This is a genomic window from Streptomyces sp. NPDC048696, assembly GCF_043198895.1.
In the GTDB taxonomy this organism is placed as follows: Bacteria; Actinomycetota; Actinomycetes; order Streptomycetales; family Streptomycetaceae; genus Streptomyces.
Genome location: NZ_JBICVJ010000002.1, coordinates 112,437 through 225,455, shown reverse-complemented (window position 1 = coordinate 225,455; position 113,019 = coordinate 112,437). Strand labels below are relative to the sequence as shown.

At 72.2% G+C, this 113,019-nt stretch carries 98 protein-coding genes and 3 pseudogenes (2 of these 101 running past the window's edge); 54 read left to right on the top strand and 47 right to left on the bottom strand.

What is annotated here, in order from left to right; translation table 11 throughout:
* Positions 1–392 carry the 3' portion of a trypsin-like peptidase domain-containing protein gene (locus tag ACGFRG_RS04105; RefSeq protein WP_361423889.1) on the top strand. It extends 652 nt beyond the left edge of the window, so the window shows 392 of its 1,044 coding nt (coding positions 653–1,044); its start codon lies beyond the left edge, outside the window; it ends in the stop codon at positions 390–392.
* Between the two features lie 227 nt (positions 393–619).
* Here ACGFRG_RS04105 and ACGFRG_RS04100 read toward each other — a convergent pair whose 3' ends face one another.
* Complete coding sequence (locus ACGFRG_RS04100) at positions 620–2,080, bottom strand: multicopper oxidase family protein (RefSeq protein WP_361423892.1); 1,461 nt, start codon at positions 2,078–2,080, stop codon at positions 620–622.
* 470 nt (positions 2,081–2,550) lie between these two features.
* Between ACGFRG_RS04100 and ACGFRG_RS04095 the strand changes: the two genes are divergently transcribed.
* The 5 genes from ACGFRG_RS04095 (at position 2,551) to ACGFRG_RS04075 (ending at position 6,255) form a co-directional block, all read left to right on the top strand.
* Positions 2,551–2,793, top strand: coding sequence for a hypothetical protein (locus tag ACGFRG_RS04095; protein ID WP_361423895.1), 243 nt, complete (start codon positions 2,551–2,553; stop codon positions 2,791–2,793).
* 70 nt (positions 2,794–2,863) lie between these two features.
* The gene (locus ACGFRG_RS04090) at positions 2,864–4,111 is read left to right on the top strand and encodes an SPFH domain-containing protein (protein ID WP_361423898.1); all 1,248 of its coding nucleotides are present in this window, start codon (positions 2,864–2,866) and stop codon (positions 4,109–4,111) included.
* A gap of 97 nt (positions 4,112–4,208) precedes the next feature.
* Positions 4,209–4,682 (top strand): luciferase family protein, encoded by a 474-nt coding sequence (locus tag ACGFRG_RS04085; RefSeq protein ID WP_393261118.1) that lies wholly within the window; start codon positions 4,209–4,211, stop codon positions 4,680–4,682.
* Between the two features lie 114 nt (positions 4,683–4,796).
* Complete coding sequence (locus ACGFRG_RS04080; protein WP_361423901.1) at positions 4,797–5,501, top strand: hypothetical protein; 705 nt, start codon at positions 4,797–4,799, stop codon at positions 5,499–5,501.
* 142 nt (positions 5,502–5,643) lie between these two features.
* A complete protein-coding gene (locus tag ACGFRG_RS04075; RefSeq protein ID WP_361423904.1) occupies positions 5,644–6,255 on the top strand; it encodes a sigma-70 family RNA polymerase sigma factor in 612 nt (203 codons plus the stop codon).
* Positions 6,256–6,367: 112 nt separating this feature from the next.
* Here the strand turns inward: ACGFRG_RS04075 and meaB are convergent, their stop codons facing one another.
* From meaB to ACGFRG_RS04045, 6 genes are all read right to left on the bottom strand, one after another.
* Positions 6,368–7,360 (bottom strand): methylmalonyl Co-A mutase-associated GTPase MeaB, encoded by a 993-nt coding sequence (gene meaB / locus ACGFRG_RS04070; protein ID WP_393261114.1) that lies wholly within the window; start codon positions 7,358–7,360, stop codon positions 6,368–6,370.
* 6 nt (positions 7,361–7,366) lie between these two features.
* Positions 7,367–9,571, bottom strand: a complete 2,205-nt coding sequence (gene scpA / locus ACGFRG_RS04065; RefSeq protein ID WP_361423910.1) for a methylmalonyl-CoA mutase — start codon at positions 9,569–9,571, stop codon at positions 7,367–7,369.
* Positions 9,568–11,418, bottom strand: coding sequence for a methylmalonyl-CoA mutase small subunit (mutA, locus tag ACGFRG_RS04060; RefSeq protein WP_393261111.1), 1,851 nt, complete (start codon positions 11,416–11,418; stop codon positions 9,568–9,570). The genes scpA and mutA overlap by 4 nt, the downstream gene beginning before the upstream one ends.
* A gap of 142 nt (positions 11,419–11,560) precedes the next feature.
* Entirely contained in the window at positions 11,561–12,967 is a 1,407-nt protein-coding gene (locus tag ACGFRG_RS04055) for a pyridoxal-phosphate dependent enzyme (protein ID WP_361423916.1), read from the bottom strand.
* 166 nt (positions 12,968–13,133) lie between these two features.
* Complete coding sequence (locus ACGFRG_RS04050) at positions 13,134–13,955, bottom strand: tyrosinase family protein (RefSeq protein ID WP_361423919.1); 822 nt, start codon at positions 13,953–13,955, stop codon at positions 13,134–13,136.
* Between the two features lie 43 nt (positions 13,956–13,998).
* Positions 13,999–14,424: a tyrosinase cofactor gene (locus tag ACGFRG_RS04045; protein ID WP_393261107.1), complete on the bottom strand. Its 426-nt coding sequence runs from the start codon at positions 14,422–14,424 to the stop codon at positions 13,999–14,001.
* Positions 14,425–14,981: 557 nt separating this feature from the next.
* Here ACGFRG_RS04045 and ACGFRG_RS04040 point away from each other — a divergent pair.
* Positions 14,982–15,620, top strand: a complete 639-nt coding sequence (locus tag ACGFRG_RS04040; protein WP_393261105.1) for a TetR/AcrR family transcriptional regulator — start codon at positions 14,982–14,984, stop codon at positions 15,618–15,620.
* A 78-nt stretch (positions 15,621–15,698) separates the two neighbouring features.
* Here ACGFRG_RS04040 and ACGFRG_RS04035 read toward each other — a convergent pair whose 3' ends face one another.
* On the bottom strand, positions 15,699–17,093 hold the full coding sequence (locus tag ACGFRG_RS04035) for a CAP domain-containing protein (protein WP_393261102.1): 1,395 nt from the start codon (positions 17,091–17,093) through the stop codon (positions 15,699–15,701).
* Positions 17,094–17,356: 263 nt separating this feature from the next.
* Here ACGFRG_RS04035 and ACGFRG_RS04030 point away from each other — a divergent pair, with 263 nt between their 5' ends.
* The 6 genes from ACGFRG_RS04030 (at position 17,357) to ACGFRG_RS04005 (ending at position 25,382) form a co-directional block, all read left to right on the top strand.
* Positions 17,357–18,469 (top strand): cytochrome c oxidase assembly protein, encoded by a 1,113-nt coding sequence (locus tag ACGFRG_RS04030; RefSeq protein WP_393261100.1) that lies wholly within the window; start codon positions 17,357–17,359, stop codon positions 18,467–18,469.
* A gap of 317 nt (positions 18,470–18,786) precedes the next feature.
* Complete coding sequence (locus ACGFRG_RS04025; protein WP_361418245.1) at positions 18,787–18,987, top strand: hypothetical protein; 201 nt, start codon at positions 18,787–18,789, stop codon at positions 18,985–18,987.
* A gap of 352 nt (positions 18,988–19,339) precedes the next feature.
* Positions 19,340–20,530, top strand: a complete 1,191-nt coding sequence (locus ACGFRG_RS04020; protein ID WP_361418242.1) for an acyl-CoA dehydrogenase family protein — start codon at positions 19,340–19,342, stop codon at positions 20,528–20,530.
* A gap of 109 nt (positions 20,531–20,639) precedes the next feature.
* Positions 20,640–21,545 (top strand): oxygenase MpaB family protein, encoded by a 906-nt coding sequence (locus tag ACGFRG_RS04015; protein ID WP_361418239.1) that lies wholly within the window; start codon positions 20,640–20,642, stop codon positions 21,543–21,545.
* Positions 21,546–21,563: 18 nt separating this feature from the next.
* On the top strand, positions 21,564–23,765 hold the full coding sequence (locus tag ACGFRG_RS04010) for a tetratricopeptide repeat protein (RefSeq protein ID WP_393261097.1): 2,202 nt from the start codon (positions 21,564–21,566) through the stop codon (positions 23,763–23,765).
* A gap of 48 nt (positions 23,766–23,813) precedes the next feature.
* Complete coding sequence (locus ACGFRG_RS04005; RefSeq protein WP_393261095.1) at positions 23,814–25,382, top strand: phytoene desaturase family protein; 1,569 nt, start codon at positions 23,814–23,816, stop codon at positions 25,380–25,382.
* 213 nt (positions 25,383–25,595) lie between these two features.
* Here ACGFRG_RS04005 and ACGFRG_RS04000 read toward each other — a convergent pair.
* Positions 25,596–26,783, bottom strand: a pseudogene (locus tag ACGFRG_RS04000) (serine hydrolase domain-containing protein); the annotation flags it as partial.
* Positions 26,784–27,242: 459 nt separating this feature from the next.
* Between ACGFRG_RS04000 and ACGFRG_RS03995 the strand changes: the two are divergent.
* The 4 genes from ACGFRG_RS03995 to ACGFRG_RS03980 all read left to right on the top strand — a co-directional run bounded on the left by ACGFRG_RS03995 (position 27,243) and on the right by ACGFRG_RS03980 (position 31,950).
* Positions 27,243–28,352: an NAD(P)H-dependent flavin oxidoreductase gene (locus ACGFRG_RS03995; RefSeq protein ID WP_393261093.1), complete on the top strand. Its 1,110-nt coding sequence runs from the start codon at positions 27,243–27,245 to the stop codon at positions 28,350–28,352.
* A complete protein-coding gene (locus ACGFRG_RS03990) occupies positions 28,349–29,908 on the top strand; it encodes an acyl-CoA synthetase (protein WP_393261090.1) in 1,560 nt (519 codons plus the stop codon). Before ACGFRG_RS03995 ends, ACGFRG_RS03990 begins: the two co-directional genes overlap by 4 nt.
* 150 nt (positions 29,909–30,058) lie before the next feature.
* Positions 30,059–31,009 carry an NAD(P)-dependent oxidoreductase gene (locus ACGFRG_RS03985; RefSeq protein WP_361418224.1) on the top strand — a complete coding sequence of 317 codons (951 nt, stop codon included), beginning with the start codon at positions 30,059–30,061 and terminating at the stop codon, positions 31,007–31,009.
* Between the two features lie 35 nt (positions 31,010–31,044).
* Positions 31,045–31,950, top strand: a complete 906-nt coding sequence (locus tag ACGFRG_RS03980; protein WP_393261088.1) for an RNA polymerase sigma-70 factor — start codon at positions 31,045–31,047, stop codon at positions 31,948–31,950.
* Positions 31,951–31,993: 43 nt separating this feature from the next.
* On the opposite strand, the gene ACGFRG_RS03975 is transcribed toward ACGFRG_RS03980, so the two are convergent.
* The 3 genes from ACGFRG_RS03975 to ACGFRG_RS03965 all read right to left on the bottom strand — a co-directional run bounded on the left by ACGFRG_RS03975 (position 31,994) and on the right by ACGFRG_RS03965 (position 37,691).
* Positions 31,994–34,366, bottom strand: coding sequence for a penicillin acylase family protein (locus ACGFRG_RS03975; RefSeq protein ID WP_393261819.1), 2,373 nt, complete (start codon positions 34,364–34,366; stop codon positions 31,994–31,996).
* Between the two features lie 276 nt (positions 34,367–34,642).
* Complete coding sequence (paaK, locus tag ACGFRG_RS03970; RefSeq protein ID WP_393261085.1) at positions 34,643–35,947, bottom strand: phenylacetate--CoA ligase PaaK; 1,305 nt, start codon at positions 35,945–35,947, stop codon at positions 34,643–34,645.
* 115 nt (positions 35,948–36,062) lie between these two features.
* A complete protein-coding gene (locus tag ACGFRG_RS03965) occupies positions 36,063–37,691 on the bottom strand; it encodes an acyl-CoA synthetase (RefSeq protein ID WP_361418215.1) in 1,629 nt (542 codons plus the stop codon).
* Between the two features lie 166 nt (positions 37,692–37,857).
* Here ACGFRG_RS03965 and ACGFRG_RS03960 point away from each other — a divergent pair, with 166 nt between their 5' ends.
* From ACGFRG_RS03960 to ACGFRG_RS03935, 6 genes are all read left to right on the top strand, one after another.
* Positions 37,858–38,658: a crotonase/enoyl-CoA hydratase family protein gene (locus tag ACGFRG_RS03960; RefSeq protein ID WP_361418212.1), complete on the top strand. Its 801-nt coding sequence runs from the start codon at positions 37,858–37,860 to the stop codon at positions 38,656–38,658.
* 112 nt (positions 38,659–38,770) lie between these two features.
* Positions 38,771–39,715, top strand: a complete 945-nt coding sequence (locus tag ACGFRG_RS03955; protein ID WP_393261083.1) for a Zn-ribbon domain-containing OB-fold protein — start codon at positions 38,771–38,773, stop codon at positions 39,713–39,715.
* Positions 39,715–40,770, top strand: coding sequence for a thiolase domain-containing protein (locus ACGFRG_RS03950; RefSeq protein ID WP_393261081.1), 1,056 nt, complete (start codon positions 39,715–39,717; stop codon positions 40,768–40,770). Before ACGFRG_RS03955 ends, ACGFRG_RS03950 begins: the two co-directional genes overlap by 1 nt.
* Before the next feature lie 5 nt (positions 40,771–40,775).
* Entirely contained in the window at positions 40,776–41,942 is a 1,167-nt protein-coding gene (locus ACGFRG_RS03945) for a thiolase domain-containing protein (RefSeq protein WP_393261816.1), read from the top strand.
* 151 nt (positions 41,943–42,093) lie between these two features.
* The gene (locus ACGFRG_RS03940) at positions 42,094–42,333 is read left to right on the top strand and encodes a DUF397 domain-containing protein (protein WP_361418203.1); all 240 of its coding nucleotides are present in this window, start codon (positions 42,094–42,096) and stop codon (positions 42,331–42,333) included.
* A 100-nt stretch (positions 42,334–42,433) separates the two neighbouring features.
* A complete protein-coding gene (locus ACGFRG_RS03935; protein ID WP_361418200.1) occupies positions 42,434–43,024 on the top strand; it encodes an ABATE domain-containing protein in 591 nt (196 codons plus the stop codon).
* 13 nt (positions 43,025–43,037) lie between these two features.
* Here ACGFRG_RS03935 and ACGFRG_RS03930 read toward each other — a convergent pair whose 3' ends face one another.
* Positions 43,038–44,099 carry an isoafricanol synthase gene (locus ACGFRG_RS03930; protein ID WP_361418197.1) on the bottom strand — a complete coding sequence of 354 codons (1,062 nt, stop codon included), beginning with the start codon at positions 44,097–44,099 and terminating at the stop codon, positions 43,038–43,040.
* Positions 44,100–44,432: 333 nt separating this feature from the next.
* On the opposite strand from ACGFRG_RS03930, the gene ACGFRG_RS03925 reads away from it, so the two are divergent.
* The 3 genes from ACGFRG_RS03925 to ACGFRG_RS03915 all read left to right on the top strand — a co-directional run bounded on the left by ACGFRG_RS03925 (position 44,433) and on the right by ACGFRG_RS03915 (position 49,353).
* Positions 44,433–47,282, top strand: a complete 2,850-nt coding sequence (locus tag ACGFRG_RS03925) for an AAA family ATPase (protein WP_361418374.1) — start codon at positions 44,433–44,435, stop codon at positions 47,280–47,282.
* 57 nt (positions 47,283–47,339) lie between these two features.
* On the top strand, positions 47,340–47,840 hold the full coding sequence (locus ACGFRG_RS03920) for a hypothetical protein (RefSeq protein WP_361418194.1): 501 nt from the start codon (positions 47,340–47,342) through the stop codon (positions 47,838–47,840).
* 178 nt (positions 47,841–48,018) lie between these two features.
* Positions 48,019–49,353: an N-acetylmuramoyl-L-alanine amidase gene (locus ACGFRG_RS03915; protein WP_393261077.1), complete on the top strand. Its 1,335-nt coding sequence runs from the start codon at positions 48,019–48,021 to the stop codon at positions 49,351–49,353.
* Between the two features lie 120 nt (positions 49,354–49,473).
* Here ACGFRG_RS03915 and ACGFRG_RS03910 read toward each other — a convergent pair whose 3' ends face one another.
* The gene (locus ACGFRG_RS03910; RefSeq protein ID WP_361418188.1) at positions 49,474–50,610 is read right to left on the bottom strand and encodes an aminoglycoside phosphotransferase family protein; all 1,137 of its coding nucleotides are present in this window, start codon (positions 50,608–50,610) and stop codon (positions 49,474–49,476) included.
* A 234-nt stretch (positions 50,611–50,844) separates the two neighbouring features.
* On the opposite strand from ACGFRG_RS03910, the gene ACGFRG_RS03905 reads away from it, so the two are divergent.
* The gene (locus tag ACGFRG_RS03905; RefSeq protein WP_361418185.1) at positions 50,845–52,338 is read left to right on the top strand and encodes a hypothetical protein; all 1,494 of its coding nucleotides are present in this window, start codon (positions 50,845–50,847) and stop codon (positions 52,336–52,338) included.
* A gap of 127 nt (positions 52,339–52,465) precedes the next feature.
* Here the strand turns inward: ACGFRG_RS03905 and ACGFRG_RS03900 are convergent, their stop codons facing one another.
* Both ACGFRG_RS03900 and ACGFRG_RS03895 read right to left on the bottom strand, forming a co-directional pair.
* Positions 52,466–53,902 (bottom strand): SpoIIE family protein phosphatase, encoded by a 1,437-nt coding sequence (locus tag ACGFRG_RS03900; RefSeq protein WP_361418182.1) that lies wholly within the window; start codon positions 53,900–53,902, stop codon positions 52,466–52,468.
* Between the two features lie 148 nt (positions 53,903–54,050).
* A complete protein-coding gene (locus tag ACGFRG_RS03895; protein WP_393261074.1) occupies positions 54,051–55,262 on the bottom strand; it encodes an MFS transporter in 1,212 nt (403 codons plus the stop codon).
* A 199-nt stretch (positions 55,263–55,461) separates the two neighbouring features.
* Here ACGFRG_RS03895 and ACGFRG_RS03890 point away from each other — a divergent pair, with 199 nt between their 5' ends.
* Entirely contained in the window at positions 55,462–56,337 is an 876-nt protein-coding gene (locus ACGFRG_RS03890) for a RimK family alpha-L-glutamate ligase (protein WP_393261072.1), read from the top strand.
* Positions 56,338–56,371: 34 nt separating this feature from the next.
* Positions 56,372–57,163 (top strand): RimK family alpha-L-glutamate ligase, encoded by a 792-nt coding sequence (locus tag ACGFRG_RS03885; RefSeq protein ID WP_393261069.1) that lies wholly within the window; start codon positions 56,372–56,374, stop codon positions 57,161–57,163.
* A 6-nt stretch (positions 57,164–57,169) separates the two neighbouring features.
* Here the strand turns inward: ACGFRG_RS03885 and ACGFRG_RS03880 are convergent, their stop codons facing one another.
* From ACGFRG_RS03880 to ACGFRG_RS03870, 3 genes are all read right to left on the bottom strand, one after another.
* Positions 57,170–57,799 (bottom strand): histidine phosphatase family protein, encoded by a 630-nt coding sequence (locus ACGFRG_RS03880; protein ID WP_361418173.1) that lies wholly within the window; start codon positions 57,797–57,799, stop codon positions 57,170–57,172.
* Positions 57,800–57,940: 141 nt separating this feature from the next.
* Entirely contained in the window at positions 57,941–59,500 is a 1,560-nt protein-coding gene (locus ACGFRG_RS03875) for an alpha/beta hydrolase (protein WP_393261066.1), read from the bottom strand.
* Positions 59,501–59,614: 114 nt separating this feature from the next.
* Positions 59,615–60,277, bottom strand: coding sequence for a transcriptional regulator (locus tag ACGFRG_RS03870; protein ID WP_361418167.1), 663 nt, complete (start codon positions 60,275–60,277; stop codon positions 59,615–59,617).
* Positions 60,278–60,490: 213 nt separating this feature from the next.
* On the opposite strand from ACGFRG_RS03870, the gene ACGFRG_RS03865 reads away from it, so the two are divergent.
* Entirely contained in the window at positions 60,491–61,678 is a 1,188-nt protein-coding gene (locus ACGFRG_RS03865; protein ID WP_393261064.1) for a cytochrome P450, read from the top strand.
* Between the two features lie 20 nt (positions 61,679–61,698).
* Complete coding sequence (locus ACGFRG_RS03860; protein ID WP_361418160.1) at positions 61,699–61,890, top strand: ferredoxin; 192 nt, start codon at positions 61,699–61,701, stop codon at positions 61,888–61,890.
* 55 nt (positions 61,891–61,945) lie between these two features.
* Here ACGFRG_RS03860 and ACGFRG_RS03855 read toward each other — a convergent pair whose 3' ends face one another.
* Positions 61,946–62,422: a DUF2269 family protein gene (locus ACGFRG_RS03855; RefSeq protein WP_393261060.1), complete on the bottom strand. Its 477-nt coding sequence runs from the start codon at positions 62,420–62,422 to the stop codon at positions 61,946–61,948.
* A 239-nt stretch (positions 62,423–62,661) separates the two neighbouring features.
* Between ACGFRG_RS03855 and ACGFRG_RS03850 the strand changes: the two genes are divergently transcribed.
* Entirely contained in the window at positions 62,662–63,393 is a 732-nt protein-coding gene (locus ACGFRG_RS03850) for an SDR family oxidoreductase (protein WP_361418371.1), read from the top strand.
* An 18-nt stretch (positions 63,394–63,411) separates the two neighbouring features.
* Here ACGFRG_RS03850 and ACGFRG_RS03845 read toward each other — a convergent pair whose 3' ends face one another.
* Positions 63,412–63,612 carry a hypothetical protein gene (locus ACGFRG_RS03845; RefSeq protein WP_361418154.1) on the bottom strand — a complete coding sequence of 67 codons (201 nt, stop codon included), beginning with the start codon at positions 63,610–63,612 and terminating at the stop codon, positions 63,412–63,414.
* 168 nt (positions 63,613–63,780) lie between these two features.
* Complete coding sequence (locus ACGFRG_RS03840) at positions 63,781–64,305, bottom strand: MarR family winged helix-turn-helix transcriptional regulator (RefSeq protein WP_393261057.1); 525 nt, start codon at positions 64,303–64,305, stop codon at positions 63,781–63,783.
* Between the two features lie 91 nt (positions 64,306–64,396).
* Here ACGFRG_RS03840 and ACGFRG_RS03835 point away from each other — a divergent pair, with 91 nt between their 5' ends.
* On the top strand, positions 64,397–65,035 hold the full coding sequence (locus ACGFRG_RS03835) for an NAD(P)H-binding protein (RefSeq protein ID WP_361418148.1): 639 nt from the start codon (positions 64,397–64,399) through the stop codon (positions 65,033–65,035).
* 21 nt (positions 65,036–65,056) lie between these two features.
* On the opposite strand, the gene ACGFRG_RS03830 is transcribed toward ACGFRG_RS03835, so the two are convergent.
* The 5 genes from ACGFRG_RS03830 to ACGFRG_RS03810 all read right to left on the bottom strand — a co-directional run bounded on the left by ACGFRG_RS03830 (position 65,057) and on the right by ACGFRG_RS03810 (position 70,773).
* The gene (locus tag ACGFRG_RS03830) at positions 65,057–66,376 is read right to left on the bottom strand and encodes an alpha-glucosidase/alpha-galactosidase (protein ID WP_393261814.1); all 1,320 of its coding nucleotides are present in this window, start codon (positions 66,374–66,376) and stop codon (positions 65,057–65,059) included.
* Between the two features lie 59 nt (positions 66,377–66,435).
* Positions 66,436–67,425 (bottom strand): carbohydrate kinase family protein, encoded by a 990-nt coding sequence (locus tag ACGFRG_RS03825; RefSeq protein ID WP_393261055.1) that lies wholly within the window; start codon positions 67,423–67,425, stop codon positions 66,436–66,438.
* 86 nt (positions 67,426–67,511) lie between these two features.
* Complete coding sequence (locus ACGFRG_RS03820) at positions 67,512–68,399, bottom strand: carbohydrate ABC transporter permease (RefSeq protein WP_393261052.1); 888 nt, start codon at positions 68,397–68,399, stop codon at positions 67,512–67,514.
* Complete coding sequence (locus tag ACGFRG_RS03815) at positions 68,396–69,421, bottom strand: carbohydrate ABC transporter permease (protein ID WP_393261049.1); 1,026 nt, start codon at positions 69,419–69,421, stop codon at positions 68,396–68,398. Before ACGFRG_RS03815 ends, ACGFRG_RS03820 begins: the two co-directional genes overlap by 4 nt.
* Positions 69,418–70,773 carry an ABC transporter substrate-binding protein gene (locus ACGFRG_RS03810; RefSeq protein ID WP_393261046.1) on the bottom strand — a complete coding sequence of 452 codons (1,356 nt, stop codon included), beginning with the start codon at positions 70,771–70,773 and terminating at the stop codon, positions 69,418–69,420. Before ACGFRG_RS03810 ends, ACGFRG_RS03815 begins: the two co-directional genes overlap by 4 nt.
* Positions 70,774–71,142: 369 nt before the next feature.
* Here ACGFRG_RS03810 and ACGFRG_RS03805 point away from each other — a divergent pair, with 369 nt between their 5' ends.
* Positions 71,143–71,892: a TNT domain-containing protein gene (locus ACGFRG_RS03805; RefSeq protein ID WP_393261044.1), complete on the top strand. Its 750-nt coding sequence runs from the start codon at positions 71,143–71,145 to the stop codon at positions 71,890–71,892.
* 117 nt (positions 71,893–72,009) lie between these two features.
* Positions 72,010–72,849 carry an alpha/beta fold hydrolase gene (locus ACGFRG_RS03800; RefSeq protein WP_393261042.1) on the top strand — a complete coding sequence of 280 codons (840 nt, stop codon included), beginning with the start codon at positions 72,010–72,012 and terminating at the stop codon, positions 72,847–72,849.
* Positions 72,850–72,862: 13 nt separating this feature from the next.
* Here the strand turns inward: ACGFRG_RS03800 and ACGFRG_RS03795 are convergent, their stop codons facing one another.
* From ACGFRG_RS03795 to ACGFRG_RS03785, 3 genes are all read right to left on the bottom strand, one after another.
* A complete protein-coding gene (locus ACGFRG_RS03795) occupies positions 72,863–73,996 on the bottom strand; it encodes a serine hydrolase domain-containing protein (protein ID WP_361418129.1) in 1,134 nt (377 codons plus the stop codon).
* A gap of 79 nt (positions 73,997–74,075) precedes the next feature.
* Positions 74,076–77,426 carry a LamG-like jellyroll fold domain-containing protein gene (locus ACGFRG_RS03790; protein ID WP_393261040.1) on the bottom strand — a complete coding sequence of 1,117 codons (3,351 nt, stop codon included), beginning with the start codon at positions 77,424–77,426 and terminating at the stop codon, positions 74,076–74,078.
* 199 nt (positions 77,427–77,625) lie between these two features.
* Entirely contained in the window at positions 77,626–78,183 is a 558-nt protein-coding gene (locus tag ACGFRG_RS03785; RefSeq protein ID WP_361418123.1) for a TetR/AcrR family transcriptional regulator, read from the bottom strand.
* A 106-nt stretch (positions 78,184–78,289) separates the two neighbouring features.
* Here ACGFRG_RS03785 and ACGFRG_RS03780 point away from each other — a divergent pair, with 106 nt between their 5' ends.
* From ACGFRG_RS03780 to ACGFRG_RS03765, 4 genes are all read left to right on the top strand, one after another.
* A complete protein-coding gene (locus ACGFRG_RS03780; protein WP_361418120.1) occupies positions 78,290–78,748 on the top strand; it encodes a nuclear transport factor 2 family protein in 459 nt (152 codons plus the stop codon).
* Positions 78,749–78,846: 98 nt separating this feature from the next.
* Positions 78,847–79,350, top strand: coding sequence for a hypothetical protein (locus ACGFRG_RS03775; RefSeq protein ID WP_393261038.1), 504 nt, complete (start codon positions 78,847–78,849; stop codon positions 79,348–79,350).
* Positions 79,351–79,464: 114 nt separating this feature from the next.
* Positions 79,465–79,713 carry a DUF397 domain-containing protein gene (locus ACGFRG_RS03770; RefSeq protein WP_188277714.1) on the top strand — a complete coding sequence of 83 codons (249 nt, stop codon included), beginning with the start codon at positions 79,465–79,467 and terminating at the stop codon, positions 79,711–79,713.
* 416 nt (positions 79,714–80,129) lie between these two features.
* Positions 80,130–80,597 carry an SsgA family sporulation/cell division regulator gene (locus tag ACGFRG_RS03765; protein WP_361418114.1) on the top strand — a complete coding sequence of 156 codons (468 nt, stop codon included), beginning with the start codon at positions 80,130–80,132 and terminating at the stop codon, positions 80,595–80,597.
* Between the two features lie 51 nt (positions 80,598–80,648).
* Here the strand turns inward: ACGFRG_RS03765 and ACGFRG_RS03760 are convergent, their stop codons facing one another.
* Entirely contained in the window at positions 80,649–81,482 is an 834-nt protein-coding gene (locus ACGFRG_RS03760) for a helix-turn-helix transcriptional regulator (RefSeq protein ID WP_361418111.1), read from the bottom strand.
* A 164-nt stretch (positions 81,483–81,646) separates the two neighbouring features.
* Here ACGFRG_RS03760 and lanL point away from each other — a divergent pair, with 164 nt between their 5' ends.
* Both lanL and ACGFRG_RS03750 read left to right on the top strand, forming a co-directional pair.
* The gene (lanL, locus tag ACGFRG_RS03755) at positions 81,647–84,433 is read left to right on the top strand and encodes a class IV lanthionine synthetase LanL (protein ID WP_393261034.1); all 2,787 of its coding nucleotides are present in this window, start codon (positions 81,647–81,649) and stop codon (positions 84,431–84,433) included.
* A 5-nt stretch (positions 84,434–84,438) separates the two neighbouring features.
* Positions 84,439–84,546: an ALQxL family class IV lanthipeptide gene (locus ACGFRG_RS03750; protein WP_361418105.1), complete on the top strand. Its 108-nt coding sequence runs from the start codon at positions 84,439–84,441 to the stop codon at positions 84,544–84,546.
* 74 nt (positions 84,547–84,620) lie between these two features.
* Here ACGFRG_RS03750 and ACGFRG_RS03745 read toward each other — a convergent pair whose 3' ends face one another.
* Entirely contained in the window at positions 84,621–85,313 is a 693-nt protein-coding gene (locus tag ACGFRG_RS03745) for a response regulator transcription factor (protein ID WP_361418102.1), read from the bottom strand.
* Positions 85,306–87,354 (bottom strand): histidine kinase, encoded by a 2,049-nt coding sequence (locus ACGFRG_RS03740; RefSeq protein WP_393261030.1) that lies wholly within the window; start codon positions 87,352–87,354, stop codon positions 85,306–85,308. The genes ACGFRG_RS03745 and ACGFRG_RS03740 overlap by 8 nt, the downstream gene beginning before the upstream one ends.
* Before the next feature lie 255 nt (positions 87,355–87,609).
* On the opposite strand from ACGFRG_RS03740, the gene ACGFRG_RS03735 reads away from it, so the two are divergent.
* Positions 87,610–89,712, top strand: a complete 2,103-nt coding sequence (locus tag ACGFRG_RS03735; protein ID WP_393261027.1) for a BTAD domain-containing putative transcriptional regulator — start codon at positions 87,610–87,612, stop codon at positions 89,710–89,712.
* On the opposite strand, the gene ACGFRG_RS03730 is transcribed toward ACGFRG_RS03735, so the two are convergent.
* Complete coding sequence (locus ACGFRG_RS03730) at positions 89,688–90,515, bottom strand: hypothetical protein (protein ID WP_393261024.1); 828 nt, start codon at positions 90,513–90,515, stop codon at positions 89,688–89,690. The genes ACGFRG_RS03735 and ACGFRG_RS03730 overlap by 25 nt on opposite strands.
* Before the next feature lie 140 nt (positions 90,516–90,655).
* On the opposite strand from ACGFRG_RS03730, the gene ACGFRG_RS03725 reads away from it, so the two are divergent.
* Entirely contained in the window at positions 90,656–91,498 is an 843-nt protein-coding gene (locus tag ACGFRG_RS03725; RefSeq protein WP_361418090.1) for a metallophosphoesterase, read from the top strand.
* Positions 91,499–91,506: 8 nt separating this feature from the next.
* Positions 91,507–92,205, top strand: a complete 699-nt coding sequence (locus tag ACGFRG_RS03720; RefSeq protein ID WP_393261812.1) for a 4'-phosphopantetheinyl transferase — start codon at positions 91,507–91,509, stop codon at positions 92,203–92,205.
* Here the strand turns inward: ACGFRG_RS03720 and ACGFRG_RS03715 are convergent.
* From ACGFRG_RS03715 to ACGFRG_RS03705, 3 genes are all read right to left on the bottom strand, one after another.
* Complete coding sequence (locus ACGFRG_RS03715) at positions 92,202–92,972, bottom strand: alpha/beta fold hydrolase (protein ID WP_361418084.1); 771 nt, start codon at positions 92,970–92,972, stop codon at positions 92,202–92,204. The two genes, ACGFRG_RS03720 and ACGFRG_RS03715, sit on opposite strands and share 4 nt — an antisense overlap.
* A gap of 60 nt (positions 92,973–93,032) precedes the next feature.
* On the bottom strand, positions 93,033–93,977 hold the full coding sequence (locus ACGFRG_RS03710; RefSeq protein ID WP_393261021.1) for a ketopantoate reductase family protein: 945 nt from the start codon (positions 93,975–93,977) through the stop codon (positions 93,033–93,035).
* A gap of 75 nt (positions 93,978–94,052) precedes the next feature.
* A complete protein-coding gene (locus tag ACGFRG_RS03705) occupies positions 94,053–94,574 on the bottom strand; it encodes a helix-turn-helix domain-containing protein (RefSeq protein WP_361418078.1) in 522 nt (173 codons plus the stop codon).
* Between the two features lie 313 nt (positions 94,575–94,887).
* Here ACGFRG_RS03705 and ACGFRG_RS03700 point away from each other — a divergent pair, with 313 nt between their 5' ends.
* The 5 genes from ACGFRG_RS03700 (at position 94,888) to ACGFRG_RS03680 (ending at position 99,991) form a co-directional block, all read left to right on the top strand.
* Positions 94,888–95,643, top strand: coding sequence for a hypothetical protein (locus ACGFRG_RS03700; protein ID WP_361418362.1), 756 nt, complete (start codon positions 94,888–94,890; stop codon positions 95,641–95,643).
* A gap of 260 nt (positions 95,644–95,903) precedes the next feature.
* Complete coding sequence (locus tag ACGFRG_RS03695; protein ID WP_361418075.1) at positions 95,904–96,290, top strand: SPW repeat protein; 387 nt, start codon at positions 95,904–95,906, stop codon at positions 96,288–96,290.
* A 229-nt stretch (positions 96,291–96,519) separates the two neighbouring features.
* Positions 96,520–97,455: a hydroxymethylbilane synthase gene (gene hemC, locus ACGFRG_RS03690; protein WP_361418072.1), complete on the top strand. Its 936-nt coding sequence runs from the start codon at positions 96,520–96,522 to the stop codon at positions 97,453–97,455.
* A gap of 434 nt (positions 97,456–97,889) precedes the next feature.
* Positions 97,890–99,194: a radical SAM protein gene (locus tag ACGFRG_RS03685; protein WP_361418359.1), complete on the top strand. Its 1,305-nt coding sequence runs from the start codon at positions 97,890–97,892 to the stop codon at positions 99,192–99,194.
* A 317-nt stretch (positions 99,195–99,511) separates the two neighbouring features.
* Positions 99,512–99,991 (top strand): ATP-binding protein, encoded by a 480-nt coding sequence (locus tag ACGFRG_RS03680; protein WP_393261017.1) that lies wholly within the window; start codon positions 99,512–99,514, stop codon positions 99,989–99,991.
* A 27-nt stretch (positions 99,992–100,018) separates the two neighbouring features.
* Here the strand turns inward: ACGFRG_RS03680 and ACGFRG_RS03675 are convergent, their stop codons facing one another.
* On the bottom strand, positions 100,019–100,228 hold the full coding sequence (locus tag ACGFRG_RS03675) for a hypothetical protein (protein WP_361418066.1): 210 nt from the start codon (positions 100,226–100,228) through the stop codon (positions 100,019–100,021).
* 430 nt (positions 100,229–100,658) lie between these two features.
* Between ACGFRG_RS03675 and ACGFRG_RS03670 the strand changes: the two genes are divergently transcribed.
* Together ACGFRG_RS03670 and ACGFRG_RS03665 are read left to right on the top strand one after the other, a co-directional pair.
* Entirely contained in the window at positions 100,659–101,117 is a 459-nt protein-coding gene (locus ACGFRG_RS03670; protein ID WP_361418063.1) for a subtilase-type protease inhibitor, read from the top strand.
* A gap of 138 nt (positions 101,118–101,255) precedes the next feature.
* Positions 101,256–102,305: a PHP domain-containing protein gene (locus tag ACGFRG_RS03665; protein WP_393261014.1), complete on the top strand. Its 1,050-nt coding sequence runs from the start codon at positions 101,256–101,258 to the stop codon at positions 102,303–102,305.
* Between the two features lie 12 nt (positions 102,306–102,317).
* Here ACGFRG_RS03665 and ACGFRG_RS03660 read toward each other — a convergent pair whose 3' ends face one another.
* Entirely contained in the window at positions 102,318–102,509 is a 192-nt protein-coding gene (locus ACGFRG_RS03660; RefSeq protein ID WP_393261012.1) for a hypothetical protein, read from the bottom strand.
* 206 nt (positions 102,510–102,715) lie between these two features.
* On the opposite strand from ACGFRG_RS03660, the gene ACGFRG_RS03655 reads away from it, so the two are divergent.
* Complete coding sequence (locus tag ACGFRG_RS03655) at positions 102,716–103,009, top strand: hypothetical protein (protein ID WP_361418054.1); 294 nt, start codon at positions 102,716–102,718, stop codon at positions 103,007–103,009.
* A 131-nt stretch (positions 103,010–103,140) separates the two neighbouring features.
* On the top strand, positions 103,141–105,903 hold the full coding sequence (locus ACGFRG_RS03650) for an NACHT domain-containing protein (RefSeq protein ID WP_393261009.1): 2,763 nt from the start codon (positions 103,141–103,143) through the stop codon (positions 105,901–105,903).
* Positions 105,904–105,911: 8 nt separating this feature from the next.
* Here the strand turns inward: ACGFRG_RS03650 and ACGFRG_RS03645 are convergent, their stop codons facing one another.
* The 3 genes and pseudogenes from ACGFRG_RS03645 to ACGFRG_RS03635 all read right to left on the bottom strand — a co-directional run bounded on the left by ACGFRG_RS03645 (position 105,912) and on the right by ACGFRG_RS03635 (position 107,971).
* Positions 105,912–106,271 (bottom strand): nuclear transport factor 2 family protein, encoded by a 360-nt coding sequence (locus tag ACGFRG_RS03645; RefSeq protein WP_361418048.1) that lies wholly within the window; start codon positions 106,269–106,271, stop codon positions 105,912–105,914.
* Between the two features lie 131 nt (positions 106,272–106,402).
* Positions 106,403–107,146, bottom strand: a pseudogene (locus tag ACGFRG_RS03640) (sulfite exporter TauE/SafE family protein); the annotation flags it as partial.
* Positions 107,143–107,971: pseudogene (locus ACGFRG_RS03635) on the bottom strand (rhodanese-like domain-containing protein). The pseudogenes ACGFRG_RS03640 and ACGFRG_RS03635, both read right to left, overlap by 4 nt.
* A gap of 210 nt (positions 107,972–108,181) precedes the next feature.
* Here ACGFRG_RS03635 and ACGFRG_RS03630 point away from each other — a divergent pair.
* A complete protein-coding gene (locus ACGFRG_RS03630) occupies positions 108,182–109,684 on the top strand; it encodes an SDR family oxidoreductase (RefSeq protein ID WP_393261007.1) in 1,503 nt (500 codons plus the stop codon).
* 19 nt (positions 109,685–109,703) lie between these two features.
* Here ACGFRG_RS03630 and ACGFRG_RS03625 read toward each other — a convergent pair whose 3' ends face one another.
* The 5 genes from ACGFRG_RS03625 to ACGFRG_RS03605 form a co-directional block, all read right to left on the bottom strand.
* Positions 109,704–110,267, bottom strand: a complete 564-nt coding sequence (locus ACGFRG_RS03625) for a DUF2165 domain-containing protein (protein ID WP_393261004.1) — start codon at positions 110,265–110,267, stop codon at positions 109,704–109,706.
* A gap of 44 nt (positions 110,268–110,311) precedes the next feature.
* Positions 110,312–110,806, bottom strand: a complete 495-nt coding sequence (locus ACGFRG_RS03620; RefSeq protein WP_361418036.1) for a hypothetical protein — start codon at positions 110,804–110,806, stop codon at positions 110,312–110,314.
* A 152-nt stretch (positions 110,807–110,958) separates the two neighbouring features.
* Positions 110,959–111,456, bottom strand: a complete 498-nt coding sequence (locus ACGFRG_RS03615; protein ID WP_361418034.1) for a peptidylprolyl isomerase — start codon at positions 111,454–111,456, stop codon at positions 110,959–110,961.
* A gap of 112 nt (positions 111,457–111,568) precedes the next feature.
* Positions 111,569–111,871 (bottom strand): hypothetical protein, encoded by a 303-nt coding sequence (locus ACGFRG_RS03610; RefSeq protein ID WP_361418031.1) that lies wholly within the window; start codon positions 111,869–111,871, stop codon positions 111,569–111,571.
* A 133-nt stretch (positions 111,872–112,004) separates the two neighbouring features.
* Positions 112,005–113,019 carry the end of a tetratricopeptide repeat protein gene (locus tag ACGFRG_RS03605; protein ID WP_393261000.1) on the bottom strand. It continues 1,235 nt past the right edge of the window, so the window shows 1,015 of its 2,250 coding nt (coding positions 1,236–2,250); its start codon lies off the right edge, out of view; the stop codon is at positions 112,005–112,007.

Here is a 113,019-nt window from a genome sequence, read left to right as displayed (position 1 = left end):
TGGGCGCCAACAAGCTGGTCCGTACGCCCGGTTACCAGCAGGACGTGACGATGATCGGCTACCCCCGCGTGGGCCGCAATCCGGACGATCTGCCGGTGCGCTGCCCGGCCCGGTCGGGGCGGCTCTCGGGGTACCGGCAGATGCGGGTGGTGTGCGCGGGCATGTGGGGCGGCGTCTCCGGCGGCCCGTGGTTCTCCGACATCGACTGGGACTCCGGCACGGGCCAGATCATCGGGAACGTCGGCGGCTTCCACGGCGGCGGCCCGGACGTGCCCGAGTCCGACCCCCGCTACAACCAGATCACCTACAGCCCCGTCTACGGCGACCGCTTCTTCCGGCTCTACCGGGACGCACAGGACAACCGGCGTCCGCACTACGGGGAGTACGGCTGATACGCACCCGCGCGAGGCGGTTGGGCGGACGGCGGGCGGGCGCCGGGCATCCGGGCCCGCCCGCCGTCCTGGCCGCGCCGCGGCCCACCGCCATGGGTACCCTCGGGGCCGCCTGGCGGGGGCGCAGGAGGCAGGAGGGGGCGGGGCCGCGGGGCGGCCGTTCGAGGGACGAGCGGGGGCGTCACCGGGAAGTCCCGGCGCGCCCCCGTCGTGGCGGAGTCAGGGCGTCAGACGACTTCCATCGTCGCCATCATGCCCATCGACGCGTGGTCGAACATGTGGCAGTGGTACACGTACTTGCCGCGGTAGCCGGTGAAGGTCGCCTGCACCTTCACCTTCTCGCCCGGCATCAGCCGGACCGTGTCCTTGAGCCCGAACTCGGGACCGGACGTCACCGGCACGCCGTTGCGTTCGAGCACCCGGAACTGCACCAGGTGGATGTGGAAGTTGTGCGGCACCCGCTGGTTGACGTTGGAGACCGTCCAGATCTCCGTGTCGCCGTACTGGATGGTGTTGTCGACGCGCTTGTCGTCGTAGAGCTTCTCGTCGATGTACCCGAGGCCGTTCGGGTTCGTCTCGTCGACGCGCAGCACGACGTTGCGGTTGACGGTGGCCGCCGGCAGCTCGGGCAGCGTGCGCAGCCGGCTCGGGACGCGGCTGTAGTCCGCCGCCTGCCGGGTCACCCGGAACTGGAGGACCTGCGAGGCGGGGCTGCCGGGAGGCGCGTTCTCGGTGTTGGTGAGGACGATGGTGGTGCCCTCGTCGTACTTCGAGAAGTCGATGACGATGTCCGCCCGCTCGCCCGAGGTGAGCGAGATCGTGTCGGTCGTCAGCGGGGCCTCAAGGAGGCCGCCGTCGGTCCCGATCTGCTGGACGGTCGAGCCGTCCGACAGCTTGAGGGTGAAGAACCGCATGTTGGAGGTGTTGTACAGACGGAAGCGGTACTTGCGCGCCGCGACCTCGAAGTACGGCCACGCCTTGCCGTTGGCGAGGATGACGTTCCGGTTGCGGAAGTCGTTCATGACGTACAGGAGCTGCCCGTTGTCGTCGAACCGGGCGTCACGGATCGCGATCGGGATGTCGTACGCGCCCGACGGCAGCCCCAGCGCCTTCTCCGGGAGGTCCATCAGCGTGTAGAAGCCGGTGAGCCCGCGGAAGACGTTCTCCGACTCGATGTGGTGCGCGTGGTCGTGGAACCACAGGTTCGCGTTGTGCTGGTTGTTCGGGTACGTGTACGTCTTCTCGTTGCCCGGCTGGATGAGGTCCATCGGAGTGCCGTCGCTCGACTCCGGGACATGGCCGCCGTGCAGGTGGATCGAGGCCGGCGAGGGCAGGCTGTTGCGCTGGGTGACGACCACGCGGTGGCCCGAGCACGCCTTGATCCAGGGGCCGGGGAAGACGCCGTCGAAGGTGCGGACGGTCGTCTGCTTGCCCGGAATGATCTCCGTCTGGACTTCCTGCATCTCAAAGCTGTAGTACGCGGTCGTCCCGGATATCCGGTCCGGCTTCGTGACCTCGGGGACCGGCATCTCCTGCGCGAACTTGGGGATGGTGGTGGGGTCGATGTCGGTCGGGGCCTGACCGTCGGCCTGTGCCGCGCTGCTCAGCGTCGGCACCAGCAGCCCCGCGCCCCCCACGGCGCCGGTGAGCGCGACACCGGCCTTCATCGCGTTCCTGCGTGTGATCATCAAAGACTCTCCCAGCGACACATGCTGAGGACGCCCCCGCGGCGCCCTGGCGGTGATCGTGCGGGCGGCGTACGGAGAGTCCGCAGCCTGCCGCGGCCCGCCACGCGGCCCGACGAGTGGGTCGGCTCGCCGCCGCATGGCCGGCAGTCCCGGGGAACGGCCCCACCTCGTCCGTGAAGCTCTGCCCCGGGGTAGTACGTGGTGGTGGCGCCCTTCCGGGGTGGGGCCCGGCGCGACGCGGTAGATCTTGCCCCCAGTCTCCTGGTGGCGCTGTGGCCGAACAAGCCACTCTGGTTTCAGAGTTGTGTCAGATTTCGCAAATTACTTGTCAGTTGTGTAGGAGCCATGGCATGTGAACGTCAGAGTCCGTCAGGTCCCCGAGGATGGGTTGTGCGGGATCGGGGAGCTATGGTCAGAAGTCAGGATCGGTCGCGTGTCCGGATCCATGACGATGGGAGGTGGTCCGGGCGATGGAGCAGGACGACGCCGTGATCGGCTGCACCGGGGAAGTGCTGATCGGCACGCGCGGCCCCGCGGGCCCCGGCGAGGTCCTGGTGCGCGTCCGGGGCGGCTCCGAGACCTTCCTCGCGTGGTCCGAGGAGCCGCTTCCGCGCGGCGCGAAGGTCCTGGTGGTGGATTCACGCGGGATACGTCAGGTCGACGTCATCGAATGGTCCGACCCGCTCCAGGAACTGGGCATCGAGTCCGCATAGCACCGGCGCTCCACGTCACCGAGTACCGGCTGTTCCAGCACACCAGAAACAGAACAAAAGGGAGACCAGGATGTTCGGTTACCGCGTTCCCGCCCCGGACGAGGCGATGCTGATCTCGGGCGGCAGGCGGGGCCTGGGAGGTGCGCCGTTCCGGGTGGTGACCGGCCACGGCAAGTTCGTGCTCCCCATCTTCCGCAAGACCCGGTTCCTCACCCTCGCCATGTGCGAGTCCGAGGTCACCGAGACCTGTGTGACGCGCCAGGGCATCGCGCTGAGCGTGCGGGCCGTGATCGCCTTCAAGGTCGGCAACGACAACGAGAGCATCGTCAACGCCGGCCAGCGCTTCCTCTCCGACCAGGAGCAGATGTCGGTCCTGACCGGCCGGATCTTCGCCGGTCACCTGCGCGCGATCATCGGCTCGATGACCGTCGAGGAGATCGTGACGGAGCGCCAGAAGCTGGCCGCCGAGGTCCTGGACACCTCCAAGGCCGAGATGGCCAAGATCGGGCTGATCGTGGACTCGCTCCAGATCCAGTCCATCGACGACGGCGACACCGGCTACATCGACGCCATGTCGGCCCCGCACAAGGCGGCCATCCAGCGCCAGGCCCAGATCGCCCAGGCACAGGCCACCCAGGCCTCCGTCGAGGCCGAGCAGGAGGCCGCCCGCAACCAGGCCGAGTACGCCCGCCAGACCGCCGTCGTCAAGGCCGAGTACTCGGCCGAGGTGGACCGCGCCCAGGCCAAGGCCGCCCAGGCCGGTCCGCTCGCCCAGGCCCACGCCCAGCAGGAAGTCCTCGCCGCCCAGACCGAACTGGCCCTTCGCCAGGCGAAGTTGCGCCAGCAGCAGCTGGTGGCCGAGATCGTCAAGCCCGCCGAGGCCGAGGCCGAGCGGATCCGGGTGCTGGCCGTGGCGGAGGCCGAGCGGATGAAGATCCAGGCCGCGGCGGCCGCCTCGTACGACCGTGTCGCGCTGGACCGGATGCTCATCGACCAGCTGCCGCAGATCGTCAAGGAGGCCGCCGGCGGCCTCGCGGGCGCCAACGTCAACGTACTGAACGGCGCCGACGGGCTCGGCGAGATCGCGGCGGGCCTGGTCGGCCAGGGCCTGACGATCCTCGACTCGGTCCGGCAGAACCTGAGCGGTTCCGGCCAGGGCCAGGACAAGGGCGACGGCCCCGGCAACGGCGGCGCCTACCTTGAGCTGCCCGGTTACCCCGGTACGGCAGGTAAGGGCGCGGCGGAAGGGACCCGGGGGCCGAGGGGCAAGGACGACCCGCAGGCCGGGCGCGGTGACGGCCCGGTGCAGCTGGACTAGTCGGATCCCCCTCCTGTACGGCCACGGAATGGTCAAGCGGCGCACGAGAAGGTTGATGGGGGTGTCCTGCGGGTGAATCGTGCGCGAGGATGGGGTTATGACCGCGGCCCATCGCGCCATGGCTCAGTTGGAGACATGGCCGAATCTGGTAAGTGGCCCGCCCCGGTGCGCCGTTGGGCAAGCCTTCCGCACGACGGAGTACGAGGTGGTGCACTTCCACTCGGACAGTGCCGCTGATCTGCACCTCACCCATACGGCGATAGAACGGCTGCTGCCCGAGCTGCGGAGCAGCACGGCGATCCGGGTGACACCCGGATCCGCCTGGCTCACGGTCCTGCTCGACTGCGACGCCGACGTCGAGCTTCTGCTCAGCCTGGTCAGTGTGGCGCTCAAGGCCCACGGCGACGCCCGGCAGCGGCATCCGGGGGCCCCGTGCGAGTGGTACGCGGCGGTCCCCGGGCCGTGCGCCGCGGTCACGGCGGGCGCGGCCCCGGCCGTCGGGCACGGCCTGGTCCCCGCGGCCCGACGCGCGATGGGACGGCTGCTGCCGCACGGGCACAGACCGCTCTGAGAGTTCGCTCCGGCCCGTCGCCTGTCGCCCGTCCGTTCCCGTCGCCGTACCGGAGATCTCCCGGGCTCCCCCGGCAGTCGGTGCGCGGAGGGCGGATGCGAGGATGAGCGCGCCATGACTGCCGGAGACTGTTGCCGCACCGTGCGGGCCGCGATGTTCGCGGCCCTCTGTGTGCTGCTCACGGCTTTCGGGCACGCCCTCATGTCGGGTGCGCCGGTGCCCTGGTGGGCGCTCGGGTGCGCGACGCTCGCCACCGGCGCCGCGGCCTGGTGCCTGGCGGGCCGCGAGCGCGGCTTCGGCCAGGTCGTGGCCGTCGCGGTGGTCGCGCAGGCGGTGCTGCACGAACTCTTCTCGGTGGCCCAGGAGGCGGCGCGGCCGTCGTCCATGGCGTCCATGTCCATGCCGATGGCGCACATGAACATGCCCATGGACATGCCGATGGGCAGGGCGCCGGGGCAGAGCGCCGAAGCCATGGGCCACATGGGCTCGATGGGTCACACGGGATCCATGGCGCACATGGGATCCATGGGTCATGACATGGCGGGGATGTCCTCCACCGGCATGTTCGCCGCCCACCTCCTCGCCGCGCTGCTCTGCGGCCTGTGGCTCGCGTACGGCGAGCGGGCCGCCTTCCGGATCCTGCGGGCCTTCGCGGGCTGGATCTTCGCCCCGCTGCGGGTGGCCCTGCTCCGCGCCGTGGCGCCGAGCCGCCCCCGCCCGCGCGCCCACCGGGACCGTACGGTCCGGGTGCCGCGTCGGCTCTTCCTCGTTCACGCGATCACCTCAAGGGGTCCGCCCGTCGGGACCGCTGTCGTCTGACGACAGCCGGTTTCCCGCGGCGCCTTGGGAGTTGTCCTCCCGGTGCCCCGGGCATCGGCCGCACGCCCGTGTGCCGCCGTACCCCTTTCACCGGACCCGCGCCACTTCCGCGCGCCGGTCCGGACCCGGATCCCAGAAGGACATGCAGGTGATCACTTCTGCCCCGCGCCGCCCGCGCGACGAGTCGACGGACCAGGCGATAACGGCCTGGGCGCTTGCCGCCCGCGGCGGCGACCCCGAAGCCGTCGAGCACTTCGTGCGCGCGCTGCACCGCGACGTACGCCGTTATGTCACCTACCTCGGCGCCGATCCGCAGGCCGCCGACGATCTCACCCAGGACACGTTCCTGCGCGCGCTCGGCAGTCTGCACCGCTTCGAGGGCCGCTCCTCCGCCCGCACCTGGCTGCTGTCGATCGCCCGCCGCGCGGTGATCGACAACCTCCGGTACGCGGCCGCCCGGCCCCGGGTGTCGGACACCGACGACTGGCAGTCCGCCGCCGAGCGCGCCCAGCCCCGGGGGCTGCCCGGCTTCGACGACGGGGTCGCGCTCGCCGATCTGCTGGCCGCGCTGCCGGACGAACGCCGTGAGGCCTTCGTCCTGACCCAGCTGCTCGGGCTGCCCTACGCGGACGCCGCCCACGTCAGCAACTGCCCGGTGGGCACGGTCCGCTCCCGCGTGGCCCGAGCCCGAGCGGCCCTCATCGAGCACCTGAACAACGCTGAGGGTGCGGCGCTGGCGGGCGCGTCGGCGTAGAACACGAAGTTGGCCCGGACCTTTCGGTCCGGGCCAACTTCCAGGGGTGCGGGGCTGTGACATTGTGCGGCTCCGCCGCGGTGCACGGTCCGCACCCGAACGCGAACCACCTTCACCGCACCCCGGGCGCCCCCTGAAACGCGCTCAGAATCCGCTCCGCAGCCAGAGTGGCAGTCAACTGGCCATCCCGAACGCGCTGCTCCAGAGAAGGAGCCAAGGCACGCACATCCGGATGGGCCCGCAGACGGCCAAGAAGCTCGTCCTGGACCATCGACCAGGTCCAGTCCACCTGCTGGTCACGACGCTTCGCGGCGAGCCGCCCGGTGGAGTCGAGCAGCGTACGGTGCTGGTCGAGCCGCTCCCAGACGGTGTCAAGACCGCTGGACTCGCGCGCGCTGCAACTGAGCACGGGCGGCGTCCAGGCGGCGTCCGCCGGGTGCATCAGACGCAGCGCGCCCGCCAGTTCCCGCGCCGCCGACTTCGCGTCGCGCTCGTGCGGCCCGTCCGCCTTGTTCACGGCGATCACGTCCGCCAGCTCCAGGACACCCTTCTTGATGCCCTGGAGCTGGTCGCCCGTGCGCGCGAGTGTGAGCAGCAGGAACGAGTCGACCATGTTGGCCACCGTCGTCTCGGACTGGCCGACGCCGACGGTCTCCACCAGGACGACGTCGTAACCCGCCGCCTCCATCACGACCATGGACTCGCGGGTCGCCTTGGCGACGCCGCCGAGGGTGCCCGCGCTCGGCGACGGGCGTACGAACGCCGCCGGATCCACCGCCAGCCGTTCCATCCGCGTCTTGTCGCCGAGGATGGAGCCGCCGGTACGGGTCGACGACGGGTCGACGGCGAGCACCGCCACCCGGTGGCCGAGCCCGGTCAGCATGGTGCCGAACGCGTCGATGAAGGTGGACTTGCCCACGCCCGGCACACCGCTGATGCCGATCCGCCGCGCGGCGCCCGTGTGCGGCAGCAACTCGGTGAGCAGTTGCTGGGCGAGCGCGCGGTGGTCGGGCCGGGTGGACTCGACGAGGGTGATCGCGCGCGCGATGAACGCGCGCTTCCCGTCGAGCACACCCTTGACGTAGCTGTCGAGATCGATGCGCACGGGCGGCTACAGCTCGTCGTGGCCCAGCGCCGCGCCGAGCCGCGTCACCAGGTCGTACGCCGCGTCCGGGATGACCGTCCCCGGCGGGAAGACCGCCGCGGCGCCCATCTCCAGCAGGGTCGGGACGTCCTGCGGCGGAATGACACCGCCCACCACGATCATGATGTCCTCCCGGCCCTCGGCGGCCAGCTCCTCGCGGAGCGCCGGTACGAGGGTCAGGTGACCGGCGGCGAGCGACGACACACCCACGATGTGCACATCCGCCTCGACCGCCTGCCGGGCCACCTCGCCCGGCGTCTGGAACAGCGGGCCGACGTCGACATCGAAGCCGAGGTCGGCGAAGGCGGTCGCGATCACCTTCTGTCCCCGGTCGTGGCCGTCCTGGCCCATCTTGGCGACGAGGATGCGCGGACGACGGCCTTCCGCCTCGTCGAAACGATCCACCAGCGCGCGCGTGCGGTCCACCGAAGGGGACTCTCCTGCCTCGTTGCGGTAGACGCCGGAGATCGTACGGATCTGGCCCGCGTGCCGGCCGTACACCTTCTCCAGGGCGTCCGAGATCTCCCCGACCGTGGCCTTCGCCCGGGCCGCGTCGACCGCGAGCGCCAGCAGGTTGCCCTCCAGGCCCTGGCCCGGGCCGCGCTCGGCGGAGGCGGTGAGCGCGTGCAGCGCGGCCTGGCAGGCCGCCTCGTCGCGCTCCTCGCGCAGCCGCCGCAGCTTGGCGATCTGCTGGGCGCGCACCGAGGAGTTGTCGACCTTGAGGACGTCGATCTGCTCGTCGGTCTCGACCCGGTACTTGTTGACGCCGATCACCGGCTGGCGCCCGGAGTCGATCCGCGCCTGGGTGCGGGCGGCCGCCTCCTCGACGCGCAGCTTCGGGATGCCCGCGTCGATGGCCTGCGCCATGCCGCCGGCCGCCTCCACCTCCTGGATGTGCTGCCAGGCCCGCCGGGCCAGGTCGTACGTCAGCTTCTCGACGTACGCGCTGCCGCCCCACGGGTCGATGGAGCGCGTGGTGCCCGACTCCTGCTGGATGAGCAGCTGGGTGTTGCGCGCGATCCGGGCCGAGAAGTCGGTCGGCAGCGCCAGCGCCTCGTCGAGGGCGTTGGTGTGCAGCGACTGGGTGTGGCCCTGCGTCGCGGCCATCGCCTCCACACACGTACGCGTGACGTTGTTGAACACGTCCTGCGCGGTCAGCGACCAGCCCGAGGTCTGCGAATGGGTGCGCAGCGAGAGGGACTTGGTGTTCTTCGGGTCGAACTGCTTGACCAGCCGGGCCCACAGCAGCCGGGCCGCCCGCATCTTGGCGATCTCCATGAAGAAGTTCATGCCGATCGCCCAGAAGAAGGAGAGCCGGGGCGCGAACGCGTCGACGTCCAGGCCCGCCTCCTGCCCGGCCCGCAGATACTCCACCCCGTCCGCGAGCGTGTACGCCAGCTCCAGGTCGGCCGTCGCACCCGCTTCCTGGATGTGATAGCCCGAGATGGAGATCGAGTTGTAGCGCGGCATCTTCTGCGAGGTGTACGCGAAGATGTCGGAGATGATCCGCATCGAGGGCTTGGGCGGGTAGATGTAGGTGTTGCGGACCATGAACTCCTTGAGGATGTCGTTCTGAATGGTCCCGGCCAGCTTCTCGGGCGGTACGCCCTGCTCCTCGGCGGCCACGATGTAGAGCGCGAGAACGGGCAGCACGGCCCCGTTCATCGTCATCGACACCGTCATCCTGTCCAGCGGAATCCCGTCGAACAGCTGGCGCATGTCGTAGATGGAGTCGATGGCCACACCCGCCATGCCGACGTCACCGGTGACGCGCGGGTGGTCGCTGTCGTAGCCGCGGTGGGTCGGCAGGTCGAAGGCGACCGACAGACCCTTCTGCCCGGCGGCGAGGTTGCGCCGGTAGAAGGCGTTGGACTCCTCGGCCGTGGAGAACCCGGCGTACTGCCGGATCGTCCAGGGCTGGTTGACGTACATCGTCGGGTACGGGCCGCGCAGATACGGCGCGACGCCCGGGTAGGTGCCGAGGAAGTCCAGGCCCTCCAGGTCCCGCGCGGTGTACAGCGGCTTGACCGCGATGCCCTCCGGGGTCTCCCACAGCAGATCGCCGTCGGCCTTGCCGGTGGACTCCTTCACGGCGGTGCGCCACTGGTCGTCGGAGCCGTCGGCGCCGGCGCCGGAGGTCAGCGGCAGCTCCGAGAAGTCGGGGATCGTCATGACGCCACTCCCAGGCGGTCGAGGGCGGAGGTCAGTACGGCGACCGCGTCGCAGCCGGCGAAGACGTACTCGTCGACGCCCGCGTACGCACCGCGCCCGGCCAGGAACACATGCTTGGCGCCCGCCGCCTTGAGAGCCTTGGCGACCGCCTCGGCCTGCTCCTCGTACAGCGCGTCGGAGGAGCACACGCACGCCACGGCGGCGCCGCTGGCGGCGAACGCCTGGGCGGCCGTGGTGGCGTCCACCGACACCGGGTCGTGGACCGGCTCGATGCCGCCGGCCTGGAACAGGTTGGCGGCGAAGGTCGCGCGCCCGGTGTGGGCGGCGGCCGGGCCGAGCGCGGCGAGGAACACCCGCGGGCGGGCGCCGGTCCCGGTGAGGTGCGCGTCCGAGCGGGCGCGCAGTCCCTCGTACGCCTCGTCGCGGCGCACCCTGGGCAGTCCGCCCGACGGCACGGCGGGGGCCGCCGCGCGCTCGACGGGACGCTCCGCGAGGTGCGGGAACTCGCTGACGCCGGTGACCGGTTCGCGTCGGCGCGCCAGCTTCTTGCTCCGCTCGGCCCAGGTCGCGGCGAGCTCGTCGCCGACCAGACCGGAGCGCAGGGCCGCGGCCAGGCCGCCCGCGCGCTCGATCGTACGGAAGAACTCCCAGGCGGACTCGGCGAGTTCGGTGGTCAGGCGCTCCACGTACCAGGAGCCGCCCGCCGGGTCGATCACCCGGGCCAGGTGCGACTCCTCCAGGAGGATCGTCGAGGTGTTGCGGGCGATGCGCCGGGCGAAACCGTCCGGCAGGCCGAGCGAGTGGTCGAAGGGCAGCACGGTGACGGCGTCCGCGCCGCCGACCCCGGCGCCCAGGCAGGCCACCGTGGTGCGCAGCATGTTCACCCACGGGTCACGGCGGGTCATCATGACCGGCGAGGTCACCGCGTGCTGGCGCTGGGCACCCGCGGCGGGGGCCCCGCTCGCCTCGGCGACGCGCGCCCACAGCCGCCGCGCCGCGCGCAGCTTGGCGATGGTCAGGAACTGGTCGGCGGTGGCCGCGTATCGGAACTCCAGCTGCGCGCAGGCCTCCTCGACGGACAGGCCCGCCGACGTGAGCTCGCGCACATACGCGACGCCGGTGGCGAGCGACGCGCCGAGCTCCTGCGCGGCCGAGCCGCCCGCCTCGTGGTACGGCAGCGCGTCCACGGTCAGCGCCCGCAGCCCCGGGTACCGCTCACCGCACAGGCGCGCGAGTGCCACGGCCGGAGCCGCGTCGACCGCCTCGCCGGTACGGGCCTCGTGGCCCAGCGGGTCGGCGCCGAGGTTGCCGCGCGCCGCCTCGGCGGGGACGCCCCGCTCGGCGTACAGATGCAGCAACTCCTGTGCGGCGGCCTCGAATTCGGCGCCCGCGTCCAGGACGACGGGCGCGAGGTCGAGGTAGACGCCGTCGAGTGCCCGGGCGAGCCCGGAGACCGGAACGCCGCCCCGGCCTACGGCCAGCCAGAGCGAGGTGACTCCGTTCTCCAGGTCCGCGAGCACGGCGGCGTTGGCCGCGGCGGGATCCGGGTCGGCATGGCGCTGTCGTACGCCCCAGCCGTCCGCCGCGTTGCCCTCGGCCCGGCTTCCCCGGACAAAGGGGGCGAAGCCCGGATATCCGGCATCGGGCGCGGAGTCTCGCGCGGTGTACAGGGGCCGGGTGGTGAGCCCGTCCTCCACGGGGGTGGACAGCGCTTCCTCGGCAGCCGCGCCCGAGACATCTTTACCCGATTTGCGCAGCACGCCTTCCACGAGGCGCTGCCACTGCTCATGGGTTGCATCAGGGAACTCGGCGGCCAGCGAAAGCCCGTCGTCAGGCAGGACCGTCATGCTCAGATGCTAGGGCAGTGGCGCAAAGGTGCAGCAGGGGGAAGGGCTGTGACCTTGCCCTCTCCGGAACGCTCTTGATCCTTCCAGGTGGATGCCCTATTTCAAGAACATATTCGAGGGCGCCTTCAAGGGCACCCACTTCTCAGAGCAGCTTGCGCAGCTGATCCCGGGTGATCAGTCCGATGCCCTGGCCGTCGTGCAGCACCACCGCCACCTCGTCGTCCCGCTTCTCCCACTCGGCGAGGACCGCTTCGGCCCGCTCACCGGCGCCGAAGTGCGGCAGCGGCGCTGCGAGGTGGTCGCGTACCAGCGCGTCCGGCGCCACCTCCCCCCGCTCGACGGCTGCCGCCAGCGCGTCCAGCGACACGGAGCCCGCGAGCTCCGGCGCCGTCGGACGGCGGTCGGGGCCCACCGGGCACGGACCGGCCGGCAGGACCGGCGGCAGCCCGAGATCGCGCCGCGCCCGCAGCGCGGTCAGCGCCTCGGCCACCGTGCTGAGCCGGTTCACATAGGGGAGCGGCGCGGCCCGCAGGGAGTCCGGCACCGCGTCCCCGGCCCGCGCCGCGCCGTCCTCGCCGTCCAGGAAGCCGAGCCGCAGCAGCCACGCGTCGTTGAAGTACTTCGACAGATACTGCCGTCCGGAGTCCGGCAGGATCACCACGACCAGCGACTCGGGGCCGAGCCCGGCCGCCACCCGCTGCGCGGCCGCGACCGCGAGACCGGCCGAGCCGCCGACCATCAGCCCTTGCTCCCGGGCGAGTTGACGTAGTGTCAGCAGGGCGTCGCGGTCGCCGACCGGGATCAGCTCGTCGACGACGTCCTGGTCGTAGGACTCGGGCCAGACGTCCTCGATCGTCTCCGGATGGCGCACATGTCCGGCCGCCTCGACGAAGTACGGCCGACCGTCGCCGCCCGAGTACACGGAGGCCGCCGGATCGGCTCCGACGACCCGCACGGCGCCGCCGCTGACGTCCTTGAGGTAGCGGCCGGTCCCGCTGATGGTGCCGCCGGTGCCGATGCACGACACCAGATGCGTGATCCGCCCGTCCGTCTGGCGCCAGATCTCCGGCCCGGTCGTCGCGTAGTGCGCCCCGGGGTTGGCCGGGTTGTCGTACTGCCCGGCGAGCCAGCTGCCCGGCGTCTCCTCGGCGATCCGGGCCGCCGTGTTGAACACGTTCTCCGGATCCTCGACGGGCAGCCCACCGCGCCGCACGACCACCTCCGCACCGAACCCGCGGAGCGTGGCGATCTTCTCGGTGCTCGTCTTGTCGGAGACGACCAGCACGGCCCGGTAGCCCTTGGCCGCGGCCACCATGGCGAGCCCGGCCCCGGTGTTGCCGGAGGTAGCCTCGACGACGGTGGCGCCCGGGCGCAGCAGCCCGTCCCGCTCCGCCTGCTCGATCATGTGCAGACCGATGCGGTCCTTCACACTGCCGCCCGCGCTCAGGTATTCGAGCTTGGCGTAGAGCGGGGCCGAGCCCTCCGGCGTGCGCAGCCGCACCATCGGTGTGCCGCCGACGAGTTCGAGCACTGACTCATGAACGTCCATGCTGTGAGCTTACGAGGCGTGCGGGTGGCGGAAAGGACGTCGGGCCCGCCCCTGGAAGCCCGCTGTGGTGTCCGGCGTCCCCGCGTCCCCGCGTCCCGAAGGGGCGCGGGGACGCGGGGACGGCCACACACGGTCCGCGGCCGAAGCGCACAGTCCCGCGGAGCCCTTACGCGTCGAACGTGTAGAACTTCTTGTGGTCCAGCATGTCCGCCGGCGTCACGTTGTTCCACGGGCGCATGGTGTCGTGCAGATCCACGACGTTCGGCGTCCCGGCGGCCGGGAGGTAGGGCGAGTCCGCGTGGCGCTCCTGCCACTGCGCCCAGAGCCGGTCGATGAAGGCGTGGTGCAGCCAGAACACCGGGTCGTTGGGGGAGACCCCGGTGGCCATCTGGCCGCCGACCCAGACGTGCACCCGGTTGTGCAGATTGACCCCGCGCCAGCCCTCCAGGTGGTTGCGGAAGCCGTCCGAGGCGCTGTTCCAGGGGGCCATGTCGTAGGTGGACATGGCGAGGACGCTGTCGACCTCGGCCTTGGTGGGCAGCTGCGGGACGCCCGCGCCGAGCGCGCGGCGCAGGTAGTTGCGGCCGTCCACCCGGACGTTGATGGTCCACTTGCCACCGGCGGAGGCGAACGGCCCGTCCATCACCTGGCCGTCGCGGCTGCGGCCGGTGCCGCCGAGGAAGTCGGCGGCCCACAGGGAGGAGGCCGTGGTGCGGTCGGCCGTCCAGTCCCAGTACGGCAGCGCGACGGAGGAGTCCACCGCCTGCAGTGCCTGCTCGAACTCTATGAGGAATCTGCGGTGCCACGGCAGGAACGACGGCGAACGGTGGCCGACGCGGTCGGTGTCGTCGTTGTCGCTCATGATGAAGGAGTTGTGCGTGGTGACGAAGGTGTCATAAGTGCCATTGCGCTTCAGCGTCAGAACGGCGTTCACGAAACGCCGCTTCTCGTCCGCGGAGAGAGCCGCCTGGTTCTTGCGTACGGTCATGGAGATGCTCCAGAGAATGGTGCCGTGCGGGCGAGAGGGAAGGTCAGGCGAGCGGGACGAGCGTGGCGCCCTGGAGCTCCACCACGGCGGCGCGGGCCACGGCACGCGGCGTCGCGAAGGTCTCGTAGTGGTTGACGACACTGATCCAGGTGCCGTCGGCGTTCCGCATCACATGCAGTTCCTTGCCGTCTATCTGCACGGAGTAGCCCCCGTGATGGGCGTGTTCGCCGCCCTGCGTGGGCGCGCCCTGTATACGACGGCCCTGGTAGACCTCGTCGAACGGCGCGGGTGCGCTGTGGCCCGTGTGGTCCATGCCGCCCATGTGGCCGCTGTGTTCGTCGCCCGCGGCGGGGACGACACCGTGCGCCGGGGCGCTCGACGTCGCGGCGTAGGCGGTGCCGGCCAGGCCGAGGCCGGCGACCGCGCTCGCGGTGATGCCCAGCGCGCTGCGGCGGGTGAGTTGGGACATGGGTAACCCCCTGTGGTTCAACGGTTGCTCGGTGGTGGTCCCGCGCGACTGAGGGCCTTCAACGCGAACGCGTAGCCCGATCAGCGCGGTTGACGGCTCGCCGACGGGCCTTCGTCCGGCTTGGTCATGGCCGGGAGGCCCGTCGGGGACCGTCCGGACCCATGCCTACAGCCCGGCAACGAAACGGCAAAGCGCGGCCCAAGCGGTTGGCCGCAATACGGACATGTCCAGATTCGAAGTGCAAGATTGAACAAAGATGATCTTGCTGTTCGCCCCTCGCCGACTCCCCAAAAGTGCAGATCCTTCACAGAAGTTGTCAGTCTTGTGAAGATTTTGTTGCCGATGCGGTCACGGTGTGGCCACGCTCACGTGCGAAAGCTGGCCGGTTTCGCGCCTGGAGCGGCGGGGGCGGCGGCGTGATCCACCGGCCCGATCCGGCGGTGCTCAATCAATCTGTACGGCCGCTGTGCGACTGCTGTTGAGCGGTTGTCAATTGCTCGGTCATCCGCTGTGGCGGGGTGGCGCGCACTGGCGCGAACCGCTCGTACACTGCGGGCATGTCCGGAAAGCGCATCACCCGCCTGACCCCCGACCAACGCAGGACCCAGCTGGTCGACATCGGGCTGGAGATGCTCGCCTACCGCTCGCTGGACGAGCTGTCCACGGACGAGGTGGCCCGCCGGGCCGGGATCTCCCGGGGCCTGCTCTTCCACTACTTCGACTCCAAGCGCGACTTCTACCGCGCGGTGGTGGCGAAGGAGTGCGCGCGGTTCATCGCCGCCGTCGAGCCGGACCCGGCCCTCGCGCCCGTCGCCTGGCTGCGGTCGTTCATCGACGGCTTCGTCGCCTACGTACGCGAGCACCGCCTGGTGTTCGTCGCCCTCGTCCGGGGCGCGTCCGGCAGCCATCCGGCGGTCGCGGACATCCTGGGGGAGACGCGTGAGGCCGTGGCCCGCCATGTGATCGACGCGCAGCGGCGCATAGGGCTGCCCCCGTCGCCCCGGCTCGACATCGCCTCGCGCGCGTGGATGGCGTTCGCCGAGGAGGCCGTCACCAGCTGGCCGCTGGAGGAGCCGGACGCTCTCGACGAGCTGGCGGGCTTCCTGGAGTCCAGCTTCGTGAGCCTGCTCGGCACGCTGGACCGCCCCGTGCTCCTGGTGGACGCGGCAGGTCTCGGCCGGGAGCTACAGGGCTGAGACGGCGGCAGCCAGCCCCCCGAGTGCGCTGTGGTGATCGGCTCCGGAGAGCGGGTCGCGGCAGCCGCCCCCGAGGCGTCAGACCAGGCCGAACAGCTGGGTCCAGTACGTGCCCGCGCGGCCCCCGCCCGCGAAGCCGACGCCTATGTGGGTGAAGTCGGGCTTGAGGATGTTGGCCCGGTGGCCGGGGCTGTTCATCCAGCCCTCCACCACCTCGGCCGCCGTGCGCTGCCCGCACGCGATGTTCTCGCCGATGCCCCGGTGCGCGGCCCCGGCCGCCCGCGCCCGGTCCCAGGGCTCAAGGCCCTCCGGTGAGGTGTGCGAGTAGAAGCCGCGCTCGGCCATGTCCGTGCTGTACGCCTGGGCCGCCGAGGCGAGCCGGGTGTCGTCGGCCAGCGGGCGCAGTCCGGCCGTGGCGCGGTGGCCGTTGGTCAGCGCGACCACCTCCGCCACCGTCCCCCGCAGCCCTTCCGCGCTCAGCGGCCTCGCCCAGAGCGCGGTCCAGTAGACATCGCCCGTACGCCGGTCGACGGCGCTCGCGATTCCCGCGTCGGTGAACGCCGGGTCCCGCAGCGGGCGGCGGGTGTGGGGGTCCTTGAGGCAGTACGTCAGGAAGTCGGCCGGGCTACGCGGCCCGGAGACCAGGTGCTCGGCGACGGTCAGATACGCGTACCCCCGGATGGTCACCCGCTGGAAGACGGACACGCCGTCCGGGCTCTCCACGCTGAGGCGGCCCTGGGCGGCCATGGTCGCGGCGTGCGCCTCGGCGGCCGAGACGAGACGTGCGTCGATCGTCACCGGCGGGGCTCCGGCCCAGGCCCGCTCGGCGTTGACCAGCGCCCCGAAGCCCTCGCTCCCGTGGCCTCCGTCCGGCCCGGGGCGCCGGGCGGCCGGGACCGGGGGCATGGGGGGCGTGGGCATCTGGACCGTGGCCATCGGGGGCGCCGGCATCTGGACCGTGGGCGCGTGGGCGGGCGGGGGAGGGGCCGGGTCCTCGTCGGTCACGTCGACCCCGAAGTCGCGGGCCACCCCCGCGAGCCCGTCCGCGTACCCCTGTCCCAGCGCGCGGACCTTCCAGCCCGTGCCCCGCCGGTAGATCTCGGCGAGCAGCAGCACGGTCTCCCGGTCGGGCCTCGGCGGGGTGAAGCGGGCCAGGAGCTCGCCGCCCGGACCGCTCAGACGCAGGCTCGGCACGGGGAGGCGGCCGAGCGGGGTGTCCGGGTCGGCCGGGCTGACGACCACGGTGATCCGGCTCGCCCCGGCCCGCAGACGGCGCGGATCGACCGTGATGACGTCGTCCGTGAGCCGGGTGCCCGGCGCCGACGGCTGGTTGTAGAAGACGAAGTCGGCGTCGCCGCCGACCTTTCCGCTGTCGTCGGTGATCAGTACGGACAGGTCGAAGGGCCCCGGGACACCGATCGTCAGCACGCCGTCCGGGAGCGGCCGATTGCCTCCGGGAACCAACTCGCTCATCGACACCACCCGTTCACACCCAGCCGCCGCGATCCGCCGTCGCGCCGTGCTGTGGGGAGAACGCGGCGGGGGCGGCCCCCGGTTCCCGCCCCCGGCGTGTCGCCCGCACCGATTCACCCGGGCCGCCGACACGTCGTACGACGTGGTCGAAGAACCCCTTCCGGGGGACTCACCGGAACCCCGATACGGGCGGCCCGGCGGCGGGGACTACGGTGAACGCGGTCCGCGTCAGCCCTGCGGGCCGGTGAGGAGGCCGGGCCGGAATGTCCGGAACGCAACAACTGATCGAAGCCGTCGCCGGACAGCCGCCGTCGCAGTCCGTCGCCGCGGCCGAGCTGCCGCGGCTGACCTGGGGGAACTTCCCCTCGCACTGGCAGCTCGACGTGCCCGCGCTGGTGCTCGTCGTCGTGCTCGGCGCGCTGTACGGCTGGGGCGTGCTCCGGCTGCGCCGCCGGGGCGAGCCGTGGTCGGTGGTCCGAACCGCCGTCTTCGCGGTCCTCGGGCTCGGCACGATCGTGTTCGCCACCATGTCGGCGCTGGCCGTCTACGACGAGGTGCTGTTCTGGCCCGCCGCCGTGCAGAACATGCTCCTCGACCTGATCGCGCCGCTCGGCCTGGCGCTCGGCGACCCGCTCTCGCTGGCCCTGCGGGCGCTGCCCGAGCGCACCGCCGGGCCCGTTCGCCGCGCCATGACCGGCAAGGTGGCCCGCATCCTGGCGTTTCCGCTGGTCAGCTCGGCTCTGGTGCTCGCGTCCGAGCTGTGCGTCTACTTCACCCCGTACTTCGAGACCGCTCTGCGGGACGGCGCTGTGCACCAGCTGATGTACCTCCAGCTGCTGCTGGCGGGCAGCCTCTTCGTGCTGCCGCTGCTCACCAAGGAGGAGCTGCTGCCGAAGTGGTGCGGGCACCCGATGCGGGCGGCGTTCGTCTTCCTGGACGGGATGATCGACGCGGTGCCGGGCATCGTCGTGATGACCAGCGGCTCGGTCATCGCGGGCAGCTGGTACTCGCGGCACGCCCCCGACTGGGCGCCGGACCTGCACGCGGACCAGCAGCTCGGTGGCGGCGCGATGATCACGCTGGCGGAGCTGGTCGGGGTGCCGTTCCTGATGGTGATCTTCGTCCAGTGGGTACGGGCCGAACGGGCCGAGACGGCCGCGCTCGATCGGCGCCTGGACGCGGAGCTGGTGCCCGCGCAGGCGCCGCCCACGGCCGTCGCGGCCTCCCCGGTTGCCTCGGCTTCCCCGGCTGCCCCGGCCGTCGCCGCTGCCACGGCCGCCGACGCCCCGGAACCCGCCGAGGCCGAGCTCGTACGCCCTTGGTGGGAGTCCGACAACGGCGTCATCGGCGAGCGGATGCGGCGCCGGCGGCCCTGAGAGCCTGTCTTTGAACCCCCGCCTGCGCTGCGACGCCCGGCACGCACGCTCGCCGCACGGTGTGCCAGGACAGGTGGCTCCGCCACATGACCTGGCACACCGCACGCCGATCGCACACACCGACCGCCGCTGCGCCCGCCCTCCGGGCGGACGACGGGGGTTCAAAGACAGGCTCTAAGCCCGGTCGCCCCGGCCCCGGACGGACGGCCCCGACCGGCTCGTACGACTGGGCTGAACGGGTGACATCGCCGGGGCGGATGCGATCCGGGTGACAGGGGACCAGAATGGAGCCCAGCCGGACGAACAATGGAGGCGGCATGAACGCTAAGTCCGAATCCGCACCGCAGCGGGAGGCGGTCACTCCCGATGCGCTGCTGCACACCGGTTCGGGTGGTGAGGTCACCGCCGAGGACCTGGTGCTGGCGTCCGGGCGCGACATCACGCCCAAGAGCCTGGCGTGGGCAGAACGCCGGCTGGCGGACGACGGCCCCGCCGCCCTGGACAAGCTGCTGCCATAACGCGGACCCCGGAGGCGGGGCGCGGTGCCCTCCCGCCCTGCCCCGGATCCCGGGAGCCGCCGATCCGACCCGGACCCCGGGAGCCGTCGCCTGCGCGCGGCCCCGGGGTCCGTGGCTTCACGCGCGCGTGCCCGTGGCCGGAGCCGCCATGACGCGCGTACGCATGGCCGGGCACCACGATCGGCCATCCATCCCCCCCATCCCCCCATCCGTCCTTCCGGATTCCCTCCAGGTTCCTTCCAGATTTTTGCAACACGTTCTACTGTGCCCCCGTCCCACGGCCCGGCGTTCGGCGCCGTGGGTGCGCACCGCGACGGACACGGGGACGGACAGCGAGACGCCTGGAGGGGCCGTGCACCTCGAATACACGCCTGAGCAGCAGCGGCTGCGCGCCGAACTGCGCGCCTACTTCGTCGAGCTGGTGCCCGACAACGCGTACGCGCGCTATGCCGAACCGGCCGCCCAGAAACGCTTCTACCGCGAGACCGTGCGCCGCCTCGGCGCGGACGGCTGGCTGGGGGTGGGCTGGCCCCAGGAGTACGGCGGGCGCGGGCTCGGCGCCATGGAGCAGTTCATCTTCTTCGACGAGGCCGCCCAGGCCGGGGTCCCGCTGCCGCTGATGGCGCTGAACACGGTCGGCCCGACGCTCATGCGGTTCGGTACGGCGGAGCAGAAGGCGTACTTCCTGCCGAGGATCCTCTCCGGCGAGATCGACTTCGCGATCGGCTACAGCGAGCCGGACGCGGGGACGGACCTGGCCGCCCTCAAGACCAGGGCCGTACGGGACGGGGACGAGGACAGCGGCCACTACACGGTCAACGGCCAGAAGATCTGGACCACCAACGGCGACACCGCCGACTGGGTCTGGCTGGCGGTGCGCACCGACCCCGACGCGCCGCCGCACAAGGGCATCACCATGCTCCTGGTGCCGACCTCGGACCCGGGCTACTCCTGCACCGTCATCAACACCCTCGCCTCGCACGACACCACGGCGAGCTACTACGAGAACATCCGCGTCCCCGCCTCCCGCCGCGTCGGCGAGGAGAACAAGGGCTGGCGCCTGATCACCAACCAGCTCAACCACGAGCGCGTCACGCTGGCCGCGCACGGCACCATGGCCATCCGCGCCCTGCACGACGTCCAGCGCTGGGCGATGGACACCAAGCTCGCCGACGGCCGCCGCGTCATCGACCTCGGCTGGGTTCGGGGCCGCCTGGCCCGTACCCACACCAGGCTCGACGCGATGAAGCTCCTCAACTGGCAGATGGTGAACGCCGTCCAGGACTCCACCCTCACCCCCCAGGACGCCTCCGCCGTGAAGGTGTACGGCTCCGAGGCGCGCCGCGACGCGTACGCCTGGCTGATGGAGGTCGTCGGCGCGGCGGGCCCCCTGAAGGAGGGCTCGGCCGGCGCGGTACTCCGCGGCGACCTGGAACGCGGCTACCGCTCGGCCGTGATCTTCACCTTCGGCGGCGGCAACAACGAGATCCAGCGCGAGATCATCTCCTGGATCGGCCTGGGCATGCCCCGGGTACGCCGCTAGACGGGCGGGCCCTCCATCGGACAGGCCCTAGGGCCTGTCCGGCGTGCGGCCGAATCTGGTGTCGCGGCGCGATCCCCGACACACTGGCCCTGGCAGGAGGTGGCGGCCCATGGGTGGTTCAGGGGTCGGGGACGCGGATCCCGGGTACTTCGGGCCCGAGTCCGTGACCTGGCAGATGCACGGGGACCCGATGATGTGGGTCGCCGGGGTGCGGGCGCTCTATCTTCAGGCGCTGCACCCGCGTGCCGTGCGCGGGGTCATGCAGAACAGTGACTTCCGCAAGGACGCCTGGGGGCGGCTGCTGCGCACCGCGCGGTTCGTGGGCACCCTCTCGTACGGGACCAAGGCCGACGCGGAACGGGCCGGCGCCCGGGTCCGGCGCATCCACGGGTTCCTGAAGGCCGACGACCCGGTCACCGGCGAGCGGTTCCGGATCGACGATCCCGAGCTGCTGCTCTGGGTGCACTGCGCCGAGGTCGCGAGCTATCTGGACGTCCTGCGTCGCTCGGGGTATCCGTTGAGCGACGCGCAGGCCGACCGCTATGTCGACGAACAGCGCGAGGCCGCCCGGCTCATCGGGCTCGACCCGGCCGGCGTGCCGCTGTCCACCGCGCAGCTCGACGCCTACTTCGCGGACGTGCGGCCCCGGCTCGCCGCCACCGCGGACGCGCGCGAGGTGGACGACTTCCTGCGGCGGCCGCCCGTTCCCCCGCTGCTCGTCCCCGTCCGCGCGGTGCTGTGGCGGCCGGTGGCCAGGCTCGCCTATGACTCGCTGCCCGCGTACGCGCACGAGTTGTACGGGAGGCCCGCGCCTGCGGCCGCGCAGGTCAGCCGTCGGCTCCGGGGCGCCGGGCGGCTGCTGCGCCGGATCCCCGCGACCCTGCGCTGGCAGCTGCCGCCGAAGCACATTCTGCGGGCCGTGGCGCGACTCGGGCCCGGAACTCGCCCTTCACCGTACAAACTTCGCAGACAGGCCGCCATACTGGACGGAGCCGGGGAGGGCGCAGCGGAGTGACGGGGGCGACATCGCGCGATGGCGGACACCAGGCTGATCCACGGCCGGTACCGGCTGCTCGATCTGATCGGGCGCGGCGGGATGGGCGAGGTGTGGGCGGCCCGCGACGAGTCGCTGGGGCGGCGCGTCGCCGTCAAGTGCCTCAAGCCACTCGGTCCGCAGCACGAGCAGTCGTTCGCCAGGGTGCTGCGCGAGCGCTTCCGGCGCGAGGCGCGGGTCGCGGCCGCGCTCCAGCACCGCGGCGTCACCGTCGTCCATGACTTCGGGGAGTACGACGGCGGGCTCTATCTCGTCATGGAGCTGCTCGACGGCCGCAATCTGAGCCAGCTCCTGGAGGACAACAAGGGGCATGCGCTGCCGGTCGCGGACGTCGTGGACATCGCCGAGCAGCTGGCGTCGGCCCTCGCGTACACCCATGAACAGGGCATCGTCCACCGGGACTTGAAGCCAGCCAACATCATGCGGCTCGGCGACGGCACCGTGAAGATCCTCGACTTCGGCATCGCCCGCCTCGGCGCCGACATCGGCTTCACCTCGCGGCTCACCGGCACCGGCATCGCCATGGGGACCCCGCACTACATGTCGCCGGAGCAGATCGGCGGCGCCCCCGTCGACCACCGCAGCGACCTGTACTCGCTGGGCTGCGTGCTGTACGAACTGGCCACCGGGGCGCCGCCGTTCGACCTCGACGACGCCTGGGCGATCCTCGTCGGCCACCGCGACACCCCGCCCGAGCCGCCGCGCGGGCGGCGGGCCGAACTGCCCGAGTACATCGAGCGGGTGGTGCTCGACCTGCTCGCCAAGGAACCGGCGCAACGGCCCGCCGACGCCCGGGAGCTGGGGCGCAGGCTGGTCGCCGGGCGCGGCCGGTTCGCCGTCAGCGGCGTGCTGACGCAGGCGCCGTCGGCGCGGGCGCCCCGGCTGCCGTCCTGGACGCGCGGGATGACCACGGGTCACAAGGCGACCGGCGGCGCCGTGCCAGACCCGGCCCCGCCCGACCCCGACGCGAGCCTGACCGGTGCGTGGACCACCGCGCTTCCGCCGGCCCCGCCCGAGCCCGACCGGCCGCCACCGCCGCCGGCGGAGCTCCTGGCCGCGCTCACCGACCGCCACAACGCGGCCCTCGACCTCGGCCTGCGCGGCCGCTGGGCGGAGGCGGGCGAGGTGCACCGCGCGGTCGCCGCCGAACGGGAACTCGCGCTCGGGCCCGACCACCCCGACACCCTGGCCAGCCACTACGAGGTCGCGTTCACCCTCGGCAGGACCGGGCGCGCGGCCGACGCCCTGCGCGCGTTCGAGCAGGTGGCCGAGGCCCGGGCCCGCACGCTCGGCCCCGACCACCCGGCGACCCTCGACGCCCGCCAGGAGACCGCGTACGCGCTGGGCCGCCTCGGCCGCCACTTCGAGGCCCACCAGGTGTACTCCTCGGTGCTCGCCGACCGGGAGCGCACGATGGGCCCGGACCACCCGGCCACCCTGCGCTGCCGCCACAACCTCGCCTTCAACCTGGGCAGTCTGGGGCGCCTTGAGGACTCGTACGCGATGGCCCGCGAGGTGGCACAGGACCGGGCCCGGGTGCTCGGCCCGGGCCACCCGGACACCTTGGTCAGCCGCAACGAAGTCGCGTACACGCTCGGCCAGTTGGGGCACTGGATCGAGGCGTTGCAGACCTATCGCGAGGTCGCCTCGGCGCGTACGGCCGTGCTCGGCCCGGACCACCGCGACACCCTCGCCACCCGGTACGAGATCGGCATCAGCCTGGGCCGGCTCGGGCGCAGCGCCGAAGCCCTTGAGCTGTACCGCGTGCTCGTCGACGACCGCACCCGCGTCGACGGCCCCGACGACCCCGAGACGCTGCGCGCCCGGCACGGTCTGGGCGTCAACCTCGGGCGCCTGGCCCGCTGGGAGGAGGCGCTGGCCGAGTCCCGCGAGGTGGCCGCCGTACGCGAACGGGTCCTCGGCGCCGACCATCCCGACACGCTGGTCAGCCGGCGCGAGATCGCCGTCGGGCTCGGCTGGCTCGGGCGCTGGACCGAGGCGCTGACCGTCTACCGCCAGGTGGCCGACGCCCGCGAGCGAGTCCTGGGCACGGCCCACCCGGACGCCCTCACCAGCCGGAACGACGAGGCGCACTGCCTGGAGCAGCTGGGCCGCGGGACCGAGGCGGTCGAGCTGTACCGGCGGGTGGCGGCGCTGCGGCGGCGGGGCCGGGGGAGCTGAGCGCTTCGTACCCTGGCCGTCGCGGATCACCCCGTGCTAGGAAGAGCCATGCCCGCACAGCAGGTCTATGACACCGTGATCGTCGGCGGGGGCCACAACGGCCTCGTGGCGGCCGCCTATCTCGCCCGCGCCGGACAGTCGGTCCTGGTCCTGGAGCGCCTGGACCACACGGGCGGCGCGGCCGTCTCGACCCGCCCCTTCGAGGGCGTCGACGCCCGGCTCTCGCGCTACTCGTACCTGGTCTCGCTGCTGCCGGACAAGATCGTGGACGAGCTGGGGCTGCGGTTCGCCGTCCGCAAGCGGAACGTCTCCTCGTACACCCCGGTCGTCCGCGACGGCCGTCCCACCGGTCTGCTGGTCGGCGGCGGGGAGGAGCGCACCCGGGCCGCGTTCCGGCGGTTGACCGGCTCCGATGCCGAGTACACAGCCTGGCGGGAGTTCTACGGGATGACCCGGCGGGTCGCCGAGCGGGTCTTCCCGACCCTGACGGAGCCGCTGCCCACGGCCGCCGCCCTGCGGGAGCGTATCGGTGACGAGGCGGCCTGGCGGGCGCTGTTCGAGGAGCCGATCGGGGTCGCGGTGGAGGAGCGGTTCACGGACGACCTCGTACGGGGAGTCGTCCTCACCGACGCCCTGATCGGCACCTTCGCCGACGCGCACGACCCCTCGCTCGCCCAGAACCGCTGCTTCCTCTACCACGTGATCGGCGGCGGCACCGGTGACTGGGACGTTCCGGTCGGCGGGATGGGGGCGTTCACGGACGCGCTCGCCGATGCGGCGCGGGCGGCGGGCGCGGAGATCGTCACCGGTCACGAGGCGACCGCGCTGCGCACGGACGGGCACGCGGCCGAGGTGGACTTCCGTACGGATACCGGTACGGGGACGGGCGAGGGCACGGTCGCGGCCCGGCACGTCCTGGTGAACGCCTCGCCGCAGGCGCTGGCCGTCCTCACCGGCGACGCGGCCCCGCCGCCCGCCGAGGGCGCCCAGCTCAAGGTCAACATGCTGCTCACCCGGCTGCCCCGGCTGCGGGACACCTCCGTCGACCCGCGCGAGGCGTTCGCCGGGACCTTCCACATCGGCGAGGGATACGGCGAGCTGGCGGCCGCGTACGCCCAGGCGGCGGCCGGGCGACTGCCCGACGCGCCGCCCTCGGAGATCTACTGCCACTCGCTCACGGACCCGTCCATCCTCGGCCCGGACCTCGTGGCGCGGGGCTACCAGACGCTGACCCTGTTCGGGCTGCACACCCCCGCGCGGTTGTTCGCCGATGACAACGACAAGAAGCGCGAGGAACTGCTGGCCGCCACGCTGGCCCAGCTCGACGCCCAGCTGGCCGAGCCCATCGCCGACTGTCTGGCCACGGACGCGCAGGGGCGGCCGTGCATCGAGGCGAAGACCCCGCTCGACCTGGAGCGGGACCTGCGGCTGCCCGGCGGCAACATCTTCCACCGCGCGCTCGCCTTCCCGTACGCGGAGGCGGACGGGGCGACCGGCCGCTGGGGCGTGGAGACGGCGCACGCCAATGTCCTGCTGTGCGGGGCGGGCGCGGTGCGGGGCGGCGGGGTCAGCGGCATCCCCGGCCACAACGCGGCGATGGCGGTGCTGGGGCGGTAGGGCCTGTCCGGTGGATCTGGCCGCCAGCGGTGCCGGGTGCGGTTTAGGTGCTGGTGAGCGGGGGGCTGGTGCGTGCGGCTGCAAGGCGGAGGAGGGCGGCGACGCGGAGCGTCGGCAACCGACGACAACGCGGCAGATGTGCGTGCCAGGCCCGCGCGTCCCAGGCAAGATCCACCGGACAGGCCCTAGAGCGCTCCGGCGCGCTCAGTGGGCGATCGCGCGCGCGAAGGCGTCGGCCAGCGCCACGCGCGGCGCCGACCCCGAGCGCCAACCGCGCACCGGATGCACCGAGTTGGCCAGCACCATCAGGAACGTGTCGGTCGCCGGGTCGAGGACCAGGCTGGTGCCGGTGAACCCGGTGTGGCCCGCCGTGCGCGGCGAGGCGAGCGCGCCCATGTACCAGCGCTGGTCGAGCTCGAAGCCGAGGCCGTGGGCGTGGCCGGGATGTGCGGTGTTGAAGTCGGTGAAGAGCAGGGCGGTGGCGTCGGCGCCGAGGATCCTCGTACGCCCGTAGGAGCCGCCGTCGAGGAGCGTACGGGCGAGGACCGCCAGGTCCCCGGCGCAGGAGAACACCCCGGCGTGCCCGGCGACCCCGCCGAGCGCGTAGGCGTTCTCGTCGTGCACCTCGCCCCACACCAGGCCCCGGTCCAGGCCCGACCAGGGCTTGCGGGCGTCCTCGGTGGCCGCGATCCGGGGCCGCCAGGAGGCGGGCGGGTTGTAGCGAGTGCGGTGCATCCCGAGTGGAGCGGTGATCTCGTCGTGGAGCAGGGTGTCCAAAGGGTGACCGCTGATCCGTTCCAGGAGCAGTTGCAGCGCGAGCATGTTGAGGTCGGAGTAGAGGTAGGTGGTGCCCGGCGGGCTGATCGGCGCCTCGTCAAGGAGCCGCCGCAGCTGCCCCGCGTAGGTCGGCTCGTCGTACAGCGGAAGCCAGGCGCGCAGGCCCGAGGTGTGCGTCAGCAGCTGCCGTACGGTGACGCCCTGCTTTCCCGACGCCCCGAACTCCGGGAGATACGCGGCCACTTCACCCTCAAGCGCCAGCTCGCCCCGCTCGATGCGGCGCACCGCGAGCAGCGCCGTGAACAGCTTGGTGAGCGAGGCGAGGTCGAAGACCGTGTCCTCGGCCATGGCGATCCGCTGCTCCGGCGGAAGCTCGACGCCCGTGTCGGTCTTGTCGTCGTACGCCGAGTAGCGCACCGCCGTGCCGACGGCGTGGTGCAGCGCCACGGTCCGGCCGCGCCCGGCGAGGACCACCGCGCCCGCGTACCAGGAATGTATCGGTGACGGTCCGAGGAACTTCTCGGCCACTGTGGCCAACTCGGCCAGGCGGTCGGGGACCAGTCCGGCCTCTGCGGCGGTGCCGCGCCGCAGCACGTTCCTTGTCTCGTCGTTGCTCCGAGCCATGAGCGCCAGCGTAAGTGCTCCGCTGGGAGGGCGGTCATTCGGCTGCGGACCGTGGGTGGCTGGTCGCTCCCCCAAGTTCTCGACTCCGCTCGAACAGGGGGGACCCCCACCGCGGCGGAGCCGCACAATGACACAGCCCCGCCCCCCTTAGAGCCTGTCTTTGAACCCCCGCCTGCGCTGCGACGCCCGGCACGCACGCTCGCCGTGCGGTGTGCCAGGACAGGTGGCTCCGCCACATGACCTGGGACACCGCACGCCGATCGCACGCACCGACCGCCGCTGCGCCCGCCCTCCGGGCGGACGACGGGGGTTCAAAGACAGGCTCTAAGCGGACCCGGGGACGCACCGGCTTCCACAAGGCCGCATCGTCGACCCGAGCGTCCCACCCCACGTCATGAATCTGACGTTGCATCAGAAAATCTCTTCCCTCGGCGCCCCGGCTGCGGCATCCTGCGGCCCATGCAGACGGAGCTGAGCAGGAGACTGGGAGTCGAGCACGCCATCTTCGGTTTCACGCCCTTTCCCGCGGTGGCCGCCGCGATCACCCGGGCCGGTGGGTTCGGTGTGCTCGGCGCGGTCCGGTACACGGCGCCCGACGACCTCGCGCGCGACCTCGACTGGATGCAGGACCACACCGACGGACTGCCCTACGGCCTCGACGTCGTGATGCCCGCGCGCAAGGTGGAGGGCGTCACCGAGGCCGATGTCGAGGCCATGATCCCGGAAGGGCACCGGCAGTTCGTCCGGGAGACCCTGGCCAAGCACGGCGTGCCCGACCTCGCCGAGGGCGAGGCGTCCGGCTGGCGCATCACGGGCTGGATGGAGCAGGTCGCCCGCAACCAGCTCGACGTCGCCTTCGAGTACCCGATCAAACTGCTCGCCAACGCGCTGGGGTCACCGCCCGCCGACGTCGTCGAGCGGGCCCACACCAACGGCGTCCTGGTCGCCGCCCTCGCGGGCAGCGCCAAGCACGCCCGCCACCACGCCGACGCGGGCATCGACATCGTCGTCGCCCAGGGCTACGAAGCCGGCGGGCACACCGGCGAGATCGCCTCCATGGTGCTGGTGCCCGAAGTCGTCGAGGCGGTCGGCCCGTTGCCCGTGCTCGCCGCCGGCGGCATCGGCAGCGGCGCCCAGGCGGCCGCCGGGCTCGCGCTCGGCGCGCAGGGCGTCTGGCTCGGCTCCCTCTGGCTCACCACCACCGAGGCCGATCTGCACTCCCGCGCGCTGACCCGGAAGCTCCTCGCGGCGGGCTCCGGCGACACCGTCCGCTCGCGCGCCCTGACCGGCAAGCCCGCACGCCAGCTGCGCACCGAGTGGACGGATGCCTGGGACGACCCGAGCGGCCCCGGCACCCTGCCGATGCCGTTGCAGGGACTGCTGGTCGCCGAGGCGCTGTCCCGGATCCAGAAGTACGAGGTCGGCCCCCTGCTCGGCACGCCGGTCGGCCAGATCGTCGGCCGGATGAACTCCGAGCGCAGTGTCCAGGAGGTCTTCGACGACCTGACCCGGGGCTTCGAGCAGGCCGTGGACCGTATCAACCGCATCGCCGGAAGGGGTGGGGCATGACCGCCGATCCGCAGCCGCCCAATGGATTCTGGGCGCAGGCCGCGGCCGACCCGGACCGTGTCGTACTGACGGCCCCGGACGGGGTCGCCTGGACGGCGGGCCGACTGCACGCCGCCGTCAACCAGTTGGTCCACGGGCTGCGCGCGGCCGGGCTCGAACGGGGTGACGCGTTCGCCGTCGTGCTGCCCAACGGAGTCGAGTTCTTCACCGCGTATCTGGCCGCCTCCCAGGCCGGTTTCTATCTCGTCCCCGTCAACCACCATCTGGTCGGGCCCGAGATCGCGTGGATCGTCGCCGACTCCGGCGCCAAGGTGCTGATCGCGCACGAGCGGTTCGCGGACGCGGCGACCGTGGCAGCCGACGAGGCGAAGCTGCCGGGCAGCCACCGCTATGCCGTCGGAGAGGTGGCCGGGTTCCAGCCGTACGACCGGCTCCTGGCGGGACAGCCCGCGTCGGTGCCCGACGGCCGCACGCTGGGCTGGGTGATGAACTACACCTCGGGCACCACCGGCCGCCCGCGCGGCATCCGGCGCCCGCTGTCGGGAAAGCTCCCCGAGGAGTCGTATCTCGGCGGCTTCCTGGGCATCTTCGGCATCAAGCCGTTCGACGGCAACGTCCATCTCGTCTGCTCGCCGCTCTATCACACGGCCGTCCTGCAGTTCGCGGGCGCGTCGCTGCACATCGGCCATCCGCTCGTCCTGATGGACAAGTGGACGCCCGAGGAGATGCTGCGCCTGATCGACACGTACGGCTGTACGCACACCCATATGGTGCCGACCCAGTTCCACCGGCTGCTCGCGCTGCCCGCCGAGGTGCGCGCGCGGTACGACGTGGGCTCGCTGCGGCACGCCATCCACGGCGCGGCCCCGTGCCCCGACCACGTGAAGCGGGCGATGATCGAGTGGTGGGGGAGCTGCGTGGAGGAGTACTACGCGGCGAGCGAGGGCGGCGGTGCCTTCGCCACGGCCGAGGACTGGCTGAAGAAGCCGGGCACGGTCGGCAAGGCGTGGCCCATCAGTGAGCTCGCGGTCTTCGACGACGACGGAGAGCGGCTGCCCGCCGGTCAACTGGGCACCGTCTACATGAAGATGTCGACCGGCGGCTTCAGCTACCACAAGGACGAGACCAAGACGCGGAAGAACCGTATCGGCGACTTCTTCACCGTGGGCGACCTCGGCTATCTCGACGAGGACGGCTATCTGTTCCTGCGCGACCGCAAGATCGACATGATCATCTCGGGCGGGGTCAATGTCTATCCGGCCGAGATCGAGGCCGCGCTCCTGACCCACCCGGCCGTCGCCGACGCCGCCGTGTTCGGCATCCCGCACCCGGACTGGGGTGAGGAGGTCAAGGCGGTCGTCGAACCCGCGCCCGGACACGAGCCCGGCCCGGCGCTCGCCGCCGCGATACTCGCCCACTGCGCACAGCGGCTCGCGGGCTTCAAGCGGCCCCGGTCGCTCGACTTCATCGCCGCGATGCCGCGCGATCCCAACGGCAAGCTCTACAAGCGACGGCTGCGCGAGCCGTACTGGGAGGGGCACGAGAAGGCCATGTGACGACGTACGTCAGTCTGTCGTCAGCCTGTGGCCCAGGTCACATCGCGCGACTGTCACGCGTGACGCACCTCGCCCGTCCTGATGCCGACACACCCCCGGGGCCACGAATCCGCCCCCGGGGACGGACATCAGGCATCAGGAGGAACCCCCATGCGTGTTCTCGTCGCCGGAGCCACCGGAGTCATCGGGCGGGCCCTGGTGCCCCTGCTTGCCTCGGTCGGCCACGACGTCATCGGCCTGTCCCGCTCGACCGGGCGGGCCGCGGCCCTGGAGCGGGCGGGGGCGAAGGCGGTCGTCGCCGACGCCCTCGACGCCGCGGCCCTCGACCGGGCGGTGCGCGACGCCGCCCCGGACGCCGTCGTCCATCTCCTCACGGCGATCCCGGCCGAGCTCAACCCCCGTAAAATGCAGAAGGAGTTCGCGCTCACGGACCGGCTGCGCACCGAGGGCACCCGCAATCTCGTCGAGGCGGCCCGGCACGCGGGCGTGCGGCGGATCATCTCGCAGAGCGTCGCCTTCGCGTACGACCCGGACGGCGACGGGCTCGCCAACGAGGACACCCCGCTGTGGCAGGCGCCGCCCAAGCAGTTCCGGCGCTCGCTCGACGCGCTGCGCGAGCTGGAGCTGCGCACCCGGGACGCGGGCGGTCTGGTGCTGCGCTTCGGGCACCTCTACGGGCCGGGCTCGGCGTTCGACACCGACGGACAGTTCACCCGGCAGCTCAGGGACGGCAAGTTCCCGCTGGTCGGCGGCGGTCCGGCGGTCTTCTCCTTCACACACGCGCACGACGCCGCCACCGCCGTGGTCGCAGCCCTGGACCGGAACGCCACCGGCGTCCTCAACGTCGTCGACGACGACCCGGCCCCGATGAGCACCTGGGCGCCCGAGCTCGCCCGGATCCTCGGGGCCCCCGCGCCGAGGCGCCTGCCCACGTTCGTCGCGCGGCTGGTCGCCGGCAGCTGGGGCGTGTCGTACATGACCAAGCTGCGCGGCGCCGACAACGCCCGCGCCCAGCTCAGCCTGGACTGGCGGCCGCGGCACACCTCGTGGCGGAGCGGCTTCGCCGTCGAGTTGAATGGCCCGGCGGCCGCGGCGATCTGATGTCCACGGCCGGTACAGGGGAAAGGACAGGCACGATGGCAGCGCCCGCGCACCAGGGGAATCCGGCGGCCGAGCAGGGTCCCGCAGGGGATCGGGCCGTGGAGTTCGAGCGGTACCGGCCGCTGCTGCTCGGGCTCGCCTACCGTTTCCTCGGCTCCATGTGGGACGCCGAGGACGTGGTCCAGGACGCCTATCTGCGCTGGCGGGGCGTCGACCACGAGGAGATCCGGGAGCCCCGCGCGTTCCTGATCAAGGTGGTCTCGCGGCTCGCCCTCGACCAGCTGCGCTCGGCTCGGGTGACCCGTGAGGCGTACACCGGCCCGTGGCTGCCCGAGCCGGTGGCCACCGACGCGCTCGGGCCGATGGACACGGCCGAGCTCCGCGACACGGTCGCGTTCGCCACCGCGCATCTGATGGAGCGTCTGACACCACCGGAGCGGGCGGTGTTCGTGCTGCGCGAGGCCTTCGAGCTGTCGTACGAGGAGATCGCCGACATCCTCGGGGCGACCGTCGCCAACTGCCGCCAGATGTTCCGCCGGGCCGGGCAGCACCTCGCCGCCGGGCGCGAGCGGTTCAAGCCCGCCGACGAGGACCACGAGAAGCTGTTCACGCGCTTCCTGGCAGCGGCGCAGAGCGGCGATCTCGCCGGGCTCACGGAGCTGCTGAGCGAGGACGTCGTCGCCTGGAACGACGGCGGCGGCAAGGTCCGCGCCGCCCTGCGCCCGGTCCTCGGCCGCGCCAAGGTGCTCGCCTTCCTCACCGGTCTGCTCGGCAAGTACGAGGTCGGAGCGACCCGGATCCTGGACATCAACGGCGCCCCGGCGCTCTACACCTCCCTCGACGACCGCTCCCAGCTCACCTCGCTCGACGTCCGCGACGGCCGCATCCACGGGATCTACTCCGTGCTCAACCCCGACAAGCTCACCCGCGTCCCCGTGTGACGGCCGATGCGGCCCGCCGTGCGTCGGCGGGCCGCACCTGTGGTCAGCGGTGCTCGTGCACCCGCACCACCCGCAGGGCGGGCGAGGCGAGGACGTCCCGTTCGCAGAAGCGGGACGTCACCCAGCGCTTGGCCGAGTACAGCTTCGTCTGGTCGCTGTAGTGCGGTGAGTTGGGGTTCTCGGACTGGGAGTACGTGAGCAGGGTGCGGGCGTCGGGGCAGCCGCCGCCGTGCCAGCCGACCGCCTGGATGTGGCTGGAGCCGGTGGACACCTCGGTGTAGCCGGCCGTCGGGTCCCAGATGCCCTCGACCTTGTTCCAGATGCCGAGCCCTTCCGTGCCGCCGGACAGAGGGATGCGCTTCCCGTTCCGTACGACGTACTGGTGCTCGCCCAGCGGCGAGTCCAGCGCGATGCCCGCCGTGCGCAGCTCGGTGACGGCTTCGGCCAGGGCCCGTGCGACGCCCGGCGAGGCGGTGTTGAGCGTGTTCGGCGTGCGGACCGGGTCGGCGGCGGAGAACGGCACCTTCCACAGTTCGGCGGCCGGTACGGTCGCGGTCAGCTTGCGCCAGTAGCGGTCGAAGAGCAGCGCTCCCCGGCTCGTGGTGTCGACCGTACGGTCCCACTTGGCCAGCACCGCGCACGCCGCCGAGACGTCGACCGCCTTGCCCGCGCTGTTCGTTGCGGTGCCGCCGGGCAGGGCCGCGCAGGCCCTGGCCGTGTCGGCCGCCGTCAGGTTCCCGGCGGGCGCCCGGTCGGCGAACTCCTGCCGCTGGAGATCGGCGACGGTCAGCCGCCCCTTCGCCGCCATCGCCGAGACGTCCTGGACAGCGCCGCGCGTGCGCAGTGAGCGGGGCGTGCCGATCGTGCCGAAGACTCGCTCATAGCCGGTCAGCGGATGGTCGGCGTTGGTCAGCCAGGCGCTGTCGTTGGAGTTCTCGGCGTACGCGGCGTCCTTGAGCACCGGCATCTTCGCGGGCCCGAACACCCCGGGCTGCACGGCGTCCCGGTCCGAGCCGAGCGCGCAGTCACCGCGCGAGCCGTCCAGGACGGCGACGCCCGACGCCGGGTAGAGCGCCTTGCCCAGCCGGGTCGAGCAGCGCGCGGCCAGCTCGTCGGTGATGCGCGGGAGCACCTGGGACTGGGTGAACAGGGAGTGCCCCGAGGAGTCGGCGGCGATCGTGTTCACCCACGGCAGGCCCTGGGTGCGGCCGAGGGCCTTGAGCATGTCGGCGGTGCCGCGCGCCTTGGCCAAGCCGAGGCCCGTGTCGGCGGCGCGCAGATTGAGCGCGTTGGGATCGTTGAGCGCGAACGCCGTGGTCTTGGTCCACGGGAGCGGCAGCGAGGGCCCGAGGTTCGCGACGACCGGCCCGTACCGGGTCCACCACTGCGTACGCGTGACGGGCGCGCCGCCCTTCACCGGTACGGTCACCGTACGCCGGGTCATGTGCTCGGACCTGCCGTCGACGAGATACGCGGTCGGGTCGGCCGGATCGAGGCTCAGCTGGTGGAGGCTGAGCGGGACGCCGGTGGCGACGGTGTGGCTCCAGGCCGCCTTGTCGTTGAAGCCGATGCTCACCGTCGCGGTGCCGAGCAGGGCCCCGCCCGAGACGTTCAGCTCGCCCGGGATGGTCTGCTGCATCTGCCAGAAGCGGCGGCCGCCGTGCCAGGGGTAGTGCGGGTTGCCGAGGAGCAGCCCGCGTCCGTTCGCCGTGGCGGCGCCGCTGAACGCGACCGCGTTGGAGCCCATGTCGGCCTGGTCGGCGGCGAACAGCTCGGCCGCCGCCTTGGCGCTGCCGGCCGGGTCCGGGGTGGTCGCGGGGGTGGCCGCGGTGGGCGGCTGCGCGGCCGTGATCCCGTCGACGTCGCGCCCCTGCCCGCCGAGCACGGAGATCGCGAAGCCGTGCGCGGCCACATCGGTGAGCGTCACGGGCCGCACCCAGCGCGCGCCCTCGCACGCCGGGTCGGTGATCCGGTTCTGCTTCAGCCAGGCGTTGTAGCCCGCCGCCCAGCCGCGCATCAGCTCCTTGGACTGCCCGCTCGGCCCGGCGGGCGCGCGGGTCGCGAGCAGCTTCTCGACGACGTGCGCGTCCCGGACTCCCTTGAAGTACAGGTCACTCGACAGGTTCCGGGAGGCCGAGGAGAGCGAGCCGTCGGGCATGCCGTCCGCGCCGAACCACCGCGACCGCTCCCCGCGCACCGTGACGAAGGCGTCCGCGAGGGTGCACACCTGGTCGGCCGCCTGGGCGTATCCGGTGCCGAAACCGAGGTCGGCGTAGTCCTTGGCGACGATGTGCGGGATGCCGTACTCGGTGTAGCGGATGACGGCGGACAGGCCGTCCCCCGAGGGGTGGTGGTCGCCCCGGGTCTCGGCGGCGGCCGCCGGGGAGAGCGAGGCGGCGACGGTGAACAGGGCGATCCCGGCGAGCGCGAGCCGTCTGACCCGGGCGGTCGTGCGGGGGCCGGTGCGCGGGCGGGTGCGTGTGCGCGGGGCGGTGAGCGTGCGGGTGCGGGTCGTCGTGCCGGCACCAGCGGCTGTATCTGTACCTGAGCGCGTGCGGAGAGCCAACGTTCCTCCCAAATGGGCGGGTGACACGGGTAGTTGCTCATGACATACGACGTATCACAGCCACTCATTCAGCCCGACCGCACACCTGTCAACAGGCCGACCGGCGCCACCGCCCGCCCGGGGGCCTCAGCCGTGAGCCGCGGGACCGCTGCGCAGATCGACAATCCGTTTGAACTTGCCCACCGAGCGCTCGATCGTCTCCGGGTCGACGACCTCGACCGCGACCGAGACCCCGATGCCGTCCTTGACCGCCGAGACGATCGAGTCGGCGGCCGCCGCCCGCTGCTCGGGCGCCGTGTCCGCCCGCGCCTCCACCCGTACCGTCAGCGCGTCCAGCCGGCCCTCCCGGGTGAGCCGCAGCTGGAAGTGCGGGGCGACGCCGGGCGTGCGCAGCACGATCTCCTCGATCTGGGTGGGGAAGAGGTTGACCCCGCGCAGGATCACCAGGTCGTCACTGCGGCCGGTCACCTTCTCCATCCGCCGGAACACCCTGGCCGTACCGGGCAGCAGCCGGGTCAGATCCCGTGTCCGGTACCGGATGACGGGCATGGCCTCCTTGGTGAGCGAGGTGAAGACCAGCTCGCCGCGCTCGCCCTCGGGCAGCACCTCGCCGGTGAGCGGGTCGACGATCTCGGGGTAGAAGTGGTCCTCCCAGATGTGCAGACCGTCCTTGGTCTCCACGCACTCCTGCGCCACGCCGGGACCCATGACCTCCGACAGGCCGTAGATGTCGACCGCGTCGATGGCGAACCGCTCCTCGATCTCGCGGCGCATCTCCTCCGTCCACGGCTCGGCCCCGAAGATGCCGACCTTCAGGGAGGTCGCCCGGGGATCGAGGCCCTGGCGCTCGAACTCGTCCAGGAGCGTCAGCATGTACGACGGGGTCACCATGATGATCTCGGGGCGGAAGTCCTGGATCAGCTGGACCTGGCGGGCCGTCATCCCGCCGGACGCCGGGATCACCGTGCAGCCGAGCCGCTCGGCTCCGTAGTGCGCCCCCAGGCCGCCGGTGAACAGCCCGTACCCGTACGCGACATGGACCTTGTGGCCCGGCCTGCCGCCCGCCGCGCGGATCGAGCGGGCCACCACGTCCGCCCAGGTGTCCAGATCCCGATCGGTGTAGCCGACGACGGTCGGGCGGCCGGTGGTGCCGCTGGAGGCGTGGATGCGGCGGATCCGGTCCTCGGGGACGGCGAACATGCCGAACGGGTAGTGATCGCGCAGGTCCGCCTTGGTGGTGAACGGGAAGCGGGCCAGATCGGCGAGCGAGCGGCAGTCCTCGGGCAGTATCCCCGCCTTGTCGAACGCCTCCCGGTAGAAGCCCACATGCTCGTAGGCATGGCGCAGCGCGGCCCGCAGCCGGTCGAGCTGCAGGGCTTCCAGCTCCGGCCTGCTCAGCCGTTCCGCCGCGTCCAGCAGAGGTGCCGCCATGGACCGCTCCCGTCCTCACTCCGTACGAATCGGACGACCGATCATTCGGTCGATCCTCTCGGAGTCAGTAATCCAGTCATCCGGCCGGAGCGTCAAGACCTGTGGACAACCGGGATCACCCCGCGGGTGAATCGGCCCCCGCCGCCACCGCCCGGGCCCACCGGTAGTCCGCCTTGCCGCTGGGCGAGCGCTGGATGCTGGGCGCGATCACCAGCTGACGCGGCACCTTGTAGCCCGCGAGGCGGGTGCGGCAGTGGCTCTGGATATCGTCGAGCGACGGCGTCCCGGCTCCCTCGCGCAGCTGCACCACGGCTGCCACATGACTGCCCCATTTCGCGTCCGGCACCCCGGCGACCAGCGCGTCGTACACATCGGGATGGGACTTGAGCGCCTGCTCGACCTCCTCCGGGTACACCTTCTCGCCGCCCGTGTTGATGCACTGCGAGCCGCGGCCGAGGACGGTGACGATGCCGTCCTCGTCGACCGTGGCCATGTCGCCGAGCAGCACCCAGCGCTCGCCGTCCCGCTGGAAGAACGTGTCGGCGGTCTTGGCCGGGTCGTTGTAGTAGCCGAGCGGTACATGGCCGCGCTGGGCGATCCTGCCCGGCTCGCCGGGCTTCACCGGCTCGTGGGTGGCCGGGTCGACCACCGCCGTACGGGAGTTGACGCGCAGCCGGAAGCCCTTGGCGGGGCCGGAGTCGTCGGTCGCCGTGCCGTTGAAGCCGGACTCGGACGAGCCGAAGTTGTTGAGCAGCATCGCGTTCGGGACCAGCGCGCCGAACTGGGCGCGGACCGTCTCCGACATGATCGCGCCGGAGGAGGAGACGCTGAACACGGACGAGCAGTCGGTGCCCTTCATCGGGCCGCTCAGCGCGTCGATCAGCGGCCGCAGCATCGCGTCGCCGACCAGCGACACACTGGTGACCCGTTCCTTCTCTATCGTGCGCAGGACTTCCTCGGGCACGAACTTGCGGTGGATGACCACGCGTTGACCGAAGTTGAAGCCGATGAAGGCGGTGAGCGTGGAGGTGCCGTGCATCAGCGGGGGAGTGGGGAAGAAGGTGATGCCCTCGCCGCCGGCCGCGACCCGCTCGGCCAGCTCCTGCGGCCGCCCGACGGGCTCGCCGGTCGGCGCGCCGCCGCCGAGCCCCGAGAAGAACAGGTCCTCCTGACGCCACATCACGCCCTTGGGCATCCCGGTGGTGCCGCCGGTGTAGATGATGAAGAGGTCGTCGGGCGATCTCGGCGCGAAGCCGCGCCCGGACGAGCCGGTCGCCTCGGCTTCGGCGAACGGTACGGCGTCGAGCGCGGGCAATCCCTCGGGCCGCTCCCCGACCCGTATCAGATGGCGCAGCTTCTCGGTGTGCGGCAGCGCGCCCGCGACCCGCTCGGTGAACTCGGCGTCGAAGACCAGCGCCGCCAGGTCCGCGTCCCGGTAGAGGTAGACCAACTCCTCTTCGACATAGCGGTAGTTGACGTTCACCGGAACCACTCTGGCCTTGAGGCAGCCGAGCACCGTCTGGAGGTATTCGACGCCGTTGTAGAGGTGCAGGCCCAGGTGTTCGCCCGGGCGGATGCCGCTGTCGAGCAGATGGTGGGCGATCCGGTTGGCCGCCGCGTCCAGCTGCGCGTAGGTCAGCCGGCGCTCCGCGCCCGTGCCGGGGTGGTCGAGGTAGAGCAGGGCCTCGCGGTCGGGGACCACGTCGACGACCGACTCGAACAGGTCGGCAAGGTTGTACTCCACCGCTCCTCCTGACCCCGGAGTCATCCCGTGTGGCCGTCATCAGAGCAGAGCCGACCGCAACTGGGAAGGGCCCCCGGCGAAAGAATCTGACTGACTGTCAGAAAACTCTTGTACTGGGCCCCCGGCTCCTGCAACCTGTTCCAGTCCGATGACGGGAGGCACGCCCATGGGTGGCACCGAACACCTCGCCGTGCGCCGCGAAGGCGCCACACTCGTACTCACCCTCAACCGGCCGCAGGCCAAGAACGCGCTCTCGCTCGCCATGCTCGTCGGCCTCTATGACGGGTGGCTGGAGGCCGACGCCGACGACGCGGTCCGCTCCGTCGTCCTCACCGGTGCGGGCGGCGCGTTCTGCGCGGGCATGGACCTCAAGGCCCTGGCGGGTGGGGGGATGGAGGGCGAGCACTACCGCGACCGGCTCAAGGCCGACCCCGACCTCCACTGGAAGGCGATGCTCCGCCATCACCGCCCGCGCAAACCCGTGATCGCGGCGGTGGAGGGCGCCTGTGTGGCGGGCGGGACCGAGATCCTTCAGGGCACCGACATCCGGGTCGCCGGGGAGAGCGCGGTCTTCGGGCTCTTCGAGGTCCGGCGCGGCCTGTTCCCCATCGGGGGCTCCACGGTCCGGCTCCAGCGCCAGATCCCGCGCACGCACGCGCTGGAGATGCTGCTCACCGGGCGTCCGTACAGCGCGGCCGAGGCGCGGGACATCGGGCTCGTCGGCCGCGTCGTGCCCGACGGCACGGCCCTGGACGCGGCGCTGGAGACCGCCGAGCAGATCAACGCCTGCGGCCCGCTCGCCGTCGAGGCGGTCAAGGCATCCGTGTACGAGAGCGCCGAGATGACCGAGACCGACGGACTCGCCGCCGAACTCAAGCGCGGTTGGCCGGTGTTCGACACCGCCGACGCCAAGGAGGGCGCCCGCGCCTTCGCCGAGAAGCGCCCGCCCGTCTACCGCCGAGCGTAGGCGCTGCGCCGGCGTAGGCCGGTTGGCAACTGCGGGCCGTCAGTGGCTGGTCGCGCAGTTCCCCGCGCCCCTGATGGGCGCGAGCCGCACCGATGAAGGAGGCAACCCCTCGATGCCCGGAATTCTCAAAGCACCGCTTGTCGTCGAATTCCCCTTCACCCGCTCCCTCGGCCCGGTGCAGAGCGCCTTTCTGACCGGTCTGCGCGAGCGTGTCGTCCTCGGGGTGCGGACCCGTGACGGCCGCACCCTGGTCCCGCCCGTCGAGTACGACCCGGGCACCGCCGAAGAGCTCCGCGAGCTCGTCGAGGTCGCCGACACCGGGACCGTCACCACCTGGGCCTGGAACCACGAGCCCCGCCGGGGCCAGCCCCTCGACACCCCCTTCGCCTGGGTCCTGGTCCGGCTCGACGGGGCCGACACCGCGCTGCTGCACGCCCTGGACGCGCCGGGCCCCGACGCCGTGCGGACCGGGATGCGGGTCAAGGTGCGCTGGGCCCCGGAACGCACCGGCGCGATCACCGACATCGCCTGCTTCGTTCCGTACGAGAGCGAACCGGCGGATCAACCCGCCCCGCACAGCGGCGAGTTCGCCGATCCGGTCACCCAGATCGTCGCTCCGGCCCGGCTCGACTACACCTATACTCCCGGCGGCGCCCAGAGCCGGTACATCAACGCGCTCGCCGAGCACCGCACGGTCGGCGAGCGCTGTCCCTCGTGCCGCAAGGTGTACGTCCCGCCCCGTGGCGCCTGCCCCACCTGCGGGGTGGCCACCGAGGAGCGGGTCGAGGTGGGACCGGCAGGCACGGTCACCACGTACTGCATCGTCAACATCAAAGCGAAGAACCTCGACATCGAGGTGCCCTACGTCTACGCGCACATCGCGCTCGACGGCGCCGACCTCGCGTTGCACGGCCGGATCGGCGGCATCCCGTACGACCAGGTGCGGATGGGGCTGCGCGTCGAACCGGTGTGGAGCGAGGGTGGGCGCCACCCCGACCACTACCGGCCCACGGGCGAGCGGGACGCCGACTACGACACGTACAGGGAGCTGATCTGATGGATCCGGTCAGGGACGTCGCCGTCGTCGCCTTCGCGCAGACCGACCACCGGCGCCGCACGGACGAGCTCTCCGAGGTCGAGATGCTGATGCCGGTGCTGCATCAGGTCCTCGACGCGACCGGCTTGCGGACCGGCGACATCGGGTTCACCTGCTCGGGCTCCTCGGACTACCTCGCGGGCCGGGCCTTCTCGTTCACCATGGCGCTCGACGGTGTGGGCGCCTGGCCGCCGATCGCCGAGTCGCACGTCGAGATGGACGGCGCCTGGGCGCTCTACGAGGCCTGGGTGAAGATCCTCACCGGTGAGGCGGACACCGCCCTCGTCTACGCGTACGGGAAGTCGTCGCCCGGCGAGGTCCGCGACGTCCTGACCCGGCAGCTCGACCCGTACTACCTCGCGCCCCTGTGGCCCGACTCCGTCGCGCTGGCCGCCCTCCAGGCGCAGGCGCTGATCGACGCGGGTGACACGGACGAGCCCGCGCTCGCCGGGATCGCGGCGCGCAGCCGCACGGACGCCACCGCCAACTCCCATGCCCAGGTGAGCGGTTCGCGTCCGCAGGGCGACTACCTCGTACGTCCGCTGCGGACCGGCGACTGTCCGCCGGTCGGGGACGGGGCCGCCGCCGTGATCCTCGCCGCCGGGGACACGGCACGCCGACTGTGCGCGCGGCCCGCCTGGATCCGGGGCATGGACCACCGCATCGAGGCGCACGCCCTCGGGGTGCGCGATCTCACCGACTCGCCGTCCACCCGGCTCGCGGCCGAGCGCGCCGGCGCCTTCGAACGGCCGGTGGACACCGCCGAGTTGCACGCGCCCTTCACCTCGCAGGAGGTCGTCCTGCGCAAGGCCCTGCGGCTGGGTGCCGATGTGAAGGTCAACCCGTCCGGGGGCGCGCTCGCGGCGAACCCGGTGATGGCCGCGGGCCTGGTCCGGATCGGTGAGGCGGCCGCCCGCATCCACCGGGGCGAGTCCGACCGGGCACTGGCCCACGCCACCTCCGGGCCGTGCCTCCAGCAGAACCTCGTCGCCGTCCTGGAGGGGGAAGCGTCGTGAGCGCCATGAGCAAGGAGCCGGTGGCCGTCGTCGGGATCGGCCAGACCAAACACGTCGCCGCCCGCCGGGACGTCTCCATCGCGGGACTGGTCCGCGAGGCCGCCCAACGCGCCCTGGAAGACGCCGAGGTGACCTGGGGCGACATCGACGCCGTCGTCATCGGCAAGGCCCCCGACTTCTTCGAGGGGCTGATGATGCCCGAGCTGTACCTCGCCGACGCGCTCGGCGCGGTCGGCAAGCCGATGCTGCGGGTGCACACCGCGGGCTCGGTCGGCGGCTCGACCGCGCTGGTCGCCGCCAACCTGGTGGCCGCGCGGGTCCATGGCACGGTGTTGACCCTCGCCTTCGAGAAGCAGTCCGAGTCCAACGCGATGTGGGGCCTGTCGCTGCCGGTCCCCTTCCAGCAGCCGCTGCTCGCCGGGGCCGGCGGCTTCTTCGCGCCGCATGTGCGCGCGTACATGCGGCGCTCCGGCGCGCCCGACACGGTCGGCTCGCTCGTCGCCTACAAGGACCGGCGCAACGCGCTCAAGAACCCGTACGCGCATCTGCACGAGCACGACATCACCCTGGAGAAGGTCCAGGGCTCGCCGATGCTGTGGGACCCGATCCGGTACTCGGAGACCTGTCCGTCCTCGGACGGAGCCTGCGCGATGGTCCTCACCGACCGTACGGGCGCGGCCCGTTCGCCGCGTCCGCCCGCCTGGGTGCACGGCGGGGCGATGCGCAGCGAGCCCACCCTGTTCGCGGGCAAGGACTTCGTCTCGCCCCGCGCGGGCAAGGACTGCGCGGCCGACGTCTACCGCCAGGCCCAGATCGCCGACCCGCGCCGGGAGATCGACGCCGTCGAGATGTACGTGCCGTTCTCCTGGTACGAGCCGATGTGGCTGGAGAACCTGGGGTTCGCGGCGGAGGGCGAGGGCTGGAAGCTCACCGAGTCCGGCGTCACCGAGCTCGACGGCGATCTGCCCGTCAACCCGTCCGGCGGGGTCCTGTCCACCAACCCCATCGGCGCCTCCGGCATGATCCGCTTCGCCGAGGCGGCCCTCCAGGTCCGGGGCCGGGCGGGGGAGCACCAGGTCGACGGGGCACGCAAGGCGCTCGGACACGCCTACGGCGGCGGTTCGCAGTTCTTCGCCATGTGGCTGGTCGGGGCGGAGCGGCCGGATCGCTAGGGCCTGTCCGGTGGATCTGGCCCGGGACGGTCGCGGGCCCTGTCCGGCCGTCGACCTGGACCGGGCGCGGTACTCCTTCCGTGGCCTGTCCGTCACCGGGCACGATCGCTAGTCTGGCCCCGGACGACAGGGAACCGGGAGGAGCAGGGACGTGGCCGAGAGCACCACCCAGCAGACCCTTGTGGGTTGGGACAAGCCGGAGCTCGATCTCAGCAACGCCGACTGGAGGTCGAGCAGTCAGGGGATGGGGGACGTCCAGATCGCCTTCGTCGAGGGGTTCATCGCGATGCGCAACGGAGGCAGTCCCAGCGGTCCGTCGCTGATCTTCAGCCCGGCCGAGTGGCGCGCCTTCGTACTGAACGCGCGGGACGGCGAGTTCGACCTCACCTGAGAGGCGGACGGAGACGGCGAAGCCGGGCGCATCCGTGCATATCGGGTGCGACCCGGCACGCCCGTGTCTAACGATTGTGGTCCTGGTTACCATGAGACACATGGCCGACCACTCCCTCGTCCTCGACCTCGCCCTCACGATCCGGCACGACGGACACGGGGGCGTCGCCGACGACCTCGACCAGGCCGAGGGGCTGACCCGCTGGGTGCGCGAGCACGCGGCCGCGCCCGGTGCCGACGGCTTCGTCGCGGACGACGCGGCCCTGTCCTCGGTGCGCGCGCTGCGGGCCGCCGTGCGCACCCTGTTCGCGCACGCGGTACGGCCCGGCCCGCCCAGCGCCGCCGACGCGGACCGGCTGCTGCCCGTCGAGGCGGCCCTCGATCTGCTGAACCGCACGGCCGCGGCCGTACCCACCGTGCCCCGGCTGGAGTGGCCCACGGGCGCCGACCCGTATCTGGAGCACCGCGCCGACGCGGCGCCGGACGCCGTCACGGCGCTGTGCGCCGCGCTCGCCCGGGCCGCTGTCGAGTTCCTGGCCGGGCCCGACCGCGAGAAGCTGCGGGCCTGCCACGGCCCGCGCTGTGTGCGGTACTTCCTCAAGGAGCACCCGCGCCAGGAGTGGTGCAAGCCGTCCTGCGGCAACCGCGCCCGGGTCGCCCGCCACCAGCAGCGCCGGCGGGTACCGGCGTAGGCCGCGTCGGCGATCAGGCGTCCATCGCGTCCGCCTCCTCGAAGAGGTGCGCCCACGGCCGCTGGCCCCGGGTCGCGGCCTCGACGCCCGCCTCGGCGTACCGCGCCGTCGTACGCGACCAGGCCAGATTGCCGCTCATCAGCGCCCGCATGCCCGCCACGTAGTCGGCCACATGCGCCCGCAGCCGGTCCGAGACGCCCGCCACCGCGAGCGCGGCCGTCAGCTCCTGGGCGAGCGTCTGGAAGTGCGCCACACGGGAGTTGGCGAGCCGGGCGACCTCGCGGGCGGCGCGCTCCACCGAGAGGCCGGAGCCCTTGTGCAGGATGATGACGCTGTTGTTGACGTCCCCGGCGGCCAGCTCCTTGTCCACGGACACGATGTCGTTCACGAAGATCACCACATCGGCGGTGATCCACCGCATCTCGGCGAGCGGGCTGCCGCTGTGCAGCTCCTGGGGCAGGGTGTAGCGGCCGCAGCGCTCGACCAGATCCAGGCAGGGCTGTACGCCGATGGAGTCGCGGCGCCCGCGCAGGAAGCCGGGCAGCGACGGCAGCCCCGTACGGGTGCGGTTCAGGGCCTCCCAGTGGTACGCCGTCAGATAGTCGCGCCAGTGGTCGCGGAAGCGCGCCTGCCACAGCAGCGGGGTGTCCTCACCGAGGCGGCGCCACAAGTCGGCGAGCGAGTCGGCGAGATGGTTGCTGGGGTCGCCCGGCGCCGGTCCTCGATCGCTCATGGTGCGCAGCATGGTGTCGATCTGTCGGGCGACGGCGTCGGGCTGTCGGCCGATCGGCCCGTCGAACTGGTCGTCGAAGACGAAGAACCAGGCGTTGAGGTCGGTCGCCAGCGCGAGATCGGAATCCGTGGCGTCCGGATAGAAGTACGCCATCAGACGTTCCAGCCCCATCGCGTCGTACTCGGCCGTCGCGTGCTGGCCCGAAAGCATCCCGAACTGGTGAAGCCAGTCGAGGGTGTGCTGACGCGCCACCGTGTGGCGCGGGTGGCAGCGGGCGTGGAAGGGGATGTCTACCAGCCCGGTTCGCGACTCGTGCCGACGCGGGGTTCCTGGGGACGTCATCGCTCCGCCTTCCGCGCTCCGAGGTGTGAGCAGCCTTGGGCGGAGCTGCTGTCCGGAAACCTCATAGTGCGCCGCCGACCGGCACCGCACAAGCCGCGTACGGACCGACGTCGTGCGCCCCCTGCGAGCGCGTCAACACCCAGCAGATCCAAGAAAGTTAGTCAAGCCGACTTTGCAAAGCGGTCACATCGGTGTCACGGTGCGTGTCCGAAAGCGTAGGCTCGGCCCTACTGTCAAAAGGGGACGGCTGTGGCGGACACCAGAGGCCGGCGGACCAGCGGTACGCGCAGGCGACTGTTCGAGCGGGACAATGAACTCCTGCTGATTCAAGGCATGTTGGACGACTTGTGCGGTGCGGGAGGCGACGGGGAGACGTCCGCGCCCAGCGGCGGTCTGCTGGCGATCTCCGGGGCGGCCGGTCTCGGCAAGACCAGCCTGGTCGCCGAGTTGCGCAGAACAGCGGCGGTCCGGGGCTGCACACTGCTCACGGCCCGGGGCGGCGAGCAGGAGCAGGGCGTGGCCTTCCACGTCGTGCGCCAGCTCGTCCAGCCGGTGCTCGCGGTCGCCGGGGAGGACGAGCACCGGCGGATACTCGGCACCTGGTACGACATCGTGGCGCCCGCCGTCGGCCTGGTCGCCGACTCCGCCAACAGCTCACCCGACCCGCAGGGCGTCCGGGACGGTCTCGACTGGCTGGTGACCCGGTTCGCCGTGCAGCACGCGCCGATCGTGCTCATCGTCGACGACGCGCACTGGGCGGACGACGAGTCGCTGTCCTGGCTGAGCTCGTTCGCGCTGCGGGCCGGCGATCTGCCGATCCTGATCGTGGTCGCCTACCGGCCCGAGGAACTGCCCGCACAGGCGGGCGAGTTCCGCAGGCTGGCCGAGCGGCACGGCTCCCGGCCGCTGAACCTCGCGCCGCTCTCCCCGCACGCGGTGGGCCGACTGGTTCACGAGGTGCTGCAGAGCGGCGCCGACGACCTGTTCTCCCGGGAGTGCTGGGCGCTCACCGGAGGCAATCCGTTCGAGGCGGTCGAGCTGATCGCCAAGATCCGCGAGCGGGACATCAAACCGCACTACGCCAACGCCGCCGAGCTGCGCGAACTCGCCTCCTCGGCACGCGGCAGCGGACTCGTCGAACGCCTGGAACGGCTCGGCCCCTCGCCGGTCAGACTGGCCTGGGCCGTCGCCATCCTGGGCACCTCCGTCGACCCGCACATGGCGAGCAGCGTCGCCGGACTCGGCGTCGAGGAGTCGGTCGACGCGATCGAGAAGCTGCGCGTCACCCGTATCCTCGCCGCCCGCCAGGGCGAGCCCGACCGGCTCGACTTCTTCCACCCCCTGGTCGGCACCGCCGTCTACCGCGCCATTCCGCCCGCGATGCGGGTGGCGATGCACGGGCAGGCGGCGGTCTCCGTCACCGAGGCGGGCCTCGGCCCCACGGTCGCCGCCCGGCATCTCCTGGAGATGCATCCGGACAACGACCGCTGGGCGGTCCAGCAGCTGAGGGCCGCCGCGCGCGAGTGCATGCGCGCCGGTGCGCCCGAGGCGGCCCGGCGGTGTCTGGCCCGCGCCCTGCGGGAACCGCCCGCCCTGGAGGACCGGGCCGAGGTGCTCTTCGAGCTCGGCTGCTCGGCGCTGCTGAACGAGCCCGCCACCACGGTCAACCACCTCCAGGCCGCCCTGGAGGAGCCGGAGCTCGCCCCTGCCCTGCGCGAGGCGATCACCTTCCGGCTCGCCCAGGCGCTCGCCCACACCGACCGGCTGGGCGACGCGGCCGACGTGGTCGCCGCCGAGGCCAGGAACTCCACCAGCGCCCGCACCCGGCTGCGGATGCAGGCCGAGGGGTTCATGTGGAACGCGTTCCGGGCCGACGAGGAGGAGTCGGCCGCCCGCTCACGGCGGCTGGCCCGCCTCGCCGACCACATCACCACGCGCGGCATGGCCGAGCGCTACATCCTGGGGCTGCGGGCCTGGGACGCGATGGTGCGGGGCGAGCCGGCCGCCGTCGCGCTGCCGTACGCGGAGGAGGCACTGGGCGAGGGGCTGTCCTGGACCGACGAGAACTGGGGCTTCGAGGTCCCCGTCCTGGTCGCGCTCACCTTCATGTACTGCGACCAGCCCGGCCGCGCCGACGAGCTGTTCACCAAGGGCATCGCGGAGTGCGAGAGCCGGGGCTGGCGCGGCGCCCACCTCTCGTTCGGGCTGACCCTGCTGGGGTACATCCGCTTCCGGCGCGGACGGCTCGCCGAGGCGGAGGACCTGGTACACGGCGGTCTGCGGATCGCCGACCGGGTGGGCCAGCGCATCCCGGCCCAGTGGTTCGCGCTGGGCATCCTCATCGAGATCCTGCTGGCCAGGGGTCGGATCGACGAGGCGCAGGAGCTCTCCGACCGGTACAACTACGGCCAGGTCGTGCCCAACGCCGTGGTCTACCCCGACTCCGAGACCGTCTACGCCGAACTGCTGCTCGCCCGTGGCCTGCGCAGTGACGCCGAGCGCCGGCTGCGCGCGGTCGGGCGCCGCCTCGACCGGCGGAGCATGCGCAATCCGGCCTGGTGCCCGTGGCGGCCGCTGCTCGCCGAGTCACTGGCGCAGAGCGACCCGGTGGAGGCGCTCGCCGTGGCGGAGGAGGGAGTGGAGCTCGCCCGCCGGTTCGGCACGCCGGGCGCCATCGGCCGGGCCCTGCACTCCGCGGCCAAGGTCACCACGGGCGCGCAGAGCCTGGCGCTGCTCGCGGAGGCCGTGCAGCAGCTGGAGCGCTCGCCCGCCGCGTACGAGCTGGCCTGCGCGCTGGTCGACCACGGCACCGCGCTCACCCGCGCGGGTCTCCACCAGGACGCGGCCGACCTGCTGGTACGGGGCATGGAGAGCGCCGTGGTCTGCGGGGCCGACGCACTGGCGGGCCGGGCGCGCGACGAGCTGGCCGCGTCGGGCCTGCGGCCGCTGCGGCTGCGCGCCGTCGGTACGGACTCGCTCACCGCGCAGGAGAAGACGGCCGCCGACCGGGCGGCCCGGGGCTGGGCGAACACCCGGATCGCCGAGGAGCTGGGCATCCGGGAGCGGGCCGTGGAGCTGCTGCTCTCCGGCGTCTTCCGCAAGATCGGCACGGACCTGGCCGGACTGCCGGATCTCCTGCGGCACGCCGAGAACCGGCCGGAACCGGGGGCGGCGGCGCACTGAACCGCCGCACGTGGGCCGGGGCCCGACACGGCGCCCCGGCCACGTACCATGGGCGGCATGTCGTTCCTCCGCCGCCGCAGCTCCGCCACTCCCGCGGGCCCGGACTTCGATGTCCTGGCCATGGACCCGGGCGACTGGCCCGGAAATCTCGGTGCCGGGCTGCTGCCCGCCCCCGACGGAAGCTGCCAGGGCGTCTTCCTGCGCTACGACCTGTTCGGCGGCCGCGGCCCCGCCATGGTCATCGGCAATCTGCCGGAGGGCTCCCCGGCGCGGGACCTGGAGGACGGCCAGGTGCCGTTCGAGGTCTCCCAGCTGCTGGTGGCGCTGGAGAACGAGGAGCCCGTCGAGGTCGTCGGCGCCGAGGACATCCCGGTGATGCAGGGCGACAACCTCTTGATCGTGCGCCGTCTCAAGCTCTCCGAGAGCCGTATCTCCTGTGTGCAGTTCGACCGCAGCGACAATGTGCTCGTCACCATCGCCAGCTGGGACCGGCCGATCACCGACGACCTGTACGCGCTGCTGAAGCCGCTTCCGGCGGAGCTCTTCCAGCAGGGCTGAAGCCGCTGACGGCGGGACTCTTCCAGCCGGGCCGAACCCCCAGGTCGGTCGCCCCTTCACTGGTCTGATCCACTGACACAACCCACGCATGTGGGCGCACTCTTGACGCGCCCTCACCTGGAGTCACACAGTGTGCGCGCACCGCACCAGAGGTGAACTCCCGGCAGGAAGGGTTGTCATGACGTCCCATCAGAGGCCCCGGCTCGCGCTCGCGCTGGCCGCCACCGGGGCCTGCGGCCTCGCCCTGCTCGCCCCCGCGTCCCCGGCGGGCGCCCAGGACCGGGCGACGACCGAGTGCCCGCGCGTCCTGCGGTGCGAATGGATCCCCGCGGCCTATCAGCAGAACGGCGATCCGGCCAACAAACAGGCGTACGGGAACTACGACATCGCCGACCGGCCGTCCACCAACGCCATCAAGTACATCGTGCTGCACGATACGGAAGAGGACTACGCCGGAACGATCCGGATCTTCCAGGATCCCAAGAGAGCCGTCTCCGCCCACTACGTGGTGCGCTCCTCCGACGGACACGTGGCCCAGATGGTGAAGACCAAGGACGTCGCCTGGCAGGCCGGGAACTGGTACGTCAACACGCACTCCATCGGCATCGAACAGGAGGGCGTCGCCCTGGAGGGCAGCACGTGGTACACCCCCGCGATGTACCGCTCCACGGCCGCCCTGGTGCGCTATCTGGCCGCCAAGTACGACATCCCGCTCGACCGCCAGCACATCCTCGGCCATGAGAACGTCCCGCCGACCACGGCCGCCGGCACCAAGAACATGCACTGGGACCCGGGCCCGTACTGGGACTGGAACCACTTCATGGCCGTGCTCGGCGAGCCCACCCACCCGACGGCCCGGCCGAGCAGCCAACTGGTCACCATCAGCCCCAAGTTCGGTGCCAACCAGCAGGCGTTCCGCGACTGCGAGAAGAACGTCGACCTGCCGGTGCAGGGCAGCAGCGCCGTTCCGCTGCACACCGAACCCTCCGCCACCGCCCCGCTGTTCGCCGACCCCGCCCTGCACGCGCCCGGCGAGCCCGGTACCAACTGCGCCAACGACTGGGGCAGCAAGATCAGCGCCACCCAGCAGGCGGTCGTCGCCGAGCGCAGGCCCGGCTGGACGGCGATCTGGTGGTACGGCCAGAAGGCGTGGTTCCGGACGCCCGAGCACGCCCGGGTGACGACGCCGACCGCCGGCCGTGTCGTGCGGCCGAAGGCGGGCCGGGCCGAGGTGGCGGTGTACGGCGTCGCCTACCCCGACAAGGCCGACTACCCGGCGGACTTCACCGCCTCGCACCTCGGCACCCCGCTCCCGTACACGATCAAGGCGGGCCAGTCCTACCCGGGCGGCGGCGAGGCGCCCACCGGCTACTACTACGCGCCGACGATCGACTCGTCCCTGCCGTACGACCACACGTACTTCGCGGGCGGGTCCCGGTATGTGACCGTGCAGATCGGCCACCGGATCGGTCTGGTGAAGGCCGACGACGTGGACATCGTGCGGGTGCGCTGAGCCCGGACGCGGCAGCGCGCCGCGCGCACGGTGTGTCGGCACCTTGCGCGCGGCGCGCTCCTTTTCCCCGGGGCTCGTCCCGCTGAGCAGGTGACGGGCCGGGCCCCCGTTCCGCGGCGGTCAGCGGGTCCCGACCGCCGCACGCACGGCCCGACGCGCCAGCGCGCAGTCGTCGTGCAGCCTGCGCAGCAGCAGCCGCTGCTGCTCCCCGGCCGAGGGCACACCCGGCTGCTGCGCCATCGCGCCCGAGGGCGCCGACTCGCGCATGGTGCGCTGCACGGCCGTCTCGTACGTCCGGATCTCCCGGGTCAGTACGAGCATCAGGTTCACCAGGAACGCGTCCCGCGCCGCGGGGCCGGAGGCCTGGGCCGCCGAGCTGATCTGCCGCCGGGCCACCGGAGCGTCCCCGAGCACCGCCCACAGCGTCGCCAGGTCGTACCCCGGCAGATACCAGCCGGCGTGCTCCCAGTCGACCAGCACCGGACCCGCCGGTGACAGCAGGACGTTCGTCAGGAGCGCCTCGCCGTGCGAGAACTGCCACGCGACCGGCCGGCCCGAGTGGGCCAGACCGTGCAGCAGCTTCTGCAGATCGCTCAGATCCCGGTCGGTGAAGAGACCGAGCTCGTGGTAGCGGGCGATACGGGAGGCGTAATCCAGCGGCTGGGTGAACATCTCGACCGGCGGCCGCCAGGCGTTGACCCGCCCGATGGCCCCGAGGGCGGCCCTCACGTCGGCACGGGGCGGAGCCTCGACCGGGTGCCGGGTGAGGGCCGCCGCACGGCCCGGCATCCGCTCGATCACCAGCGTGCAGTTGTCCGGGTCCGCGGCGATCAGACGCGGCACCCGCACTGGTGGGCGGTGCCGGACGAACGCGCGGTATGCCGCTATTTCGTGCCTGAACCGCTCCGCCCAGCCGGGCGAGTGGTCGAGGAGGCACTTGGCGACCGCCGTGGCGCGCCCGGTGGATCCGACGAGCAGGACGGACCGGCCGCTGCGCCGCAGCACCTGCACCGGATTGAACTCCGGGCAGATGCGGTGCACCGACGCGATCGCCATCCGCAGCTGCGCGCCCTGCGGGCCGGAGAGGTCGATCCTCCCGCTGGGCGGCTGGATGCCCGTACCCGGCCGGCGCGCGCCCCGGCCGGCGCCGAGCGCGGCCGGTGCGGCGTGGGCGGGGTCGAGGTACGGTCCGCCACCCGTCACCAGGTGACGGCGCGGCCGGGGCGGGGCTGACACGGAGGACGATGCTGTGTACATGGGCGAACAGATCCCTTCGTGCGCCGACAAGTTGCCTGCCACCAGCCCGGCCCGGTGGCCCGATCCCACCCTGGGGAATGGGGTCCGCCTGCCGGGGCGGGGTGGCGCCTTCTTACCTGACACCCGACCGCGGGTGGCACACCATGTGGCGTGCCCTGGCGAACCGTGGCGAATAGTCCCACCGCATCTGACAGGGGGTTACTGTCAACTCAGCCGAGAACCTGGGGGCTTGACGTGAACGGACAACCCAACACTCGCCTGAACGACCTCTTCGGCCTCGCCGGCTGGTCCAAGGGCGAACTCGCGAGACTGGTGAACCGGCAGGCGGCCGCGATGGGCCACCCCCAACTGGCCACCGACACCTCGCGGGTGCGGCGTTGGATCGACATGGGGGAGTCCCCGCGCGATCCGGTGCCGCGGGTGCTGGCGGCTCTGTTCACCGAGCGACTCGGCCGTGTCGTGACCATCGAGGACCTCGGTTTCGACCGGCAAGGGCGCGCCGGAAAGCGGCGGGACGTCGGACCCAAGCAGAACCCCGACGGCCTTCCGTGGGCGCCCGAACGGACGGCGGCGGTCCTCACCGAATTCACGGGAATGGACCTCATGCTCAACCGACGCGGTCTGGTGGGCGCGGGCGCCGCGCTCGCCGCAGGCTCCGCACTCAGCAGCGCCATGCACGACTGGCTGCACACCGACCCCGTACTCTCGGCCGACGCCCCCGTCTTCGACGACCCCCTGCACGCCGATCCCGCCGGGTACGACCGCTATGAGGCCGCCCCCATCGGGTCGCAGGAGATCGCCGCGCTGGAGCGCTCGGTGGAGGTCTTCCGCGCCTGGGACGCGTCCCGGGGCGGCGGACTCCAGCGCAAGGCGGTGGTGGGCCAGCTCAACGAGGTGGGCGGCATGCTCGCCTACCGACATCCCGACCATCTCCAGCGGCGCCTGTGGGGCGTCGCCGCCAACCTCGCCGTACTGGCCGGCTGGATGTCCCACGACATCGGCCTCGAACCCACCGCCCAGAAGTACTTCGTCATCGCCGCGCACGCGGCCCGCGAGGGCGGCGACCGCCCGCGCGCCGGCGAAGCGCTCTCCCGCGCGGCGCGCCAGATGGTCCATCTGGGCCGTCCCGACGACGCGTTGGACCTGATGAAGCTCGCCAAGTCCGGTTCCGGCGAGGAGACCCTGCCGCGTACGCACGCCATGCTGCACACCATCGAGGCCTGGGCACAGGCGTCGATGGGGCAGGCCCAGCAGATGCGGCGCACCCTCGGTGAGGCCGAGGAGCTCTTCGTCTCGGACAAGGGCGATGTGCCACCGCCCAGTTGGATGCAGATGTTCGACGAGGCGGACCTCCACGGCATGCAGGCCCTGGCGTTCCGTACGCTCGCCGACCACGACCCCAGCGTGGCCGGGATCGCCGCCCGCCATGCCAAGCAGGCGCTGGAGCTGAGGGTCAACGGCCGCCAGCGCTCCAAGATCTTCGACTACATCTCGCTCGCGTCGGCCTGCTTCATCGCCGACGACCCGGAACAGGCGGACCGCTACGCCCGGCTCGCCCTGGTGTCGATGGGGGAGACCTCGTCCCATCGCACCTGGGACCGGTTGCGCGAGATGTACCGGCTGACCGCGCAGTACGCCGGGTACCAGAAGATCCAGGATCTGCGCGAGGAGATTCAGCTGGCCCTGCCGAAGGGCCCGGTCCGGCGGGGCAGGACCATGGAGGTCTGAGCCCCGCGCAGCAGACAGCGCGCGAGTGCACGTGCACGCGAGTGCAAGTGACAGCGCGTTGACGCTACTCGTATCCGCCGCTACTCATATCCGCTCGGGCCGCCGGGCGTTCACGAACCGATCCCGTTCACGAACCGATCCGTGCCACCAGCACGCACGCGTCGTCCTCGCGGTCCGTCTCGCCGAACTCCTCGACCACCATCCGTACGCCCTCCTGGGCGGTGCGGACGGTTTCGAGGCGCCCGGCGAGCTCCAACAGCCTGCGGCATCCCGTCTCGTCCGAGGTGCCCCGCCGGGTCAGCCCGTCGGTGTGCAGGACCAGCAGATCGCCGGGACGGAGCTGCACCTCGGCCTGTCCGTACCCGGCTCCTGACGTCGCGCCGAGCAACACCCCATCAGGCGGCGTCAGGGCGCACCCCGTCCCGTCTCGGAAGAGCACAGGGGCGGGGTGTCCCGCCTGCGCCCAGGTCAGGGTGCGGGTGGCCGGGTCGTACTGGCAGCAGACCGCGCTGCCGAGGGCCGGCTGGACGGAGTGGTCGAGCAGCTGGTTGAGGTGGCTCATCAGGTCGCCGGGGCGGATGCCCGCGACCGCCATGCCGCGCAGCGCGCCGAGCAGCATCGCCATGGCGCCGGTCGCGGTCACCCCATGGCCCGTGAGATCGCCGACGGTCAGTAACGACCTGCCGTCGGGCAGTTCGAGCGCGTCGTACCAGTCGCCGCCGATGAGCGCGCTGGTGGCGGCCGGCAGATAGTGCGCGGCGATGTCGAGCGCCGCCGGGTTGCCCTGCGGGAGCCGCAGGGAGCCGCGCCACGGCGGCAGCACGGCCTCCTGGAGCTCGACCGCGAGCCGGTGCTCGGTCTGCGCGATGTGCCGCTCGCGTTGCAGCGAGTCGCGCGACTCCCGTACGGCGCGCTGGCTGCGGCGCAGTTCGCTGACGTCGCGCAGGACGGCCCACATCGACGCGGTGCAGCCCTCGGTGTCGAGCACGGGCTCGCCCATCATGTGCAGCGTCCGCACCCGGCCGTCGGTCCGCACGATGCGGAACTCGCCGTCGATCGGCTTCCCGTCCACCAGGCAGTCCGTCACCATCGCGGTGAGCAGGCCCTGGTCCTCCGCGAAGACCATCGACGGGAGTTCGTCGAGGGACATCGCGCCGCTCTCGGGTGCCCGTCCGAATATCTGGAAGAGCTCCTCGGACCAGCTCACCTCGTCGGTGAGCAGGTTCCATTCGGCGCTGCCGACCCTGCTGAGCAGGGATCCGGGCAGCGCGTCGGCCTCGAACCCGGGGTGCTCGTCCTCTTCTTGGGCCTCGTCGTCCGGACCGGCCTCGGGCAGTCCTTCCTTGAGCTGGTCCAAGTGCGTGCCGAGGTCGTCGAGGTGATGGACCGCCAGATCGCACAGCGCCCGCTGCCATCGGCCGTGGGCGTCGTCGTCCACGAGCGCGTCCCGGCGCACCGCGTCGACTCCGCCGCGCAGCCGACGGGTCTGCGTGATCAGCGCGTCGACCGTGTCCCGCTCGGGAGGTTGCGGGCTGGGTCGGTCCGCGAACAGATGGGACGGCATGACGTACTCCGATACAGGCGCGGCTGTGCCAGGTCTGAAAGGATGGACCGGTAACGACTGTTGCACAGCGAGCGATGCCTCGTAAGGGATTTGGCAACACTCGATACGGTGGTGCTTGTGGCATATACCGGAGGCCTCCCGTGCGCGATCAGCGCACCTGGCGCCGAACAGGGAAACCATGCCCCCGCGCGGCCCAAACCACCAAAGCGGCACCGGTTACGAGCGGCAGCGCCGTCCAGGGCAGCGCGCCCGCCCCCGCGTTCTCCAGGACCACCCCTCCGGTCAGCGAACCGGCGGCGATCCCCACGTTGTACACGGTCGCCTGGATCGAGGTGGCCACGTCCGCGTGTTCGGGGCCCGAGACGTCGACCAGAGCGGTCTGGATCAGGGTCGGCGCGCCGCCGAAGGCCGCGCCCCACAGAGCCGCCGCGACCGGCAAAACCCCTGGCACATGCCCCAGCGCACCGAGCGCGGCCAGCACGGCGGCGATCAGTACGAGGGCGCCGAGCAGCGTCGTGCGCAGCCTGCGGTCGACCAGCAGACCGGCCAGCCAGATGCCCGCGACGGTGGCCGCGCCGAAGGCGAACAGGACCGGACTCGCCTGTCCGAAGCCGCAGTTCTCGGCGAACGGGACCAGGAACGTGTACATCACCTGATGCCCCAGGAGCAGCAGCAGAGTGACCGACAGGACGGTCCGGATGCCCGGCAGGGCGGCGATCCGGCGCAGCGGGACCCGCCCGCCGCTCGGCTCCCCGGGGAAGTCGGGCACGTACCGCAGCGCGCAGAGCGTCAGGAGCACGGCGAGGCCCGCGAGCCCCCCGAAGCCCGCGCGCCACCCCACCGCGCCCGCGAGCGCCGTACCGGCCGGAACGCCCAGCGAGAGCGCGACGGTGATGCCCGCCAGGACGATCGCGATGGCACGCCCGCGGCGTCCGGCGGGGACCATCCGGGCCCCGTACCCCGCGAGCATCGCCCAGAGCGTGCCGCCCATGGCCCCGGCGAGCAGCCGGGCCGCGCACGTGAGGGCGTACGAGGAGGAGACGGCGGTGACGGCGTCGGCGAGCGCGAGGCCGCCGAGCGCGCCGACCAGGACGGTGCGGCGGGGCAGTCCGCGCAGCAGGGCGGTGAGCGGTATCGCGGACAGGAAGGAGGCGGCCGCGTACAGGGTGACCAGGAAGCCGACCCGGCCCTCGGAGACGCCCAGGCCGCCGCCCATGTGCGGCAGCAGCCCGGCGGGCAGCAGCTCGGTGAGCACGGCGGTGAACGCCGTCGCGGAGAGCGTGAGCAGCCCGGGCAGCGGCGACTTGGCGGGCCGGACGGTGAGCGGCGCTGTGGCGGGCGCCGGTGGTGCGGTGGTCATACGGCCATGGTGGAACCCTCACATTAGTGTGAGGGGCAAGCCCCGGCCGCGATCGGCTCGGTGGGCATCCGCGCTGAGCTGGGCGGGCGCCCCTTCGGGGCGGGGAGCGAGGTTCGCTCGCGTTCATGACATCCTGTGTCGTCACAGCTCGCCGGACAGACAGACTGGCGGACGTCCGGGGGGCTACAGGGGAAGGTCGATGAGGCTCTGCTTTCTGGTGGAGGAGCACTACCGCCACGACGGCATGCCGGTGGAGGTGATCCGCCAACTCGACGTCTGGGGTCACCGCGTGGACGTGCTGCGTCCCGGCGGATCCCTGCTGCGCATGTCCGAGCTGGTGAACGCGGGCAGCCACGACGCCTGGGTGCTCAAGACGGTGTCCGGCGGCCCCGGTCTCACCCTGCTTGAGGCCGCCGCCTCGGTAGGGCTGACCACCGTGAACGACGCGCGCTCCATCCGTGGCGTACGGGACAAGGCCCTGGCGGCCGCGATCGGGCGCGCCCGGGGACTGCCGATGCCGGCGACCTACGCGGCGGCCGTGCCCGAACTGCTCACCGAGATACCCGAGTCGGAGTACCCGCTGGTGGTCAAGCCCGCCGACGGGAGCGCCGGACGCGGGGTCTGCCTGGTGCCGACGCCGGACCACCTGGTGGCGATGCTGCCGGAGCTGGCCGGTCAGGGCATGCTCGTGGCCCAGCCGTATGTGCCCAACTCGGGCGTGGATCTGAAGGTGTACTGCGTCGGCGGCGAGCTCTACGCCACCGAGCGCTGCTCGCCGCTGCACCCCGACCACTCGGTGCGCGAGCGGCGGGTCGCGCTCCCCGCCGAGGTGGCCGCGACCGTCTCACAGGTCGGTGCGGTGTACGGCCTCGATCTGTACGGCGTGGACGTGCTGCTCGGTCCCGACGGGCCGGTGGTGGTCGACGTGAACGACTTCCCGAGCTTCAGGCAGGTCCCGGACGCGGCGGCGCGGGTCGCCCGGGCCGTCCTGGAACTCGCCCGCACCGGCCGGCAGAGCGGTCCGGGCGCACCGCTGTCCGCCCTGGTCCCGGAGCAGCCGGGAGCGTCGGTATGAGGACCGGTGTCCCGCGGCGGCGGGGTGCGGCCCGATGAGGATCGCTCTGATCACGCCCGAGCCCGGCCATCCGCTGCTCGCCGCGACCACCGCGCTGCTCGGCCAGGGCCACGAGGTGGAGGCGGTGGACCCGGCGGCCGTGGACGTGCTGCCCGGGCCGCTCGCGGATGTGTATCTGCTCAAGTCGCGTACGCCCCGCGCGCTGGCGCTGGCCCGCGATCTGGCGGCGCGCGGTGCGGCCGTGCTGAACTCCCCGGCCGCGACCGCCCTGTGCCAGGACCGCCTGGCGATGGCGGAGCTGGCCGGGCGGGCCGGGCTGCCGTTCGCCGCGACCCGCGCCTGCGCCTCGGCGACGGCGCTGGCCGACGACCCGGACGTGGCGCTGCCGGTCGTGGTGAAGAGCCACCACAGCCGCCGCCACGACCTGGTGGCCCGCGCCGACGACCGCGTACAGCTGCGGGCGCTGGCCGCCGAGTGGGCGGACGAACCGGTCGTGGTGCAGGAGTTCACGCCGAACAGCGGCTGGGACCACAAGCTGTGGGTGATCGGCGAGCAGGTCTTCGCGGCCCTGCGGCGCTCGGAGCTCTCGCCCGGCGGCCGCGGCCCGACCCGCTCGCTGCCGCTCGCCGAGCTGCCGCCCGGCTGGGCCGAGCTGGCCCTGCGGGTCGGCGAGGTCTTCGCGCTCGACGTCTACGGCGTGGACATCATCGACGCGGGCGGGGCCGCCCCACTGATCGTGGACATCAATGCTTTTCCGGGCGTACGGGGGCAATTGGGCGCCCCCGAAGCCCTCGCGGAGCTCGCTCTGCGGGCGGGGAAGAAGTAGCCGCGCTCAGCCCGCGTGCGCGGGCACATCCACCGTGAGGGTCGTGTTCCAGGCCGTGATCACCGGCCGGTCGTGCTCCGTCCCCAGCCGGGACACGGCCCCGGTGCCCAGCAGGAACAGCGATCCGGCCGAGGCGGGCAGCCCCAGATAGCGGGCGGTGAGCACGCGCAGGAAGTGGGAGTGGGCGACCAGTACGACGTCGTCGTCGGAAGAAGCCGAAGCGGCGAGCGCGGCCCGGGCCTCGGCGAGCACCCGGTCGGCCCGTTCGCCGACCTCCTCGGCCCGCTCGCCCGGATGTGCGGCGGTCCCGGCGGCGACGCCGTCCGTCCAGAGGTTCCAGTCGGGGCGGGTGCGCTGGATCTGTGGGGTGGTGACGCCCTCGTAGCCGCCGTAGTCCCACTCGCTCAGATCGGGGCGCACCCGCGGGTCCGTGAGCCCGGCGAGCTCGGCGGTGCGCCGGGCCCGGGCCGCCGGGCTGACCAGGACGAGGCCGATCCGGCGCCCGGCGAGCAGTGGCGCCACCGCCCGGGCCTGGGCCTCGCCGTGCTCGGTGAGGGGCAGGTCGGTGTGGCTGGTGTGCTGCCCGGTCAGGGTCCAGGCCGTCTCGCCGTGCCGTATCAGGATCAACTCGCCCATGGGTGTTCCCGTTCTCCGCGACCGGCCCGCCGGGCTCGTCCCGCCGGGCCGCTAGGGGACAACCATGCCGGACCGGGCGCGCATTCCAGCAGGCGAGAGGGCGAGACGGAGATCACCGCCCCGACGCGGGGCGGACGCCGGTCAGCCGACCGGAACCGGCAGCGGGTTGGCCGCGCAGGTCGTGTCGGTCGCGGGGATCTTGTCGTCGAGGAAGTAGTCGTTGACGAACGCGTCCACGCACGCGTTGTGGTTGCGGTACTGGCCGTGGTCACCGCCTCCGACGACCGTCACCAGCCGGGACGTGGGCAGGACGCGGTGGGCCCGCTGCGCGCCCTCGTAGTACGTGGCCGGGTCGTGCGTGGAGTTGAGCATCAGGACGGGCGGCAGGTTCTTGCCGGTGACCTTGATGTGCGGCGCCGACGAGTGCGGCCAGGCGGCGCAGATCGCGGTGAACGTCAGCTCGCGGGCGCCCGCGAGCGGGTAGTCGCGGGTGGCCTTGGCGCTGTCGCGGATCCAGTCGCGAGAGCTGCGGTCCCACGGGGTGTCGGCGCAGGTCACCGAGAAGAAGTCGGCGAAGAATCCGGCGTACATGGGGTGCTGGAGCTGGTCCGCGATCGCCTTGCGGGCGGCCGCCGGCGCGGCGTCGGGGTGCTCCAGGACGCCGAGCGCGGTGGCGAAGTTCGCGAAGTTGTCCTTGGCGTTGTACATCGCGCCGGTCGCGGCGACGTCCAGGTGGTTGGGGGTGACCAGGGTGCCTTCGAGGTCGAGCGGGTGGTCGTGCAGGGCCTTGCGCAGCCGCTCGTAGCTCGCCTTGGCCTCGGCCGGGGTGCGGCCCTGGTGGTAGGTGGCGTCGTTCTTCGCCAGCCACGGCAGGAAGTCCTGCTCGTAGCGGCGCTGGAAGCTGAGCGGCTGCCCCTTCAGGAACGACTGCCAGTCACCGCTGAAGTCGATGTTGCTGTCCAGGACCATCCGCTCGACCCGGCCGGGGAACTCGGTGGCGTAGTACGCGCCCAGGAAGGTGGCGTAGGACGGACCGTAGTACGAGATCCTGTCGACCCCGAGCAGTGCGCGGTAGAGGTCCATGTCGTGGACGGCCTGGTCGGTGGTGATGTACGGCAGCAGGTCGCCCGAGTTGCGCTGGCACTCCCGTACGTACGAGCCCGCCCGCTGGAAGGTCTGGCGGATCGCCTTGTCCGAGCGGTCGCGCAGGTCGCCGCTGGTGAAGAAGGAGTCCACGGTGGCCTGGTCCGAGCAGACGACCGGCGTGCTGCCGTTGCCCGCGACCCCGCGCTGGTCGAAGCCGACGATGTCGTACGCGGCCGCCAGCGTCGGCTCGTCCTGCGCGAGCCCGGCCGGCCGCTTCAGACCGGAGGCGCCCGGGCCGCCCGCCGCCATCATCAGGACGCCCTTGCGCGCCCCGGTGCCGGTCGCGCGGTGGCGGGACACCTCGACGGTGATGGCCGGCGAGGTGTCCGCGTGGTACCAGTCGCGCGGCACGGACATGGCCGCGCACTCCAGCGCGCCGGACGCGCAGGGCGTCCAGTCCAGCTTCTGGTGCAGGTAGCGCTCGGGTACCTGCGCGGCGGTGTCGGAGGGGCGCGCGGTCGCGGCGTCGGCCGTGGCGAGCGGAAGTGCCGCCGCCACGAGGAGCCCGGCCGTGGCTGCCAGCGACCACCGTGCCGCGTTCCTGAACTTGCTCATGTGTAACTCCCCGTCGGGTTGATCGAACGTGTCGATCTTCCTGCGGCGGGCGGGGCGCGAGCGATCCGGCAGGTACCCGGATTCGGGGTGGTACCAGTACCACCCCACGGGTGTTCAGCGCTCGGCGAGCGTGTTCCAGAACATCGACTCGTACGTCTGGAGCAGCCTGCCGTACCGCCGGGCCAGTTCCGTGTCGGCCGGGGTGCGCACCCCCGAGGCGACGGCCGCGAGCGCCTGGCGTTCGAGGTCGGGAGCGGGCTGCGCGAAGAAGTCGAAGAAGCCGCACGCCTCGTCCCCGAAGCCGTACCGGGCCCGCAGCGCCTCGGCCACGGTGGCGCAATAGCCGCCCCACGCCGCGAAGTTGGCGGTGAGCGCGAGCGCCACGAGGGGCGGCTCGCCGTTCAGTGCCAGCCATGCCACATACGCGGGGTAGGCCTGGCAGCCCGCCAGCGGCTCGTACCGCTCGACGGCGTCCGCGTCGAGCCCGCAGGCGCTCTGGTACGCGCCGAGCCGGTCGAGCGCCAGTGTCTCGCCGGTCGCGAGCGTGCCGAAGAACTCCGCGCACGCCGAGTTCCCCGCGCCCGCCGCGCGGTCGGCGAGGAAGGAGAAGGCGCGCAGGTCGGAGCCGATGATGTGGCGCTGTTCGAGGGCGAGCCCGGCCAGTGCGGTCATCGGGGCGGTGCCCGAGGCGATCAGCGGAACCAGCCGGTTGGCGTCCTTGTCCGGTGCGAGCTGTGCCGTGACGCTCTCCACCAGTTCCCGGGTCGTGCCTGCCATGCGGGGCCCCCCTTTGTTCCGGCCGTGCTCACGGTGGTCGCCCCCAGCCTCTCACTGTGATGCGCTCCGAAGCGGCCGAATGGGGTGGATATGGCGGATATCCACCCTGCCGTCCCGCACGGGTGATTCGGCCGAACTCTGCGTAGCCTACTTAGCTGCCTTGGGCATGTAGTGGAGATCGGCAAGACGACTCTTCGCTTGCGAGGTTCACCCATGACCGAATCCGTCTCCTTCCCCCAGGACCGCACCTGCCCCTATCACCCGCCCACCGGCTACGAGCCGCTGCGCCAGGAGGGACCGGTCTCGCGCGTGTCGCTCTTCGACGGCCGGTCGGTGTGGTTCGTGACCGGCCATGCCGAGGCACGGGCGCTGCTCGTCGACCCCCGGCTCTCCTCCGACCGGCTCCACCCCGGCTTCCCGCTGCCCACCGAGCGCTTCTCGGCGCTGCGCAGGCGCCGCACCGAACTCCTCGGGGTCGACGACCCCGAGCACAACACCCAGCGCCGCAAGGTCATCCCCGGCTTCACCCTCAAGCGCACGGCGGCGCTGCGGCCGATGATCCAGCGCACCGTCGACGATCTGCTGGACACGATGGTGGCGAAGAACCCGCCCGCCGACCTGGTCACGGCGTTCGCGCTGCCGGTGCCGTCGATGGTGATCTGCGCGCTGCTCGGCGTTCCCTACGACGACCACGCCTTCTTCCAGGAGCAGTCCCGGCGGCTGCTGCGCGGGCCGGAGGCGGCCGACACGGATGACGCGCGGGAGCGACTCGACGCGTATCTGGGCGAGTTGATCGACCGCAAGGTGCGCGAGCGCGGCGACGGGCTGCTCGACGAGCTCATCGACGACCAGCTGAACACGGGCGGCATGGACCGCCAGGAACTGGTCAGGCTGGCCGTACTGTTCCTTGTCGCGGGCCACGAGACCACCGCGAACATGCTCTCGCTGGGGACCTTCACGCTCCTCGAACACCCGGAGCGGCTTGCCGAGCTGAAGGCCGACCCGTCGCTGATGCCGACGGCGGTCGAGGAGCTGATGCGGTTCCTGTCCATCGCCGACGGGATACTCCGGGTGGCCGGGGCGGACATCGAGGTGGGCGCTACCACCATCCGCGCCGGTGAGGGCGTCATCCTCGCCACCTCCGTGATCAACCGGGACGCCTCGGTCTACCCGGAGCCGGACGCTCTGGACTGGCACCGCTCCGCCCGCCACCATGTGGGGTTCGGCTTCGGCATCCACCAGTGCCTCGGGCAGAACCTGGCCCGGGCCGAGATGGAGATCGCGCTCGGCACGCTCTTCGCCCGGCTGCCGGATCTGCGCCTCGCCGCGCCCGCCGACCGCATCCCGTTCAAACCCGGCGACACGCTCCAGGGAATGGTGGAACTCCCGGTCACCTGGTAGCGGAGTGGGAGAGTGATTCGATGAGGATCAGCATCGACAAGGACGTCTGCATCGGGGCCGGGCAGTGCGCCCTGACCGCGCCGGCCGTCTTCACCCAGGATGACGACGGATTCAGCGAGTTGCTGCCCGACCGCGCGGACGGCGGGGGCGACCCCATGGTCCGCGAGGCGGCCCGCGCCTGCCCGGTGCAGGCCATCGCGCTCGCGGAGTGAGTGAGCCACGTGCTCCGGCGGTACGGCACGCGCGCCGCACCGCCCGGTACGGTGGTCAGCCTCCCGTGGTGGAGCCCGGCCGCAGGATCATCAGGACGGTGACGACGGCCCAGAGAAGATTGAACACACCGGTGAACATGGCCAGGTGAACGGTTCGACGCACACTCTGATCGGTGGCGGCGGTCTCCGCCCCTTCCAGCTCCGCCAGGATCGCGTCCTGGCGCGGCAGTACGAGGGCTATCAGCGCGCCCGCCGCGACCGTGGTCAGCACGATCGAGACGATGATCCAGGTGTCGCCGAGGATGCCCATGTTCTTCGCCGTGGCGAACCCGAAGACCGGCACCGCGACGCCCACGGCCGCGTAGACCCGGCAGATCCGGTGCAGCAGCCGCACCGACGCCAGCGCTTGGGCGTCGGCGGGCCCGGCCAGCGCGCGGCGGGCCGTCGGCGGGAACATGCTGGCGGCCACCGCGACCGGCCCGATGGCCAGGATCGCGAACAGGATATGGACGGTGAGCAGGAACTTCGTCACGGGTAGAGCGCTTTCGTACGGGTGCGAGGACTCCGGCCGGGGCCCCGGCCGAACGCTATGCCGTCCGTACGAGAGAGAGAAAGTGGCGAGAGTGCCAGTGTTCAACGGGTTCTCGCCAGAGGATGTGACGGGTGTTCCGGGGCGGACACGGGCCTGTCGGTGGCGAATCCTAGGATGGCGAAAGATCACTCCCATTCGCAGCGATCGCCGTCCGGCGCCGGAGGTTTCCGTTGACCCAGCTGAACGAGCAGTTCGTCACCGTCGTCACCGGCGGCAGCCGTGGCATCGGCGCCGCGGTCTGCGCCCGCCTGGCCGCCGACGGCCATGACGTCGTCATCGGCTACCGCACCGACGCCGTGGCCGCCGAAGCCGTCGTCGAGCAGGTCCGCGCGACGGGCCGGCGCGCTGTCGGCGTACGCGTCGACACGGCCGACGAGGACTCGGTCGACCGGCTCTTCGACGCCGCCGCCGACCTCGGCCCGGTCACCGGCCTGGTCAACAACGCGGGGGTCAGCGGCCCCAACGGCCGCCTCGCGGACGCCGACGCGCAGGGCATGCGCCGCGCGATCGACGTCAATGTGCTCGGCTATCTGCTGTGCGCCCGCCGTGCGATACGCGACATGGCCGGGCGCGGGGCCGGGGCCATCGTGAACATCTCCTCGGCCGCCGCCACCCTCGGCAGCCCCGGGCAGTACGTGCACTACGCGGCGACGAAGGCGGCCGTCGACGCGATGACCGTGGGCCTCGCCAAGGAGGTCGCGGCCGACGGCATCCGGGTCAACTGCGTGGCGCCGGGCATCATCTGGACCGAGTTCCACGAGGACCCGCAGCGCCCCGCGAAGCTCTCCGGCACCATCCCGATGGGCCGGGCCGGACGGCCCGAGGAGATCGCCTCGGCCGTCTCGTGGCTGCTGTCCCCCGAGGCCTCGTACGCCACGGGGACGGTCATGCGGGTGGCCGGCGGAATGTAGCCGCGCCGTACCGCCGGCTCAGGTGATCGGCCCCGGCGAGGGCATCGGATCGGGCACGGGGTCGGGCCCCGGCGGATTCGGTACGGGGTCGGGCTCCGGGATGGGCAGCGGCCCGGGCAGCGGTCCGGGCCCGGGGCCGGGCGTCGGCGGCACCGGATCGGGCGGTCCCGGCGTCGGCCCGGGCGTGGGCGGTGCGGGGTCGGGGTGCGGGTGGGTCATCGGGGGACCTCCTGTCGTGCGGTGCGGGGCGGCGCCCGCGCGGTGCTCCGGGAACGGGCGACGCCCCTGGTGTGCGGCCGGGGCGCGCCGTCGTGCCCGGCACGGTCCGGCGCCGCCTCCACTGTCTCCTCCACCGCGTGCCCACGCCCGTCGGCGGTACTCCATCCGTCACCGGGGGCCGTGGTCACCACCGGGTCGGTCGGTCGTGTCCCCGAGGGATTCCAGGAGATCGCGCAGTCCTTCGGCGAGCGTGTCGCGCCGCGCCGGGCTCAGGGCCGCGAGCAGGCGCTGCTCGGTGGCGAGGTGGTCGGGCAGCGCCCGGTCGATGAGCGCGCGCCCGGCGTCGGTGAGGCCCACCTGGACGACCCGGCCGTCGGTCGGGCTCGGCGTACGGGTCACCAGGCCGCGTGCCGCCAGCCGGTCCAGGCGCTGGGTCACGGCGCCCGAGGTGACCATGGACGACCGCATCAGCTCGGCCGGGGTGAGCAACTGCGGCGGCGGGCTGCGGCGCAGGGTCGCGAGCACGTCGAAGGACGCCGGGTCGAGGTCGTGGTCCGCGAAGGTGCGGCGCAACTCGGCCTCGACCAGTCGCGAGAGCCGTTTCAGCCGCCCGATCACCGCCATCGGCGACACATCGAGGTCGGGGCGGCGCTCGCCCCACTGCTCCAGCACCAGGTCCACGTGATCGGTCACGGTTTCACCCTAGCCAATCTCTTAGTGGTGAGATACTTTCTCTTAGCGCTAAGAGATCGCGCGGGACGACGACCAGAAGGAAGTGGACAGCATGCGCATCACCGTCTTCGGAGCCGCCGGGAGCGTCGGCAGCCGTGTCGTGGCCGAGGCGGTCTCCCGGGGGCACGAGGTCACCGCGGTCGTCCGCGACGAGGCCCGCTTCCCCGAACTCCACCCGGCCGCCCTGCCCCGTACGGGAGACGCCCGCAACGTCGAGGACGTGGCCGAACTCGGCGCCGGGCAGGACCTGGTGATCACCGCGACCCGGCCCGCGCCCGGCAGTGAGGGCGAGCTCGTCATCGCGACCAAGGCGCTGCTCGCGGGGCTGGCCGGAACGGGTGTGCGGGTGCTGCTCGTCGGCGGCGCGGCGACGCTCACCGTGCCCGGCACCGGCGGCGCCACCGTCGTCGACGACCCGGAATTCCCGGCCGCCCTGCGGCCGATCGCCCAGGCGTGCACCGAGCAGCTGGCCGTCTGCCGCGCGGAGACCGGGGTGGACTGGGCCTACCTGAGCCCGGCCGCGCTCCTGGAGCCCGGTGAGCGGACCGGGGCCTACCGCCTCGGCGCCGACGAACTCCTCGTGGACGCCGACGGCCGGTCCGCCGTCTCGATGGAGGACCTGGCGGTGGCGCTCCTCGACGAGGCCGAGCGCCCCCGGCACCACCGCACCAGGTTCACCGTCGGGTACTGACCCGCGTCCCGCCCGTACCGCTCAGTGCCCGAGCAGCGTCCTCAACTCGGGCTGGATCAGCTCCCCGTGAGCCTGTACGAGGTCGTCGCACAGGTCCCAGATCCGCTCCACCGGCAAGGTGGCGGCGGTCGCCGGGTCGGTCATGGCCGCGTGCCGCACATGCCGGGGCTCGCCCTCGGTGGCGGCCCTGACCACCAGATCGGTGACGCTCGCGTACGTACGGTTCAGCGCCGCGCACTGCGGCGGGAGCGCGCCGACGTGGGTGGGCTGCACGCCCGACGCGTCGACCAGACACGGGACCTCGACCACCGAGTCGGTCGGCAGGTTGGTGATGAGGCCGGTGTTGGGGACATTGCCGTAGATGGTCCGGGGCGTGCCCGTCACGATGCTGTGGATGATCTGCGGGGTGTACTCCATGGTGCCCTCGACGGGCAGCGGACGGCCCGCTGCGAGCGCGTCGCGGGTCCGCTCGTAGCTGACCGTGTTGTCCTCGATGATGTCGAGATACGCGCCGATCGGCAGCCGCAGCCGCTCCACCTCGCTGTCGTGGTGCAGGTACCACGGCACGTACTCCGAGGAGTGCTCGCTGGTCTCGGTGGGGTAGTGGCCGAGCCTGCGGTACATGTCCACCCGGACCCGGCGTAGCAGTTCGCGGTCCTTCTCGATGGCGGCGTCGAGCAGCGGATGCAGGTCCTGGCCGTCGCGCTCGAAGCGCAGCACCCACGCCTGGTGGTTCATTCCGGCGGCCAGGTACGACACCTCGGAGTAGTCCACGCCGACCAGCTCGGCGAGGTCGTGCATCGTCCAGTACACCGAGTGGCACAGCCCCACCGCCCGCTGCCGGGGCGCGATCCGGTGCAGATACAGGAGGTTCATGGACATCGGGTTGGTGTAGTTCAACAGCCAGGCGTCCGGGCAGAGTTCGGCCATGTCCTCGGCGATGCCGCGCAGTACGGGGAAGGTCCGCAGGGCACGGAAGATGCCGCCGACGCCCAGCGTGTCCGCGATGGTCTGGCGCAGCCCGTAGCGGGCGGGGACGGCGAAGTCGGTGCGGGTCGCCGCGTTCATGCCGACCTGGACGGTGTTGACGACGAAGTGCGCCCCGTCCAGCGCGCCGCGCCGGTCCGGGTGCGCGGTGATGACCGGGGCGACCTTGAGCGCCCCGGCGATGTGCCGGGCCGCCGCCTCGCTGGTGGCGAGCCGCTCGGGGTCGATGTCGTGCAGGGCGATACGGGCCCGGGCGAACTCGGGGAAGGCGAACAGATCGGCCAGCAGCCCCTGGGTGAACACGACACTGCCCGCGCCCATGAAGGCGATCTTCACTTCGGCCGGTTCGGTCATCGCGGCGACTCCAGTCGTGTCGGTCGTCTCGGTCAGGCGGTTCGGGTGGTTCAGGTCGTTCATGTCGGCCATGCGGAACTCCCGCTGTTCGTGGTGCGGTTGACGGGGGCGCAGCCGACGGCCTCGTCCCAGGTGGGCTGGGCCGCAGTGCCGCCGCGGCCCCGGGCGGACAGTGAGCCGCAGGCGCACGCAACGGCGAGCGCGTCCGGCAGCGCGAGGCCGCGCAGCACGGCGGCGAGGAACCCGGCGTCGAAACTGTCCCCGGCGCCGACCGTGTCCAGCGGCTCGACCGGGACCGCCGAAGCCGTCGAGAGCCGGGACCCGTCGTGGGCGAGCGCGCCCTCGGCGCCGTTCTTGACCACGACAAGGCCCGGCCCGCGCCGGGCGAGCGCGGCGGCGGCCCCGGCCACGCCCTCGGCGTCCGGCGCCAGGGCACGCGCCTCGGCGGCGTTCGGCAGCAACTGGTCGGTCACCTTCAGGACCGGGTCGAGCAGTTCGCGGTCCCAGCGCCCGGACGGGTCGTCGTTGGTGTCGAGCGAGGTGGTCGCGCCGAGCTCGCGCGCCCGCGCGAACACCGCCGCCAGCGCCCGCGCGAGGCGCGGCATCAGGAAGAACGAGCCCGCGTGAACATGCCGTACCCCGGCGAGCAGCGCGTCGGGGACGTCCTGCGGGCCGGTCGCGGCCAGACACCCCGGCGCGGTCAGGATGGCCCGGTCGGCGCCGTGGGTGAGCACCGCCGTGAGCGGGGTGGCGAGTTCCGGGTCGGTCGTCAGGGCCGAGGTGTCGACGCCGCGCGCGGCCAGGGCCGTACGCACGAAGGCGCCCGCCGGATCGTCGCCGACGCGGCCCGCGAACGCGACGCGCAGCCCGAGCCGGGCCGCCCCGCACGCCGTGATCGCGGCGGATCCGCCGAGGACGAGATCGGCCCGCTCGACGAGCTGTTCGCGCTGCCCATAGGCGAGGTCGCGCGGCACCGGGCCGAGCACCACATCCGGATTGGCGTCCCCGACGACCAGCAGGTCGAAGGGGCGGGATCGGGTTTCAGGCATGGCACATGGCTTTCCGGGTCGGTGAGTCGACGTATCGCGTCAGCGACACGCGTGCGGTCGGTCCGTGCGACGGCCCTCGGCCGCGCTCAGCCCTTCAGGCCGCTGGACGTCAGCGACTGGATGAAGGTCTTCTGCGCGAACAGGAACGCGAGCAGCACCGGCAGCACGGTGATGACATTGCCTGCCATCACCGCCGCCCACTGGGTGTGGTGCTGCCCCTGGAAGGTCGTGAGCCCCAGCTGGAGCGTGTACTGGGTGTCGTGGTTGATGGCGATCAGCGGCCAGGACAGGTCGTTCCAGGTGGCCAGGAAGGTGAGCACCGCGACCGTCGCGAGCGCCGGGCGGGCCAGCGGTGCCACGATCGAGAACAGCACCCGCAGCCGCGAGCACCCATCGATCCAGGCCGCCTCCTCCAGCTCCCTGGGCAGCCCCAGGAAGAACTGCCGGAAGAGGAAGACCGCGAACGGGGTGACCAGCGAGGGCACGATCAGCGCGCCCAGCGTGTCGATAAGACCCAGCCACTTCATCACCAGGAACGTCGGGATCATCGTCAGCTGGAACGGCACCACCATCGTCGCCAGCATCAGCACGAGCAGCGTCCGCGAACCCCGAAAGCGCATCCGGGCGAACGCGTAGCCGCCCAGCGAGCCGAGCACCAGGTTCGCGCCGACGGCGACGGTCGAGACGATGCACGAGTTGGCGAACCAGCGCGGGAACATCGCGTTGCCCAGGACATAGCGGTAGCCCCCGAGGTCGATCCCCTTGGGCCACAGCGCGGGCGGGAAGCGGTTGATCTCCGCGTTGGTCATCACCGAGCTGAGCACCAGCCACACCAGCGGCAGCGCGAAGCCGATCGACAGCGGTGCGAGCAGCAAGTGCCAGGCGCTGAACGGCAGTCGGCGCCGCCGGGCGGTGCTCGCGGCCGGGGCGGCCGTGGGCGCCGCTCCCTCGCCGACCATGGTGGAGGCGGTCATCGGGCCACTCCTTCCGCGCCGCGCAGCCCGGGCGTCCCGGCGGCGCCGGTCGTACGCTCGCGATGGCGGCGGTACAGCGTCACCGCCGTGCCCGCGAGCAGCAGGGCGACCGCGAGGACGTAGGCGGCGGCCGCGCCGTAGCCCGCCGTGAACGTACGGAAGGCCTGCTCCCAGACGAAGTAGACGATGACCGTGGTCGAGCCCAGCGGCCCGCCCTTGGTCGTCACGTACACCAGGTCGAACACCTGCAACGCGGTGATCAGCTGCCACAGCACCAGGAACGCGGTGACCGGCGCGAGCGTCGGCAGCGTCACATAGCGCAGCACCTGCCATCGGTTCGCCCCGTCCAGGCGCGCCGACTCGACGAGTTCGGCCGGTACGTCCTGGAGCGCGGCGAGGAAGACCACCACGCAGAACCCGACCCCGCTCCACAGCGAGATCATCAGCAGCACGTACAGGGACTGGCCGGGGTCGGTGAGAAAGCCCTGCGGCGAGATGCCCAGCTTGTGCAGCACGGAGTTGGCCGCGCCGAACTGCGGGTCGAAGATGAACGAGAACAGCACGCCCTGGGCCGCCGCCGAGACCACGAACGGTATGAAGACCAGCGTCCGGTAGAGGCCGACGAACCGGATCCGCCGGTTCAGGGCCAGCGCGAGCACCAGGCCACCGGCCAGGCTCAGCGGTACGTAGATCCCCGCGTACGTCAGCGTGTTCTCGACCGCCTTGCGGAACCCGGGGTCCTTCGACAGGGCCCGGTAGTTGTCCAGGCCCACCCAGCGGCCCGGCGTGACCAGGTCGTCGGCGCGGAAGGACAGCAGCAGCGACCAGATCACCGGGACCACGCTCAGCCCCAGGATCACCAGGACCGACGGGGTGATGAACGCCCAGGCGGTGGCCGTCTCGCCGCGTGCCCGCCGGCGCCGGGCGCGCCGTCGCTCCATCGCCGCCCGGTCGGCCGGGGCCACCGTGAGCGGACGGGGCAGGCCCGTTCGGGATGCTCGGGGCACGTCGGCCCTCCTCATCGGGGAATCAGCAGGGCCGCATTGGCCTTGTCGGCGCACTGGCGCACCGCCTTGGCGGGGGAGGCGCGGCCGAGCAGCACGGACACCACGGCCTCGCCGGTGGCCTGCGAGATCTGCGGATAGGCGGGGTGGATGGGCCGCACCCGGGCGGTCTCCAGGGCCTTGGTGAACACCGGCAGACCGACGGTGTCCGCCGAGTGCCGCTGCCAGCCGCTCTCGCGCTCGCTCTCCTTGCTCAGCGGCAGACTGCCGCCCCCTATGTCCCACCGCACGTCCTGCGCGGGGCTGATGAGCCACTGGACGAACTCCACGGCCGCCTTCGCGCGCGCCTTGCCGTTGTCGAAGACGGTCCAGGTGTCGGGGCCCGAGATGGTCAGCGGCTTGCCGCTGTACGTCGGCATGGGGACCACGTCGTACGGCAGCTTCGACTCCAGGATGTTGGGCAGCTGCCACGGTCCGGTGATCACCATCGCCATCCGGCCGGAGACGAACACCTGGTACATCTGCTCGCTGCCGGGCTTGGGGTCGATGTAGACGCTCTTGTCGGCGACCAGCTGGGCCACCGTCTCCAGGGCCCGTTTGCCCGAGTCCACGAAGCCGATGTTCTTGCCGTCGGGGGCGATCACGTCCCCGCCGAGGTCCCACACCATCGGCCACAGCCGCCACACGGTGTCCTCGTCCCCGGCACCCGGCCAGCCGGTGCCGAACACCCCGTGCCCGGAGTCGGTCAGCTTCTTGGCCGTCGCCACGAACTCCGCCCAGGTCCAGCCGGCGCGGGGGAGCGGGATCCCGGCGCGTCTGAAGAGCGTGGTGTTGCAGGCGACCGCGAGCGAGTCGAGCAGCGAGGGCGCGGCCCGCACCTTGCCGTGCAGCGTGACGGCCTCCCTGACGGAGGGCCAGAAGTCGTTCCACGGCGGCGAGCCGCCGCGCAGCGCGCTGGTGAGATCGACGACCTTGGGGCTGCGCGCGATGCTCGCGAGGTCGGAGCCGAAGATGTACGCGATGTCGGGGTAGGCCCCCGCCGCGAGCGCCGCCGTCACCTTCTGCAGCATGGCGTCGGCCACCACACCGCCGCTGTTCGCGTTCACCCGGACGCGGGACTGCGACCGGTTGAAGTCGGCGGCCAGCGCCTCGATCGCCTTGCCGCCGGTCTCGTTCTGGCCGTGCCACATCTCGATGGTGACGCGGCCGTCCGCGCCGATGCCGTCGGAGGTGGTGGCCGCGCAGGCGTCGAGCAGCGGCAGGGCCCCGGCTCCGGCGGCGAGCGCCGCCCCGGCGCGCAGCACCCGGCGGCGCGGCGGGCGGCCCGGGGAGTCCTGGGGCTCACTGGTGCGGTCCAGAGCGGCGGGCATGGTCGTTCCATCCCTTAGCGGGTACGCCCCGCCTCGGACGCGGGACACACGTCCTGGCGACTCGGGCCGGACTTCGGACCTGGTCGGGATCCGCTACCGGCTGGGCGCACCACTCGAAGCGCCGGGCCGTTCGCGGGCCCCGCACTGGCTGGATGAAAGCGCCTCGGCGCACACGCGTCAAGTACCCCGGGCGAGCGCCGTCGAACGTGCCGCCGGGCACCACACACCACGTCGGGGGCACAACAGTGCGCTTCCGGCCGAGGCGGGGCGATCTTTCGGCCTAGTTGCCCCCGGCGGGGCCCGAAGTGATCTCGCCTGCACAAGATGTGAGGGCTCGTCACTGTTCGAATGACCATCCGGAGATCACCGATGATACGTTTCCCGAGGCTGCGCGTCCTCGTGGCCATGGGCACCTCGGCCGTCGCGCTCGCCACGACGGCCCTGCTCGGCGCCGCCCCCGCCCAGGCCGCACCGCTCACGAAGAGCACGCAGAAGGCGGCCGAGACGCCGTCGGTACCGGCCGCGTGCTCGGGCACGTACAAGGGCGACGAGCGGCTGGGCCCGCAGAACCTTCCCAGGCCCTGGGACGACCCGGTCGGCCCGCTGGTCCTCGGCTACCACCGCACCGGCCACCTCACCCCGACCGCCTTCCTCGCCACCTACTGGGACCCCACGGCGGGCGGCTGGAAGTACCCGCCCAACGACGGCTTCGCCAACCGTGCGGACGGCAGCTTGGACAAGCGGGCCGTCAGGCTCGACGTGGGCGAGGACCTGGACCGCTTCGGCTCCGAGTACGGCGCCTTCCTCGCCCCGGCCGGAGCGGGCTACGCCCGCCGGGCGCTGCCCCCGCAGAGCCTGATCACGCGCGAGGCCGCCTACCCGTGCGCGTACCACGCGTACGAGGTCACCAAGAGCTTCACCGTCTGGCAGGGCCGGATCGCCCCCTGGTTCGAGCAGCGCGGCGGCGGTCAGCAGGTCAAGCTCGACCCGGCGTTCGTCGACCCGGGCGCGGGTCAGAAGCTCAATGTGAAGTGGCTCCTGGACCACGGATACCTGAAGGCCGAGAACAATCCGGCGGCGGCCAGGAGCGCGCTCGCGGGGGTGGCGGGCACCAGCTGACGGCTCGGTCCCGTCCGTCATGACCCCCGAGGTAATCGACCAGCTCCCCGGCCCCGGCGCAGAATCGATCACGTAAGCACCGCAGTGAGCGACATCCACGGGGAAGGACCCAGAACCATGCCGTACTTCGAGACCAGCACCGATGGCACCCGCCTCCACTACGTCGACTACGGGCCGCGTGACGGACGGACCGTCGTCTTCGTCAACAGCTCCTACTTCGGTACGGAGATGTGGGAGTTCCAGATGCTTGCGCTCGCCGGGGAGGGCTACCGGTGCGTCGGGTTCGACCGGCGCGGGCACGGCCGGTCCGACGACGTGTGGGGCGGGTTCGACCTGGACACCCTGGCCGGGGACGTGGCCGCGCTCGTCGACCACCTGGACCTGAACGACATCACCCTGGTCGGGCACTCGATCGGCACCGCCGAGGCCGTCCGCTACCTCACGCTCCACGGCAGCGGGCGGGTGGCGCGGGTGGCCCTGGTGGCCCTGGTGGCCGGAATGGCACCGGGGCCCGCGCGCTCGGCCGATCACCCCGAAGGCGTCGACCCGGCCCTCATCGAGGCCGGGAACGAGGCCTTCCGCAAGGACCGGCCCGGGTTCTTCGCCGCCGGTGCGGACGACTTCTTCGCCCTGCACCGGCCCGGCAACGAGGTCTCGCCCGCGGCCGTCCAGTACTGGGTCGAGCGCTGTGCCGGCGCCACCGCCCGGGCCGGCAACGCGCTCGGGGAGCTCGTCGTCACCCTGAACGTCGCCCCCGAACTGGCCAAGATCGACGTTCCGGTGCTGGTCGTCCACGGCACCCACGACGCCTCGGCGCCGATCGCCCTCACCGGCGAGCGCGCCGCCCGGCTGATCCCGGGCAGCACGCTGCGCGTGTACGAGAACGCGGGCCACGGCCTGTTCGTCACCCACGCCGATCAACTCACCGCCGATCTGCGGGAGTTCATGAACCGGTAGTGGCGTCCTCCCCTCAGATCGCGGGCAGGCCCAGCGCGGTCCTGGCCTCGTCGAGCAGGCGCCCGTCGAGGCCGGGTACGGTCATCCGATTCTTGGTCAGGGCGAACGAGAAGCGGTGCGCGGGATCGGCGCAGGCCGTGCTGCCGCCCGAGCCGTTGGTGCCGAAGGCGCCGTCCGGGAAGCGCATCACGGAACCCGCGCCGCCGAGCATGAAGCCGTGGCCCTTGAGGATGTCGCGGCCGAGGCAGCGGTCCACGCCCGAAGCCCTGGGCGCCGTGGCCGCCTTGAGGGTGGCATCGCAGACCAGGCGCACGCCGTCGATCCCGCCGCAGGCCAGCGACGCGTACATCCGCGAGACGGCGCGGGCGGTCATCGTCCCGTTGGCCGGGAGCGCGGCGCGGCGGTAGTCGGGGCGGTTCGCGAGCGAGGCCACCGGGAGCACGTTCCGGGGTGCGCAGACGAAGAAGGCGGCGTCCTCGGGGATGGTGTCCAAGAGCGCCGCCCAGCCGCCTTCGTAGCAGGTGGCGAGCCGGTCCACGAGCCGGTCGGGGACGGCGAAGAGCAGCGAGTCGGCGACCCCGAGCGGCGCCGCGATCTCCTCGCGCAGCAACTCGTCGCAGGTGCGGCCGGTGGCCCGGCGCAGGATCTCGGCGAGCAGGATGCCGTACGTCCAGGCGTGGTAGCCGGTCGCCGTGCCCGGCTCCCACAGCGGCGCCTGCCCGGCGAGCCAGTCCCCGACCGCCGGGATGTCGAACAGCTCCTCGGGGGTCAGATCCGGGGGCAGCTGCGGCAGACCGGCCGAGTGGGAGAGCAGCTGCCCGAGCGTGATCCGGTCCTTGCCGTGGGCCGCGAACTCCGGCCAGTGCGCGGCGATCGGGGCGTCGTAGTCGAGCACGCCCCGGTCGACGAGGAGTGCGACGAGGGTGGCGGCGACGCCCTTCCCGGTCGACCAGGACGGCACCAGCGTCTCGCCGTCCATCGGCCGCCCGGACTCGATGTCGGCCAGGCCCGACCAGGCGTCGACGACGAGTTCACCGTCGAGATGGACGGCCACCTGGACGCCGGTCTCCGCACCGGAGCCGGTGACCTCGTCGAGGATCTCCTGGACCCTCGTCTGCGCCGCGTTCGACGGAGGTGTCTCGGTCATGTCGTGTCTCCCCGTGTTCGTGCCGGTGGCCGCCCCGCGCACCGCGCGACGGACGGCCACCGTCTTCGTACCTCCAAGGCTACATACGTCCGAACTCCGTACGGGTGATCACCTGAAAGGGCAGCCACGTCGAAGTGGCCGTCCCGGGCAGGCTGTTTCGGGTGCGCAGCGCGGTCAGCTCGTCGGCCGACAGTGCCTTGCGGGTGATCCGGAACTCGTCGAGCGCCCCCGTCAGCGGGTCGCTCCCGTCGAACGCGGCGCCGAGGCGGAAGCCGTCCACGGCATAGGTGCCGCCCACGGTCACCGCGCCCGCCGGGATCGCCGAGCCGCCGAGCGTCACGCCGTCGACGATCAGCAACAGCCGTCCGCCGGAGCGCTCCAGGGCGACCTGATGCCAGGAGCCGTCGCCGAAGCCCGCCGCCGCCGAGCCGTCCACGGCGGCCACGACGGTGGTCGCGGTGTCCGTCTCGACGGCCGCGTACAGCCGGTCCCGCGAGGGCTGGGCCAGCAGCCGGATCTGCCGCTCCGAGTTCCCCGTGCCGTACCCCCGGAACAGCACCTGGTCCGGACTGCCGCTGGTCGCCGAGTACTTGAGCCAGGTGCTGATGGTGAAGTCGGCCGAGCCCAGGGCGGTGGCCGCGCCGTACGGGAGGTCGACCGCGTCGTCCACCCCGTCGAAGGCGAGCGCGTTGCCGAACCTCCCGGGGACGGTGGCCGCGCCGCCCCGGACGAAGCCGTGCCCGCAGTGGACCGTGGAGTCCGGCGTCGCCGGACCCGCCGCGGGCCTGACGACGTCCCTGGCCCCGGTGTTCTGATTCTCGAACGACCACCACAGCGCGGGCGGATCGGCCGGGTACGCGCCGGACGACCCGGCCGCCGACTCCGCGACCGAGGCGATCTCGGCCGTCGTCAGCGCCCGGTGGTAGACCCGGAACTCGTCGACGTCGCCGGTGAGGACATCGGCGCCGTCGAGCTTCGACCCGACCCGCACGCCCTGCTGCCCGCTTCCCCGGGCGGGCGTCAGTGACCCGGTGAGGCCGCCGACAGTGACCGGCGTACGGGCGTCGACCCCGAGCGTGACCCTGTCGCCGGACCGGGTCAGGGTCATCAGATGCCAGGCGCCGTCCCCGTACGCGGTCGCCGAGGTGGTGTCCGCCACGGCGACGGCCGCGCTGCCCGTATCCGTCCGGACCCGGGCGTAGAGCCGGTCCTGCCCGGGCTGCGCGCGCACCCACAGCTGAGGGCTGCCGCGGCCCGAGCCGTAGGCCCACACCAGCGCCCGGTCGGCGGTGGCGGGGCTCGCCGCGTACCGGAACCACAGGGTGTACGTGAAGTCGCCCGAGCCGACGTCGAGCGTCGGCGAGAAGCCGGTCTCGGCCCCCGGACGGGTACGGTCGACGCGCGCCGCGCCCGATCCGATCCGGCCCTTCACGAGGGCAGGGGCGCCGCCGAGCAGGGTGCCGCTGGCGCAGTGGCCGGATACGTCGTCCTCGATGGTGATCCGCCTGCGGTTCGGGACGACCGCCGTGTCGAGTACCTGGAACGCCAGGCGTGCCCCCATCGAGCGGGTGGCCGAGTCGCTGTCCAGGGTGGCCGCGTTGGCGCGCACCTGGTCGAGCTGACTATCTGTCAAAGCCGTTCGATAGAAGCGGAATTCATCGACGGAGCCGCCGAACGTGTCACCGGCCGCACTGCCGGACTTGGCGCCGATGCGGATTCCGTCGACGCCGTCGCCCGGTGCGTCGGTGACCGGTCCCGCGACGCCGGTCGCCGCCCCGCTGACCGTGCCGTCCACGGTCAGCCGGATCCGCGCGCCCGACCGGATCAGCGCCACGTGGTGCCACCGGTCGTCGCCGAACGCGACGGCGGCCGACGGGTCGGTCAGGGCGAGCCGGGCCCCGCCTTCCGCGCCCTGCACCCAGGCGTACAGCCGGTCGTCGGCGGGCCGGGCGCGCAGCCACACCTGCGGCTCGCCCGCTCCCCGCCCGTACGCCCAGAACAGCACCTGCTGCCTGGACGCCGTCGTGGCCGCGTACTTGAACCACATCGTGTACGTGAAGTCCCCCGCGCCCGGGTCCAGCGTCCTCGCGTACGGCACATCGGCGAAGCCACCCGTGCCGTCGAGGGCGAGCCCCTGCCCGAAGCGGCCGCCGGCGAGGGTCGCGTCGCCTTGCACGTAGGCGTCGTTGGCGTCCGGGCCCGAGTCGGGGCTGGTGCGCCCGGCCGTCGGGCCCGGACGCGGGAAGCCCTTGCCGGTGAAGGTGCCCGGCACGCCGAGCGCGCCGGGTGTGGTCACGTCGAAGCGGATCTCGTCGGCGGAGTTGGTCGGGCCGCCCTCGTAGAGCAGTGCGATCTCGCCGGTGTCGAGTTCGGCGAGGTCGGAGTAGGAGGCGCGGTCGTTGCTGATGAGCCCGTTCGGGGCGGCCGTCCAGGTGGTGCCCCGGTCGGTGGAGTAGCGGATCCGCATCAGCTTGCGGTCGGAGGGGTCCGACGGCGCCGAGAAGATCATGGTGTCGCCCGGGGTGCGCTGATAGGTCTGACGAAGTGTCAGTGCCGATCCCTGGACCTCCGGGGTGATCAGACCGGACACGACCGTGGAGGCGGGCACGGTGGTGCCGCCGTCGGCGCTCACCGCGCGCGTACGGTGGTCGGCGCTGCCGCCGATCTCGTTGCGGGAGGCCAAGTAGACGCTGCCGCCCGGCAGTTCGGCCACCGACACCTCGCCGGGGTTGACGGACCCGGCGACATACGAGTTGGCCGTGGAGCTCGCCCGCCAGGTGGCGCCGTGGTCGTCGGAGTACAGGACGCCCGCGTACCGCGTCCCCGATCGGGGGTTCTGGTGCGCGCCGACGACGAGCCGGCCGGTGTGCGGGCCCTCGGTGAGCTGGACGCCGTGCGAGGGTCCGGTGGCGAACCAGCCGGTGTGGGCCCCGCTGAACGTCGGCAGGGCCCTGGGCCTGCTCCAGCTGACCCCGTCGTCGTCGCTGCGCTGCACCCACGGCAGCCGAGGCCCGGTGGGGGTGGCCTCGTTGGAGGTGGACAGCAGGAACACGTTGCCGCTCGCGCGGTCCACCACGGGTGCCGGGTTGCCGCGGGTGTAGGGCGCGGTGGGATCGTCCGGGCTGCCTTCGAGGACGACATGGGCCGGTCCCCAGGTGCGGCCGTCGTCGGTGGAGCGCCGCATCACGAGATCGATGTCGCCACGGTCGGCGCAGGTGGGCGACTTGCGCCCTTCGGCGAACGCGAGCAGGCTCCCGGCCCTGGTCTTGACCAGAGCCGGAATCCGGTAGCAGCCGTAACCCCCGACCCCGGAGCGGAACAGCACCTGCTCGGCGCCGACGAGAGCGCGCGAGGACACCAGCGGACCGCTCGCGGACGCGACGGGCCCGGCGAACAGCACGGCGACGGCCGCGACGGCGAGTGCGAGCACAACGGCGGGGGAGCGGACCGGCGCCCGTCTCCGGCGGGTGACCGAAGGGCCGCCTGGGGCCGGTGGGTTGTCTGGGGGGAACGGCATACAGATCATGGTGATGAACGACGGGTACGGGAACCGGCCACCATCACATGGCGGGTCGCTGAACACCGGATGAAATGTGCCCGCGGTGGGGCCTTACGTGCGCGGGGCGGCGTCAGGCGCGCGCCGCCCGGAGCAGTACGGCGGCCGCCTCGCGCGCCTGGAGCGCGGGCTCGCGGTCCTCGAAGATCCCGGCGGTGACCATCGCGCCCTCGGCGAGCAGGGTCAGTTGGTCGGCCAGGCTCGCGGGCAGTCCGGCGTCCGCGACCAGGTCGCCGACGTACGCGCGGAAGGCGCGCTTGTGGGCGCGCGCCTGGGCGGCGACGCGCGGTGAAGTGGCGCCGAGCTCGCCGTACGCGTTGATCCAGGCGCAACCGCGGAACCCGGGCTCGCCGAACCAGCGGTGCAGATGGTCGTAGACGGCCAGGATCCGCTCCTCGGGCGTCCCGTGACGCTCGACATGGTCGGCGAGGCGGCCGCGCCAGTCGGTGTCCCGGCGCTCCAGATACGCCTCGACGAGCTGGTCCTTGGCGGGGAAGAGCGCGTAGAGCCGCTTGAGGGAGAGCCCGGAGGCGGCCCGGATCTCGTCCATGCCGACGCTCTGGACGCCTCGGGCGTAGAACAGCGCCTCGGCGGCGTCCAGTGCCCGCTCCCGTGCGACCGCGCTGTCCATGGTTCCACCACTCCTTGAAATGAGAACGAACGTTCTCTAGGGTAGCGGCAAGCCGGGAGAACGATCGTTCTCCCGACCCTGGCCCAGCCGACCGAAGGAGACCGTGATGGACGCCCGCCCGCCCCTGCCCCCGTTCGACCTGCACACCGCCCGGCAGAAGGTCCAGGCCGCCGAGGACGCCTGGAACACCCGCGACCCGCACAAGGTCTCGCTCGCGTACACGGAGGACTCCCGCTGGCGCAACCGCGACACCTTCGTCACCGGCCGCGCCGAGATCGTCGAACTGCTCACCGCGAAGTGGGCGCGCGAGCTCGACTACGCCCTGCGCAAGGAGCTGTGGGCATTCGGGGACGACCGCATCGCGGTGCGCTTCCAGTACGAGTGCCGCGACGCCTCGGGGCAGTGGTGGCGCAGTTACGGAAACGAGCTCTGGGAGTTCGACGAGCGCGGTCTGATGGCGCGCCGCGAGGCGAGCATCAATGACGTGGCCATCGCACAGTCGGATCGGAGGATCTTCGGAACGCGCCCCGAATCCGAGCGAGGTGTTCCCTTTCCGCTCCGCTGAACAGGGGAATTTTGGAGTGGTTGGGTGAGCCGGGTCGTTCTTCCAGGGCGGTAGGTGTCCGTCAGAAGTCCATCAGACCCAGAGGGATGGAAGTACACATGAAGCTCACCAAGCGGGCCGGCCTCGCGGCCATGATGACGTGCATGGCCACGGCGGCGGCGGTCGCGCCCGCCGCCGCCGGACAGTCGGTACCCGTCGTGGTGCCGCTGGAAGGTCTGGAGACGGCCCTGCCGCTCGACGCGCCCACGGTGAGCACCGGCGTTCCGATCCCGATGCCCGGCTCGCCGGGCGGCCCCCGGCATGTCGTCGGCTCGCTGATGCCGGCCCCGCTGCTGCCCTCGCTCCCGGTCACCACCGAGCTGCCGTCGACCCTGCTCAAGGCGCCTCTGAAGGACCCGCTCACCGACGACCACCTCGGTTCGGCCGCCCTCGCCACGCCGGAGTCGCCGGTACGCGCCGAGAGCCCCGGGGCGGTCCTCGGCGCGCCCCTCACGCCGCCGAAGGCCGAGCTGTTCGGGCTGCCCGCGCTGGACGAGCCGCACGCCGGTCTGCTCGCCCCGACCCTGCACGGCTCACCGGCCGCCAACCTCGGCCTGCTGTAGACCCCGCAGGGCACATAGCGCATCACGCGTATCCCTGTCAAGGGCACTAGAAATGCGCGGACTTGGGCTCGTAGCGTCGCAGCAGCCCCCACTGTTGGACGAAGGAGCTCTTCCATGGACCACTCACGTCTTGTCGCGGTCACCGAATACGTCAACCGGAATGCCCCTCACCTCGCATTCGAGAAGTCGTCATTCAGCGACCTCGACTACTCCAAGGATTGCGTCGGATTCGCCGTCGACGGTGACAGCGTCGCGGTGACCCATACCAAGCACGCCGACGCGCCCGTGCTCCGCTACAGCCGCTCCGAGATCGCCGCCATGGTCCGCGCGGCGAAAGCGGGACAGCTGGACAAGTTCTGCTGAGCCGGGCCCCTCGCATCGCCCGCGGCCGCCCCCGAGACACGGCCGCGGGCGATGCGCTGTTCTGATCTTGTGCTGGTGGACGCAATGTTCCGGCCGAATCGGTGGCCTCGGACACGCACTTGTGAAGCCGTCCTCACAACCCCCCGGCGCCCTCCCCGGCGCCCCGTCGGCCGGTGACGGCGCGGTCACAGGCCGTTTGCACCGCCCGGCGGCACCGGGGTCGGCCGTCCCCGTACGGGGTACGGGATCCCCGAGGGCATACCAATTTGCGTCACCGTCCGCACAGTTTCCACATCCGTGGGCGAATTTGTTCGCGAAGTCGGTCACTATCACGGCCGTTGAGTACGTCATAGAAGCGGATACCGAACAACGCCCGGCGAGCGGCCGCCGGTGACTGTCCCGACAAGGGGGGCGACATGGAAGAGATCTGCGTTCCACTGTATGTCGAACTGCTGCACGAGGGTGATGCGATGACCCCCGTGGAAGCCCTGATGGCTTACGACCCCGCGGACCCGCTCGCGGTATCCGTGGAATTCGTCTGCGGCAATGGCATGCATACGACATGGACCATGGGCCGTGACCTCGTGGCCGAGGGCCTTGCCTCCCGCTGCCCGGTGGGCCTGGGCGATGTGCGCGTCTGGCAGTACGGCGAGAGCGGGCTGCGGATCCGGCTCCACTCGGACGAGGGCAGCGCCGACCTTCTCGCCGAGCTGGAGGACGTCTCCGACTTCCTGTCCCGTACGTACCAACTCGTCCCGGAGGGAAGCGAGTTGGACGACATCGACGTGGACGAGGTGATACGGATGCTGCTCGCGGCGACGCCCGTGCAGGGGAGCTGCTGGTGCGGCCGGGAGTGCCCGTGCCACGACCACGGCACCGGGTGACGTCGCCTCTCGGAACATGGGTCCCGGTGCATGCGTCTCAGTGCGGGCGTCTCAGTGCATGGGGGAGGCCCCGAACATGGCCAGGCGGTCCGCCGTCGTGCTGTTCGGCGGCGGGGTGAACAGGACCAGGCGGTGATCGCCCTCGGGGGCGAGCAGCACCTGGCAGAACAGGTCGAACGGGCCGAGCTCCGGGTGCAGGACGCGGACACGGTCGCGCCGCCGCACGGCGACCTCGTGCAGCTCCCACAACTCGGTGAACTCCGCGCTCGCGCCGTGCAGCCGTGAGATCAGCCGGGCCGACTCCGCGTCACCGAAGCGGCGGGCCGCTGCCGCGCGCAGATCGGCCACGTGCAGATGGCTGTAGTAGCTGTGCTCCTCCTCCGGATACGGGGCGCGGGCCTGGGGCACGGTGAACCAGCGCCACACCACGTTGCGGCCGTGCTCGGTCTCCGCGCAGACCTCGCCGAGCAGCGCCCGGGCCATCCGGTTCTGGACGAGGATGTCGCCGAGGTCGCTCAGCACCACGGCCGGGGTGGTGGGCAGTTGGTCGAGCAGATGCAGCAGCCCGGGGCTGACCTCGCCGTCCGAGGAGTGCGCGGCGGGTGGGCGGTGACCGGCGAGAAAATACAGATGGTCGCGCTCGTCGGCGCTCAGCCGCAGCGCGCGGGCCAGCGCGCCGAGCATCTGCGGCGAGGGCTGCGGGCCGCGGGCCTGCTCAAGGCGGATGTAGTAGTCGGCCGACATCCCGGCGAGCTGGGCGACCTCTTCGCGCCGCAGTCCGGGCGTGCGGCGGCGCGGCCCGGCGGGCAGTCCGGCGTCGTGCGGGGTGACCCGGTCACGGCAGCGGCGCAGAAAATCAGCGAGCTGGCCGCGGTCAGTCGTCATGATCCACATAATGGCGGAACACGGACGTGGAAACCAGGGACCGTCGGTACCAGGGTCCGCTGGACTCCGGCTCAACCCCCGGTCTCCTCCCACTGGTCGGACCGGTTCGCATTCCGTAAGGCTGGTGCAAGGCAACCGACAGAGCCGTGGCCACGATGGGGTTCATGGAACCCACGACACAGCGCAACGAGGCGGCCGACCGGCTGCTCGTCGACATCGTGGAAGCGGTTCTGGCCCGTACGGGGGTCGGGCCGGGCACCGGTCGATGGCGGGTGAGGGAGGGGGAGTTCTGGTGTCACGTCGCACCGCCGGACGAGCCGGTGCGGGTCCAGGGCTGGAAGCTGCACATCGCGGCGACACCGCTGTCGGCGCCGCTGGTCCTGGCGCGGGCGGCCGCCGTGCTCGTCCGCCACGGGTGCCGGTTCAAGTTCGCCGGGACCGTCCTGCGCGCCGGTGAGCTGGTCGCCCACCGCTACGACCGGGGCGGTGGCGGGAAGTTCCTCACCGTCTACCCCGAGGGCGACGACGCCTGGTTGCGCGGCCTTGCGAAGGAGCTGCACGAGGCGACGCTGGGGCTGCCCGGGCCCGCGATCCTCTCCGACCGGCCGTGCTTCCCGCACAGCCTGGTGCACTACCGGTACGGGGTGTTCACCGGGGTGCGCGCGCTCGGCGACGACGGCGTCCTCGGCGCGATGCTGGTCGCGCCCGACGGACGGCTCGTGCCCGACCGGCGCCGGGCCTGGTTCGCGCCGCCCCCGTGGGCGCCGCGCGACCCGTTCGCGCACGGCGAGTCCACCGGGGTGCCGCCCCGGCGGCCCGCCCCGGCGGCGGTGCTCCTGGACGGCCGCTATCTGGTGCAGGGGGCGATACGGCACGCGTTCGGGGGCGGGGTGTTCCGGGGCGTCGACGAGAACACCGGTGCGCCCGTCATCATCAAACAGGCGCGCCCGCACACGACCGCCGCCCTGACCGGTGAGGACGTACGGGACCTGCGGCGCCATGAGGCGGCGATGCTGGAGGCGTTCGCCGGCAGCGGCTTCACACCGGGCCTGGTGGCGCTCTTCGAGCAGCAGGGCGATCTGTTCCTGGTCCAGGAGGCCCTGGACGGGGTGACCTTGCGTCAATGGGTGCTGGACAGGCTGGAGTTCGACGACGACAAGGGGTGGGGCATACCGCTCGCCGACGCCCTGCGGCGGGCCCGGGCCCTCGCCTGTCTGATGCGGCTCGTGCACGCCGAGGGCTGGGTGCTGCGGGACTTCAACCCGAACAACGTGATGGTCGCCGACAGCGGCGAGGTGCATCTGATCGACCTGGAGATGCTCGCCCGGCCCGGCGAGCCCGCCCGTCGGATCCACACCCCCGGATACGCGGCGCCGGAACAGCTGACCGCGCCCGGGTACGGCCCCGCCCCCGGCATCGCGTCCGATCTCTTCGGCTTCGGCGCGACCCTCTTCCACCTCCTCACCGGGGTCGATCCGCTGCTCGCCGCCGACGACCCGGGCGAACGCACCCAAGCGGAGCGGCTGGCGGCCTGGCTGGCCCGGCTCGCTCAGGGCAACACGGCGGCCCGGCTGCTCGCCCCGCTCGTCGTCGCCCTGCTCGCCGAGGACCCGGCCCGGCGCCCCGGCCTCGACGAGGTCCTGGACCGGCTGGCCGAGACGGCCCGCGCCGCCGACGAACACGCCGACCTGGTGTACGAGCCCGAAGGCGGCACCGAGGCCGAGTCGGCGGAGCTGATCGCGCACGGCGTCGCCCATCTGCTCGCCACCATGGAGACCGGCGGCCGGGACCGGCTGTGGCCCTCGGGACCGGTCGGCGCGGCGACGGACGCGTTCGCCGTCCAGCACGGTGCGGCGGGCGTGCTCGGGGTGCTGGTGCGCGCGTACGAGACCGGCGAGGATCCGGCGGTGCTCGACGCGGTCCGGGGCGCGGCCGAGTGGATCAGCCACCGGGTCGGCCGCGAGCCGCGCACCCTGCCGGGACTGCAATACGGCCGCTCGGGCACCGCCTGGGCGCTGCTCGAAGCGGCCCAACTCCTGGGCGACGACACGCTGTTGGGGCACGCCATGGAGCTGGCGGCCCGGGTCCCGGTCCGTTGGCCGAGCCCCGACATCTGCCACGGGGTGGCCGGGGCGGGGCTCACGCAGCTGAGGTTCTGGGAGGCCACCTGGGAGCGGCGCTATCTGGACCGGGCCCAGGAGGCGGGCGCCGAACTCGCCGCCCTGGCGCACCGGCGCGAGGGCCAACTGGTGTGGCCGGTGCCGCGCGAGATCCTGGGCACCCCGGACGACGTCGTCCACTACGGATTCGCCCACGGGGTCGCGGGCATCGGCGCGTTCCTGCTCGCCCTGGCCCGGGCGACCGGCACCTCGGCGTACGCCGAACTCGCCGTGGAGGCGGCGCAGACGCTGCTGGGCGCCGCCGAGGTGGCGGACGGGGCCGCGTACTGGCGCTCCGGCGAGCGGGGCGGCCCGCGCAAGACGCACTGGTGCAGCGGCTCCTCGGGGGTGGGGACGTTCCTGGTGCGGGTCTGGCAGGAGACCGGCGAGAACGAGTTCCTTCAGTGCGCGCGGCAGGCGGCGGTGGCCGTGCGCCGCTCGCGCCGGCAGATCGGCACGTCGCAGTGCCACGGTCTGGCCGGGGACGGCGAGTTCCTGCTCGACCTGGCGGACGCCTGCGCCGACCCCGTCTACCGCGACTGGGCGGGGGAGCTCGCCTCGGCGCTCCATGTACGCAACGTCCGGCGCGGCGGGCGCACCCTGGTGCCGGACGACAGCGGCACCCAGGTGTGGGCCGACTACGGCACCGGCCTGTCGGGGGCGCTGGCCTTCCTGCTGCGGTACGTCCACGGCGGGCCGCGGCTGTGGCTGCCGCGCGCGCTCACGGCCGGCTGGGCCCAGCACTCCGGCATCGTCACGATGTCGGCCCGAGAGCACGCCGAGAGGGGGTGAACACCGTGACGGAATCCGATGTGACCGCTCTGCAGATGCTGGAGGAAGAGGAGGCACCCGGCTCCGAGTCCTGGCCGCCGCCCACCGCCGGCTCGTGTTGCAGCACGTTCTGAACGGGCTTGTCGACGGACACCGGTCACCGTTGCCGAGCGGGAGCGGCAACGGTGACGGTCCATCAATTTTGTGGTCAGGGCGCCCTGTTCGGCCCGTATCGCAGATAGGTGAGCACCGCAGTGACCCGGCGGTGCAGCTGGGACTCCTCGACCAGGCCGAGTTTGGCGAACGTCGAGTTGACATGCTTCTCGATGGTCGACTCGGAGAGCGACAGCGACTCGGCGATGTTCCGGTTGTTCTTGCCCTGCGCCATCTGCCGCAGCACATCGAGCTCCCGGCGCGTCAGCTGCGCGAGCGGTGCGTCGACCGTGCGGATATGGCTGCCGACCAGCACCTCCACGATGCGCGGGTCGATCACCGAGCGCCCGGCCGCGACCTCGCGCAGCGCGCGCAACAGCTCTTCCAGCTCCCCGATCCGCTCCTTGAGCAGATACGCGAGACCGTCGGTTCCCTGCTGGAACAGGGCGAACGCGTAACTCTCGTTGGCGTGCTGGGACAGCACCACCACACCGATGCCCGGGTGGGCGGCCCGGATGGTGTGCGCGGCGGTGATGCCCTCCGTGTGGTGCTCGGGCGGCATCCGGATGTCGGCGATCACCGCGTCCGGCCTAAACCGGTCCACCGCGTCCAGCAGCTCCTCGGCGGTGCCCACCGCCGCTATGACGTCGACCTCCCCGGTGTCCTCCAACAGCCGCCGGGTGCCCTCCCGTACGAGGTAGTGGTCCTCCGCGATCACGATGCGCATGCGCGCGGGGGCGTCAGGCATGGGCCGTCTCTCGTGAGCGTTCGGTGAGCTGGGCGCACAGGGTGGTGCCGCCGCCCGGGCGGCCGGTGATGGACAGCCTGCCGCCGACCGCCTCGATCCGGTCGCGCAGCCCGGTGAGCCCCGAGCCGAGGCGGGACGCTGCGGGCAGGCCCACGCCGTCGTCGCTGACGTCGAGGCGGAGCGAGCCGTCGACGCGGTCGATCCTGATGGTCACCCCGTCGGCCCGGGCGTGTTTGAGGACATTGGTCAGCGCCTCGGAGACCAGGAAGAACGCGGCTTCCTCGATCTCCGGCGCGAACCGCGCCGAGGAGACCGAGGGGTCGATCTCGACGGTGACCGGAATGGGCAGCCGGCGGGCCTTGGACAGCACGGCGGCGGCCAGCCCCTGGTCGGTCAGTACGGGCGGGTGGATGCCGTGCGCGAACTCGCGCAGATCGTCGATGACCCGGCAGGCGTCGTCCTGGAGCTCGGTGAGGGTGGTGTGCACGGTGTCACCATTGCGGCAGAGCTGGTTGCGGGCGAGTGCCAATTTGGCCACCAGGGCGACCAGTTCCTGCTGGATGCCGTCGTGCAACTGCCGTTCGATGCGCCGTCGTTCGATGTCCTGCGCCTGGACGATCCGGGTCCGCGACGCGTCGAGCTCGCACGCCTGGCGCTGCACCTCGTCGACCCGCCGCGACAGCTCCGCGGTGAGCAGCGCGTTGTGGACCGCGAGCGCGGCCTGCCGGGCCAGCGTCTCGATGAGGTCCTGGTCCTCGGGGGTGAACCGGCCCTCCTCCTTCGATCCGTACTCGATGGCACCGAGCTCGTCGTCCCCGTACCGCAGCCGGACCTCGCCCCACGGCAGCTCCCCGTCCGCCGCCCGCACGCCCGCGAACCCGGCTCCGAACGGCGGGTGCCCGTCCGCCCCCAGGCGTACGCACACCCAGCGCAGATCGAGCCCGTCCCGCAGGGTGAGCGCCAGCTGCGGGCCCAGCCGGGTGAGGTCGTAGGCGTGCTCCAGGGTCGTGCCGCACTGGACGAGCAGTTCGAAGCTGGAGGGCCGGGCCCCGAACACCCGGCGCGCGGCAAGGCGGTTGAGCTGGCGGTGCACGGGCTGGAACAGCATGGTCGCTCCCACCGCCACCAGGACCGCGAGGCCGATCGGCAGATACTGGCCCGCGGTCAGCCCGAGCGCCGTGGTCAGCCCCAGATACCAGGCGCCGATGATCGTCCACAGCAGCCCGTAGACCATCGAGCGCCGGATCGCGAAGTCCATGCCCGGCAGCCGGTGCCGGAACGCCGCGAAGACCAGGCCCGCCGAGATCACGACGTACGGGAGGGCTCCGACCGTCGAACCGACGAAATAGGCCATCCCCTTGTCTTCCAGCCACAGCCGGAACAGCCGCGCCGAGCCGCGCGCGGCGAACACCACGAAGGCGATCAGCGCGATCACCCACACCCGGTCCGTTTGCTCCGCCCGCCCGGCCCGCTGCTCGCGTGCGTCGAGCAGGGACCGTACAAGCAGCAACCCGGCACCCAGACCCGGCATCCAGGCCTCCGGCTGGACCAGCAGCCAGGGCAGCACCCGGTCCGACACCGACGCCATCAGCGTCACGGGATAGGGCACGAGCAGCCAGAGCGCGCGCAGGACCACCCGCTCGTAGCGGTAGCGGATACGGCCGTCGGGCAGCAGGGCGAGCAGCCGGCAGAGCATCACCGCGGCGAGCACGTCGAAGGTCCGGGCGACGGCGAGGACGGCCCACTCGCGCGCCGTGTTCGAGTGCCAGCCGGTCGCCGGGGGAGACGTCAGCGTGAACCGCACGGCCATGCCGATCGCCGCGAACGACCCGGCCGCGAGCAGCCGTCGGGCGACGGGATGCAGCGGGCTGTGCCATGACAGCGAGAGTCCTGCCACATAGGTGGTGAGGATGCACGCCAGACTCCACGGCAGCGTCTGCGCGGCGGAGATCCACACGCCCAGCGGTATCCCGTACACCAGCCCCAGCCCGCCGCAGATCGCGAGCACACGCATCGGCCGTCCCTCACCAGGCTCTTGCATGGTGCCATTTTCGCGGCGTGCCGGGCCCGCTGTACAGAAAGCCCGCCTCACCGCCCGTATGGCGGACAGCCTCCATACGGGAGCGAGGCGGCCCGCATTCCCCGGACCCGCCCCGCCGCCCACACTGAAGCGGTGGAGTCCGGCGGACGGGGAGCCGGACCTCCGGTTCACGCGCCCGACCAGCGCGCCGGCGGACCCCACCCGTGAGTACACGGCGAAGGAGCACCGTCCGACGGGGCGGGGCAAGGGGGACAGATGAGTACGGCTCAGATGGCAGCGCCCGGCCAGGAGTTCGCCGCAGCGGAGGGGGAACATGCCGGGCCGCCCCGGCAGTCGGGGGTGCCGCCCCGCCCGACGGTTGCGCCGCCGGGCGGCGGCCTGCTGGACGCGGCCGAGGGGGGACGGCTGGCCATGACGCACCAACTGCTCGGCGAGCCCGCCCGGGTGCTGGAGATCCACCGGCGCACACACCTCACGGGGGCCGCGACGCCGGACGAGATCACGGCCCTGTCGTGGGCGGCCGTCGCGTTCTGCGCCCATGGCGAGCCCGGCCGGGCGCGGGTACTGGCCCGGCTCGTGGTGGGGGCGCTCGGGCACTGCGCGGAGGCGGGCGCGCAGGCGGTCGGGCACGCGGCGGCCGCCGTCGTCGCGGCGTGCGACGGTCGGGGGGCCGTCGCCGAGCACCACCGGGAACTGGCCGAGCAGGCGGCGTGCGCGTCGGGGGACCCCGCGCTCGTCCTGCTGGTCAGGACCGGCGCCGCGCAGGAGCGGATCGAGCAGGGCGCCGCCCGCGATGTGCTCGCCTCGCTCGACACCGCGCTCACCGCGGCCGCCGCCGGACCGGAGCGCACCGAGCTGCCGCAGCTGCGGCTCGCCGCCGGGTGCCTGCGCGGCACGGCCCATCTGGCGCTCGGTGAACTCGACTACGCGGCCGCCGAGTTCGGCCGCTCGCTGGCTGGATACCAGCGGCTCGGCGAGGCGCTGGGACATGCGGCGCTCGGTGCCCAGGCGCTGCTCGGGCTCGGCGATGTGCACCGCGAGCGCGGCGCCCTCGGCCCGGCCCGGGCCGCCTATCAGGAGGCGGTGGTACGGGCCGAGCAGTGCGGCGACCGCCAGGTGCTCGCGGCCGCGCTCACCGGACTCGCGCTGGCGCGCGGCGCCGAGGAACCGCGCGCCGCCGCCCTGCTGGCCCGGCGCGCGGTCGCCCAGTGCGAGGGCCGCACCCGGATCAGGGCACTGGTCGCGGCCGGCTGGGTCGCGCTCGCCGACGAACGGCCGGAACTCGCGGCCGATTCGGTACGGCAGGCGGCGGGCGAGCCCGGCGCCCAGGGCTGTCGCACGGTCTTCGCCGAGCTCCTGGAGCTGGAGGCGATGTGCACCCGCGAACCCTGCGCCCGCGCACGGCTCCTGGAGGACGCCGAGGCCATGTGGACCGCCGCGCGCCGACCCGTCGCCGCGGCCAGGACGGCCTTCGCCCGGGCCCGGCTGACCGGGTCAGGCGACGCCGCGCGGGTGCGCCGGACGACCGCCCGGCTGCGCCGGCTGGGCATCCCGGAGGCCGCCGCCGACGCGGCGGGACTGCTCAACCGCGCGACCGCCACCCGCCGCCCCTCGGCCGCCGTCAGGGTGCTCGGCGGCTTCCAGGTGCTGCGCGACGGCAGCCCGGTCGGCCCCGAGGAGTGGCAGTCCAAGAAGGCCCGCGACCTGCTCAAACTCCTGGTGGCGCGGCGCGGGTTGCCCACCCCCCGCGAGGTCGTCGTGGAGGCGCTGTGGCCCGGCGAGGAGCCGTCCCGGTGCGCTAACCGCCTCTCGGTCGCCCTGTCGATCGTCCGCCTCGTGCTCGACCCGGAACGCCGCCTCGCGCAGGACCACTTCATCGCCGCCGACAAGCACGTCATCGGCATCGCCCGGCTCCGCGTCGACGTCCAGGACTTCCTGGCGGCGGCCCGGCACGCCCTGGCGGTCGCCGAGCGCTCCGGCGGCCACGCCTTCGCCGCGCTCGCCGACGCCGAACGCCTCTACCGGGGCGACGTGCTGGAGGACGAGCCGTACATGGAGTGGGCGGTCGCCCTGCGCGAGGAGGCCCAGGCCGTCCACACCGAACTGCTCGTCCGCCTCGCGACGGCCGCCGCCGAGCGCGAGGACCACCACGCCGAGGTCCACTTCCGGCTGCGGCTCCTGGAACGCGACCCCTACGACGAGGAGACCCACCTGGGCCTGGTGGCCCTGCTCGCGGAGGCGGGCCGGCACGGCGAGGCCCGGCGCCGCTACGGGCTGTACGCGGACCGGATGCGGGAGATCGAGGTGGCTCCGGCCGCCTTCCCGCGCCCGGGTCAGCGCGGCGCGGGCCGCGACTGATACAGCCGGGCGTGATAGCGGCCCGCGCTCTCGAGGCCGATCGGATCGTGCCCGGCGAGCACGGTCTGCGCGATGGCGTGGTCCCGCTCCACCGGCCCGGTGAACAGCCGCTGCGGGTAGGCCCGCGAGGGATCCGACTCGGTGACCAGACCGTGGGCGGCCAGCGCGGCGCGCACCGGCTCGTACGAGAAGGTCCGCAGGGCGAACGCGCTCACCCACACCGGCCGGGCCGCGCAGCCGAGCAGGGCGTCGAAGGTGCGGCTCGTGACATAGCCGACGCCTCCGGTGACGGTGATCAGACCGGTGCGCGCGACGGCCGCGCGCAGCTGCTCGCTGGGCGGCCCGGCCTCCAGGTTCTCGGCGTACGCCTCGTCGAGCAGCCCGACCGCGAGCGCGTAGCCGACGGCGTGCCGGGCGGCGTCGAGACCGATGACGGGGGTGGCGTCCGCCCGGCGCCGGGCGGCGTAGAACCGCCGGTCGCGCACGATGAGTTCGGCGACCGACAGCTCCTGCGCCCGCGGGGCGGTGTAGTGCGCGTAGAGATCGGCGAGCGTGAGGTGGTGGTTGAGGAGAGCCGCGTTGATCCCGTACGAGCAGCACAGGTCGAGCACCGTGACCGGTTCGCCGGAGCCGTGCGCCGCCGCCCGATGGGCCAGATCGCGGCGGAAGACCGCCTGCGCATGATGCGGAATCTCGTACTCCAGCGGGGCGAGCCGACGGAAGTAGGCGCGTGGGTCGGGCTCGTCGTAGATCTCGTCGAAACGGGTCTTGCCCGCTGACACGTGGCTCGTTCCTCGGCTCATGGGCGCACCTTTGCAGGCTGGGCAGCAGATGTTCCGCGCCCGAACCTCTATCGGACTCCTGGAGTGCGCCGGTAGGCCGCCGGGTGCGAACCGGCCACCCGGACCGCCGCGCCGCAGGCCGTCGTAGGCTGTGATCCATCATGAGTCTCTTCGCCATCAGTGACCTGCATGTCCGCCATGCGGAAAACCGCGCGATCGTCGACGAGTTGCGGCCCGAGTCGCCGGACGACTGGCTGATCGTCGCCGGGGACGTGGGCGAGCTGGCCGACGACGTCCTGTGGGCGATGGAACGGCTCGCCGAGCGCTTCGCGACCGTCGTGTGGACCCCGGGCAACCACGAGCTGTGGACCCCGCCGCGCGACCCGGTCCAGCTGCGCGGCGAGGAACGCTACCGGTATCTGGTGGAACGGCTGCGCGGCCTCGGGGTGGCCACGCCCGAGGACCCCTATCTCCAGTGGCCGGGACCCGACGGGCCGGTCGTCGTCGCGCCGCTCTTCGTGCTCTACGACTACACCTTCCGCCCGGACGGCACGCACACCAAGGAAGAGGCGCTGGAGGTCGCGCACCGCGCGGGCGTGGTGTGCACGGACGAGCATCTGCTCCACCCCGACCCGTACCCCAGCCGGGACGCCTGGTGCCGGGCCCGGCTCGCGTACACGCGCTCCCGCCTCGACGCGATCGAGCCGACGCTGCCGACGGTGCTGGTCAACCACTTCCCGCTGGTGCGTCAGCCCACCCGGGTACTGCGCTACCCGGAGTTCGCCCAGTGGTGCGGAACCGAGGCCACCGCCGACTGGCATGTGCGCTACCGGGCGGCCGCCGTCGTCTACGGCCATCTGCACATTCCGCGCACCATCGACGTCGACGGGGTCGCGCACACCGAGGTCTCGCTCGGCTACCCCCGGGAGTGGGGCAGCCGGTCGGCCCCGCCGCGGGGGCTGTGCCGCATCCTGCCCGAGCCGGTCTCGGTCGCCCGATGGTGAGCGGCGGCCTGCTGGAGGGCCTGCTCCCGGCGGACGTGGTCGTGGTGGAGCTGTTCGCCGACCCGGCGTCGGTCGAGCTGTTCCCGCAGGAGGCCGAGCTGGTGGCGCAGTCTGTGGACAAGCGCCGGCGCGAGTTCGCCACCGTACGGCTGTGCGCGCGCACCGCGCTGGCCCGGCTCGGACACGCGCCCGGCCCCATCGTGCCCCTCCAGGAGGGTCCGGCCTGGGCCCGGCGCGCACCGCGCTGGCCGGACGGCATCGTCGGCAGCATGACCCACTGCGACGGCTACCGCGCGGCGGCCGTGGCCCGCAGCTCCCAGGTGGCCTCGGTGGGCGTGGACGCCGAGCCCAACGCCCCCGTCCCCGACGGCGTACGGGAGATGGTCACCCTCCCCGAGGAGCGCGCGACCCTCGACCGGCTCGCGCTCTCCCACCCGGACGTGGCCTGGGACCGCATGCTGTTCAGCGCCAAGGAGAGCGTCTTCAAGGCCTGGTTCCCGCTGACCGGCCGCTGGCTCGACTTCACCGACTGCGTGGTCACGCCGGACCCGGACAACGGCACGTTCACGGGCGAGTTGAAGGTGCCGGGGCCGGTGGTGGGCGGCGTGCGCCTGGACGGCTTCACCGGCCACTGGCGCACGGTCACCGCGGACGACGGCGCGAGGCTGGTGGCCACGGCCGTGGTGGTGGGCCGCGCCGCCTCCTAAGCGTCGGTGCGGGGCCCGGACGCGGCCGCGATGTGGTCGCGGATCTCCTGGGTGATGGCCGGAAGGTGGCCGTCGATGAAGAAGTGCCCACCGGAGAACACCCGCATACGGAACGACGCCGAGGTGTGCCGCTCCCAGAGCGCGACCTCGTCGAGCTCGACCACCGGGTCGTCGTCGCCGGACAGGGCGATGACCGGGCACGTCAACGAGGAGCCCGGTTCGGGGCGGTAGGTCTCGATCGCGTGGTAGTCGCCGCGCAGCGGCGGCAGGATCATGCGCACCAGCGCCTCGTCGGCGAAGACCTGGTCGTCGGTGCCGCTCAGCAGCTTCAGATCGGCCAGCAGGTCCTCGTCGCTGCCGAGGCGGACGCGCGGGTCGCGGTGGACCGAGGGGGCGCGGCGGCCGGAGGCGAAGAGTCCGAGCGGGACGACGCCCCGCCGCTCCAGCCGCAGCGCGACCTCGTAGGCGACGGTCGAGCCCATGCTGTGGCCGAACAGCGTGACGGGCCGGTCCAGCCAGGGGTTCAGCTCGTCGACGATCCGGTCCGCCAGGGTGGATATCTCCGTGATGCACGGTTCGTTGATCCGGTCCTGGCGGCCCGGGTACTGCACGGCCAGCACGTCGACGTCCGGCGCCAGCGCCCGGGAGGTCTGGAAACAGGACGTGGCCGAACCGCCCGCGTGCGGCAGGTAGACCAGCCGGGTGGCGGCCTGCGGGGCGGGGTGGAACCGCCGGATCCAGCGGCTGCTCAAGGACGTTCCAGCCACGTTCTCATTCCCTCTCGTCGTGCGCGTTCAGCATGTGTGATCTTGCGGGGTGGGCTGTGGTCAGCCTAGGCGTTCGGCCTGACGCTTCGCCTCCACCCGCCGCTGGTGGACCCGGAGATGGAGGGTGGCCAGGTCCAGCAGTGGCGTGGGCACCGACAGGGCGCGGGCGCGGGTCACCAGGTCGCCGAAGATGTGCTCCACCTCGGTCGGGCGGCCGGCGACGAGATCGCGGTACATCGAGGACGCGAACGCCGAGTCGGTCTGGGTGACCAGGGCCGAGGTGGTGGCGATCTCGCTCTCGGGAACCGGATAGCCCGCCGCGGCCGACACCGCCGCCGCCTCGGCGACGACGGCCGGGCCGAGCTCCGAGCCGCCCGGGACGGCGTTGACGTCGCCGACCTCGCTGCGCATCAGGCAGGTCACCGTGGACAGCGTGGTGATGAAGACCCACTTGTGCCACATCGACGCGAGGATGTCGGGCGCCACGCTCGCGTCGATGCCCGCGTCCGCCAGGACCGCGCGGACGGCCTCGGTCCGGGGCGAGGCCGAGCCGTCCGGCTCGCCGATGGTGAGCACGGCCAGCGGGGCCAGGCGCACGATGTCGCCCTCGTCGTTCAGCGTGGTGATCACCTTGGCCACGCCGCCGAGCACCGGCCCCGTGCCGAAGCGCGCGGTCAACTCGTCGACATGGCGCAGGCCGTTGAGGAGCGGCACGATCACCGTCTCGGGGCCGACGGCCGGGGCGAGGTCGTCGATGGCCTGCTTCAGGGCGGTGGACTTCACCGACAGCAGGATCAGGTCGTACGGGCCCGCGAGTTCGTCGGCGGTGACGAGCTTCGGCGTGATCACCTCGTCCCCGCCCGTGCCGGTCAGCCGCAGACCCCGCTCGCGCAGGACGGCGGCGCGGTGCGGGCGCACCAGGAAGGTGACATCGCGTCCCGCTCGGGCGAGCAGGGCGCCGAAGAAGCCTCCGGTGGCTCCGGCGCCGACGACCAGGATCTTCATGGACGTACACCTTTCGTCGAATACGTCAGGAAAATGCGACAGGCAGATCAGGCAGATCAGGAAGGTGAGGAGCGGTCAGTCGCGCAGGGGTTGCAGCAGGCGGTGCGGGCGGCGCAGGGCCAGCGACACCACGTCGTCGTCCCCGTCGCCCGTGCCGAGTCCGGGGCCCGGGGTGACGAGGGTGTCCCGCACGTCCACCGCGGTGTCGCAGCGGGTGCAGCGGCCGTCGGGCGTGAGCGGTGCGTCGTCGGCGGCGTGCCGGAAGATCCGGCGCGGTCCGGCCGTCGCGTAGTGCTCGTCGCCCCAGCTCGTGAGCGCCCGCACCACCGGCCACAGCGACACGCCCTTCGGCGTCAGCTCGTAGACCTCGCGCCGCCCGGCCCCCGGCACGCGCGCGAGCACACCCGCCTCGACGAGGTTGCCGAGCCGGTCGGTGAGCACGGCACGCGGGACCGAGAGGTGCGCCGCGAAGTCGCCGAAGCGCCGCACCCCGTAGAACGCGTCCCGGACGATGAGCAGCGTCCAGCGCTCGCCGACCACTTCGAGCGAGCGGGCGAGGGAGCAGGACTGGCCGGTGTAGTCGCGGGGCAGTGTCACACGCAGACCCTAGCCGAAATGGTTCGGTGAGTGAACTGAAATCTTGAACGGCTGTCCTGCGCCGATTACGGTGGTGCGGACCCCCGTGTGCAGCGCGTGTTCGACCTGGTGCACGATCTGGGGGTACGTGGGGAGCTGCGCGCCGATCGAGATGACTGCCCGGCGCTGTGAGCGAGGGGTTGATCAGCCAGTGTTTCAAGTTGCCGACGGTCGTCGTGACGGGGTCGAAGGCGGCCACGCGGACGGCGTCGCGGGGGCGGGGGCGACGGGGGAGCAGGCCGGGCAGGACGACGGCCGCCGGGCATGGGTCGACATGTCATTGCGCTGTGTACGTTTCGTCGCGCGCACCTTGCGCGACGAGTTCCAGGGCATCGTCCTCGACCCCGTCCAGCAGCTGGTGAACCGGGGGCTGCGGGCGCTCTTCCTGGGCGTCCTCGCGTGCGTCGCGGTGGTCTTCTTCCATGACGCCGCCGCGACACACGCGGGCTCGGTGGTGATCCGGCTGGTCGGCGAGGTCAAGGCCGATCTGCCGCTGTGGCTGGCCCTGCTGCGCACGCCCATCTCGCTGTTCGTACCGGCCCTCGACCTGCCGGTCTGGGCGGGTCTGACCCAGCTCTTCCTCGGGTTCGCGCTCGCCGAGCTCACCCTCGGCCGCAAGCGCACCCTGGTGATCGCGTACGCCACGACGCTGGCCGGGACGATGAGCGCCCGTGTGATGATCGCGCTCGGGCCGGGCACCTGGGGCGGCCTCGGGCTGCCGCCGGAGATCGGGCAGGTGCTGGACACGGGGCCGTCGGCGGCCGTGGTGGGCCTGTTCACCTATCTGTCGGTGATCCGGCGGGCGCCCATCGTGTTCGGGCTGACCGGCGGCTCGATGCTGTTCGAGGCGATGTACAAGCCCAATCTGGCGGGCCGCGAGCACTTGATCGCCGTCGGTATGGCGATCGTGCTCGGTCTGCTGCACGGGCGCGTGGACCTGGGCCCGGCGGCGCTGCGGCGCAGGCTGGCGCGCTGGCGCAACCGCCGGGCGATCGCGGCGGTCGAGGCGGCCGCCGGGGCCACGGCCTGACAACGCTCCGGCGGATTCGGCTGCCGAGCCGATCGCCGAAATGGGCTGAAATCGTCACTTTTGTACACGAAACGCATAAAACTTCTGTGTGTATCGGATAACCCGTAAAGCTACACATAAAGGGCAGATAAGAGCACACTTGAGTCGCGACCGGATGTCGCAGCGGGCCAAAGACTTGCAGGCATCAGAAGGAGGCGAGTCACATGGCCGACGTCTCTCACCGACCAGGTGACATATCCGGGCACCCTGACGTATCGGAGATGCGTGACCGATACGCCGCCGTATTGCAGACCAGGGGCGTGGCAGCGGTCGAGGAGTTGGTGATCCTCGCGGGTATCTACGCGGCGATCTCCGGCTGGACCGTGCACTTCTCCGCGGCCCTCCCGACGCTCGCCCTGACGAACCTGATCGTCGGCATCGCTCTCGCGGTGATGGGTCTGTGCATGTCCATCGCTCCCGAGCGGTCGCAGGACCTCAACTTCGTGGTCCTGCTGATGGGCGCCTGGCTGATCGTCGCCCCGTGGGTGGTCGCACGCCACCCGGGTACCGGACCGGCCCTGAGCAACGTCATCACCGGTGCCGTCACCTGCCTGCTCGCGCTGGTCGCCGGCGGCATCCTGATGAGCAAGAACAGAAGGGTGACCTGATCCACGGCGGCCGCCCGCACGGCCGCCCTCCCCAGGGCCTCCGCCCGCGCCCGAGCGCGGCCGGGGGCCCGCGCCGCGTCCTCACCGCGTACGGCGAGGGCGGTTTCCCCTATCTTCCGATCGCCGCCGACCGGGTCCCAGCCATGCGCCAACTCGGTTGTCGGACACGGATACTGAGGTAGCGGCGGTAGGTGAACGAGATCGGGGCGCTCCCCCCTATCGTGGTCGCATGTCTACCGCAGAGTTGATCCGGATCGTCTCGCGCGACTCGCCGATGGCGCTCGCGCAAGTGGAACGTGTGCGCGGCGAACTCGCCGCCCTCCACCCTGATGTGACCACCGAGGTCGTCCCGGTCAAGACGACCGGCGACAAGTGGATGGGCGACCTCTCGCTGGTCGAGGGGAAGGGCGCGTTCACCAAGGAGGTGGACGCCGCGCTGCTCGCGGGCGAGGCCGATCTCGCCGTGCACTGCGTCAAGGACGTGCCGGCCGACCGCCCGCTGCCCGCGGGCACCGCCTTCGCCGCGTTCCTCAAACGCGACGACATCCGCGACGCCCTTGTCCACCCCGACGGCCTCACCCTCGACGAACTGCCCGCCGGTACCCGCATCGGCACGTCCTCGGTGCGCCGGATCGCCCAACTCGCCGCCTCCCACCCGCACCTGCGCTGCGTCCCCATGCGCGGCAACGCCAACCGCCGCCTGGAGAAGCTGACCGCGGGCGACGCCGACGCGCTGCTGCTCGCCGTCTCCGGACTCGAACGCATCGGCCGTACGGACGTGATCTCCGAGGTCCTGTCGACCGAGGTGATGTGCCCGCCGATCGGCGCGGGCATCCTCGCGCTGCAGTGCCGCGAGGGCGACCGGGAGCTGATCGACCTGGTGAGCGACCTCGGCGACCCCGACGTCCACCGGGAGGCCACGGCGGAGCGGATGTTCCTGCACGTCCTGCAGGGCCACTGCAACAGCCCCATCGCCGGATACGCCAGAGCCGCCCTGGGCGGCGATCTCTCGCTGCGCGCCTGTGTGTTCACGCCCGACGGCAAGACCGTGCTCAACGCCCACGAGTGGGCGGGCCCGCTCGACCCGGCGACCCTGGGCACCTCGGTCGCCGTCACACTGCTGCGGCAGGGGGCCCGTGAGCTCATCGACTCCATCGCGCACTGAGACCGGGAAAACCGCGACCCGGCATCGTGAGCCTAAGCCCATCGGAGGAGACGAAGCCCGACTCCAGACCGATCCGTCGAAGATCGTCCCGCCGCTAGGGTCTGTCCGGTGGATCTGGCCGCTTTCGGTGCGGGTCGCTGTTTCGGTGCTGGTGAGCGGGGTCGTGGTGCTTCCCCAAGCTCTCAACTTCGTTCGAGCAGGGGAGACCCCAATGCTGCAAGGCGGAGGAGGGCGGCGACGCGGAGCGTCGGCAACCGACGACAACGCGGCAGATGTGCGTGCCACGACCCCGCGGCCCAGGCAAGATCCACCGGACAGGCCCTAGCATGGCGCCACTCGCCGGCTTCGTCGTCGATGCCCAGTCCATCGGCGAAGCCGGCGAGAACGTAGGTTCAGTGGAACGTGACAGCGACTGGACCGGAGGACATCAGCACATGCTCAGCCGTCGTACGGATGTGATCGAGTCCCTGATGGCGCGATTCCCGCAGGTGCCGCGGGAGGCCGTCATCAAGGAGGACCTGCTGCGCGGAGGCATCGCCTTCGACGAATCGGCCCTCAGCGACAACGAGTCGGGAGAGGTCAAGCCGAAGTCGTACTTCATCTTCTCCTTCGACCACCGCACCCTGCCCGAGCTCGGCGAGGCCGCGCTGCGCCGCCCGCCGGAGGAGATCGTGCTCACGGGAGGGCCCTACGACCTGCGCCGCACGGTGGTGTCGGTGCGGGTCAACCCGACGTCGCCGTACCGGGTGGCGGCCGCCGAGGACGGAATGCTCGGCCTGTATCTGGACGGGAAGCGGATCTCGGACGTCGGGCTGCCGCCGATGCCGGAGTACTACCGGCACAAGCTCTCCAACGGCAAGTCCGTGATGGAGGTGGCCCCGACGATCCAGTGGGGGTACCTGATCTACCTCACGGTCTTCCGGGTCTGCCAGTACTTCGGCGCCAAGCAGGAGTGCCAGTACTGCGACATCAACCACAACTGGCGCCAGCACAAGGCCGCCGGGCGCCCCTACACCGGCGTCAAGCCGGTCGAGGAGATCCTGGAGGCCCTGGAGATCATCGACCGTTACGACACCGCCAAGGCGTCCACCGCGTACACCCTCACCGGCGGCGCGATCACCTCGCACGTCGGCGGGCGCGACGAGGCCGACTTCTACGGGATGTACGCCAAGGCGATCGAGGAGCGCTTCCCCGGCCGCTGGACCGGAAAGGTCGTCGCCCAGGCGCTGCCCAAGGAGGACGTGCAGCGCTTCCACGACTACGGCGTACGGATCTACCACCCCAACTACGAGGTGTGGGACCGGCGGTTGTTCGAGCTGTACTGCCCGGGCAAGGAGGAGTACGTCGGCCGCGACGAGTGGCACCGGCGCATCCTCGACTCGGCGGAGATCTTCGGCCCGCGCAACGTGATCCCCAACTTCGTCGCGGGCGTCGAGATGGCCGAGCCGTTCGGCTTCACCACGGTCGACGAGGCGATCGACTCCACGGTGGAGGGCCTGCGCTTCTTCATGTCGCGCGGCATCACCCCGCGCTTCACCACCTGGTGCCCCGAGCCCACCACCCCGCTGGGCAAGGCCAACCCGCAGGGCGCGCCGCTGGAGTACCACATCCGTCTCCTGGAGGCCTACCGGGCGACGATGGAGGAGTACGGCCTGACCTCCCCGCCCGGATACGGCCCGGCCGGTCCCGGGAAGGCGGTGTTCTCGGTGAGCTCGTTCATGGACAGCCTGCCGGTCTGATCCCGGGCGGTCGGCTCGGAAAAAAGATGGCTGTGTCCGGGAACCCCCGGACATGATTTATCGTTCATCTATATACGAGGCGGAAACGCGACGCCGTACCGCCCGTCCATGGACCGCCCCGGCTGGCTTCCCCCGTCCAGCCGGGGCTTCTCCATGTCCGGGCGCGGTGGGCCGCCGGGGCGGTGTTGCGCATTCACCCGGATGGGGTCACGCTGGTTGCGATCCCTCCGTGATCGATTGACTACTTTCCGAGTTCTCGGGGCTGTCCAGTCAAGGACGCGGCCGGTCCGCCGGCCGCTCTGATGAGGAGCGCAGTCGTGGGCGTGGTCGTGGAAATCAACCGTCAGTACACCCTTGAGCTTGAAGCCGCCCCCGAACGGGTGCCGCAGATCCGCCGGATCGTCGCCGCACACCTTCGGTACTGGAATCTGGAGTCCCTGATCCATCCGGTCGGCCTCGGGGTGTGCGAACTGCTCGGCAACGTCTACCGGCATGCCGAGGACAAGCGCTGCACGCTGGAACTGCGCTGGACGGGACGGCGGCTGACCGCCGCCGTGCTCGACCGCGACCCCCGGCTTCCGGTGCTGGGCGGCGGAGCGCCGCTCGCGGCCCCCGGCCGGGGCCTGACCATGGTGGCGTCGCTCAGCGACAGCTGGGGTACGCACGCCACGGCCGAGGGCAAGGTCGTCTGGTTCACCCTGCGGGTCGAGTCGCCCGCCCGGGAGCCCCTGGCCGCCGTGGCGCCCCTGCGGACCCTCGCGGCCGAGCGCCGTGTGCCCGTGGCGGCCATCGCCTAGTCGCCGACAGCAGGCCCGTCGGCCCGCTCAGGGGACCTCGCGCAGATACAGCGCACCGCAGGTGTGGCAGAACGGCCGCGTCTGCTCGGTACCCCAGGCGTCGGCGGGCAACTGCTTCTCCGCGAGGTCGAGTTCGCGGCCGCACATGGCCACCTCCGCGTCGCCGCGGACCATGTGCCACTCCTTCAGCGTGCTGCCCCCGGGCTCGGTCATCTCGGCGATGATGTGGTGTTCCATCGTCTGCTGCTCCTTCGTGTGGCAGGACCCGTGGGAGCCGGGCGAGCCGGGCGGGCCGTGTGCGGCCCGTCCCCACTCTGACGCCCGTCCCGGACGCTCGCATGTCGCCCATGGGCCGTCCAGGTGATCTCGGCGAGTGCCCGAGCGGTTACGTAACAACCCTGCATGGGAATGAAATCGAGCTGAAACCTTCCCATTCAAGATTCAATGTTCAGGCCACTTTAGAAACCAAAGTAGAGGCGGCTTTGCGCCTTCTTCTCCATGGCCACCCATCAGCCCGTCAAGGCTTTACCAGGGTCTGGCCTGCAACTTCAAGTGATCGTCAAGTGGCTGAGGGTGACTGGATTCGTACACGATGTTATGCGGCACTCCCGGGACTGGTTAAGACTCACGTTCGTTCTTCCATCCCTGAATGACAGGAGTGTTCGATATGCGTAAGACGCTTGGGCGTACGACTCTGGTGGCCGCGCTGGCGCTGGTGGGCGCTGCGGTCGCCGTACCGGGTGCGGCCGGCGCCGATCAGCACAACACCTCGGGTGCCACCGCGAGCCCCATGAGCCTGTACGCGCCGTCCGCCCTCGTGCTGACGGTCGCGCCGGGCTCGGGCGACGACGGTGCCTCCGTGATGCGCGCGGTCACGCTGACCTGCGCGCCCGGAGCCTCCGGCACGCACCCGGACGCGAAGGGGGCCTGCGCGGAACTCGCCCGTATGAACGGCGACTTCTCCGCGCTCATCGCGGCCCAGCCGACCGCGGTCTGTACCAAGGAGTGGAAGCCGGTCACCGTCACGGCCGACGGCGTCTGGCAGGGCAAGCGCGTCTCGGAGCGCCACACCTTCGGCAACCCGTGCGAGAAGTCCGCGGGCCAGGGAGTGGTGTTCAACTTCTGACCTGTGCGCGCGGCTCATCGCCGGTGAGCAGGTGTACACGGCGGCGGGACACCCCGAATTCCGAGGGGCTGTCCCGCCGCTTGTCGTGGTGCGGGGGATGGCGGGGTGCCGGACAATGGAGGGCGGTCGGAGGTGTCGATGGATCCCGTGACGGCCTTGCGGCGGATCGCGTTCCTGCTGGAGCGCACCCAGGCCCCCACTTACCGTGTGAAGGCGTTCCGCACGGCGGCCGCGATCGTCGCGGAGATGGCGGACGGCGAGGTCGAGAAGCGGGTCGCCGCCGGATCGCTGGAGTCGGTGCGGGGGATCGGCCCCAAGACGGCGCAGGTGGTGCGCGAGGCGCTGGACGGGCGGCTGCCGGACTATCTGCGGCGGCTGGAGGAGGAGGGCGCCGGCGGTCCGCTGGCCGAGGGCGGCGAGCGGCTCCGTGCCGAGCTGCGCGGGGACTGCCATCTGCACTCCGACTGGTCGGACGGCGGCAGCCCGATCGAGGAGATGGGGCTCACGGCCGCGGAGCTCGGCCATGAGTGGGCCGTGCTCACCGACCACTCGCCGCGGCTCACCGTGGCCAACGGCCTCTCGCCGGAGCGTTTGCGCGAGCAGTTGGCCGTGGTGGCCGAGGCCAACAAGCGCTGGGCGCCGTTCCGGCTGCTCACCGGCATCGAGTGCGACATCCTGGACGACGGCTCGCTCGACCAGGAGGACGAACTCCTCGACGTGCTGGACGTCGTCGTCGTGTCCGTGCACTCCAAGCTCCGCATGGACGCCGACTCGATGACCCGCCGCATGGTCGCGGCCGTCCGCAATCCCTACGCGAACATCCTGGGGCACTGCACCGGACGGCTGGTCACTGGCGGGCGGGGCCGACGGCCGGAGTCCGCGTTCGACGCGGACGAGGTCTTCGCCGCCTGCGCCGAGTCGGGCACCGCCGTCGAGATCAACAGCCGCCCGGAACGGCTCGATCCGCCGCGTCGGCTGCTGCGCCGCGCGGTCGACGCCGGGGTGCTCTTCTCCCTCGACACCGACGCGCACGCGCCCGGTCAGCTCGACTGGCAGGTCTACGGCTGCGCCCGGGCCGAGGAGTGCGGCGTCCCGGCCGAACGTGTCGTGACCACGTGGACCGCGAAGGAACTGCTGGCGTGGACACGGCACGGCAGGACACCGGCCCGGGTGTCGGGCTCGGGCTGACCGGCCGGACGCCTACGGGGTCGGTATGCCGAAGGTGGTGGGCAGGTGCTTGACCGTGCCCCGCACCGCGTCGGAGAGGGACGCGATGGCCGAGGTGTGCGACGGGCCGGGCTCGGGGAAGGCGCCGGTCAGCGACAGGCCGATCGCCGTGGCGAGACCGGCGGCGACGAGAGAGGCGCGGAGCACGCGAGGGGTGGTGCGCATGGCGGATGATCCTTCGGTTGCTCGGTGGGGCCGAGGCGGGCCTTCGACGACTTCGACGCTACGGGCCGAGCGTCAAGGCCACCCGTACGCCGTGTAACAGACACCGGGCTTGTTCGTCTCGAACGTGTTGATGGTTCGTCGTTCAATGAATCACCCGAACAGCAGGCACGCCGTGTCCATCGGCGGCGTCGGCCGGTTGTCAGAGCGTGATCTCAACACGACGTATCGCCACAGTCCTCGCCCTCGCCGCCGGAGTCTCGGGCCTCGGTGCGTCGGCGGCGAGCGCCGCCCCGATCGGCGGCATCAAGCCCATCGACGTCTCCCCGATCAGCACCCTGGACCAGGTCACCGCCGCTGCCGTACCGGCGGACCAGCGGAGCCAGATGCCCACCCTCAAGGCGCAGCTCACCCAGCTCAACAAGCTGAACGACCTCAACCAGCTCCACCAGGTCACCGACCTGGCCACGCCCCTCATGGGTCTGGTGCCCGCCGTCGAGTAGTCCGGCCCCACCGTCGCGGCCGCCCCCGCCGGTGCGGGCCACGTTCCTCGCGTCGCACCCGGTTCCGTACAGGTCGATGCCTGGGACAATGACGCGCACCAACGGGGGCACCCGGACGGGGGGCGCGCGTGATGCGGTACTGGCGGCGCGGGATCTGGGTGGGTGCGGTGCTCGCCACCGGGGCGGTCGTGGCGGTGGCCGTCCAGGACCGCAGCCTCAGCAGTACCGGATCGCTCGTGTCCGTTCTCGGCTTCGTCGTCTCGCTGGTGGGGCTGATCGGCAACACGCTCGGCGCCGGCGTCGGCCCGGTCCCCGGTGAGCCGTCCCCGGCCGAGCATCTGGACCACGCGGCCGACGCGCTCGCCGAGGCGGTGCGCCTGCACTGGCAGGCGGAGTGGCGGCTGCGCAGGCTCCAGGACCCCCGGCCGCTGCCGGTGCGCTGGACCACGGCGCCGCCGTGGCTCGCGGACTTCGACGAGAACACCGGGCTGCGCCACGGCGGCGCGGCCGAACTCGACGGCGTACTGGACGACATCACCCGGGTGTTCGCGCGTGTCCCGTCGCGGCGCCTGGTGGTGCTCGGCGCGCCCGGCAGCGGCAAGACGGTCCTCGCCGTCCGCTTCACCCTGGACGCCCTGGCACACCGCGACACCGGTGACCCGGTGCCGGTGATCTTCCCCCTCGCCACCTGGCAGCCCGACACCACCAGCCTGTACGCCTGGCTCGCGACCCGGCTCGCGGACGGCTACCCGGCGCTGGGCTCCGTCCAGCCGTCGGGCGCGCTGCTGGCGGCGGAACTTCTGGAGACCGGCCGCGTCCTTCCCGTACTGGACGGCCTGGACGAACTCGCCGCGCCCGTACGCGCAGAGGCCGTGCGACAGCTCAACTCCGGCCTGGACCAGGGAAGTCCGGTGCTGCTGACCTGCCGCAGCCAGGTGTACGCCCAAGTCGTCACCGACGGCGACGTGTTCACGGCGGCGGCCGTCGTCGAGCTCCAGCCGCTCGCCTTCGAGGAGGCCGCCGCCTTCCTGCGGCTCACCGCCCGGCCGCTGCGCGGACCGGCGGGGGAGCGGACCACCGCCTGGGACCCGGTGCTCGCCCGCTCACGGCCCGGCGACCCGATACGCCAGGTGCTGGCCTCGCCCCTGATGGTGGCGATGGCGCGAGCCGTGTACGGGGAGTCGGGCAACGACCCCATGGAGCTGGTGCGGCGGCCCGAGTTCGCCGACGCCACGGCCCTTGAGGAGTACCTGCTCGACGGTTTCGTCCCCGCCGCCTTCGCCGGATCCACGCGCTGGGACGCGGGCCGCGCCGGGCACTGGCTGCGCTTCCTCGCCCGCCACCTGGAACACCGGCACACCCGGGACCTGGCCTGGTGGGAGCTGCACACCGCGCTGCCCCGGCCGCTGCCCCGGCTCGGCCCGCTCCTGCTGCTCGGGCTGCTCGGCGAGGCGGTGTGTCTGCCGCTGTGGGCGCTCGGCGGCGACCCCGCGCTGCCGGCCGTCACCGCCGCCACCGTGGCCGGGGCCTGCGCGGGATACGCCGCCGGGCCCCGGCCGCGCCGCCAGTGGCTGCTGCCGCTGCTGTACGCGGTCCCGCTCAGCCTGCTCGTCGGGCTGACCCGGCCGCTGAGTCAGGACCCTTGTCTCGCCGTGCCGTTCGCGGGCATGCCGCGCGCGCTCGGCTGGCTCGCGGTGGGCGGGCTCTACGGACTGGTGATCGCGACGGGCCTCGCGGCCATCAACATCCCGACCTCGCCCCTTCCGTCGACGATGCCGTTCTTCGGCCGCAGACGCCGGCGCAGACCCCTGCGGCGCCGGGCCGCCCGGGGCGAGCCGGGGGATGCCGCTGCCACGACGGCGAGAGCGCGCGACCCCGCCGGGCGGGCGCGCCGACTGGGCCGGGCCATGACGCACGGGCTCTCCGTCGGGCTGCTCGCGGGCCTGGCGCTGGGGGCCGTGTTCACGGTGACCGAGGGAGCCTCGGCGGCGGTACGGGCGGTCGTGCGCGACGACTTCCCGGTGCGCGGCCCGGTGGCTCACGCGCCCGACGGTTCCCGGTACGTCGACGCGCCGGACGGCACGCGCTACGGCCTGCGCGCGGACGGGGGCACGTATGCCGTTCTGCCGGAACCGGTCCACGGCACGCTGGTCCAGCACTCCGGTACGGACGCATTCGCGCTCCCCGACGACGTACGCGACCTCGGCCTCTGCGACCCACCGGCCCGCTGCACGGCCGTCGACCAGCGGCTCACGATCGCCGCGCACGACCACCGATCCGACGGCGAGGTCTTCACCGTCCGGCTCACCGACGGCCGGAGCGTCGGCTCATACGATCTGTCACCCCTGCTGAACACCGCGCAGAGCGAGTGGCTGACCCGGCAGAGCCCCGGCCGGATCCTGCGCTCGGCGGTCGTCTTCGGTCTGGCGGGCGGCCTCGGCCTCGGCCTCGTCGCCGGGATCGCGGCGGGGCTGCACCGGTGGCTGGGGGCGCCGGCCGATGTGACCCGCAGCCTCGGCCCGTCGGCGAGCCTGGCGACCGACCGGGGCACGGCGCTGGTCCGCGCGCTGCTGATCTATCTCGCCGCCGTCCTGGTGGGCGGCGCGCTGCCGCGCCTGCTCGCGCTGCCGGACGCCGCGACCGTCGGCGCGTACGCCCTGATCCCGACCGGTGTGGTCACGGCCGCGCTGTCGGCATGGGGGCGGCTCGGCGCGGCTCGGCTGTGGCTGTGCGCGTGCGGCGCGCTGCCCTGGCGGCTGATGGCGTTCCTGGGCGAGGCCCATCGGCTGGGCGTGCTGCGGCATGCCGGCGCGGTGTACCAGTTCCGGCACGCACGGCTTCAGGAGCGCCTGGCGCTCCCGCCTCGGAGCGCCGACGCCGTCGATGGACGGTGATCGCGCGTCTACTCGTCCCAGGCCTGCACCACGGTGTGGTCGATGATCTTGCCGTCCTTGAGCGAGGCCATCGAACTGGCCATGACGCGTACGCCGTCGGGGTACTGACAGGACTCCGTGTAGGCGATGTGGTCGCCCTGGATCACGCACTGCTCCAGCTTGTGGGTCATGTCGCGGCCGTAGACGTCGTTGAGCATCTTGCTGATCTCGGACTGGCCGTGCATGACCGTCGGGTGGCTGGGCTGGGAGTTGCGGTCGATGACGCGGATCTCGGCGTCGTCGGCGTAGAGCGAGAGCAGCGCGGACGCGTTGCGGCCCTCTATGCCTTGGCGCAGCGTTTCGGTGTCGAAGGCGGGACCTATGCCCATGACGACCTCCTCGGAAGGGTCGCGGCCCGCGCCTGGTGGGTCGCGACGGGCCTACGTTTCGAGCGTCCTCCCGTGGGGCGCGGACAGCAAACCGTGCGACACGCGCGGATCCGTCCCGCGCCGTCCGGTCGGACGACCGCGTCGATCAGCATGAACACGGCAACCGCGAGCAGCACGTACGCGAAGACCTTCCGCAGCGTGCCGCCGGAGACCTTCGCGGACAGCCGCTTGCCGTCCCACGCGCCGAGCACGGCGGCCCCCGTGAAGGGGCCGCCGACCGCCCGGTCCAGCCCTTCGGCGGTGCCGGTCCGGGCCGGCAGCGCGGCCGGCGAGTTGACGGTGATGACCAGCAGACTGGTGCCCACGGCGGCCCGCATCCGCAGGCCCACCACACCGACCAGCGCCGGAACCGCGAGAAACCCGCCGCCCACCCCGAGCACCCCGGTCACCGCCCCGAGCCCGGCCCCGGCGCCGACCGTGCGCCGCCACCCGGCGGGCTTCTCCCTGTATGCGGAGTCCGGCGGGCGCAGCATCCGCACCGCAGCCACGCCCGCGATCACCGCGAACGCCCCGGTCAGTACGGCGTCCGGCACCCGGCCCGCGACCGCTCCGCCCAGCGCCGCCGGGACCAGACCGGCCGCCGCGAAGAGCCCGTCGCCGCGCCAGCGGACCCGGCCGTCCCGGGCGTGCGCGCAGAGCGCGGCGGCCGAGGTCGCCGTCACGATGATCAGGCTCGCGGTGGTCGCCGCGACCGGGGTGAAACCGAGCAGACAGATCAGCGCGGGCACCGCGAGCACACTGCCGCCGCCTCCGAGCGCGGCCAGCGCGAGCCCGATCACCGCCCCGGCGGCCAGGGCGAGAACCAGGGCGCTCACGCGCGTGCGGCGGTCACGGCGAGCCCGGCCTCCCGTGCGGCGGTGAACGCGTCGTCGACCGCGACGACCTCCCGGCCCGCCGCGTCGGCGAGTGAGGCGGCGATGGCGGCCCGCATACCACCCGCGCAGTGCACCCACACGGTCCCGGGCGGTATCTCCCCGAGCCGGTCCCGCAGTTGATGCACCGGCAGATGCAGTGAGCCCACGACGTGACCGGTCGCCCGCTCGGAGTCGCGCCGTACGTCGAGGACGACCACGTTCCCGTCGGCGGCCGCCAGGTCGGCGAAACGGGCGCGCGGGAACGAGCGCGGGCGCTCCCCGTCGCGCACCCAGTCGACCGGCGAGCCGATGGCGGCCGCGGCCGGGCGGTCGATGCCGGGGCGGGGCCCGCCGCGTTCAGCGGGCCCATGTGCTCGTAGTACGCGGGTACGTCGTCGAGCCCGGCCGTCAGTCCGGCGAGGAAGGTCTCGACGTCCTTGACCAGCGCCTCGTTGCCGGCGCGCTCCTTGCCGACGGTGGTGGGGCCGCCGTCGGCGGGCGCCGAGGAGCAGAAGCTGCCGAAGCCGTGGGTGGGCAACACGGCGGTCTCGTCCGGCAGTTCGGCGGTGAGCCGGTGAGCCGGGCGAGCTCCAGACCGCCGGACACGTAGTCGTTGTGCACATGCGTCTCGCAGACGTACGCGATCCGTACGCCCCGCCGTGCGGCGGCCGCGATCACCCGGTCGACGTCCCTCGGCGGGTCGATCACCACGGCGGTGCGGGCGCCGCCCGCCAGATAGCCGCGGTTGCCGAGTCCCGGCACCTCGATGGTGTCGATGAAGAACACGTCGTACTCCTCTCGTTTTCCGTCGCGGCGGCCGAAAATTACCCCCCGGGGTATGTGCGGGCACGCTGGAGTGCGCGTACCCCAAGGGGTATTTCGAAACCTCGTGCGGGAACGAGGAGCGCGCCACCCCGTGGACGCTGTGTCGCGCCGCCCGGAAGCGGCGCCCTCGGGAGATCGTTGGCCCAGGGCACGGCGAGCGGCGGAGGCGGCATGAAGAGCGACGGCACCCCGGGGCTCGTCCTGGTCACCGGCGCCACGGGGTACATCGGCGGCCGTCTGGTGCCCGAGCTCCTGGACGCGGGGTACCGGGTGCGCTGTGTGGCGCGTACGCCGGAGAAGCTGCGCGACTACCCCTGGGTCGACCGGGTGGAAGTGGTACGCGCGGATGTCACCGACGCCGCTTCGACGGGCGCGGCGATGCGGGGCGTGGACATCGCGTACTACCTGGTGCACTCGCTCGGCGCCGGGCGGGGTTTCGAGGAGACGGACCGCACGGCCGCCCGCGTCGTCGCCGGGCAGGCGGCGAAGGCGGGGGTGCGGCGGATCGTGTACCTGGGCGGCCTCACGCCCGTGGGCGTGCCCGAGCGGGAGCTGTCGCCGCATCTGCGGTCCCGGGCCGAGGTCGGGGAGATCTTCCTGCGCTCCGGCGTGCCCGCGACCGTACTGCGCGCCGCCGTCATCATCGGCTCCGGATCGGCCTCGTTCGAAATGCTGCGCCATCTGACCGAACGGCTACCGGTGATGATCACCCCGAGCTGGCTGAGCAACCGGATCCAGCCGATCGCGGTACGGGATGTGCTGCGCTATCTCGTCGGCAGCGCCCGGATGCCCGCCGAGGTGAACCGGACCTTCGACATCGGCGGCCCCGAGGTCTTCACCTACGAGCAGATGATGCGCCGGTACGCCGAGGTCGCGGGGCTGCCGCACCGGCTGATCCTGCGGGTGCCGATGCTGCCGCCGAGGCCGTCCAGCCACTGGATCGGCCTGGTCACACCGGTGCCCCGGGCACTGGCCCGGCCGCTCGCGGAGTCGCTGCGCCATGAGGTGGTCTGCCACGAGCACGACATCGCTGGCTTCGTCCCCGACCCGCCGGGGACGCCGATCCCCTTCGACACGGCGATCGCGCTCGCCCTCAGACGGATCAAGGAGGCCAATGTCGCCACCCGCTGGTCCTCCGCCGCGCTGCCCGGCGCGCCCAGCGACCCGCTGCCCACCGACCCCGACTGGGCGGGCGGCAGCCTCTACACGGACCGCCGTGAAATCATCGTGGACACCTCACGGGAAGCGTTGTGGCAGGTCATCGAGGGCATCGGCGGCGAGAACGGCTGGTACTCCTTCCCGCTCGCCTGGGCCGTACGCGGCTGGCTCGACCGGTTGACCGGCGGCGTCGGCCTGCATCGCGGCCGCCGGGACGCGGCACGGCTGCGCGTCGGTGACTCCCTGGACTTCTGGCGCGTCGAGGAGATCGCGCCGCCGCGCCTGCTGCGCCTGCGCGCCGAGATGCGGCTGCCGGGACTGGCCTGGCTGGAGATGCACGCGGACCGCGACGCGGACGGCCGCACCCGCTACCACCAGCGGGCCCTGTTCCACCCACGTGGCCTGCTCGGCCATCTGTACTGGTGGAGCGTGTCGCCGTTCCACGCGGTGGTGTTCGGCGGGATGGCCCGCAACATCGCCCGGGCCGCCGAGCGGGCGCGGGCGGGCAGCGCCTGAGCCGTGGCGGCCGTACCCCTCATGTGGGCGGCCGTTCCTCGATGCCCGGAAGGTGGACGACGATCAGAACGAAGCCCGCCAGCATGAAGTTGCGGGCCGCCGCGTCCAGGCCGTTCCACGCCTTCGACTGCCACATCGCGAACCACTCGCCCCCGATGGCGATGAATCCGGCGCCGAACAGCAGCAGCACCATGAGCAGCCCGGCGGTGCTCAGCCGCCGGGCCCGGCCGAACCCGCCCGAGCGCCGCAGACCCCGCGCCCAGGCGCCGCACGCCACGACGAGCACCAGCGCGGCGACCGTCTCCCAGGCGATGATCAGTACGTAGGCGATGTCCTGAAGCGTCGTCGAATCGACCGACCGCCACATGAGGTCCGGGTCCTTGAACGTGGTGTCCATGGCGAGGACATGGCGGACGAAGGCGCGGTTGGTGTCGAAGTCGGTGATGTTGCCGAAGGCCACAAGTGCCATATAGAGGGCGACAGTTGCGGTGAGCAGCGCGGCGGCGAGGGGAAGCGCGGGCAGCGGGGCCCGGTTGCGCGTTGCCGAGCGTGCGCGGGACAGGAGCGTGGACCTGGAGGGCATGCCGGACTCTCCCCGGCGGATCGCCCGGCAAAACCCCCGACCGGTCAGCCGATGGCGGGCGGGTCCGCGATCGCCGTGATCATCAGGTCGCCCGGCCGGACGGTGTAGGCGACATCGGCGCTGGTGCCGTCGCCCCACTTCTCCGTGACGACGAGGTGCGATCCGTCCGTGCCCACGGGCTTGAGCGTCCAGGAAGCCGGGACGTTCGGCGCCCGGAACACCGGATCGGCGTCCTTGTGGGTGGCCGCCCACGTGGTGAGCGCCTGATCGAGGTCTTTGGTGAGGTACTTGCCCCGCACCTCGGCCGGGGTCGCGTCCTCGGTCGTGCCGAGGCGGGCGTTGCGGTACGCCGTGAGGAACGTGTCGACCCGGTCCTGCGCGCCCGGCGCGGGGACGGTCGCCGTGGCGGGCGTGGGCACCGGTTCGGCGGCGGCGGGCGGTGCGCCGACGAGGCCGAGCAGCGCGGGGGCCGCGGTGAGCGTGGCGGCCGCGGCGAGCGAGGCGGCCTGGAATCGCGTACGTCCGATACGTCCGATCATGATCCCGAGTCAACCATCGATCACACGGGATGTAGATCGCCCACTCGGGTGGCGCACGCACCAGCGGGGCACCCGTTCGGCCGCGCCCCGGACATCAGGCGTCAGGGGTGGCCGGGCGGGCCGCACACGGGGTGCGGCCCACCACGGGTCCGTCAGAGCTGGCCGGACTCGGCGATGGTGATCTTCGCCTTGGTCGTGCCGCTCGACGAGCCGAGGCCCTCGATCTTCTGGACGAGCTTCATGCTCTCCTCGTCCGCGACCTCGCCGAAGACGACGTGCTTGCCGTCCAGCCAGCTGGTCACGACGGTGGTGATGAAGAACTGCGAGCCGTTGGTGTTCGGACCCGCGTTGGCCATGGACAGCAGGCCCGGCTTGTCGTGCTTGAGCTTGAAGTTCTCGTCGGCGAACTTCTCGCCGTAGATGCTCTTGCCACCGGTGCCGTTGCCCCGGGTGAAGTCGCCGCCCTGGAGCATGAAGGCGGGGATGACACGGTGGAAGGACGAGCCGGCGTAGCCGAAGCCCTTCTCGCCGGTGGCGAGCGCGCGGAAGTTCTCCGCCGTCTTGGGAACCACGTCGTCGAACAGGTTGAAGACGATCCGCCCGGAGGGCTCGTCGTTGATGGTGATGTCGAAGTAGACCTTGGTCGTCATGCCCCCATCCTGACACCCCGCACCGACAACCCGCTCCCCGGGCACCTCGTACGGGCGGTTTCGCGGGTACGGGGCGGTCGGCGACCGCCCGAGCGGCCCGGGAACCAGCGGCTCAGCTGTCGGCGTTCGCCTCCAGGCAGGTCAGTTCCATCTCGTCGAGATAGGCCTCGTTGGTCTTGCCGGTCAGATGGGCGTTGGTCTCGATGCCGACCGCCGTCCACCCCGTGATGCTCATCAGCAGCACGCGCAGCCCGTCGGTGCCGTGCTCGGCCAGCACCTCGTCGGCCACCCGCAGCGCCTCCTCCGGCACCCGCTCCGCGGGTTCGAGTCCGACCACCGCTCGCAGCAGGCGGATCGTGGTCCGGGTGATCTCCGGTGCGATGAGCCCCAACCGGCGTTCCTCTTCCTTGTCCACACGCCCCTCCTCGCTGGTGCACAGCGGAACGGTACGGCCATTCCCGGCCAAGTGGACCGGCAAGCCAACTCACCGCGCGCGCGGTTGGATTGCCCCCTCCCGTGCGGACGGCCACCCAGGAACGGGGGCGCGGTCAGTCGGGTTGCCGTCGCAGCGTTCCCAGCTGACCGAACGCCGCGCCCGCCGCCTCCGTGTCGCCCGCCGCCAGGCTGAGCCGGGCGAGGTCGTGCAGCGCCCCGGCGAGCCCGCGTTCGTAGGCGGCCGGGTCCTGGGCGTGCAGACGCCGGTACGCCTCGACCGCGAGCGAGATGGCCGCAGGCGGCGCCGGGTCGTCCGGCCGGGACGGGTCGAACAGCCCCGTGGCCAGTGAGTGCAGCGCCCGCGCCACCGTTTCGAGCCGCTCCACCGGAAGGTCCTCGCGCGCGACGGCGATCCGCAGCCAGCGCAGGCACCCGTCCACGTCGTCGTGGTCGTTCATGGCGACCTGCGCGATCCGCAGCAGCGCCTCCGTGTGACCGGCCCGGGCGGCGGTGGTCCACCAGCGTTCGGCCTCGGCCCGCTCCCCGCGTTCGTACAACAGGCCCGCGAGCGCGTGCGCGGACAGTGCCTCGCCCGACTCGGCGGCCGAACTGAGGGTGACGGTGGAGCCGGTGCCCTGCGGCCGGTGGGAGCCGGTGAACTTCTCCGGGTCGCCCAGGTGCTCGGCCGCCGCGCGCCACCAGCGCTCGGCCTCGGCGGTGCGCTCGCTCCTCGCCAGCAGATGGCCGAAGTAGAACGCGCCCATGCTGCTGCCCTGCTCGGCGGACCGGCGCCACCAGCGCTCCGCCCCGGCCAGGTCCCCGGCCTCGTGCCGCAGGAATCCGAGGTGAACGGCTGCCTCCGCGTTGCCCGCCTCGGCCGCGCGGGCCCACAGCTGCTCCGCTTCGGCCGTGCGGCCCTGCCTGCGCAGCAGGATGGCCAGGTTCTGCGCCGCGTTGGGCTGGCCGTTGTCGAGGGCCAGCTTCCACAGCGTCTCGGCCTGGCCGGTGTCACCGCGCCCGGCGGCGAGCGCGCCCAGCCCGACGGCCGCCGCCCAGTCGCCCTCGTCCATGGCCTGCCGGTACCACCGCTCGGCCTGTTCCGTGTCGCCGCGCTGGAGCGCCACCATG

Coding starts and splice junctions, on each gene's coding strand:
- ACGFRG_RS03865 (WP_393261064.1), top strand. CDS start 60,491: ATGACCGAATCCGTCTCCTTCCCCCAGGACCGCACCTGCCCCTATCAC.
- mutA (WP_393261111.1), bottom strand. CDS start 11,418: ATGACGGTCCTGCCTGACGACGGGCTTTCGCTGGCCGCCGAGTTCCCT.
- ACGFRG_RS03990 (WP_393261090.1), top strand. CDS start 28,349: ATGACCGCCGATCCGCAGCCGCCCAATGGATTCTGGGCGCAGGCCGCG.
- ACGFRG_RS03995 (WP_393261093.1), top strand. CDS start 27,243: ATGCAGACGGAGCTGAGCAGGAGACTGGGAGTCGAGCACGCCATCTTC.
- ACGFRG_RS03825 (WP_393261055.1), bottom strand. CDS start 67,425: ATGCCTGAAACCCGATCCCGCCCCTTCGACCTGCTGGTCGTCGGGGAC.
- ACGFRG_RS04025 (WP_361418245.1), top strand. CDS start 18,787: ATGAACGCTAAGTCCGAATCCGCACCGCAGCGGGAGGCGGTCACTCCC.
- ACGFRG_RS03950 (WP_393261081.1), top strand. CDS start 39,715: ATGGATCCGGTCAGGGACGTCGCCGTCGTCGCCTTCGCGCAGACCGAC.
- ACGFRG_RS04055 (WP_361423916.1), bottom strand. CDS start 12,967: ATGGACGTTCATGAGTCAGTGCTCGAACTCGTCGGCGGCACACCGATG.
- ACGFRG_RS04050 (WP_361423919.1), bottom strand. CDS start 13,955: ATGACCGTACGCAAGAACCAGGCGGCTCTCTCCGCGGACGAGAAGCGG.
- ACGFRG_RS03980 (WP_393261088.1), top strand. CDS start 31,045: ATGGCAGCGCCCGCGCACCAGGGGAATCCGGCGGCCGAGCAGGGTCCC.
- ACGFRG_RS03810 (WP_393261046.1), bottom strand. CDS start 70,773: ATGCCCGCCGCTCTGGACCGCACCAGTGAGCCCCAGGACTCCCCGGGC.
- ACGFRG_RS03785 (WP_361418123.1), bottom strand. CDS start 78,183: ATGGACAGCGCGGTCGCACGGGAGCGGGCACTGGACGCCGCCGAGGCG.
- paaK (WP_393261085.1), bottom strand. CDS start 35,947: ATGGCGGCACCTCTGCTGGACGCGGCGGAACGGCTGAGCAGGCCGGAG.
- ACGFRG_RS03925 (WP_361418374.1), top strand. CDS start 44,433: ATGTTGGACGACTTGTGCGGTGCGGGAGGCGACGGGGAGACGTCCGCG.
- ACGFRG_RS03765 (WP_361418114.1), top strand. CDS start 80,130: ATGGAAGAGATCTGCGTTCCACTGTATGTCGAACTGCTGCACGAGGGT.
- ACGFRG_RS03675 (WP_361418066.1), bottom strand. CDS start 100,228: ATGGAACACCACATCATCGCCGAGATGACCGAGCCCGGGGGCAGCACG.
- ACGFRG_RS04015 (WP_361418239.1), top strand. CDS start 20,640: ATGGGTGGTTCAGGGGTCGGGGACGCGGATCCCGGGTACTTCGGGCCC.
- ACGFRG_RS04035 (WP_393261102.1), bottom strand. CDS start 17,093: ATGAGCGAGTTGGTTCCCGGAGGCAATCGGCCGCTCCCGGACGGCGTG.
- ACGFRG_RS03695 (WP_361418075.1), top strand. CDS start 95,904: ATGCGTGACCGATACGCCGCCGTATTGCAGACCAGGGGCGTGGCAGCG.
- ACGFRG_RS03725 (WP_361418090.1), top strand. CDS start 90,656: ATGAGTCTCTTCGCCATCAGTGACCTGCATGTCCGCCATGCGGAAAAC.
- ACGFRG_RS03910 (WP_361418188.1), bottom strand. CDS start 50,610: ATGTACACAGCATCGTCCTCCGTGTCAGCCCCGCCCCGGCCGCGCCGT.
- lanL (WP_393261034.1), top strand. CDS start 81,647: ATGGAACCCACGACACAGCGCAACGAGGCGGCCGACCGGCTGCTCGTC.
- ACGFRG_RS04095 (WP_361423895.1), top strand. CDS start 2,551: ATGGAGCAGGACGACGCCGTGATCGGCTGCACCGGGGAAGTGCTGATC.
- ACGFRG_RS03935 (WP_361418200.1), top strand. CDS start 42,434: ATGGCCGACCACTCCCTCGTCCTCGACCTCGCCCTCACGATCCGGCAC.
- ACGFRG_RS03730 (WP_393261024.1), bottom strand. CDS start 90,515: ATGAGCCGAGGAACGAGCCACGTGTCAGCGGGCAAGACCCGTTTCGAC.
- ACGFRG_RS03860 (WP_361418160.1), top strand. CDS start 61,699: ATGAGGATCAGCATCGACAAGGACGTCTGCATCGGGGCCGGGCAGTGC.
- hemC (WP_361418072.1), top strand. CDS start 96,520: ATGTCTACCGCAGAGTTGATCCGGATCGTCTCGCGCGACTCGCCGATG.
- ACGFRG_RS03775 (WP_393261038.1), top strand. CDS start 78,847: ATGAAGCTCACCAAGCGGGCCGGCCTCGCGGCCATGATGACGTGCATG.
- ACGFRG_RS03890 (WP_393261072.1), top strand. CDS start 55,462: ATGAGGCTCTGCTTTCTGGTGGAGGAGCACTACCGCCACGACGGCATG.
- ACGFRG_RS04005 (WP_393261095.1), top strand. CDS start 23,814: ATGCCCGCACAGCAGGTCTATGACACCGTGATCGTCGGCGGGGGCCAC.
- ACGFRG_RS03895 (WP_393261074.1), bottom strand. CDS start 55,262: ATGACCACCGCACCACCGGCGCCCGCCACAGCGCCGCTCACCGTCCGG.
- ACGFRG_RS04100 (WP_361423892.1), bottom strand. CDS start 2,080: ATGATCACACGCAGGAACGCGATGAAGGCCGGTGTCGCGCTCACCGGC.
- ACGFRG_RS03815 (WP_393261049.1), bottom strand. CDS start 69,421: ATGAGGAGGGCCGACGTGCCCCGAGCATCCCGAACGGGCCTGCCCCGT.
- ACGFRG_RS03835 (WP_361418148.1), top strand. CDS start 64,397: ATGCGCATCACCGTCTTCGGAGCCGCCGGGAGCGTCGGCAGCCGTGTC.
- ACGFRG_RS03700 (WP_361418362.1), top strand. CDS start 94,888: ATGTCATTGCGCTGTGTACGTTTCGTCGCGCGCACCTTGCGCGACGAG.
- ACGFRG_RS03985 (WP_361418224.1), top strand. CDS start 30,059: ATGCGTGTTCTCGTCGCCGGAGCCACCGGAGTCATCGGGCGGGCCCTG.
- ACGFRG_RS03920 (WP_361418194.1), top strand. CDS start 47,340: ATGTCGTTCCTCCGCCGCCGCAGCTCCGCCACTCCCGCGGGCCCGGAC.
- ACGFRG_RS04045 (WP_393261107.1), bottom strand. CDS start 14,424: ATGTCCCAACTCACCCGCCGCAGCGCGCTGGGCATCACCGCGAGCGCG.
- ACGFRG_RS03930 (WP_361418197.1), bottom strand. CDS start 44,099: ATGACGTCCCCAGGAACCCCGCGTCGGCACGAGTCGCGAACCGGGCTG.
- ACGFRG_RS04085 (WP_393261118.1), top strand. CDS start 4,209: ATGACCGCGGCCCATCGCGCCATGGCTCAGTTGGAGACATGGCCGAAT.
- ACGFRG_RS03845 (WP_361418154.1), bottom strand. CDS start 63,612: ATGACCCACCCGCACCCCGACCCCGCACCGCCCACGCCCGGGCCGACG.
- ACGFRG_RS03625 (WP_393261004.1), bottom strand. CDS start 110,267: ATGCCCTCCAGGTCCACGCTCCTGTCCCGCGCACGCTCGGCAACGCGC.
- ACGFRG_RS03630 (WP_393261007.1), top strand. CDS start 108,182: ATGAAGAGCGACGGCACCCCGGGGCTCGTCCTGGTCACCGGCGCCACG.
- ACGFRG_RS03820 (WP_393261052.1), bottom strand. CDS start 68,399: ATGACCGCCTCCACCATGGTCGGCGAGGGAGCGGCGCCCACGGCCGCC.
- ACGFRG_RS03745 (WP_361418102.1), bottom strand. CDS start 85,313: ATGCCTGACGCCCCCGCGCGCATGCGCATCGTGATCGCGGAGGACCAC.
- ACGFRG_RS03945 (WP_393261816.1), top strand. CDS start 40,776: ATGAGCAAGGAGCCGGTGGCCGTCGTCGGGATCGGCCAGACCAAACAC.
- ACGFRG_RS03685 (WP_361418359.1), top strand. CDS start 97,890: ATGCTCAGCCGTCGTACGGATGTGATCGAGTCCCTGATGGCGCGATTC.
- ACGFRG_RS03960 (WP_361418212.1), top strand. CDS start 37,858: ATGGGTGGCACCGAACACCTCGCCGTGCGCCGCGAAGGCGCCACACTC.
- ACGFRG_RS04010 (WP_393261097.1), top strand. CDS start 21,564: ATGGCGGACACCAGGCTGATCCACGGCCGGTACCGGCTGCTCGATCTG.
- ACGFRG_RS03645 (WP_361418048.1), bottom strand. CDS start 106,271: ATGGGCATAGGTCCCGCCTTCGACACCGAAACGCTGCGCCAAGGCATA.
- ACGFRG_RS03875 (WP_393261066.1), bottom strand. CDS start 59,500: ATGAGCAAGTTCAGGAACGCGGCACGGTGGTCGCTGGCAGCCACGGCC.
- ACGFRG_RS03800 (WP_393261042.1), top strand. CDS start 72,010: ATGCCGTACTTCGAGACCAGCACCGATGGCACCCGCCTCCACTACGTC.
- ACGFRG_RS03885 (WP_393261069.1), top strand. CDS start 56,372: ATGAGGATCGCTCTGATCACGCCCGAGCCCGGCCATCCGCTGCTCGCC.
- ACGFRG_RS04080 (WP_361423901.1), top strand. CDS start 4,797: ATGACTGCCGGAGACTGTTGCCGCACCGTGCGGGCCGCGATGTTCGCG.
- ACGFRG_RS03620 (WP_361418036.1), bottom strand. CDS start 110,806: ATGATCGGACGTATCGGACGTACGCGATTCCAGGCCGCCTCGCTCGCC.
- ACGFRG_RS03955 (WP_393261083.1), top strand. CDS start 38,771: ATGCCCGGAATTCTCAAAGCACCGCTTGTCGTCGAATTCCCCTTCACC.
- ACGFRG_RS04030 (WP_393261100.1), top strand. CDS start 17,357: ATGTCCGGAACGCAACAACTGATCGAAGCCGTCGCCGGACAGCCGCCG.
- ACGFRG_RS03915 (WP_393261077.1), top strand. CDS start 48,019: ATGACGTCCCATCAGAGGCCCCGGCTCGCGCTCGCGCTGGCCGCCACC.
- ACGFRG_RS03830 (WP_393261814.1), bottom strand. CDS start 66,376: ATGACCGAACCGGCCGAAGTGAAGATCGCCTTCATGGGCGCGGGCAGT.
- scpA (WP_361423910.1), bottom strand. CDS start 9,571: ATGACGATCCCCGACTTCTCGGAGCTGCCGCTGACCTCCGGCGCCGGC.
- ACGFRG_RS03780 (WP_361418120.1), top strand. CDS start 78,290: ATGGACGCCCGCCCGCCCCTGCCCCCGTTCGACCTGCACACCGCCCGG.
- ACGFRG_RS03760 (WP_361418111.1), bottom strand. CDS start 81,482: ATGACGACTGACCGCGGCCAGCTCGCTGATTTTCTGCGCCGCTGCCGT.
- ACGFRG_RS03670 (WP_361418063.1), top strand. CDS start 100,659: ATGCGTAAGACGCTTGGGCGTACGACTCTGGTGGCCGCGCTGGCGCTG.
- ACGFRG_RS03870 (WP_361418167.1), bottom strand. CDS start 60,277: ATGGCAGGCACGACCCGGGAACTGGTGGAGAGCGTCACGGCACAGCTC.
- ACGFRG_RS03740 (WP_393261030.1), bottom strand. CDS start 87,354: ATGCAAGAGCCTGGTGAGGGACGGCCGATGCGTGTGCTCGCGATCTGC.
- ACGFRG_RS03615 (WP_361418034.1), bottom strand. CDS start 111,456: ATGACGACCAAGGTCTACTTCGACATCACCATCAACGACGAGCCCTCC.
- ACGFRG_RS04040 (WP_393261105.1), top strand. CDS start 14,982: ATGTCCGGAAAGCGCATCACCCGCCTGACCCCCGACCAACGCAGGACC.
- ACGFRG_RS03710 (WP_393261021.1), bottom strand. CDS start 93,977: ATGAAGATCCTGGTCGTCGGCGCCGGAGCCACCGGAGGCTTCTTCGGC.
- ACGFRG_RS03650 (WP_393261009.1), top strand. CDS start 103,141: ATGCGGTACTGGCGGCGCGGGATCTGGGTGGGTGCGGTGCTCGCCACC.
- ACGFRG_RS03770 (WP_188277714.1), top strand. CDS start 79,465: ATGGACCACTCACGTCTTGTCGCGGTCACCGAATACGTCAACCGGAAT.
- ACGFRG_RS03660 (WP_393261012.1), bottom strand. CDS start 102,509: ATGCGCACCACCCCTCGCGTGCTCCGCGCCTCTCTCGTCGCCGCCGGT.
- ACGFRG_RS04090 (WP_361423898.1), top strand. CDS start 2,864: ATGTTCGGTTACCGCGTTCCCGCCCCGGACGAGGCGATGCTGATCTCG.
- ACGFRG_RS03665 (WP_393261014.1), top strand. CDS start 101,256: ATGGATCCCGTGACGGCCTTGCGGCGGATCGCGTTCCTGCTGGAGCGC.
- ACGFRG_RS03795 (WP_361418129.1), bottom strand. CDS start 73,996: ATGACCGAGACACCTCCGTCGAACGCGGCGCAGACGAGGGTCCAGGAG.
- ACGFRG_RS03880 (WP_361418173.1), bottom strand. CDS start 57,799: ATGGGCGAGTTGATCCTGATACGGCACGGCGAGACGGCCTGGACCCTG.
- ACGFRG_RS04075 (WP_361423904.1), top strand. CDS start 5,644: ATGCAGGTGATCACTTCTGCCCCGCGCCGCCCGCGCGACGAGTCGACG.
- ACGFRG_RS03900 (WP_361418182.1), bottom strand. CDS start 53,902: ATGCCGTCCCATCTGTTCGCGGACCGACCCAGCCCGCAACCTCCCGAG.
- ACGFRG_RS03735 (WP_393261027.1), top strand. CDS start 87,610: ATGAGTACGGCTCAGATGGCAGCGCCCGGCCAGGAGTTCGCCGCAGCG.
- ACGFRG_RS03805 (WP_393261044.1), top strand. CDS start 71,143: ATGATACGTTTCCCGAGGCTGCGCGTCCTCGTGGCCATGGGCACCTCG.